Below are 115343 nucleotides of genomic sequence, written 5' to 3'. Positions count from 1 at the left end.
TATACGGAATGATATGAATATCAAAATCGACATGAGGAAATTGAGCCAATAAAGAATGCCCGAGTGTTTCAGCCGTAATGGCAGTACCATCGGAAATAAAAAAAACACTTCGTTTAATATCTTTACTTTCTGCCATTAAATTAATCCTCAAATATTTGTCTAAGTACTATATAATCTTTATAGTAAACCGATCTTACATGACTGTCGCTTAGTAATGAAAGTTTGCTAAGTTTTCACAGAAAAATATCATGCCAAGATAGTGATTAATACTGCAAAAGTGGAGTAACAACTTTGGAAGCACGCGTAATCGGTCTGGAAAAATTAGGTAAACACGACGTAGAAATCGTGGGCGGTAAAAACTCATCTCTAGGCGAAATGATCAGCCATTTAGCAAATGCTGGTGTATCAGTTCCAGGTGGTTTTGCAACAACTGCTGCAGCTTACCGTGAATTCCTTGAGCAAAGTGGTCTTAATGCCAAAATTTCAGCCGAGCTCAAACAACTCAATGTTGACGACGTAAATGCACTTGCTGAAACTGGTGCTAAAATTCGTCAATGGATCGTTGATACTCCGCTTACTCCAGCACTTGAAAAAGAAGTTCGTGATGCATTCGCAACTCTTTCTAACGGCAACCCTGAGATCGCGGTTGCCGTTCGTTCATCTGCGACTGCAGAAGATTTACCAGACGCATCTTTTGCAGGACAACAAGAGACTTTCCTAAACATCCGCGGTATTGACAACGTCTTAATCGCGATTAAGGAAGTTTTTGCTTCACTTTATAACGACCGCGCAATTGCTTACCGTGTACACCAAAACTTCGATCATGACATCGTTGCTCTTTCTGCTGGTGTGCAACGTATGGTTCGCTCAGAAACTGGTGCTGCTGGTGTAATGTTTACACTGGACACTGAATCTGGTTTCCGTGACGTTGTATTCATTACTGCATCTTACGGTTTAGGCGAAATGGTCGTACAGGGTGCTGTAAACCCTGATGAATTCTATTTATCTAAGCCACTTTTAAATGCAGGTAAACACGCAGTATTGCGTCGTAACCTCGGCTCTAAACACCAAAAAATGATCTATGGTGAAGAAGGCTCTGCAGGTAAATCAGTTGTTGTTGTGGATGTTGAAAAAACTGAACGCCAACAATTTGCTTTAAATGATCAAGAATTACAAGAACTTGCTAAGCAGGCGTTAATCATTGAGCAACACTACGGTGCGCCAATGGATATCGAATGGGCGAAAGACGGTGATGATGGTCAAATTTACATCGTTCAAGCACGTCCTGAAACTGTGAAAAGCCGTGAGAATGTCGGCACAATGGAACGCTACCTATTAAAACAAAAAGGTACAGTTCTTTGTGAAGGTCGCTCAATCGGTCAACGTATCGGTTCTGGTAAAGTCCGTATTGTTAATTCAATCAAAGAAATGGACAAAGTCCAAGATGGCGACGTTCTTGTTTCTGACATGACCGATCCTGATTGGGAACCAGTTATGAAACGTGCTGCTGCGATCGTTACAAACCGTGGTGGTCGTACTTGTCATGCCGCGATTATTGCACGTGAACTCGGTGTTCCAGCAATTGTTGGATGTGGTAACGCAACAGAAGTACTTGTTGATGGTCAAGAAGTAACTGTTTCATGTGCTGAAGGCGATACAGGTTTCATTTACGAAGGTGCTTTAGATTTCGAAGTTCAACGTAACTCGATTGAATCTATGCCAACACTTCCGTTCAAAATCATGATGAACGTTGGTAACCCTGATCGTGCATTTGACTTCGCTCAAATTCCAAACGAAGGTATTGGTCTTGCACGTCTAGAGTTCATCATCAACCGTATGATTGGTGTTCACCCTAAAGCATTACTCAATATTGACAGCTTACCTCGCGAAACACGTGCAGCTGTGATGACCCGTACTGCAGGTTACTCTTCACCGATCGAGTTCTACGTTGAAAAACTCGTTGAAGGTATTTCTACACTTGCTGCTGCATTTGCTGATAAACCTGTCATCGTACGTATGTCAGACTTCAAATCGAATGAATACGCGAACTTAATCGGTGGTAAATTATACGAACCTGAAGAAGAAAACCCGATGTTGGGCTTCCGTGGTGCGAGCCGTTATGTTTCTGACAACTTCCGTGACTGCTTCGAATTAGAATGCCGTGCATTGAAGAAAGTTCGTGATGAAATGGGTCTAACTAACATTCAAATCATGATCCCATTCGTCCGCACAGTTGCTGAAGCAAAACGTGTTATTGAACTTCTTGCTGCAAATGGCTTAAAACGTGGTGAAAATGGTCTTAAAGTGATCATGATGTGTGAATTACCAACCAATGCCCTACTTGCTGAACAATTCTTAGAACATTTTGATGGCTTCTCAATCGGTTCAAATGACTTAACTCAGTTAACGCTTGGGCTTGACCGTGACTCAGGCATCGTTTCTCATTTATTTGATGAACGCGATCCAGCAGTAAAAGCTCTTCTTTCAATGGCGATTCACGCATGTCGTAAAGCAGGCAAATATGTGGGTATTTGTGGCCAAGGACCATCAGACCACCCAGATCTTGCTCGCTGGTTAATGGAACAAGGTATCGAATCTGTTTCACTCAACCCAGACTCTGTTTTAGATACATGGTTCTTCTTATCTGAAGAAAAGACTAAACAAGCTTAATAAACTATGTTAAAAAAAGACCCATTCGTGGGTCTTTTTTTTACCCCATTATTTTTTAGTAATTTTTGAGAAATTAGGTTTATGCAAATTTACTTGGCGAGAAATAATCAACAAGCTGGACCGTATACGGTAGAGCAGTTAAATCAAATGCTCTCGAGCCAACAAGTTTTACTCACAGACTTGGTCTGGCATCAAGGTATGACTGAATGGAAAGCTTTAGGTGAACTCACTCAAGGAAAATTATATTACCAACCTGAAGGCTATCAACCGACTCCACCAGTACAACAAAGCTATTCAAATCCTTCAATTGCGAGTGTAAATATTCAAAAAAATACTGCTCAGCAAGAACTTGCCTCAATTGGATCTCGATTTTTAGCTAAACTCGTTGATCTGGCGCTTTGGTTGCCTGCCATGGTGATTCCTTCGTTCTTTATGCAGGAAGAACAAGTTGCTCAATTGACTGAACTTCAGCAAAAAATGCAGAATGCTAGCTCATCAGATCAAGCAATCAAATTACAGGAACAGTTATTTACACTGATTCCAATGGAAGCTTGGCAAGCAATGTTGGTTTACATTGTATTAATGCTAGCTGCTCAAGCATTTTTAATTGCGAAAAGTGGTCAGAGTTTAGGAAAAAAAGTAGCAAAAATTCAAATTGTTGATGCTGAAAATGGACAGCAAGTAAACTTAATGCGCGCATTCACATTGCGTAGTGTGATTTTTATTGTATTGAATTTACTCTTTATGCCATTCATTACCATCATTGATCATGCCTTCGGTCTAAGTCAAAAAAGACAAACTTTGCACGATAAATTAGCAAAGACTAAAGTCATAAAACGATAATTTTTATCTTAGGGGAGCAAATGCTCCCCTTTGTTTTGCCTCTGTTTTCATACCAAAAGTAATTAGTTCTTCAACCAATTCCGACCAAACAAATTGGGTTTAATCCTTATATTTAAAGGCACTTTACATATAGCTTAGTTGGTCGTTATAGGGCATAATGCCCTACAACGTAGCGGTGTCATATGACTGAAATTCAGTAAATGTAATTTTCTGTTTTTCAATCATGTGACACTATAATCGCTATCCCATAATTTTATTAGGGAATGGGACTCTTCACCGAGGTTGTAAAATGAGACAAACAATTTTAGCTGTATTGTCTTTATCAACGCTTGCCGTGCTCTTAACAGGGTGTGGCGGTGATATAGTACTTCTAAACTCAAAAGGTCCAGTAGCACAAGGTCAGTCTGATCTTATGATGACTGCGATCTACCTCATGCTATTGGTAGTAATTCCATCAGCATTGATGGCTTTATGGTTTAGTTGGAAATATCGTGCGTCAAATAAAGATGCAGACTATAAACCTACATGGGCGCACTCTACTATTATTGAAATCGTAGTGTGGGGTATCCCGTGTATTATTATTGGTATTTTAGCGTATTTAACATGGTGGGGCTCACACAAGTATGACCCTTATCGTCCGCTAGAATCAGAGAAATCGCATTTAACTATTCAAGTTATTGCTGAACAGTTCAAATGGGTTTTTGTTTACCCTGAACAAGAAATTGCAACAGTTAACGAAGTTCGTTTCCCAGAAAAAACTCCGATTAATTTCAATATCACCTCTAACTTCACAATGAACTCTTTCTTCATTCCTCAGTTAGCTGGTCAGATTTATGCAATGGCGGGTATGCAAACTCAACTTCATGTCCTTGCGGATAATGAAGGTGTATACCGTGGTTTCTCTTCGAACTATTCAGGCTATGGTTTCACACAAATGCGCTTCCAAGCTCATTCTGTTTCAGAAGCTAAGTTCGCTGAATGGGTGTCTGCAGTAAAAGCTGGTAACGGTACTTCAATTAACCCTGAAGCTGTTCAAAAAACAGTTTTAGACCAAGCTGAATTTGCAACCTTGCGTGATGGTAACCGTTCAGAGAAACAAATCGCTGCGATGGTTCGTAACGCTAAAACCGATCTAGAGAAGCAACAAGCTGAAATTGCTCAAAAAGAAGGTCCATATAAGGCACATCCTCATCCTGTGACTTACTACTCTTCTGTTGAAAAAGGCTTGTTTGAATCAATTATCAACAAATACATGGCAAACTACCACGGTGCAGATCACTCAGCTAAAGCTGAAGGTCATGCTGTAGCTGCTGATGTAAATGCTGAACCTGCTTCTTCAGTTGTAGGGGAATAAGACATGAGCTTCTTAGGTAAGTTAAGTGTAGATGCTATCCCGTACGATCCAATCGTACAGGTAACAGTGTTAATGATGATTTTAGGTGGTATTGCAGTATTTGCTGGTATCACTTATTTCAAAAAATGGGGCTACTTGTGGAACGAATGGTTCACATCTGTAGACCATAAAAAAATTGGTATTATGTACCTTATCGTTTCTGTGATCATGTTATTACGTGGTTTCGCTGATGCGATTATGATGCGTCTTCAATTGTTCCTTGCAAAAGGCGGCGGCGAAGGCTATCTACACCCTGAACACTACGATCAGATTTTCACCGCACACGGTGTAATCATGATTTTCTTCGTAGCGATGGGTCTTGTAGTGGGTATGATGAACATTTCTGTTCCACTACAAATTGGTGCGCGTGACGTAGCATTCCCATTATTAAACTCTTTAAGCTTCTGGTTATTCGCTGGTGCTGCAGGTTTGATGATGGTTTCTCTTGCGCTTGGTGAGTTTGCGGCAACTGGTTGGATGGCTTACCCTCCTCTTTCAGGTATCGAATACTCTCCTGGTGTTGGTGTTGACTACTATATCTGGGCACTTCAGATCTCTGGTCTTGGTACACTTCTTACTGGTGTTAACTTCTTCGTTACCATCATTAAAATGCGTGCTCCTGGCATGGGTCTTATGGATATGCCGATCTTTACGTGGACATCTTTATGTACTGCAGTATTGATCATCGCATCATTCCCAGTGTTGACTGCAACAATTGCAATGTTAACGCTTGACCGTTACTTCGGTTTCCACTTCTTTACAAATGACATGGGTGGTAGCCCAATGTTGTATGTAAACTTGATTTGGACATGGGGTCACCCAGAAGTTTATATCTTGATCTTACCTGCATTCGGTCTATTCTCTGAGATTACTTCTGTATTCTCTCGTAAGACATTGTTTGGTTACAAATCAATGGTGTATGCAACGATCGCGATTACAGTTCTTGCATTCGTTGTATGGTTACACCACTTCTTTACAATGGGTTCAGGTGCCAACGTTAACGCGTTCTTCGGTATCATGACCATGATTATCGCGATTCCTACAGGTGTGAAAATCTTCTCTTGGTTATTCACAATGTATAAGGGTCGTATTACCTTCACATCACCTATGTACTGGACAGTTGGCTTCTTAGTGACTTTCGGTATCGGTGGTTTGACTGGTGTACTTATGGCGGTTCCACCTGCGGACTTCCTTGTACACAACTCACTATTCTTAATCGCTCACTTCCATAATGTAATTATTGGTGGTGTTGTATTTGGTATGTTTGCTGGTATTACTTTCTACTGGCCGAAAATGTTCGGTTGGCAGTTAAGTGAATTCTGGGGCAAAGCATGCTTCTGGTTCTGGTTCTTTGGTTTCTACTTCGCGTTCATGCCATTGTATATCCTAGGTTTCATGGGTATGACTCGTCGTCTAAACTCGTATGACAACCCAGACTGGGATCCATATGTTGGTATCGCATTATTCGGTGCTGTATTAATCGCAATTGGTATTGCTTGTTTCATCATGCAAATCATTGTTGGTTTCTTACAACGCGAACAAACTCGTGACGTTACAGGCGATCCATGGGATGCACGTACGCTTGAATGGGCGACTTCATCTCCAGCTCCATTCTATAACTTTGCAGTATTGCCTCAAGCGAACGGTATCGACCGCTTCTGGACTGACAAAGAAAATGGTGTAGCTTACGCACGTCCTGCTAAATATGAAGATGTTCATATGCCAACTAACCGTGCTGCGGGTGTACTTATTGCACTGATCATCACTGTTATGGGCTTTGCACTTATCTGGCACATTTGGTGGTTAGCGATTGTTTCTTTCGTTTCTGCAATCATCGGCTTTATCTGGAGCTCATTCACGAAGAAAGTGGATTACTATGTTCCAGCTGCTGAAGTAGAACGTATTGAAAACGAACGTTATGCGTTACTCGAAAAACACTTGAAGAAGGACTAAGGATATGGCTGAAGTACTTCATCACGAAAACCACGAGCATGATGAACATCATCACGATGATACCGACATCACGGTCTTTGGTTTTTGGACTTACTTGATGAGTGACTTGATTTTATTCGGTACACTCTTCATCGCGTTCGCTGTATTAAGCAGTCATATTCCACCTGGCACTCCAAGTGCAAAGGATCTTTTTGCAGATTCTTTAGGTTTCGTTTTAACTGAAACTTTCGCACTTTTGATTTCATCAGTGACATTTGGTTTTGCGGTACTTGCTTCTTACAAGAAAAATGTTGGTCAAGTTCTAGCTTGGTTAGCAGTTACATTTGTATTCGGTGCAATCTTCATCGGCATGGAACTTTATGAATTTAATCATTTAGTTCATGCTGGCCATGGACCAAGCGTGAGTGCGTTCTTATCTGCGTTCTTTACTTTAGTTGGTACGCACGGTATTCACGTTACTTCTGGTTTGGTATGGATGATCGTGTTGATGATTCAAATCAAAAAATATGGTTTGACTACAATCAATACTCGTCGTCTTGCTTGCCTAAGCTTGTTCTGGCACTTCCTTGACATCGTATGGATCTGCGTATTCAGCGTAGTGTACTTAATGGGAGTATTATAATGAGTCATGATCATAATGCTGCTGGTGCATCACACGGTAACGTAAAGCAATACACAATCGGTTTTGTACTTTCTGTTTTATTGACTGTAGTTCCATTCTACATGGCAATGAATACTGATAGCTTCAGCCGTGGTGCAATTATTGCTGTTATTGGTATTACAGCTGTTGCTCAGGTACTTGTACAATTAGTTTACTTCTTGCACATGAACTCATCTTCAGAGCAACGTTGGAACGTGATTGCATTTATCTATACAATTCTAACTATTGCTGTTCTTTTAGTTGGTTCTGTATGGATCATGAACTACTTACATTCAAATATGATGATCTAAACTGATTGTCATGTTTAAAAAGTACTTATTCCTGACTAAGCCAGGAATTCTCTTTGGTAACTTTGTTACCACTTTGGGTGGCTACTTTGTAGCTACCCAAGGTTCAGTAGATTTCCTTCTCCTGCTTCTTACCCTCATTGGCACTACCCTCGTAGTTGCATCTGGATGTGTGGTTAATAACGTTATTGATCAAGACATCGACCAAAAAATGCAGCGCACTCAAAATCGTGCGTTAGTTAAGAAAACCATTTCTGTTCAAATTGCATTAGCTTTTGCTTTGCTGTTAGGCATACTCGGTTTTGGTATTTTATGGTTTTGGGTAAATGCGTACGCTTTTTTATTCGCAGTTATTGGTTTTGTCGTATATGTTGGTTTTTACAGCTTATGGACAAAACGAACAACGATCCACCAAACTGTGGTCGGTAGTATTTCTGGTGCAGCCCCCCCTGTCATTGGATATACAGCGGTCGCGAATCAATTCGATTTAGGTGCGCTACTCATTTTCTTGGGTTATGCATTTTGGCAAATGCCTCACTCTTGGGGAATTGCAATTTATCGTTTTGATGATTACAAAAATGCGGGTATTCCGATTCTTCCTGTTGCGCGCTCGATTGTTCGCACCAAGATCGAATCGCTGATTTACATTGTGCTATTTGCAATTTCAATGAACGCTTTATTTGTATTTGGCTATGCAAATTGGCTTTATTGTATAATTCTCAATGTATTGACTGTTTATTGGCTATATTTAAATATCATTGGATTTAAAGCTGAAAATGATCAATTATGGGCGAAGAAATATTTCTTATTCTCTGTTCTCCTAATTACGATTATCAGTATCTGCTTTAGTTTTACTGCTACTGCACCAATAAACAATCTTGTCATTTTTTAAAAGATAGAGAAACCTCTATCTTTTTTTATCTTCGCTTTAAGCAGTCTATAAATATCTATACTCAACACTACCTTCAAATACTTTCTAAAAGTAAGTAAATTTTCAAAATTTAATAGTCCACTTTATTTTCTTCGTCGTTATATTTTGCTTTATTTTTCTTGTAATCCCCTGCCGACATCCTTACAATACAGCTTCGCATTTTTTGCGACACATTAAGTTTTTTTGAAACCAATAAAATTTATTTGTGACTCCTTGCTTCTAACAAATGCGTTAGGGGCTGCATAAAACCGTAAGGAGCTGACAATGCGTCACTACGAAATCGTAATTCTGGTACATCCAGACCAAAGCGATCAAGTGGTAGGTATGGTAGAACGCTATATCTCTCACATTAAAGATGCTGAAGGTCAAATTCACCGTCTTGAAGATTGGGGCCGTCGCCAATTGGCTTACCCAATTAACAAAATTCACAAAGCGCACTACATTTTAATGAACGTTGAATGTAACCAAACTACGCTTAATGAATTAGAAGAATTATTCCGTTACAACGATGCTATTCTTCGTAACGTTATTATTCGTCGTGAAAACGCAATCACTGAAGAGTCTTTATTGGCTAAGAGTGCTGAAGAAAAACGTGCGCGTAAAGCTCAACGTGAAGAAGCACAACAAGCTCAAGACTCTGCTGAAGCATAAGGAGAACATCAATGGCACGTTTCTACCGTCGTCGTAAGTTCTGCCGCTTTACAGCTGAGAACGTTACATATATCGACTATAAAGATATCGATACTTTAAAACAGTACATCACTGAAAACGGCAAGATTGTTCCTAGCCGTATTACAGGTACTAAAGCTCGTTACCAACGTCAATTAGCTCTTGCTATCAAACAAGCTCGCTACTTAGCGTTGATTCCTTACACTGACAATCATAAGTGAGGTTGAGCTGTGGATATTATCTTATTACAACGCATTAAGAACCTTGGTAAATTAGGTGATAAAGTTTCAGTTAAAGCTGGTTACGGCCGCAACTACTTAATCCCTCAAGGTAAAGCAGTTGCTGCTACTGAAGCTAACACTGCTGCATTCGAAGCTCGTCGTGCTGAACTTGAGAAGCAAGAAGCTGAAGTATTAGCTGCTGCTCAAGCACGTGCTGACCAATTGAACGAAGTAAATATCGTAATCACTGCGAAAGCTGGTGACGAAGGTAAACTATTTGGTTCTATCGGTACTCGTGACATCGCTGACGCGTTGACAAATGCTGGTCTTGAAGTTGACCGTGCTGAAGTTCGTTTACCGAACGGTGCACTTCGTCACACTGGCGAATTCAACATCGCAATCCAATTGCACCATGATGTTGTTGCTGAAGTTCTCGTTACTATCGTATCTGAGTAATTTTATGCAAAGAAAAAGAGCATGCATCAGCATGCTCTTTTTTTATCCCTAATAATTATAAAATTTTATTTAGCAAGCTGAAATTTGGACTTAGTTTTTCATTTGTTATCGATATTATTTGTTGCACTGTCTTGATTGTGCATTTTGCATTAAGATAAGTCTCCCCTATTCATTTTCGTAATTATTGTAAATCAAGGTTTTATATGTCTCAGGCGACTGCCAAAAAAAATACGAATAACACTGAGTTAGATTTGCTAAAGAGTGAATCTTCAGCACTCAAAGAGTTTCGTACGCCTCCGCACAATCTTGCTATTGAACAGGCTGTTCTTGCCGCACTCATGACAGTAGCTGAGTCATTCGAACAGGTCAGCGATATATTAACCGAGAATGATTTTTACGCGACTCGACATAAATATATTTTTAGAGCAATTGAAAAACTTTCTAAAGAAAGTTCACCTTATGATGCCGTATTGGTCAATGATTGGTTAATCAAACAGAACCTGCTTGATGCGATTGGCGGTGAAGAATATTTAATGCAATTGATGGCGGATTCCCCATCAAGCTTTTATAACCTTGAAACTTATGCCAATAAAATACGTGAATTTGCAACTTTGAGAAATATGATCAAAGTTGGTAATGAAATTCTACAAAATGCGTATGACACGAAAGGTCGAGAAGTCAGTGAAATTTTAGACTTAGCTGAGACCAGTATCTTTTCTTTGGCTGAACAACACAATAACAATGCTAAAGCTCAAGGACCAAAAGCAATTAATACCGTTGTCGCAGATGTATTCGATAAACTCAACGAATTATCACAACTTGATGGGAATATTACAGGTCTGACCACAGGATTTGTGGAGCTTGATAATAAAACATCAGGTATGCAAGCTGGAGATATGATCGTCGTTGCTGCCCGTCCATCAATGGGTAAAACAACTTTCGCAATGAATTTAGTCGAAAGTGTGCTATTCAATTGCAACCTTCCTGCTCTCGTATTCTCCATGGAGATGCCTGCTGACTCTATTGCCATGCGTTTAATTTCCTCGTTTGGTAAAGTGCATCAAGGACATTTACGATCTGGCAAATTAGATGGCGAAGAATGGAACAAGGTCACAGGAACTATTCTTCAACTGCAAGAGAAGCATCTCTATATTGATGATTCTTCTGCCCTGCCACCGACTGAAATGCGTGCACGTGCAAGACGTATCGCCAAGCAACACGGTGGTAAACTGGGTTGCATCATGGTCGATTACCTGCAGTTAATGAAAGTACCAGGTATGGGTGATAACCGTGTGGGTGAAATTGGTGAAATTTCTCGAAGCTTGAAAGCATTGGCGAAAGAGATGCATTGCCCAGTGATTGCACTTTCGCAGCTTAACCGCTCACTCGAAAACCGTCCAAATAAACGTCCTGTAATGTCAGACTTACGTGAATCTGGAGCAATTGAGCAGGATGCCGATTTGATCATGTTCATTTACCGTGATGAGGTATATAACAAAGAATCTAAAGAAGCAGGAACTGCTGAAATCATTATCGGTAAACAACGTAATGGTCCAATTGGTACCGTTCGACTCGCTTTTGAAGGTCAATATACGCGTTTTAGTAACTTGTCACCTGAATATTACGCGCAGAACCAAGAAGAAGAGTAATTTTGCTTTGATCAATTCTTAGTTAAGAACGCACGAATTGATCGAACACAATTATCTTTTTTTAGTTTAAAGGATTTAACCTTTCCACATGCCTCTAGGAGTAAATTAGAGTGCGCCAAGCAACGGTTTGTATTGACACACACGCATTGCAATACAATTTAAATCGCGTGAAACAACTTGCACCAAACTCTAAAGTTGTAAGTATGGTAAAGGCAAATGCTTATGGTCATGGAGTCTCAGACTGCTTAGCCGCATTGAGCCAGTCTGATGCTTTTGGCGTTGCATGTTTAGAAGAAGCACTTGAAATACGTGAATTAGGTTTTAAACAACCTATCACCTTAATTGAAGGTGTTTTTTCTGAAGATGAAATGCAAATTGCGATTGAGCAACATATTGAAGTAATCGTTCATCGTCATCAACAACTGCAGTGGTTGTTGCAAGTTAAAGATGCTTATATCGCCCGAAATCTAAAAGTATGGGTTAAACTAAATAGCGGAATGAACCGCTTAGGCTTCAAAATTGATGTAATCAAATCGATTATTCATCAATTAAAAAATGAAGGTTTTACCTGTGTACTTGCAATGCATTTTGCTAATGCAGATGTTGATCACCCTTTAAATGAACAACAAATATCTCAATTTCTTGAAGTAAAACAAGATTGTGCACCAATTTTAGCTTCGTGTTGTAATTCAGCAGCAATTTATAAATACCCTGAATTGCATTTTGACTATGTTCGTCCTGGTATTATGCTGTACGGCGCAACGCCATTTGCAGATCGTGACGTCCACGCTCTAGATTTAAAACCTGTCATGACATTCAGTGCTGAGATTATTGCACTTAACGCCATTCAATCAGGTGAAGCTGTAGGTTATGGCTCAACCTTTGTTGCTCAGCGACCTATGCAATTAGCAATTGTCTCGATCGGATATGGTGATGGGTATCCAAGAGCTTTTATTCGTGAGAATTCAGTTTCATTTAAAGGTCAATTGACCCCAGTGATCGGTCGGGTTGCCATGGATATGATTGCCATAGATGTCACTGATCTCAACGCGAAAATTGGTGATCCAGTAGAATTATGGGGTAAACATCGTTTAGTGGATGATGTTGCTGAAGCGAATGGTACGATTGGTTATGAGTTGTTATGTCGATTAAGCCAACGTCCGAAGCGTCTCAAAATGTAATGAGCGAATTAAATCAACGTAATGCTAAACAGCATTACGTTGTAGTTCATTAAAATCCGTATCCTGAGCGCGTGTCAAAAATCGAATTAGATAATCAGCTTGATCTTGAGTAAACTGTGTTGGCGTAAATTGACTAAATCCCATATCTATTAAAGCCTGCTTCACTGGACTTTGTCGTCCTACAAACTTCATAGACCATTCTTGAAATTGTTTTTTTTCAATATTTTTTCGCTGAAATAGGCGAATTTGATGATGGCGTTTATCCTTGTGAAGCTTTTGCAGCAATATATCTAGTGTGGCTTCATCACCCTCTAGACATTGAAAATAGTGCCCATCTGCATAATAAAGTGCTCCAGAAATTTGATGCTCAAAATTGAAATGACGGGCTTCAGTCAAGATTTCACGAACATCAATCAATAACCGACTTGCATCTGCAGTTGACACACTCGCATAACTGAACTGTTGCATTGCTTCCCCTAATTTTTATAGTAATGATTTAATATTCAATGCAACTCAATTTAATCTAAACTTAACCATAAAGCAAAATTATTGCCAATAGTCTTCTGTTGGACGTGGCAAACCGTTTAATCCTTGACGCAAAGTATCTGACCAAAGTTTACTAATAGATGAGAAATATGGATCATCATCATGAATACGTTTAGACAATGGAATCGCAAAACTATCTTTTTTATAAATACATGCATCCAGTGGTAAGCCCACAGAAACATTAGATCTAAGGGTTGAATCAAATGAAATTAAACCGCATCTTAATGCTTCATCTAATTCAGTATTGTAATTTAATGCACGATCTAAAATTGGTTTACCGTATTTACTTTCCCCAATCTGAAAAAAGGGCGTATCTGACGTCGCATTGATAAAATTACCCTGAGGATAAATATTATATAACTGAATATCCTCCCCTTGAATTTGACCAGAAAGTAAAATCGTACAGTGATAATTACTTTGCTCTAGTTGATCAGTAGTCACATCCATAATGACACGCTTTAAAGTATGACCAACCAATTCAGCCATCTCGAACATGCTATTCACACTATACAAATTAGGTTCGTGTTTTAAATCTAGCTGATTCTGTAAATGTCCTATAACGGCTTGTGTCGTCGCCAAATTACCCGCAGTTTGTATACTGATAAAACGCTCACCCTCAACACCGAAAAGATAGAGTTTACGAAAGACAGAGATATGATCTACACCTGCATTTGTTCGCGTGTCACTGATACAAATTAAGCCATCACGTAAACGCATAGCACAACAATAGGTCATTGAAATCTCTCTTCTAAATTTTGTTCTAACACGGTAATACCTGAACGATGGTCGTCATACTCTCCACGCCACCAGCCTCTCGCACACCTCTGATAGGTGCAACGTCCCAATAATCACGCCCTAATGCAATATAAATGTGTGAACTTGGCGTATAGAGCTGATTGCTAACATCAAATGTATACCAAACTCCATCTATATAAGCTTCAGCCCAAGCATGGCTCGCCAAATGACTCATTTCTGGAACGTAAAGATATCCAGAAACATAACGCGCAGGAATATTTAACTCTCTACACATACCTACAAATACATGAGTATGATCCTGACATACCCCTTGTTGATGATGGAATGCATCTATTGCCGTAGTATTCACTTGAGTAGAATCTGAAATATATGGCATATGCTCAAGCAATGCATAACTTAAATGTTTTAATTCATCACGAGTCTTTTTACTCACATGCTGAGCTGCAAAAGCTTTCATTTCAGCATCACATTGAGTCGCTGGGGTAATTTGTAGAAAAATACCGACTGGCACTTCTGACTCAATAGCTTGTTCTGAAACTGTATCGATTTCAATAATACCCTGCGCCATAATACTTAAATTTTGATATGCATAGCGTTGAGTCGAAGTGATCCAAATATTATTAAAGGCATCTTTTGCTTCGACCGTATGACCAGGAATACTCACTGACCAAACATCTACTTTTTGGTGAGCATTACATTGAGGACACATTCGTATATATTGGATACTATTTTTTGCCGTTTCCGTATATTGATAATGGGTTTGATGATTAATCATCAATTTCATGCATCCACCTCAAATAAACATTGCACCTGATCATTCAATTGGTAAAAGCTATTAGCATTTGGATGCGCTAAAAGATGTTGCCAAGCCTCATCTAAGCTGTCCCATCCTTTAGACTTCAACAGTTCAATCACAACACTTAAAGAATTGATTGTAGAATTAACATCCTGATTCAATCTTATTTCACGATCAAGATTTTCGAAATATTGTCCTAGACTAAAAAACAGAAAAATGTCTTCATTTTCAGCTTCTAGAATATCGCTACACTCATCAACAACAGTACAAATTAATCCTGCATTTTGTGTCGCTGTATCCACCATCTGTTTTAATTCTGAATAAGCCTGAACTGACAATACACCACGTAAATCTTGAATATTATTTTTCACATATTCAAATTGTTGAAAAAAAGAAGCTGGCTGATCATTACTCATAATCAGCTCATTGAGCGAACACGCATTAAAAGCAGGTAAGCAAAAAGCATGGGCATACTGCAATGCTTGAACATCATCTTGAAATGGAAACTGACCACATAAATGTTGAATACGAGATAAATAACGGCCAACCCAGTAAATATTTTGTGCATTGCTGTTTAATATAATCATGACAAGCTCCTGGTTGTATATTTATGAATGTAGCGGATCTATAACCCACGTATCTTTAATGCCACCACCCTGCGATGAATTTACAACTAATGCCCCTTCTTGCATCGCAACTCGGGTTAAACCTCCCGGCACGATTTCTGTACGATACGGTGAACTTAAAATAAACGGTCTTAAATCAATATGGCGTTCAGCGATGCCGAATTCAGTTAAAGTGGGAGCGACTGAAAGCGCTAAAGTTGGTTGTGCAATGTAAGCATGCGGCTGTGCAATTAACTTTAATCTAAATTGTTCAATTTCTTGTTCGGTCGCTTTAGGACCAATTAACATGCCATAACCGCCTGAACCTTGCGCCTCTTTAACCACTAACTTTTCTAAATTACAAAGTACATAATCGAGTTCTTCACGTTCACGACATTGGTAAGTCGGTACGTTATTTAAAATTGGCTTCTGGTTTAGATAGTAATCAATCATTTTATCGACATAAGGATAGATTGATTTGTCATCTGCTACCCCCGTGCCAGGCGCATTTGCAATCACGACATTGTGTTGTAAGTATGCAGACATTAGGCCAGGTACACCTAATGTACTGTCTGGCATAAAACACAATGGATCAAGAAATCCATCATCTAGGCGTCGGTAAATTACATCGACTTGTTTTTTACCCCAAACGGTTTTGGCATAGACCTTAGCATTTTCAACAAATAAATCCTGACCTGTAACTAGAGGAACATCCATCTCACGTGCGAGGAAGCAATGCTCATAATATGCACTGTTATATCGACCCGGTGTAAGCACCACGATAAATGGATTATCTACTTCAGCATTTTCCTCGAGTATTTGTCTTAAAAGTTGTGGGTATTGCTCTACACCTTGTAAATTTGATGACTTACAAAGTTCGGGCATCATTTTTTCACTAATTTTTCGACTTTCCAACATATAAGACACGCCTGATGGTGTTCTTAAATTGTCTTCTAATACAAAGAAGTCACCTTGCTGATCACGAATAATATCGATTCCGCTAATTTGACTATAAACTTTACCTTTCAATGAATGTTTATACATCAATGGTTGGTATGCCTCATGAGTGAGCACTTGCAGCTCAGGCACTAAACCATCTTTTAAAATCGCCTGATTATGGTAAATATCATCTAAAAAAAAGTTCAATGCTTGCACTCTTTGTGCACAGCCTTGCTCTATTTTGTGCCATTGTTGTTTGGCAATTACACGTGGAATTAAGTCATAAGGAATAATACGATCTGTACCCTCAGCATCACCATAGACTGTAAATGTAATGCCCTGATAGAGGAAATGTTCCTTCGCTTGATGATTTAAAGATTTCAGCTCATCCAAGCTTCTTTCACATAACCAATTTTCGATTTTGCTAGATGCCTCTAAGCCAATCGTTTTGTCATCTAAAAGTTCATTATAAAATTCAGATTTAAGTTGATCGAACAAGTACGCAGTGCTGTTTTGTTTAACTTCGATCTGCTTAGATTTTTCAAAAGCTTCGACGGTATGATCAGCCTTAAAATTTGCGAGAATTGAAGTGTTATCTTTTTCCTCTTTTAGCATACATACCTCTTAATTGTTATCAATTGTAAACAAAATTAAGCAATTTCAATGCCAAAAATTTACCTATTCATCTATTAATGCCCCATTTTTGAAGCATTCACAACGAAAAATGGCCTAAAGATGTATCGAAATATACTCAACAGCTTCACTTTCCATGCTTGCTTATCTCTTAAAGATTTTTTATTGTGTGTTTGAAAAATATTTTCTCTTTATTCATTAGTTGATTATGTCCTCTCAAGAAAAAGAAACATCGAATAGCTTATATCGACAGTGGCAAATTCTTTCACGTTTAACCACTGGCAAATGGATGGGTACACGAGAGTTGCAAGAGACCCTGCAAAGAGAAGGTATTGAAATCAGTTTAAGAACCATTCAACGTGATTTAAATCAAATTTCTCAAAGATTTCCTATTGAGAGTAATAAAACTGTACCACAAGGTTGGCGTTGGCGATCAGATGCCCCAATTCAAAGCTTGCCGCATATGACCAGCTCACAAGCCGTCACCTTCATGATGGTTGAAGAGCATTTGAAGCATTTGCTTCCTCCAAGCTTAATTGAGGAAATGAACCCTTGGTTCGAGCTTGCAAAACGCAGCTTATCTACACAAAACAATGTACGTCAGTGGATTAACCGAGTTCGTATTGTCCCAGCAAGCCAGCCCTTGATCCCTCCTGTTGTAGAGAAACATGCGCAGCAAGCCATTTATGAAGGTCTATTGCAAGATAAACAGATCGAATGCATATATCGTGCGCGTGGACCTGAAAGTGAAGAACGTAGTTATACCTTAAACCCGCTTGCATTGGTTCAAAAGGGTTCAATCATTTATTTGATTTGTACTCGACATGACAAATCAGAAGTTCAAACCTTTGCTTTACATCGTTTTAAATCTGCAAAAGTTCTAGAGCAACGCGCCTTACACCCTGTTGACTTTGATATTGATGCTTACATTGAATCTGGTGCGCTCGGCTTCAGAGTTGATTTCAATAAACCCACTGAGCTCGTTCAACTCGAACTCTTTATGAATAAAGCTGATGCACTTTACTTTTCCGAAAGCCAACTCAGTAAAGATCAATCCATCACACAAGTATCCGATGATCTCTTTAAAGTGGTGGCTAATGTGCCATTTACTTCACAATTGGTTTGGTGGCTCAGAAGCTTCGGCAAAAAAATCATTCGTATTGAACCGCTCGATGTATTTAACGCCGTTCATGAAATTGAAAATTAAAAAAGAGCCAAATTGGCTCTGAAGATTTTTTATTATCATATTTTCAGTATTGCGCTGATTTCTTATTGTGTTGAGTTTAAATACGTGAACTAAACTCCCCTTTAGCCCACGTACACTTTTCAATGTCGTTGGATTATGATTTACATCGTGCAGCATGCAATTTCATAACCATTATAACGAATACGCTTCATCGTCATGGCCTTTCCTCTTTGTTGTGAACGTAGAATCAATATAACGACATCAACTTGGATTGAGAAATAATCATAATTTCTTTATTAATCTCTATTCTTGTTAAACGTAAATAATAAATTATTTATCTTATTTATGAATAAATCGTTATATGAGGATCAAAAAAACCCGCATCAAGCGGGTTTTTTGGACTGCAACAGGCTTAAGCAGATTTTTTAGTTTGTGCATTCTTACGAATCGTAATCATCACCAATTGAACAGCAGCAGGTGTAACGCCCGGAATACGACTTGCTTGAGCGAGAGTTTCAGGGCGAACTTCTTTGAGTTTCAAAGTAATTTCACGAGATAAACCAGATACTACGTCATAATCAAAATCAGCTGGAATCTTGGTTTCTTCAAGACGCTTCATTTGTGCAACATCCTGATGCTGACGGTTGATATAACCTTCGTATTTCACCGCAATCTCAATTTGGTCACCTACTTGAGCAGAAACATCAGAACCAGTAAGTTCCGCAATTTGAGCAAAAGTAATGTTTGGACGTTTCAACAAATCAATCGCAGAACATTCTTTAGAAAGATCCGCACCTGTCATTTCAACGAATTTTTTACCCATTAGATTGTTAGGTGCAGCCCAAAGATGTTGTAAACGACCTGTTTCACGCTCAACCGCTTCCATTTTTTCGCAGTACGCTGCCCAACGCTCGTCATCCACAAGACCCATTTCACGACCGATTGGTGTCAAACGTTGGTCTGCATTATCTTCACGAAGCATCAAACGGTATTCCGCACGTGAGGTAAACATACGGTAAGGTTCTTTCGTACCTAAAGTGATTAAGTCATCGACCAATACACCCATGTACGCTTCATCACGCTTCGGTGTCCATTGTTCTTGATCCCACGCACGGCGTGCAGCATTCAAACCTGCAAGTAAACCCTGTGCACCGGCTTCTTCATAACCTGTCGTACCGTTAATTTGACCCGCAAAGTACAAGTTATTAATCGCTTTAGTCTCTAAAGTGAATTTCAAAGCTTGTGGGTTGAAATAATCATACTCAATGGCATAACCCGGGCGCAGGATATGCGCATTTTCCATGCCACGGATTGAGCGTACTAATTCAAACTGGACATCAAACGGTAAAGATGTAGAAATACCATTTGGATAAAGTTCATGTGTATCTAGGCCTTCAGGCTCTAAGAATACTTGGTGAGAATCTTTATCGGCAAATTTATGAATTTTATCTTCGATTGACGGACAGTAACGTGGTCCTACACCTTCAATCACACCAGTATACATCGGTGAACGGTCTAGGCCGCCACGAATAATATCATGAGTTTTTTCGTTGGTATGGGTGATATAGCAGTTGACTTGCTCTGGGTGCATAGATGCATCCCCCATAAATGACATCGTTGGTGATGGGAAATCACCCGGCTGTGGTGTCATCACAGAGAAATCTACAGAACGTGCATCAATACGTGGTGGCGTACCTGTTTTTAAACGACCTACTGGCAATTGAAGCTCACGTAAACGGTGCGCTAAAGAAATTGAAGGTGGATCACCTGCACGACCGCCGCTTGATTTCTCAAGACCAACATGAATCACGCCACCCAAGAATGTACCAGCGGTTAACACGACAGTTTTCGCATCAAAGCGAATCCCCATTTGTGTTACCACACCTTTAACGGTATCGCCGTCAACAATGAGATCATCTGCTGCTTGTTGGAAAATATCAAGATTGGCTTGGTTTTCTAATGTTTCGCGAATAGCCGCTTTATAACGTACACGGTCAGCCTGCGCACGCGTTGCACGAACTGCAGCACCTTTACGTGAGTTCAGAATACGGAACTGAATACCACCCTTGTCTGCTGCGAGTGCCATCGCACCACCTAAGGCATCAATTTCGCGAACGAGGTGTGATTTACCAATACCACCAATCGCTGGGTTACAGCTCATCTGCCCTAAAGTCTCAATATTATGAGTTAAGAGTAAAGTCTGTCGACCCATACGTGCCGCAGCAAGCGCTGCTTCTGTACCAGCGTGTCCGCCACCGATAACAATGACATCGTAAACTTTAGGATAATGCATAGTGGTATATGAGGAGATAAAAATAATGACAGAAAATTATAGCAAATTTTGTTTGCCTTGAGACAATCGAGAACGATTTAATTCTAATTTTTTTGAAGTCCAATAATATAAACCATTTTGATATTAAAATTTATAAATTTTGCAGATTTAAGTGATTTTTTAACAATTTAGAAAATTTATTTACAGCATTGCCCTTCCATTGATTTGACTATTTTTTCAACATATTCATGTCATATTTTTTAACAAGAGTATACGAACATGAAAGTCCAGTTATTTACGATGTCAATGTTATGTTGTTTGGGTCTAAGCGTAAGTAGTATGAGTATTGCGAATGACAAAGTTGATAATGCCTATAATGCCAAACAATTCCAAAGCGTATGTAAGGGTAAAAGCGAAGGTGATGCTGTCAGTTTCCCGTATAAAGGAATCATTTGGAATGGTACTTGCCAAACTCAATTTTTCCCTACCCAAAGTAAAGATTTGAAAGGAAATGAAGAGCAGCTTAATTCAGCTTGTAAGTCTGATGCAGCGAGTGTTTCCGTGAATATTGAAGGTCAAGAATATAAAGGCAAATGTGCACTCGGATATGCGCCACCGATGCCAAAAGCGTCTTAACCCAATTTTTTTTAAATTCGACCATTTATGCAACCAATTGAAAAATTGGTTGCTTTTATTTATTGATAACGATAAAACCAAATTAAAAATAACGATCTATTTACATATAACACAACAAAATTCAGGATGAATTTATGGACACAGGGATCCTCACGATTTTTTTACCTTTAGCACTTGCAATTGTGATGGCGGGTTTAGGACTTGAACTCACTGTTCAAGATTTTCTACGCGTTCGCAAACACCCTAAAGCAGTGCTCATCGCATTATTTTCCCAACTCGTCATTTTGGTTGGCGTTGCATTTATTATATGTAAAATACTCAATCTTACGCCTTACTTGGCTGTCGGCTTAGTGTTGCTTGCTGCCTCACCAGGGGGTGCGACAGCCAATCTGTTTAGCTATTTATATAAAGGTGATGTTGCGCTCAACATCACCTTGACTGCGATTAATGCCATTATTGCTGCAGTGACCTTGCCGCTGATCGTGAATTTTGCAATCACACATTTCATTCAGGATTCAACTCAAATTGGTCTGCAATTTAGTAAAATTTTACAAGTGTTCGCCATTATTCTTATTCCAGTTGCCCTCGGTATGTTTGTGCGCTACAAATTTCCAAATGTTGCAACTAAACTAGAAAAACCAGTGCGTATTTTTGCCGTTGTATTCTTAGTGTTAATTATTGTCGGTGCAGTACTTTCTGAACGTGCCAACATTATGAATTATCTTGCTCAAATTGGTTTGGCAACAGCGTTATTTTGTATCGCAAGTCTTAGCGTTGGTTATTTTCTACCACGCTTCTTTGGTGTACCGAGTTTTCAAGCAAGAGCGTGTGCTTTTGAAATTGGTATCCATAACAGTACTTTGGCCATGGCGATTGCAATCACGATAATGAATAGCAGCGAAATTGCGATGCCAGCAGCTGTTTATTCAATCTTTATGTATATCTTCGCTGCTATTTTCGGCATGTTGCTGAATCGTTTTGCACCATTAGACCATCCGGCTGAGTTAACTCGAAACCACTCACAAATTAACTGATATTAATTGAGTTAACCCACTCATCTTAAAGGCACTGTAATCGTGCCTTTATTTATGCTTCAGGTTTTATCTGCATTCTTAAAGCGAATACAGTACAATGCTAACTCTCGTATTGCATATTTAGGTTTTTTTACTGTGAAGTGGTTACAAATCCATATTACTGTCGATCAAGCACAAGTTGATTTTACTGAAACATTATTATTATCTCTTGGTGCAGTCAGTGTGACGCTAGATGATGCAGAAGATCAAGCGTTATTAGAACCACTTCCAGGTGAGACTCCGCTTTGGAACAAAGTCATCGTAACGGGTATTTACGCTCAAGAAGATGATGAAGAAATCGATGTCGTCGCACTAGAAACTTTCATTAAAGACCAGATGCCTGAAGCGCCTTTACGTTATGAGTTTATCGAAGATCAAGAGTGGGAACGCACTTGGATGGATGCATATGAGCCAATTCAAATTGGTGAAAAATATTGGATCGTGCCTGAGTGGATGGAAGCACCTGAAGCGGATGCGGTCAATATTAAATTAGATCCAGGCCTAGCTTTTGGTACAGGTAATCATGCTTCAACATTCCTCTGCCTACAATGGTTAGGTAAAACCGATGTAAAAGACAAAATCGTCATCGATTACGGCTGTGGTTCTGGCATTCTAGGTGTTGCTGCCCTACTGCTTGGTGCAAAAAAAGTATATGCAACAGATATTGATCCTCAAGCTGTACTCGCTACACAACAAAATGCTGAATTAAATGGCGTGCTCGAAAATTTATATGTCGGCTTACCTGAAGAATTTAATCAAGCACTCGGTGAGCAAAAGGCAGATGTATTTGTCGCAAATATTCTTGCTGGCCCACTGATGGCACTTGCTGAGGAGTTTTCAACACTCATTCAACCTGAGGGTGAATTCGCACTAGCCGGTATTATTGAAGAGCAAGTTGATGATGTTTCTCGTGTTTATGCTGAATTTTTTGATATATTAGACAAAGAAAAGCGTGATGAAAATTGGTACCGTCTTTCTGGGAAACGCCATAAATAAGTAGAGCTTAATTTAAGATATGAGTGATAAACAAACCCGCTGCCCAAATTGCTCCACAATTTACAAGGTATCAGTCACCCAGTTAACTGTTGCCGAGGGTATGGTTTGTTGTCCTAAATGTTCTGCTGAGTTTAATGCGCTTCTACATCTATTCAATCCTCAACCGAAAGTGGTTGAGCCTTTAATCACAGAAGTCCAAGACAGTACAACACCATCTGAAGATGTGATTGAACCCAAACAAGAACAACACCTATTGGATATTTTCGATCGTAAAGTTGCAAATTCAAACATAAACTTGCGTACCTATTTAAATAACTTAAATACTTTCAATCATGATCCGATTACCAACTACCCTTCTTTAAATCTTTCATCATCAATCCATGCCAATAGCCAATCGAAACCAAGAACTAGGCTTTATATTGCGACATGGGCGATCGTAAATACAATTTTAGCGTTATTACTGGTTTTTCAATTTTTATGGTTTAACCCAAATGTATTGCAACGCTCACCTGCGCTAAATCAGGCATTTATATCAGCATGTAATTTATTTAATTGTGACACGCTCGATGAACGCTATACCCATATAAAAGTACAAGACCTCAATATTGAGTCAACATCAGCGATATCTACTGTTTTTTCAGGTCACTTGGTGAACCAATATAGCAAAGGGTTAAAACTGCCTCTGTTGAAAATAAGCATTTATCAACAAGGGAAGCTGATTTCATCCGCTATTAAAGCACCCAATGAATATTTAGTAGAAAGTTTGCATGGAATTACACGAATTCCTCAAGACAGTCCATTTGGTTTCAAATTTAGTATAAATTTTTCCCAATCTGAGTTTGACAATTATAAATTGGAAGTTATACGACCATAAGATCAAAAAAAACGATAAAAAAATTAAAAAAAATGTAGTTTTCTTGCTCACTTTTTCATAGACAATGGTATGATACGCGCCACGAAAGCTTTGTACCGCAAACTCCTCGCAATTTCTCAAAATAAATACAGTTCTGTTCATGTGCTTAATTTTTTTATTCAGCGCATCAGGGATGTTTTTTGTTTTATGTGGAACCGTAACAAATATTAAACTATTGTTACGCTTATTTTTCACTCAATTGCTCTAGTTGTGGCAAGCTAATTGTTCTTGTTTTAGAGTCGACCGTTTTAGGACCTAAAACGGAGCTCGTTTTTTTATTTTGACCACAAAATCACTTTTACCCTAAGTGATTATTGATTCTCGGATTAACTCGCATGAATAGCAAATCTCCTATTTTTACTGCACAATCTGATGTCGCTCTTCGTATTCACGTAGATCGCGCAGTTCGCCATTATTTTGCACAATTGCAAGGCGAGCAACCATCTCAAGTTTATGACATGGTTTTAGCAGAAATGGAGAAACCTCTTTTATCTGTAGTGTTAGAATATACACGTGGCAACCAGACTCGCGCTGCTGAGATTCTAGGCCTTAACCGTGGTACTTTACGTAAAAAGTTGAAAGCTCACGGTTTAATGAGTGAATAAATGATAAAATGCTTGCGGCTTCCGCGGGCATTTTTTTTACCTGCTATTTAGCTTTTTTGTTTTAATTCTTGATAACTGTGACTAAATCATGACTATTAAACGCGCATTAATCTCTGTTTCTGATAAAACAGGCATTGTTGAATTTGCCCAAGACCTTGTTGCTCTAGGGGTAGAAATTTTATCTACTGGCGGTACTTATAAGTTGTTACGTGACAACAATATTGCTGTAGTCGAAGTTTCAGAGCACACTGGTTTCCCAGAGATGATGGACGGACGTGTAAAAACACTTCATCCGAAAATCCACGGTGGTATCTTGGCTCGTCGTGGTCTAGATGAAGCTGTGATGGCTGAACACAACATCGATGCGATCGATTTAGTTGTGGTAAACCTTTATCCATTTGCTGCAACTGTTGCAAAACCTAACTGCTCACTTGCTGATGCGATTGAAAATATCGACATCGGTGGTCCAACGATGGTTCGTGCTGCTGCGAAAAACCATGCGTCTGTAGGTATCGTTGTAAATGCATCTGACTATGCGACTGTAGTTGCTGAGCTTAAAGCTGAAGGCTCACTTTCTTATGCAACTCGTTTCGACTTAGCAGTTAAAGCATTTGAACATACTGCTCAGTACGACGGTATGATCGCATCTTACTTAGGCGCTCGCGTTGGTAAAGAAGAAGGTCAAGCTGATCAATTTGCACGTACATTCAATACGCAATTAAATAAAGCTCAAGATTTACGTTACGGTGAAAACCCACATCAATCTGCTGCATTCTATGTTGACCCTGCTGCAACTGAAGCTTCTGTTTCTACTGCTAAACAGTTGCAAGGTAAAGAATTATCTTATAACAACATTGCCGATACTGATGCAGCACTTGAATGTGTTAAATCATTTGCAAAACCTGCATGTGTAATCGTAAAACACGCAAACCCATGTGGCGTTGCAGTCTCTTTAGACGGCATTAAAGCTGCATATGATTTAGCTTATGCAACTGACCCAGAATCTGCATTCGGTGGCATCATTGCGTTTAACCGTGAATTAGACGTTGCAACTGCACAAGCTATTGTTGATCGTCAATTTGTTGAAGTGATTATTGCACCAAGCGTTGCTGAAGGTGTATTAGAAGTGACTGGTGCGAAGAAAAACGTACGTGTACTTGTATGTGGCGAATTACCAGCAATTGACGAACGTGCTCCACAAATGGACTACAAACGTGTAAACGGCGGTTTACTCGTTCAAGATCAAGACTTAGGTATGATTACTAAAGATGATCTTAAAGTTGTGACGAAACGTGCCCCAACTGAACAAGAAATTGATGACATGATCTTTGCTTGGAAAGTTGCGAAATACGTTAAATCAAACGCGATTGTTTATGCTAAAAACCGTCAAACGATTGGTGTGGGCGCAGGTCAAATGAGCCGTGTAAACTCTGCTCGTATTGCTGCGATCAAAGCTGAACATGCAGGCTTAGTCGTTGAAGGTGCAGTAATGGCATCTGACGCATTCTTCCCATTCCGTGATGGTATTGATAACGCTGCTAAAGCAGGTATCAAATGTATCATCCAACCGGGTGGTTCAATGCGAGATGAAGAAACGATTGCTGCTGCTGACGAAGCAGGTATTGCAATGGTGTTCACTGGCATGCGTCATTTCCGTCATTAATTAATGGTTCGTGTCATGATGACTTCTCATAAGTCACCTATAACACTGATAAGAGATTTTTAATCTTGCCTAAAGTCCTCTTCTATTCATTTAGTTGAGGACTTTATGTCATTTTCGATTCATGGAGTATGAACCGATGAATATTTTAGTTTTGGGTAATGGCGGTCGTGAACATGCGTTAGCATGGAAAATCGCTCAAGATGAAAAAGTAGCTAAAGTTTTCGTTGCACCGGGTAATGCGGGCACAGCAACTGAACCAAAATGTGAAAATGTAGCACTTAACATTTTAGATAACCCTGCCATTATCGACTTTGCAAAAAATAATGCCGTGGACCTGATTGTTGTCGGTCCTGAAGCACCGCTTGTAAATGGTGTAGTCGATGCTTGTCGCGCTGCAGGTGTGAAAATTTGGGGTCCTACCCAATTTGCAGCGCAATTAGAAGGCTCTAAAGCATTTGCGAAGCACTTCCTGAAACGTCACAACATCCCAACGGCTTTCTATGACGTGTTCACAGAAGTCGATGCTGCTAAGGCATTTGTTGAGAAAAATGGTGCGCCGATCGTGATCAAAGCTGATGGTCTTGCTGCTGGTAAAGGCGTGATCGTTGCGATGACCAATCAAGAAGCATTCGATGCAATTGATGACATGCTTGCAGGCAACAAATTTGGTGATGCAGGTTCACGCGTTGTCATTGAAGAATTCTTGGCAGGTGAAGAAGCATCTTTCATTTGTATGATTGATGGCGATAACATCTTACCAATGGCAACTTCACAAGATCACAAACGTATCTTTGAAGGTGACCAAGGTCCTAATACTGGTGGTATGGGTGCTTACTCTCCTGCCCCTGTTGTAACGGCTGAAGTTTTTGAAAAAACCATGAATGAAGTGATGCGTCCTACCGTTGAAGGTATGAAAAAAGACGGGCACGTTTATACAGGTTTCTTATACGCAGGTTTGATGATTGATGAACAAGGTCAGCCTAAAGTAATCGAGTTCAACTGTCGTTTTGGTGACCCTGAAACTCAACCGATCATGATGCGTTTAAAATCATCTTTAGTTGATTTAGTTGAAGCAGGTATTGAAGGTAAACTTCCTGCAGAAGCCGAATGGGATGAGCGTAAAACGGTTGGTATCGTACTTGCGTCACGTGGCTACCCTGAAACGTCTAGCAATGGCGACGTGATTTCTGGTTTAGATACGGAAATGGCAGATGCGAAAGTGTTCCATGCAGGTACGAAAGCCAATGAGAATGGTGATATCGTAACTGCTGGTGGTCGTGTACTTTGCGTGACTGCTCTTGGTAATACCATTGGTGAAGCACAAGCAAAAGCGTTAGAGCTTTGCCAGAAAGTGACTTTCGACGGTGTTCAATATCGTAAAGATATTGGTTACCGTGCGATTGCTCGTGAAAATGCTTAATTATCTTTAAGTATAAAAAACCCCGCTGAGTGCGGGGTTTTTTACATTTCATATAGATTCATCTTTCTCTTTAATTTTAAAATCATTTAAATCTATTTTAAAAGCATCATACTGATAATCATATAAAACTCGTCTTGCATGTAAAATTTGATCTATAGTTTGTAGGAAAGTACGTCTCTGATTAGTATCTTCTTTTAATGGATTATCTAAAGCGTAGCTAGCTAAAGCTTCACCCCACTCCTTACCTTTTAATGAATTTTTACGATCTGAATATTCTCTATAATATTTTTCAAAGGCTTTCCCAGACTTAATACTTTCTCTATCTCCTGATCTCAATCTCTCAGAATTAAACCCTAGCTTTTCATCTAATGAAATTGCTATTTCAATAAGCTCATTTAATGTAAAGTTTTCAAACTCAAAATCAGGATAATTAACATTGATGTAACCAACAATATTATTTTTTTCTAATTGTTTTCCAAAAAAGCTAACATTTCTTGAGACATCACCATCAAAAGAAATAAAGCTGAATCTTTTTAATTCTCTGTCACTTTTCAAATGATCTTCGAGTCGCATTGGTGCATTTGCATTTTCCTGAAAAACACCTTTTAAATTAATGAATTCAATACCAGCAAGAGCAGCTTTTGGTAAAATATGTAATGCCGCTTGATACTCAGTTTCGCCCTCTAAATACCATCTTATTGTGCTACCAGTGTGTAATCCAAATTCGAAAGCAAGGCGAGGTCTAGTGGTGAGTCCATTTTCAATCGGCCTTTCTGATCCATATAATTTTGTTCTAGCACCTTCGTGCCAAAAACCAAATGCTTCATATTCTTCAGCCCATTGAACACCATGCGCTTCTTGAAATGCTAATCGTATAACTTCAGCAATATGTCTAAGCCACAAAGCACCACCAATATTCCCGGTGATTTTTTCCCTTTTAGTCCAAGGTGCTAAACGGAGCATCATATACAATTCATAGTTATCATCGAGTTTTGCAGCTCCTATTCTTAATTTTTCATGATTTGACCGCCAAGTTTCGATATCCAAAGTCTTAACATAAGCTAAAATTTTATTTTTATAAGGAAATAATGTCTCATCAAACTCTTCTGGAGTTGAGCAATATGGAAATCTAAGTTTTGTTTTATTCGTGATCTTAGGCCAATATATTGGTTCTAAGAGTATAGCTAAATTACTAATTTGATTAGCTAGCTTTACTTCAGCTTCAATTAACTCTAAAGAAGGTAAAGAGTCACTTACACGCCTTAAAAAATCCTGAAATGAATCACGATTAATTGATGAGGTTACAGTGTGTCTTAGCTTACATAGCTGTACTGCCCTCAAAAATGGATATATTCTAAATGGATGAAATAAGTTATTGCTATCTACAGTTAACCAACCTAATTCAATAAACCTACTCGGATCACCTTTTACCACCCCAGCTATAGAAATCCCTCTATCTTTAGCAAAACTAATCATTTTCGTTTCAATAATTAAATCATTTTGATTTAAATTAGAATAATCTTTCAAATTTTCTTCAAAAAACTGATGAATTTCTGTGAACATTTTCTTAGCTTATAAATATTTAACTTTCTACAATCTAATAAAATATCATTTATTAATTCCTATCTATATGAAAATTTTTCTGCAAACCCCTCGCCTCATCTTCGGCCAACGGCAAGACGCTGACACTGCTCCATTTATCCAAATGTGTGTAGATGCTTGAGTTATAATTTATGATCAAATCCAACCTCTTTTTCACGATACATAAAAACATCCCTCATCTAATATGAGGGATTTTGGACTATTTAGATTCTAACTTTGGATGCAGCTTTACCATCATCTTAGAATACCCACGAACAAAATTAGACTGAACAATCTCAGGCTCCTCAAGCACTTCAATTCTGTCATAACGCTGTAGAATTTCCTCCCACAGGATGGACAATTGCATCTCAGCCAAACGACTACCCATACAGCGATGAATTCCATAACCAAATGATAGATGTTTTTTCACATTTTCACGATCAATACGAAATTCATCCGCATTTTCAAACACAGTTTCATCACGGTTAGCAGACGCATACCACATAACAACTTTGTCACCTTTGCGGATATACTGACCTTTATAAATTAGATCTTGAGTCGCTACACGGCGCATATACGCCAATGGTGTCTGCCAACGAATAATCTCACTAACCATATTAGGCAACAGATCAGGATTATTCTTCAGCTTGTCTAATTCCTGAGGGAACAAATGCATTGCATAAACCCCGCCCGACATCGAGTTACGAGTCGTATCATTCCCGCCTACGATTAATAATGCCAAATTCCCCAGAAACTCTAATGGCCGCTGAATCAGATCCTTTGTTTCATCACTCCGAATAAGCATACTCATCAAGTCAAAACTTGAAGCCTCACCTGCTTTTATACGTGCAGCCTTATCATGCCAGAGTTGAGACAAATCTCTCACCATCTCTTTTAAACCATCAAAAGTATTTTCAATGGTCATCGTACCGCCTGTCGTACCTGGGGATGAAGATGCAATTTCAGACCAATACACCAATTTACGGCGTTCTTCGTAAGGAAAATCTAACAATGTCGCCAACATTCTTGAGGTCAGTTCAATTGAAACTCGATCTACAAAGTCGAAAGCTTCATTTAAAGGCAAGTGATCAAGTACGTCTTGGGTACGTGTCCGAATCAAGCTTTCCATGTCTTTTAAGTTCTTAGGTACAAAAACCCCCTGCACTGCTTTACGCTGAATATCATGCTTCGGTGGATCCATCGCAATAAACATTTCAAGCTCTAATCCTTGCGGTTGCTCACCCAACATAATGATCGGTTCTGAAGAAAAGAGCTGATGATTTTTATCAACGTACATGACATCTTCGTACTGTGTCATCGACCAAAAAGGACCAAATAAACTGTTTGATTGATAATGTATCGGCGCATCTTTCCGTAATCGCTTAAAAGTATCCTTCCATACACCTTGCTTGTATAAAAAAGGGCTACTGACATCAAGCTCTTGTAAGGGGCAAACATTTGGATCTGGAAGTTGAATTTCTTCAATTTGATCAAAATCAGGATTCTTGAATAGGCTACTTTTTAATTTATGGTATACATGGGCAGCTTTGATATGATTTTCTAAGGGAATATAGCGAGCGCTAAAATTCACCAAATCTACTCGAACAGCATTCATTTTTTTGACTAAATTATTCATGACAATGTGTCCTATGTGATCTCATCATTAAATTTATATTCAGCCTTTATTCCATTAAGCTGATGATCTGTGTTTGAGCATAGAATTTTAAAAATACACAATCAGGTCATTTTTTGACATTAATAAGTCATTTTTTGACATTCTTTTTATCCAAATTAGCAGCTCTAATGAGGCTAGATTTAAGAAAGATCAATATCACGCTATCTGGACTTGAGTATGATGTCTAAAGGAATAGAACATAGCAATCAGGACGATAATGCAATTCGGGCATTGATTCCCTGCGCCTATATCAGAATTATTGCGCAACAATTGGGAGGTGGGCTGCGTGTATTCCCAACTTTATTGAATGGCACATCACTGACTGCTGAATTTATTCAACAAGAAGATTCTCGGATTTCAGCATCTGATTTTATTCGTATATTTGAAAATGCATTGAACATGACAGATGTTCCCGATTTCGGTTTAGAACTTGGACATCGCCTTAAACCCACGACTCATGGCGCAATGGGCTTTTTGATGCACAGTTGCCCAAACCTCTATGCTGCACTTGAAGCGATTCAACATTATCTACCAACTCGGATTGGATTTGCAGAAGTCATTCTCGAAAAGAGTGATCAGCAGATGAATTGTAAAATTCACTTTAATATCGATTGCTCCACTCTTGTATATCAAAGCATGATCGAGTCTTGCATGGTGGTATTTAAAGAGTGTGCTGAATTTATTTTAGGTAAGCCATTAACTGAGGCGAAGTTGCTTTTTAGCTACCCTAAACCGGCTTACCATGCTGCTTATACAAAAATTTTTCAATGTGATTTCGCATTTTCAAAATCTTTTGATGGCATTCAGATACCCTTATCTGTGTGTGAAATCCCGAATGCTTCAGCAAGTCAGGAGAACTATCTGATTGCAAAAAAACAATGTGAAAATGTACTTAAGGAACTTCTTACACCCCAAAATACTTATCAGTTTCGTGTCAAAAAAATACTGATTGAGCATTTATCAGATCCCAAAAATGAATCTGAGATTGCCGCTTCATTATTCATGAGCAAGCGAACCTTAGCTCGTCATTTAGAAAAAGAAGGTTTAACCTTTAAAGAAGTCAAAGATCAGGTGCTTGCACAACAAAGTACTTATTTTCTTGAGCATACGCAACTCACGATTGAAACAATTGGTATGCTTCTTAATTATCACGATGCCTCAAATTTCAGACGAGCATTCAAGCGTTGGTTTGGTATGCCCCCTAGCCAATATCGGCAGAAATACAATAATGATCTTACCAAGCAAATTTCTAAATTAAATTAAATCCATATTTTTCATATTGATATATTAAATCATTATAAGGTGTTCGGCTGATAACGGGTCTTTCTAATTTTAAACACTCAAATTATAAGTATGATATTTAAAGTTTATTTATACATTCTCATAAATTGTATATGACGCTTTATGCTAAGCTAGTTCATTAACATCACTATATTGAATAAAAAAAAATTGTTATCATCAACCAACTTTTTTGTTATCAATGCTTAAATAATTGATAGCTAAATACCGAATTATCTCTAACAGATGAATAGCTTGAAGTGCTCTTGAAACAAGGACAGTTCATTTCACTATTCACCTCACTGCATATGTAAGTTGAAGATCGTTTCAACATACTCAGGAAATATCATGAAGAAAATTCTTGGTTTAGTTTTGGGCCTATCAGTGGGTATCGCTGGATGCTCAAAACAAGATGCTCCAGAAACCGCTGCAAACAACACGAATAAAGATTCAGTTCAAACCATTACAATCGCTTCTACAGGTTCAGATGCAGATATCTGGAAGTTCATTGCAAAATTGCCAGAAACTGAAGCTGCAGGTTTAAAGTTAGATGTTAAAAACTTTACTGATTATGTTTCAATGAACACTGCGGTAGCCAATAAAGAGATTGATATCAATGCCTTCCAATCATATGCATATATGGTTGCATACAATGATGCCAATACTCAAAAAATTGCGCCATTATCTACGACTTATCTTGAGCCAATGGGGATTTACTCAAGCAAAGTTAAAAATTTAAATGATTTCAAAACAGGTTCGACCATTGCAATTCCAAACGATGGTGCTAATGAATCACGTGCCCTTTTATTATTGCAATCTGCTGGTTTAGTAAAGTTAAAACCTCAATTTGACAATGTCAAAGGCACTACTTCTGATGTAACTGAGAATCCTAAACAAATCACCATCAAACCGATTCAAATGGCAACTGCGGTACGTGTGAAAGATGAAGTGGATGCCATTGTATTAGGCAACACCTTAGCAATGGAAGGTGGTTTGAACGTATTAAAAGATGCGATTTACTACGAGCCAATCGATCAAAGTACAAAAATGAATGTGAATGTACTGGCTGTAGCTGAAGGCCGTCAGAATGATCCTGTATTGCAAAAGGTAGGTCAGCTATATCATACAGATGCGGTTAAGCAATATGTGAAAGAGAACTTTGGTGGCACTAAAGTTAATGTTGATAAACCAACGACATATCTCACAGAAGCTCAATAATTCTAGACTTCTGTATTTTTAACAGGCAAATTTAATTTGCCTGTTTTTCATTTTTAATAGTTCTTGACGTTATGATTGAATTTAAAAATATTAGTAAACATTATCAGCTTAAAGGCCAAACTATTCACGCCTTAGACAATATTAATCTGACGATTCCAGATGGAAGTATCTTCGGAATTATAGGCTATAGTGGTGCAGGTAAAAGTACACTGATCCGTTTGATCAATTTACTAGAAAGACCCAATCAAGGTCAAATGATCATCCACGGTCAAGATTTCACTGCTTTGAGCGCTTCAAAATTACGTCAAGAACGCGCCAATATTGGTATGATTTTCCAGCATTTCAATTTACTACAAACCAAAACCGTTGCAGCCAATATTGAAATGCCAATGAAACTCCTTGGCTGGAGTAAAGCTGAGCGTCTAAAACGCTTAGATGAGCTACTTGAGTTTATCGATTTAAAACATAAACGCGATGCTTTTCCAGATGAGCTTTCTGGTGGTCAAAAACAGCGTGTAGGTATCGCTCGGGCACTTGCCAATCATCCAAAAATTCTACTCTGTGACGAAGCAACATCAGCGCTTGATCCTCAAACGACAAAGTCTGTACTTGCCCTTTTGAAAAAAATTAATCAAGAGCAAGGAATCACCATTGTTATGGTTACGCATGAAATGGATGTTATTGAGTCGATTTGCGACTTTGTTGCAGTTATGGAGCAAGGCAAAGTGATTGAACACGGCAGTACTCTCGATATCTTTAGTCAACCTCAACACCCGACGACCAAAACATTTATTCAAACTGTTTTACAGCAGCAATTACCTATCAATATTTTAAATAACTTAGAAAATCAAAATCACCACAGTATTTATAGCTTGCAGTTCTTAGGTACTTCGGCCCAAGAAACTGTTGTGCAAGCTGCCATTAAACGATTTGATATTAGTCTCAATATTTTATTTGCCAACATGACCGAAATTAATGGCGCTGTGATTGGGCAAATGTTTGTGCAATTACTGGGTGATCCAGACATTATTCAAGAAACCATCAGCTTTTTCCAACAACATGGCGTTAAAGTTGAGCAATCAGGAGTACGTGCATGAGAGATATGATTGTTCAATGGCTAACAGAAATTACTGAACCTTTTTGGAAAAGCTCACTTTCAATTGATCAATTTGTGACAGCCCTGCAAGAAACTTTTCATATGGTTTTCTTTGCAATGCTATTCGGTACGATTTGGGGTTTAATTCAAGGGATAACCCTACTTGTTACACGACCAAACGGGATTTTAGCCAATCGTGTGATTTACTATGGATTAAACCCTATTGTGAATGCATTACGTTCCCTCCCGTTTATTATCCTCCTGATCGCGGTTATTCCACTGACAAAAATGATTGTGGGTACTTCTATTGGGACATGGGCAGCTATTGTTCCTTTAACCATTTATGTAGGACCTTATATTGGTCGTCTGGTTGAAACTTCACTCCTTGAAGTCAACGAAGGTATCGTGGAGTCAGCGCAAGCTATGGGCGCAACACCCCTACAAATTATTTTCAAGTTTATTCTGCCTGAGGCACGCAGTTCCCTCATTCTCAATTTAACTACAGCTGCAATCAGCTTAATTGGTGCAACAGCCATGGCTGGCGCTGTCGGTGCAGGTGGCATTGGTGATCTTGCGATCTCCTATGGTTATCAACGCTTTGATACCAGTGTCGTTATACTCACCGTTATTGTGCTTTTAGTATTAGTTCAATTGGTGCAAATGACAGGTGAAAAACTCGCCAAAATGCGATAGTAAATTTTAAAAAAAAGATCTCAACTGAGATCTTTTTTAATATCAATCCATCCAAAGTGAAGCGATTTTTTCCATTAATTGCGCACGTAACGGCGCAGTCGGATTGCATGGATTACGCTTTGCTTCATGCGTATAAAACGCTTGCCATTCGCGTATCATTTCCAAACTAACACCTTGTGCTTTTAACTGATGGATGTCTTGCTTGGATATACTTTCTAAGCGTGCTTGAGCACCTTCTGGCCCTGTCGCCCAACCGATAACCCCTTGCCCAAAACTCGTAAGGCTCATTTGGTTGGGTGTTTGAGGAACCGCTTTACGTTCGATTGTCTCATTGACCTTACAGCTGCTTGGACGCTCGTATAATTGAGACTTTTGCAGTTGACCAACTTGAGAGTTCTGCATACAACCAACAAGAACAATCGAACTCATCACTGCGCTGATGCAAGCACTCAATCTCACTTTTATCATCATTTACTTTTTACTCGAAATTAGTTCATCAGATCAGATAATCTTAAGCTAACAACAATGCACCTCATCAAATTCGAAATCAATATTTACAATACATCGCTGTTTAAAATTTGGGTGAATTTTACAATTTGATAAGCTTGATCTAGGATGAGATCAAATAAGTCACATGCTTTAGGATCGTTTAGGATGCGTTATCAAGTTCGCGTAATTGATGTTAACAATGCGCTACAAAACTATATATGGATTATTGAAGATACTGAAACCCAAGAAATTGCCGTGGTAGACCCTACAGAAGCCAATTTGGTGGTCAACTATTGTGACTCGAATAGTTTAACACTTAAGCAAATATGGCTTACGCACTGGCATAAAGACCATATTGGTGGTGTGCCAGAGTTAATCGCGGAAAAAAATATTGAAGTTTATGGTCCACGCGAAGAATTATCTAAAATTCCATTTATCAGTTGTCCACTCAATCATGATGATGAATTTTATTTTAATGACTTAAAACTTGACGTCATCGCTGTTCCTGGCCATACCTTAGGTCATATCGCAATATTTGCAGATGAAATCGACAGTTTATTCTGTGGAGATACCTTATTTGCAATGGGATGCGGACGCCTTTTTGAAGGAACGGCTGAACAAATGTATCAATCACTTAACCGACTGTCAGCGCTCCCTCCAAGAACTCAAGTCTACTGTACCCATGAATACACGCTCTCAAATGCACAATTCGCTTTGCAAGTAGAACCTGAGAATAAGGCACTGCAAGAACGATTTGAGCAAGTTCAGAAACTTCGAGATCAAAATCAAATAACCTTACCTTCCACCATTGAAATTGAACTTGAGACCAATCCTTTCTTGCGCGTCAACAGTGCTGAAGAATTTAAACGTATTCGGGAAATGAAAGATAATTTCTAAATTTAGCATTATCTATTCAAAATACAGGGGTTTATTACTGAGCGATATTCGCTCAGTTTTTATACCCTTCAGACAAATCATTCTCTTCTTTATCTTAAAGCTTTAACAATATGATCAAATTCTGTCTTGTAATTGCATGAAATATATACTTATTTATAGAATTAAAATATATTTACATTAATTTAGGTTAAAGCCCTTTAAAAAGAACATCATTAACCTTATTAATATTTCATTAGTCAAAGGAGTTGTCTCATGAAGAAAGTGGTCAAAGCAAAAAATTTAATTGCATTCAGAATTTGGTTAGAAAAATTAGGTTATTCCGTTCGAAATTTAAAGGATAACCAAGGCTTCACTTTCAGCTTTAAAAAAGAATATGGTTTAGTGACATGTGACTTATCTGGAAATACTCTGGCAATGCAATTAGGTGAAGAATTCGAGGATCACTTAAAAGCTTAATCTCACCTTAATTCAACGGAATGAATACTAAATAGATCATCTAAATATTAACATCGCCTCTTTGTAGGCGATTTTTTTATATTTATATATTTCAGTCTGTATTGATATAAAAATATAGGCAATAAAAAAGCAAGGTATCAAACCTTGCCTTAATATGGTGGGGACGGAGAGACTCGAACTCTCACACCTTGCGGCGCTGGAACCTAAATCCAGTGCGTCTACCAATTTCGCCACGTCCCCTTTGAATACTCAGTCATATTACTGAGCTTCATAAAACTTGGCAGAGGATCAAGGATTCGAACCTTGACGAACGGTTTTGGAGACCGTCATGCTACCATTACACCAATCCTCTATTTCACCTACTTCGGTCGTTCCACCTAGTAAATTACTTGGTGGGGACGGAGAGACTCGAACTCTCACACCTTGCGGCGCTGGAACCTAAATCCAGTGCGTCTACCAATTTCGCCACGTCCCCGATGGCTGTGTATATTATAGAGATCATTATCTCATGACAAGCCCTTTTTTTGAAAAACCTTATTGTTTGACTAAATATAAAACAATTATCCATTTTACTGGTTTTTGTTTAAACAAATTCGCTTAATAACTGTTTTAATTGATAAATATTGTTCAATCTTTGTGATTTATTTTTCATCAACATCTGCTGGAGTACTGGTGTTAAGTCAGAAAAAGGCCTAATAATTTCAACTTTTAATTGCTGACAATGCCATTTTGCCCAATCTATATAGCTTTTTTTACGGATTGAGTACTGATTTAACCATTCTAACCAAATAATACCGAGTGCATATATATCTGATGCTTGTGATTTTGACTCACCATGAAACAACTCAGGCGCCATATACCTTGGTGTTCCATGCGTAGAAACTTGAGGATGGCACTCAAAGTGAAACATCTGTTCAAAATCAATTAATTTGGGTTGACCATTGAATATTCTAAAATGTTCTCTTTTGAGATCTGCATGGACCAATCCTTGCTCATGAATCGATAGTAATGCATCTAGACTATGTAATAATAAATTGACCACATTTGAAAACTCATTGTGTGGGAAGGTCTGCATTTGAATATAGACAGAATTTTCTACTTCAAATAACGGCGCCGCATTTTCTATCAGAATCAATGATGAAGAATCATGTTTTGATATACGTGTATTGAATCTACTGTTTTCGTCATACACGATCTCAAACGGCACTAAGATCTTTGAAGAGCGAGTACTGAGTGATTGGTAGTGTTTTATCTCATTGTCGAACCACTGCTCATGCTGTGAACTGATACCCTGCTGTTGTCGCTTAACCCAATACGTTTGGTCATCTATTTCGATACAATAAATTAGACGACCATACTGCTGACTTTGTTCAGAATTAACTGGTTGCCTGAGCAGAGGCTGAATGGTTTGCCACTGTAGATTGTTTTTCAAGAGATTCATTTTGCTGTTTCAGTTGCGTCAGCATATCCAAACAATGTTCAATGGTTTTTCCTATACGCGCATGTGTTTCAATACTGGACAGTTTTGACCAAGTTGCCCGTTCCCCTTCTCTTTGAAGGACTTTAAACAAATGAGGTCGCGGATTTTGTAACATATAATGATAATGTCGCAGACTATAATTACCTACAATATTTAAATCCCCATAATAACGCTGATCAACAATACCATAACCGTGATCCAATAGTCGTCTAATCGTCGGCACACTGCCCATTCGGTCACGAGTGAAATTCATGACATCCATCGCAATCGTTTTACCATGTTTACGCACTAAACGTTGCGGCCAGCTGAGCAGATCTGTTCTAAAACGCTCCGCATCACTTTGCATGAATGGCACAATATGTGGATTCACCTGACTGGCAATGGTGTAATTAATATTGTAGAGACGAGCCATTTTCTCTTGTGGGAAATCACTTCTTACACTGCCATCCACCCAACGAATACTTGCCAAGTATGGTGTATGCACCCCATCATAACGCTTACTGGTCAGTCGAACTGGAGGAAATAAGATAGGAACGGCGCATGATGCCAATACTGCACTCCATACCAGTAAATCTGGCGCAGTATATTTATTCATGATACGAGCATCTTCCTGAGCGACATCATAAGGTGCGACACTGATATTAATATCAAGTCCAGACTTTTCATACGCTTCTTGAAATGTTAAGTCCCCTAAATTTTCCACTAAAAATTTCTTAAGATATCGCACATCAGCAATACCACCATTTCCTCTAAGCAACTCTTTGAAACTTCTGAAATGGAATGCCTCGCTATAAAAGCTCTCTCCTGTCAGCAGCTGATCAATATCTTTTTGATCAGAAACGCCTAACATCGCCGTCATTAACGCACCAGCACTCGAACCTGATAAAACTTTCGGCATCAAATCTTGTTCCATCAGCGCCTTACACACGCCTGTATGAAACAAACCTAATGAGGCCCCACCCGAAAACATCATTGCTGGTTGACCATAGGTCAGTTGACAATTTTTAAAAAAATCAAATTTTTCTTGATGTGTCAAACCTGAACATTCATCCGAAGCGATATAAATTAAACTCTGTGAAACCTCTTCGATATAGTCCTCAATAAGTTTTTTAGTGCCAATATATGTTTGTGTGAACAGCATAGGATGACCAATATTGGCGACATCATGACTCAGGCCTTCTCGCAAAATATAGATAAGATCAATTACACGATGATTCAGCTTGTAACGGCGTAAGAGATTTAAACGATGCGATATAATTTCAGCATCAAAATACGGTGAAGTATTATTAAACTTCCATTCCTGAGCGCCCGTTTCCTCATCCAGCTTTAAGGCAATGTCTTTCCACTCTTCATAGCTCTCCGCACGTTCAAGCTCATGTTGCATTTTTTTAATTCGATACGCTTGATGCGGATTAATTTGACTACGATTGCCTAAAATCATTGAGCTAGTCCTTTGATTTTTATTAGTTCAATTAGTTTTTGTTCAGTTTTTAAACTATGCAAAAAAAGTACAAAATAATCAACTTAATAAAATTTATTTCTTGTATCGACCAGTCACCATAGATTTATCCCTTAGATCAGTTCACATCACTGTCGTCATCATGTAGATTAAACTTGATTTTATTGAATTGTATTTCACAAACAACTATGGCGACTCTAGAACTACCAGATCAACTGTTAACAAAAATTTCTCAACTTATTGATCAACTTAATCACACATTATCTGAACCGAGTCAGGAAATTGATTTCTCAGCACTAGGATACAAATGGCAAAATAAACGGCTGATCCCCATTCAAAAACCTAAAATAATTCATCTTGATGATTTAAAAGGTATCGAAAAACAAAAAGAAAAAATACTGCAAAACACTGAACAATTTTTACAAGGTTTACCTGCAAACGATATTTTATTGACTGGATCTCGTGGAACCGGAAAATCATCTATTGTAAGATCTTTACTGTCAAAATATGCTGACCGTGGTTTACGCATCATTGAAATTGAACGTGATAATCTGTCAGACCTACCAGAAATACAAAAAATTATTGAAGGTCGTCCTGAAAAATTTATCGTGTATTGTGATGACTTAGCCTTTAATGCTGAAGACGAAAATTATCGTAGTTTAAAAAGTGTGTTAGATGGTTCACTAGAGTCAGGTTCTGGCAACTTTATTATTTATGCGACCAGTAACCGCCGCCACCTACTCCCAGAATTTATGCATGAAAACACCCCGATCACTAAAGTAGACGTGCCTCAATATACTGAATTACATCCGCAAGAAGCGATCGAAGAAAAAATCTCATTGTCTGATCGTTTTGGTCTTTGGCTTTCATTCTACCCGATGGATCAAAATCTTTATTTAGAGATTGTAGAGCACTATTTAAAAAAATCTGGTATTGAAATGACACCTGAAGTACGTGCTGAAGCGCTACGTTGGTGCCAAGCCAGAGGTCAACGCTCAGGTCGTTCTGCATTCCAATTTTCAAAACATTGGATCGGTTCTACTCAATTAAAGCGTGATTAAGCATTTACATCAGCTTCTGCAATAAGAAACTAAGATGGAATAACGTCTTAGTTTCTCGACTTTCACTCTTTAAGCTAAGTTATTAGCTTTTATTACGATAAAAGTTAATAAATTATTCATTAATAATTATAAAGATAAAATTAATAATTTAACTCAGTGCTCTCTATCAACATCAAAAAATCTTAAATAAAAAAAATCCCACCATTTATTTTAAGTTGTTGATTTAAATAAAATTTATCAACAAAATAAGAATTAAAAAATAATTTAAATTTAAAACAATATAACATAACAACCATTTTTTTGTTTTTCGAACAAAATCAATGTAACCCAAACTTAACAATTCAAAAATAGTATGAAGGACGCAAATAATTATAGAAAAAGGCTGCATCCATGCTCCAAATTAAAAAATATAGTAACCAACATACACAATCCCCAGATGTTCAAAATATATTAAAAACGCTTCATCAAGCGATCTTCATGACACCAGAGGGTTGTGATTTGAATGACATTGCGCAAGCCTATGCCCCCGATGATGCTGCAAGCAAACGGGTTTTGATCTATTTTGATGAAGAAAAACCTGTTGGATTTTTATGTATGCAACGTTATGAAGTCAAAAAGTTTGACAAGACAATAAATGTTTTTCGTGGTCAAGCAGGTCTTCTTAGCGCCTATCGAAAATCAAATCTGTTAAAATTCCAATACATTTATTTCATTATTTCTCAAATGCTCCGCCACCCAGCACCATCGTATTTTTTTGCTGTGTGTTTACATCCCTCAAGTTATCGTGCAATTACACGATATGCTTTCAAAAAAAATACATGGCCTACTCGCTTAAACCTCAATAACAATACAGAAATGCAAGACCTTTGCACCCTATTCTCTCAGCAATTCAATTATCAACTTTCAAAATCTGGCCATGTTTTTATTTATAACGATGGCCTTGGAGGAACACGCGGTTGTAAGCATGAACACGATAACATGAATGAGGATGCTGAATTTTTTTTGAATCACAATGCCGGATATATCAATGGTGATGGTATGTTAGTGATTGCCAAAATCACTGTCTTTGAGGTGTTTTACCGTTTAATTTGTCATACTTTGGGTAAAATGAATCGCAATAAATATATTCAATGGACAAAACAGCGACAACAATAGTCCCGCTTTAAACGCATCTAGCACATATTGCTCACCACAATGTTGCTTAATCATCGGTAAGAATGCATCACAGGACAGTACACCTGTGGTGCTAATTGCTGCTTGTGGTTGATGTCTTCCAAAAAGCTGTAGAAAAATGATGGAAAACATCCCTCGAATCATATCCACAATTAAAGCTTGAACTGCCAATAAGGGATTTAGTTTTTGTGAAATCATCGCAGCAGACAGACTTGCCCAACCGAATCCAGAAAGCAATACAGCACTTTCATTCCAAATTATCAGCATAAAGCAGGCAAATATTGTATTTGCCAAAACCATTATGATTGGGAGTTTTAAATCATGCCATTGCAATGTTTTGATATTAAAGGCTGATATAAAAACTCCGATCAAAAATAGAATAATGTAGATAAGAACGTTTTGAATACTTAAAGCTATTTGCTCATCTATTAAATCCATTCGATAAGTGAAGATTCCTCCCACAAAAACCAAACTAAGCAAAAGATACACTGTCAATATTTTAATGATATCCTTAATTTGGATTGTTTTACGTTTGCTGTTTTCCTGCTGTTTCTTCTTATAAAATAGTGAACTAAACCAGTAAGTAAATGCGCATACCCCGAGTGCGAGAATAACTAGCTTGCTCAAAACAGCTCTAGGATTTTCTAATGCAAGTAGGTTTGGCGCTGCGTAAACAGTGCAAAAAAATATAAATAAAATCAGGGCTAAAAAAAATACTTGTTCAATGTACTTGTTGGGATGAAATTTACGACCATATAGATAGCCAAAAATGATGATGATAAGATCCAATCAGACTTCCAAAATTATTTTTATACGTATCGCTTAGATTAATTCATAGATATAAAACTTATATGACAAAATGTTTCTTATTGAGCATAGTCATGTCTAATCATTTGTGTCTGCTAGATTTTAAGTTTAAAACTTAATTTCGCCCCGCTATCGTCAATAGTCTAATTCGTTGTTTTGATTTCTCGTACAGTTCAATTTCAATCTTTCGGCGTGTTTAGCGCATCTCTTTAAAACAACTAATCACAATTTTAAAATATCACTCACAATTCTATAATCGTTTTTCATTTCAGATCACCTAATATATTTTTTAAAAGTACAAAAGAGAACGTGATGACTCGCAATCATAACGACCTTGATACCATCCCACATAGAAGCACTCGTGTTTATTCTCAAAGTTTTGATTACTCATTGGACTTTGCAAAAATTAACTTCAGAGAAAGGCCAGAACTCTATCGAATTGGTCGTGGTGAACAGGGTGTATTACTCGTCGAACCCTACAAATCTGAAATTCTGCCCTTTTGGAAATTTGCAGATGAAGATAAAGCTAGAGAGAGTTCTAATAAGATTTATCAACTCTTTCTTGAATATTTAGCAGTCGATGATTTTGTCGGTGCAGATATGGCTCGTAAATTTTTACAAATGGGTTATACCCGAGCGAGACGTTATGCAAACCATAAAGGTGGAAAAAAATATAAAGGTCCTGTACCTAATGACAAAAAAGGTTTAAGTGGTGCTCACGGGCGTGAAGAACTACCACGCCAACAAGAAGACCCTATTAAAGCTGCAGCAGCACGAATTTTTAAAGTGAAATGGGATGAAGCTAAACAGCATTCCCACTATATTGCATTAAAAGAACGATTTAAAAACTCAATTGCGAGTCAATAAATACATTCTCACACCATTTATAATACAAACAAAACTATTTCTTTAATTTTTATTTACAATAGAAAAATAGAAAGTACAATAGCATTTACCAAAAAATGATCACCATTTTTTGCATTTAAAGATAAACAAATCACAAATAATGAGCATGCGCCATGATAACTAAATTTTTAAAATTGGGTTTAATCCTCTCGATGACCACTTTAACAACGACAACTTTTGCCCAACAACACACCGTTTCATTGGGTTATGCTCAGTCTGAAATTGAAAATGCGTTTGATATTCGCGGTGTTCACGCTCAATATCGCTATGAACTCGAGACTCCTTTAAGCGTTATGGCAACAATGTCGTATCAAACTGGTGATGAAACTTGGATTGAACTAGGTGAACGCCAAGATACAGATGTAAAGCATTTTTCTTTGCTAGCAGGCCCTGCATATCGTCTTAATGAGAATTTCAGTGTTTATGGTGTTGTCGGGATCGCGCATTCAAAAGTTGAAAGTTCATATCGCGCCTTGAACATATACGAAAACATGGATCTAAGTGAAACAGCGTTTGCATATGGTGTTGGTATTAATATTAATCCTGCTCCGCAATATGCGATCAATATCGGTTATGAAGGTACTAAAGTTGATGGGGCTAAATTTGATGGGTTCAACATCAGCGCAGGTTATCGTTTCTGATTCTGCTTGAATACATAGAGAATTAAAAAAGAGGCTTTTTGCCTCTTTTTTTGTCAAAATCATTGGATAATGTTTATACATTATTTGGATAGCGAGAAATAGACGAATCCTATATAGCTAGAATAAGTCGTATTATTCTACCTAGGATGTTTCATGCAAAAAAGAAAACTTGGACAAACTGATTTATTCATCGCACCCATCGTATTCGGAGGAAATGTATTCGGTTGGACGGTTGATGAAAAACAAAGTTTCAAAATTTTAGATGCACTGTATGAGCGTGGATTTAACACCATTGATACAGCAGACTTCTATTCCATTTGGGCACCAGGCAATCATGGTGGCGAGTCAGAAACAATCATTGGTAATTGGTTAAAACAAAATCCAAGTAAACGTGAAGACATCGTGCTATTTACTAAAGTCGGTTTAGATATGGGGATTCCCGGCCATCAAGGTTTATCTGAACGATGGATTATGCAAGCAGTTGAAGACTCTCTAAGCCGTTTGAAAACAGATTATCTTGATCTTTATTTTGCACACTGGCCTGATGAAAACACACCTCATGAGGAAACATTATCAGCATTTTCAAAGCTCAAAGATCAAGGAAAAATTCGTGCCTATGGCACTTCTAATTTTTCAGCTGATCAATTAGACGCTTCTATTCAAGCTGCACAAAAGATTGGTGTGCAACATTATCAGGTTCTTCAACCTGAATATAATCTTTACGATCGCGATGTATTCGAACAAACACTGCAACCCATTTGTGAACGCCATCAAATTGGTGTAGTAAGTTTTTATAGTCTAGCTAGTGGATTTCTATCTGGGAAATATTCGTCATTAGACAATATTCAAGGGCGTCAACGTGCAGATACGCTTGTAAAATATTTTGATGAGCGAGGCTTAAACCTTTTAGATAAGCTCAGAGATGTGGCATCGCGCCACAATGCAGCACCTGCTGAGGTAGCTTTGGCTTGGTTACTTGCGCAAAAGCATATTTCAGCACCAATCGCCAGTGCAACAAACCTTGAACAAATTACCCAATTTTCAAATGCAGTGAATCTTCAACTCTCACCAGAAGACATGCAAATTCTTTCAATAGTGTAAATATAAAAAAAGAGGCTATAAGCCTCTTTTTTCTCGTGACCAAACATCTATGCTTCAGTAGGTTTTTTGAGTTCCGTCATCGGCCAACGTGGCGTCGTTGTCACGGCTAAGCCATCATGCTGTCCTGCTTTTAAGCGTTGATATCCAGCAAAAGCAATCATGGCGCCATTATCCGTACATAAAGCCGGTTCAGCATAATATACTTGAGCTTTTATTTTAGCTAAATCTGCTTCAAGACGTTCACGAAGACGCTTATTGGCACTCACACCACCAGCAATAACCAAACGCTTAAGACCACTTTGCTTTAATGCTTTAACTGATTTTTTGACCAATGTATCAACAATAGCCTCTTGAAAACTCGCAGCAATATCAGCGTCTCGGTTTTCATCACCTAATTTTTTCATTTGGACAGAAACCGCTGTTTTTAAGCCACTAAATGAAAATTCCAAACCTTGATGCAACATAGGGCGTGGAAATTCAAAAGCAGTGGCATCACCTTGCTCAGCAAGTTTAGAGATATTTGGACCACCTGGATAAGGCAGCCCCATCATCTTAGCAACTTTATCGAATGCTTCACCCGCTGCATCATCGATTGATTCACCTAAGATTTCATAATGTCCAATATCATATGCCGCCATTAATTGTGTATGCCCACCCGAGACTAACAAGGCGACAAACGGAAATTCCGGTGGAGTGGCTGATAAAAGAGGCGCCAACATATGCCCTTCCATATGATGCACACCAATCGCTGGTTTATTTAACGCAAATGCAAGCGTACGACCAAATAATGCTCCAGTCATGAGTGCACCCATTAGGCCTGGACCACGTGTATAAGCCACCGCATCAATCTCAGATTTTTTGATTTGACTTTCTTCAAGCAATTGATTGATTAAAGGAATTAATTTACGAACATGATCGCGTGATGCCAATTCGGGTACCACTCCACCATATTCAGCATGCAATTTAATCTGACTATATAACACCTGTCCTCTTAAGCCGAGTTCGCTGTCATAGAGTGCGAGACCAGTTTCATCACACGACGTTTCTAAGCCTAAAACGATCATTAAATTGCCTTTAACCCATTTCAAAATATTGCTAAAGCTATTATAGACTTGTGATATGAGATGTAAATGAGTAAAATACTGACCTTCACTTGTGACTCAGCGCAATTCGGCGCTTAGTCTTATCCATAAACTAGAGGATTCTTCATGCCACAAGTTAAATTGAAAGAAGGCGAACCAGTAGACGTAGCTATCCGTCGTTTCAAACGTTCATGCGAAAAAGCGGGTGTTTTAGCTGACGTTCGTAAACGTGAATTCTACGAGAAACCAACTCAAGAACGTAAGCGCAAAAAAGCTGCTGCTGTTAAACGCTACCAAAAGAAATTGGCGCGTGAATCAGTACGTACTACTCGCCTTTACTAAGATTAATTTGTGATTGACTGCTCGGATATATAAATGACTACTTTAAAAAACCAAATTACTGACGTTTTGAAAGCAACAATGCGTGCTAAAGAAATGGATAAGTTAACGGTGATTCGTAGTCTCCAAGCAGCAATTAAGCAAATCGAAGTCGATGAACGCGTAGAACTAGATGATAGTCGAGTTCTCGCGGTCATTGAAAAACAAATCAAGCAACGTAAAGAATCGATTAAAGCTTTTGAAAGCGCTAATCGACAAGACTTAGCTAGTAAGGAACAAGCCGAGGTTGAGGTTTTATCTCAATTTCTACCAGCAGCTATGACTGAGGAAGAACTTGATTCAATTATTGCGCAAACGATTGCTGCGCAACAAGCTACTAGCATGAAAGATATGGGTAAGGTGATGAATTCTCTACGTCCGATCATAGCCGGACGTGCCGATCCTGCACAAGTTTCGAGTAAAATTAAAGCTCAACTTTCTTAACTTTTCGTATTATGTTTGATTTGGTCTATTTAATAATGTCATTAAATAGTCCATTCTAAATCACGTATCCCCGATTTTATTACAACAATACTTTTAGTTTTTCACTTTCTGATTATTTAAACTCACATTGAATATTATATCTTTGTAAAATCTGCATTTCTTTAGATCGCTTCACTTTCTCAACAACATCCTGTTTACTCATTCTAGAGTAGGAAAATGGTAAATCCTTTCGATATTTATCCACCACCTGATAAAAACCATCGACATAAGTTCCAACAATGACACAATATCTTTGAGTCTGATCAAGGCTAAAATGTGTTGTATTTGGTGCTAGCATTTTTAGAAAATGCCTCATATCGGCATTATATTTTTGTGATACAACTTCAATTTCTTGTGTAAATTTAACAGGAAGTGTTTCCGCATGAGTGAACACACCTGCCCCAAACAACATCATAAAAAATAGTGGTAATTTCATTATTAGATTCAATCACATAATTTAAAATATTTATTCATTCATCATTCTAAAAGAATCAAATCACTAAGAATGAATAGTTTCAATAAAGTTAGGTTTGTATTCCTGGAAAAACTCTTCATAAGGTGGCGGTATTTTCCCTTCAACCACAGAACCGAGCCTTAAACGTATAACGCCTGGTAAATCAAGTCGATGTGAATATAAAGGACTTCCACATTCACCACAAAATACTCTTGCCTTTAACTCGGTATGAAAATAAGACTTAAGCACATCTTCACCAGAAATTAACTCGAAGTTTTCAAGCGGGATCGGGCTATTCCATGCAGTAAAACCGCCTTGAGCCAACTGACAGTGCTTGCAATAGCACAAGATACTTTTCTCAAGATCACCATGATAAATATATTGCACCTTTCCACATAAGCATTGACCTTTTATCATTTAAACCTCTTATAATTTTTGTTGACGCTCATCCTGCATCATCCGCAGTCTTTGATTGATGACTGCACTCATAGAGTTATTTTCCTTGGCTAAACGCTGAGCATGAATGAGTGAGCGAATCGCATTCTCTTCCGCTCCCTTCCAATATTCAACTTCAGCCCGATATCGCAATACATTTACAGTACGTAAAGGATTTTTAATATCTAAATTTGCCGCTTGTTGTCGAATGAACCATGCTTGCGTATCACGATTATTGATTTGGATAAATTTATTCGCCAACCTTTCAGCAGCAACAAAATTTCCCTGTCGAATATAAATTTCAGCTAATTTATAACTTAAAGCACGATTTTCAGGTGTTATTCGTTGGCGCACCAATATCGTTTCCTGCGCAGAATCAAATTGATTGGTCGCCAAGTAGATATCTGCTTGAATAAGCGCGATAAGCTGATGATTTGGCTGGACTTTCTTAGCAAGCTCAATTTCTTTTTGTGCTAGATCAAAATCACCACGCTTTAAATAAAAAGCAGACAGTGCAATTCTTCCAGCCAATGCATTTGCTCTCACCACTCCCTTTAACTGTTCCTCGTTGGTTTGATTGGTCACAACTGCGGTATACCACTTGATCTGATCAAACTCAGAGAGTGTGTTGCTATATGGAACTTTAGGAAGTTGATCTGCACGTAATCGAGCCTCGCTCATACGCTGAGTAGTCAAAGGATGTGTTAACCAAAAATCAGGAAGATAACTAATTTTTGGAGTCGCACGATTCATGGTTTCAAAAAACTCAGACATACTGTACGGGTTATATCCAGCACGATACATCAATTGCATTCCAATACGGTCTGCTTCACGCTCTTGATTACGACTATAACTTAACTGTCGATCCACCAATGCAGCTTGAGTTCCCATCATCAGGGCAGCACCTGCATTACCATCAGCTTGTGATGCAATTGCAGCACCCACAATGATACCAGCGAGTGCAAGCAATCCCTGCCCTTTAAAAGCCTCTTGAGAACGGCTATAGTGTCTTTGCGAGACGTGTGCCACCTCATGAGCAACCACACCCGCAACTTCATCCATGTTCTTTGCCGACGTAATTAATCCGCTATTCAATGCAAATAAACCGCCAGGTACAGCAAAGGCATTAATTTGCGGATCGTTTACAATCACCAAAGCAATTGGTTGACCCAACTGTGTTTGCGCAATAATTTTTCGGAATACAGCCATAAATTGATCTTCCAACCAAACATTGTTTAACACTGGAAGTTGTTGCTGTACTTGACGATAGACTTTTTCACCGATCATTTTTTCTTTTTGTTGATCGATAAATCCAACACCACTATTAATATCAGGCACTTCAAATTGAATTTTATTGGCACTGTAGAGTTCATCAGCCACCGCTGAAAAACTCGAACTCGCTATCAATAAAGCCAAAATGATCTTCTTCAAACCTGTATTCCTAAACGTGTACTCCATCGACTATAACACTGAATGATGTGAAGATTAATGATGAACTGTTACGTTTATTATTACGCTCAAAAGACTTTACTTATTCACAATATATAGAGGCTCATCCCCATCTAAGGCTTTTACCAGATTATCATAAGCAAGATTTGCCATTTTCATTCTGGTTTCTGCTGTCGCCGAACCTACGTGCGGCAATGTCACTACATTTTCCAATTGAAACAATGGTGATTCTTGGAGCGGCTCTTTCTGATAAACATCTAAACCAGCAGCAAAAATTTTGTGATTTTCAAGCGCCTCAATCAAGGCCGACTCATCCACAACTGATCCTCTGGCAATATTCACAAACACAGCATGTTTTTGCATTTTCTCAAATTGAGCTTGACCGATCAGCGCTTTCGATTGCTCATTTAAATCGACTGCAATGACGATAAAATCAGACGTTGAAAGTAAAGTATCAAGATCACAATATTTCGCCTTTAAAGGCTCAGCTCGCTCTATACATGGTTTTCGATTATGGTATTGAATATTCATATTAAATCCATAAAAACCACGTCGAGCTATCGCAGCACCGATATGACCCAAGCCAATGATACCTAGCGTTTTCCCATAAACATCTTGACCAAATTGTGCAACACCAGCGGTACGCGTCCAATGTCCATGCTTTGTCCAAGAATCTAAATGTGTCACTTTACGAGCCGCACTCATCAATAAGGTAAAAGCCAAATCAGCGGTAGTCTCTGTCAACACATGAGGCGTATTGGTCAACCAAATACCCTGTTGTTTTAGATATTCAACGTCGTAATTATCGTAACCCACACTGACCGACGAAATAATTTTAAGTTTTTTTGCAGTCTTCAAGTTGTCTTGATTTAAACGACGCCCAGCGCCTATCATCCCATCTGCATCCGCAACTTCTCTTAAAAGTTGCTCATTAATGTCACCCTGTTTCGGATTAAGTTGAACGACCTGATATTTCGATTCTAATTGATTTAATATTTTCGGATCTATCTGACTAAATACCACAACCTTTTTTTTCATAAAACTCCCTCTTTAGATCCAGTATCGATTTAATTTTTAATTAAGTTCCACAAGCGACGTTTTAACAATGGCTGCTCAATCATGTCTTGTAAACTTGCAATCTGCATATGCTGCGTCGTCGATATATGCGGCAAATACCCTAAGCTCAATATTTTTTTATCAACAGATAATGCATCGATAAAACCCTGTATAAATACTTCAGCACCTCTTCCATCTTGGAATTGTGCGAAATTAAATGGCCATTTTAAATCGTAAAACTGTGAACTCACACTACGCTGGATATTCACCCATAAGTTTTCTTGTTCTGTGGTGAGCGCTGTAGCATCTAGCAGAATAGTATGTGTTTTAGTGATCATCGCTTGAATTTCAAAAGCATCGATTACAAGCGGTTGACGCTCAACAACTTCATCTTGAGACTGTTTGTCATTTTCCACAAACTCTCGAGGAAGCTGCACACCGTCTGGATTACTTTTTAACTGAAGCGAAGAATCATCTTTATTTAGCTGTTCAGCTTGTGAAGCTGGTTTTGTGATGAACTGTTCTAATTGAGCTTGCGAAAATTCAGGAAAAGATACATCTGTTGGATGATTTTCTTCAACTTGATCGCGATATAAGGAAGGTTTGTAATGACGTGTTTGTGCCGTATTTTGTGGAATCCATATATCGATTCCCATCACAGCTAAGAGGCTTCTTTGATGCTCTAACATATTCACATTCATTACAGATGGACTGGCATGAGGGCTGGGTATTCTACCCACTTTTTTAATCTTTTACTGAACTTTTAATCCGCAAACAATCATAACTTAATTTCATTTCTGACGCATTAATATCCTTGCACCTTTTAAATTCAGAATGCATTGATAGCTAAACAATAATGACGCTATTTTTCTTATGCATTTGATCCACAATTTCATCACTTTCAAATCCAAGTCGCCAATATAATAATTCAAGTACATCTAACTCATCTTGTGTAATGATTCGATCATTCCATAAACATAATTCAGCAACACCCAAAATACTCAACCGATCTCTCAGCAACAATCCAGCAATATCATTAAGAATTTCACCTAAGTCGATAGGTTCATCTGAAATTTCTTCATAAATCTCAATTTCATCACGAGTTAAAATTCGTTCTAAGATTTGGGTTCTAACTTCAAGCTGATTAGCAGTATTTAACTGCTGAACATGTAATAACGCATCTATTAGCCTAACAATTTGCGGCTTAGCATCCTCGATTGATGTTGGACGATGTATTGGCAATAAATCCAGTTGAGACTTCACCTTTTCAATCAGCAAAGCATCCAAAAGTCCAATTTCACCATCTTCTTGAATAATTTTAGCCAATTTAGTAATAAACTGACGCGCACTTGTAGCAGGCATATTTCCCAACTGCTTACATGCCTCATGAAAAATTTGAATATGCACTCGACCATCTATATTTAACAGTGAGTCGACAATTGCACGACTCACAGGCGCATCAGAAGGAATAAATTCACGGTATTGCCGAATCATTAAAATCGCAACCATCACTTCACGCGCACCAGTCGAAGTTTGCAAAGCCCTTTGAATGAGTTCTGGACGTTTCATCTGCTGTCTAACTTCACTATTTAAGGGTTTGATGGCATCCTTAATTGCAAAGCTGATCGGTGATAATCTTAATAATGGAAGTGGCTGTGGTGACATCCATGGATTATATTCTTCAGCAATAGACTCCTCTAAAGAACGCATTAAACTAAATAGTGGTTGATTTCGTAATTTTTGTAAATTTTCTAATTGAATATCTTCAAGTAAATTCGGATTTAATTCATATATACGATCTTGAATACAAGGTTGGATATTCAACCAACTTTGAGGACTAAGTGAGTTAGCAAAGCACATATGAGAAATAGCTTCAGAATATTCACTATGAATCTGTGATCCTGCGTGATGAACATAGATTCTTAATAAGGTTTGAATATTTGCATTACTACTCAATAATCGTCTTGTCATTGCATCGTTATACAATGTTCGACTACCCAAAGTAATATATTTCATCAGACGCGTAATAAAGACGCCTAAACTACCAATTAACCATATGACTCCACCGATCGCCACAAAAGTTGTTTCCAAACTATCTCTCAATTGATCCCGATTACGTCGAAATCCCTGCTTCGCGATTTTACTGCCCCATTGGCTAAAGGTAATTAATCCACTGTATAAAATTTTAAGACGAGTATTTTCTCGAGTTTCACCCGATAAAATTTTATGGAATTCATGACCCAACAATCCATAAAGCTCTAACTCATCAAGATTTTGTAGCGCCCCCCAAGTCAGAATAATCACAGTATCTTTGGGATGAAAACCTGCAGTCAGTGCATTAACCCCTATTTCATCGGGTAAGACATAGAGTGTAGGTGTATCAATTGAGAAACGATGTGCTAATTTTTCAGCAAGCCTAAGCGCTGTACTTTCTTCTGGAGTACTTTCAATAAAAGTGAGTTGTCGTGCTTTCAATTGTTTTGCGAGCGTATGACCACCAGAGCGGAAGACATAAAACTCATAAACGACAGAACCACCAATAATGCTAATCAATAGCAGCATCATATATGGACTGAGAAAATGCCACCAAATGGACTCAGAAGGATCAATATAGTGAACCAACAATCCGAGCGTCGTGTTTAAAATGATAATTGCGAGCACAATAACAATTAAACATACGCTTAATGACCACAGCATATTTTTGTTTTTAATTAAGTAACCACTCACATCTTTCAATGTAAAATTTCCTCATTACATTGTGTTGTGATCATAAATTAAAAAAGCGGGAAATACCCGCTTTTTCAAATAGAAAACTATAAATTAATTTTCTTTAATACCACTCAGATCAACTGAGGCTGCATCAATATTTAGATCGATATAACCATCTTTGGTTTTCTTGGCAGAGTCATTACGCTTGCGCTCTAAACCATCGAGATATGACTCATCAATGTTACCCGCAACGTAAATACCGTCAAATACTGAGCAGTCAAAGTCAGTTAACTCAGGTACTTTTTTCGTACGAACAGCTTGCTTTAAATCTTCCAAATCTTGGAAAATCAAACGATCAGCACCAATCATTTCACGAATTTCTTCAACATCACGATTTGAAGCAATTAATTCGTTTTTAACTGGCATATCAATACCGTAGACATTCGGGTATTTCACCATTGGTGCAGCAGATGCAAAGAAAACTTTTTTAGCACCGGCGTCACGCGCCATTTGAATAATCTCATTACACGTTGTGCCACGCACAATTGAGTCATCTACAAGCAATACGTTCTTATCTTTAAACTCTAATTCAACTGGATTGAGCTTTTGACGTACAGACTTTTTACGCAACTGCTGACCCGGCATAATGAAGGTACGACCGATATAACGGTTTTTCATGAAACCTTCACGGAATTTCACACCGAGTGTATTGGCAAGTTCTAACGCGGATGTACGCGAAGTATCTGGAATAGGAATGACAACATCAATGTCATGGTCCTCACTCCATTCACGCAGGATTTTCTGCGCCAACTTCTCACCCATTTTCAAACGTGCTTTGTATACCGAAATTCCATCAATGATGGCATCTGGACGAGCAAAATAAACATACTCAAAAATACATGGGCTATGGTGTGGGTTAGCCGCACATTGCTTCGTGAATAGATTACCCGCATCATCAATAAAAATTGCTTCACCTGGCATCACATCACGTTCAACTTTAAAACCAAGCGCTGTTAAAGCAACTGATTCGGAAGCAAGAATATATTCAACACCATCATCGGTATCACGCGATCCCAAAATTAAAGGTCGAATACCATTTGGATCACGGAAGCCAACTAAACCATGACCTGTGATCATCGCAACAACAGCATAACCACCTTTACAACGCTCATGCACACGAGTGACTACATGGAAAATATCATCCGCAGTCGGTGTAAGTTTGCCGCGTTTTTGTAATTCATGTGCAAAAACGTTTAATAACACTTCTGAATCTGAATCAGTATTCATGTGACGTAAATCTGTTTTAAACAGATCATCATGAATCTCGTCAGCATTGGTTAAATTACCATTGTGCGCTAAAGTAATACCATAAGGAGAGTTTACGTAAAATGGTTGTGCTTCAGCGCTACTCGATGAGCCAGCTGTTGGATATCGGACATGACCAATTCCGTAATTACCTAACAATGCACGCATATGACGTGTATGAAATACATCACGCACCATGCCATTGTCTTTTCTCAAAAAGAGACGACCATTATGGCATGTCACAATCCCTGCAGCATCTTGTCCACGATGTTGTAACATCGTTAATGCATCAAACAACATTTGGTTAACAGGTGATTTACCAGCTATACCAACAACTCCACACATAGCAACCTCGCAGACAAGCTAGGATTAATAAAAAGGATTATTCGTTGAATGAGATGACGAATCATCTTGTTCAGAAGATGATTGACGAGAAGAATCTGATGATTGATTCGACTCTTCTGATTTCATATGACTTAAAGCTTTTGACGCTGTCTCTTTGGTGTACTCAGTCGCTAAAGGCGCGTAAGGCAATAAAGTTTGAATAAACTTAGATTGTTTCCAATGTGGAGAGCTCTCTACAAATGAACCAATCCCTTGCATAGTAATGAGGACGATTAAGAGACCTTTCAAGGTGCCAAATGCACCACCTGCCAATCGATTTAATGGACCAAGCTTTAAGCTTTTCAGCAACCGATTTAATATTGCAGTGACGACCCAAGTCAAAACAACAATAATCAGAACAATAAAAGCAAATGCCGCTATTTTTTGAACCACAGGATCTTGACTGAGTGCGGACATTGAAGGCGCAATTTGACCCGCAAATTTTGCACCCATAATGAGTGCAAAAATCCATCCTACCAAGTTCGCAAAGGCTTTAACGAATCCTTGACGCAAACCGTTAAGCCCTCCAATGAGCAGAATAATCAGTATAAAGATATCGATGGTATTCATAGATTAGGTCATAGCTTGTACGCAAGCTTTAATCAGTTTTGGCCCTGTATAAATTAGACCACTGTAAATTTGAACCAATTGCGCACCCGTTTGCTGTTTAGTCGCGGCTTGATCACCACTAAGAATACCACCAACACCAATCAATGGGATTTGACCTTGAAGTAATTTTGAAAATGCAGATAGACATTGTGTACTTTTTTCAAATACAGGCGCACCAGATAAACCACCTGCTTCATCACCATGCGCTAAATTTTCTACACCCTCACGTGACAAAGTCGTATTGGTCACAATCAGACCATCAATTTTAAATTGAATTAATTGAGATGCAATAAATTCAATATCTGACTCAGTTAAATCTGGGGCAACCTTTAATACCAGTGGAACATAGTGTTGATATTGTTCAGCAAGTTCAAGTTGACGATTTTTTAAAGTTTCAAGAAGTTCTGTTAATGCATGTCCACTTTGTAAACTACGTAAGTTCTTGGTATTCGGAGATGAAATATTAACAGTAATATAAGATGCATAATTATAAACTTTTTCTAAACAAATGAGATAATCATTTACAGCATCTTCAACTGCTGTATCGGCGTTCTTACCGATATTGATGCCTAATACACCTTTATAATTTGCTGCTTTAACATTCTCAATCAGCTGATCTACACCATCATTATTAAAACCCATACGATTAATAATCGCTTGAGCCTCTGGAAGGCGGAATAAACGCGGTTGAGGATTACCAGACTGAGGTCGAGGGGTAATGGTTCCAATTTCGATAAAACCAAAACCTAAACTCGCAAGTGCATCAATATATGCACCATTTTTATCTAAACCTGCAGCCAAACCAACTGGGTTTGGAAATTGAATACCCATACAAGTCACTGGCTTTGGGTCTATTTTTTGACGCATTATGCCAAACTTATATGTCGATTTAAGCATTGATAATGTCAAATCATGTGCACGCTCAGGCGCCAATGAAAATAGAAATGGACGAGCAAGCGAATATAACATATCTCAAAAACTGCGGTTTTTTAAGTTGCCACATTATAGGCTGAGTATGCCCAAAACGCTATGCCTGTCATAGGTTTATTTTCACCACTTACTGTACTGATGCTGTTAATTTAATCGCAGCTCCAGACTTAATAAGTTCCAATTTTTCAACACTTAAACCCATTTGAACCAATTGGGTAAGAAAATTTGCGAGGATCGCGTAGTTTTCATGCTCAGCACTGATCATTAATTTATTATCGCTTGGTTGTGTGACCACAGATAATCCTGCTTGTTGTGCCACACGCTGAATTTTATCCGAAGGTGTTAGGCTCAAATCTGTTGAAGATTTCATTGTCATCACATTGGATTGCATCCACACCAATGTGTCTTTCAGTTCATTCAATCTTTTTTGCTGATTATCTGCTGCTTCGTGCATTTTCCACAAAGCAGATCCAATCAATGCGACGACAACGATAATCGTTGCAGCGATGACAAGTACACGCTCACGCACACTCAATGACGATAAATAGTCATCAATCTTTTCAAATAATTGATCAAATTGATTTTGAAATTTTTCTAAAGTTTTCATTATTGTACTTTCACCAAACCAACGACCATTTTATCCTGAGTTTGCACATTCCCAAGTTCAGCTTTGAAGCCTTGCTGATTCATTTGCTGAATTAGATTTTGTAATTTTTCGGATGATTCCGCCACCAAATCCATACTTAAACCAGATGCTTCATAAGAAACACGATTTGCGATAATTTGATGTTGCATTAAAATCGGACCTACACGGCTGATTAACTGTAAGACCTCAGTATTTGCAGGTTTACTCATCCGCAAATTACTTTCAAATTGGCTTCGCAAATTTTGCTCATTGAGACGACTATTGGGTCCAAACCAAGATTGATATTGCTCTACCGCAACCAAAGCCGTTTGATCAGATACTTTTTTTAACTTTACCCAACGCACTAAATCATAACTGAATTGCACTACAAGCAAGCCCACAAGCAGTGCTGCACATGCTTTCCAATAGCCTGAGATTCCACCCTCTGTGTTTTTTGCTTTAGGCAAAACATTGAATGGATGATTCTTTAATTTTTTTTCAGCTTTAAATACATAATTAAAGCTTTCCCGCTCATTTTGTTCCGTTGCATGAATCAAACTCATCATCTGATCATCATTTAACCGATCATGCAAAATATGTATAGGCTTTGGCAATAGATCCAAAAACAATGCTAAATCATCAATCGCAAAACCTTGATTTGATCCTGTTCTCGCCAATAAATGCCCATGAATATTAGCTAAAATAGTTTGCCCCTGTTCTGGCACTGGTAAGACCAAAAAATCGGGTAATAGCGCAACCACTTTCACCGGAATCAAGTTCAGAGCATGTTGCATTGTTTGGACTTGGTATTGACTGATCCCCATTACTGACAATTGGTCTGGTGCCTCAAATTGAATAAGCACTTTCATCTGATCAATGGAGTGAATGGTATATTCTTCAAGTAAATATTTAGCGCCTTCGCTTCCAATTTGCTTGAATTGAGCTTTGGGCATATTTTGTTGAATAATTTGTACATCATGGCTTGAAAAGAATACAACAGCTTCTTGTCCATGATACGGTTGAGTATCTTGAATCAAGTCTTCTAGCGTTGTTGATGAATTCCAATTTTCACCATTTGACCAGAGCCAAACCCCATTCGACACTGGCATCCATAAATACAACATTAATTTTATTCTGCCGTTTTATTCATTAAACACTTATGGTTATTAAGCTGACGGTACAAAATGTTTTAATTTTGTGGAAAGTCCCGCAGCAATGACTGTCTGATCATAAATCCGCGCTTCAGCAAGCGAAAAAGGATTAAAAAATTCAGACGTAATAATTTCTTCAATATATGCCACAACATTCATATGACATACAACCACAATATTCTCAAAAGGTAGTTGAGATAACCACTCAACTGCAACTTTAGCATCATCGTCAGGTTTAATTTTATCACATACTAAAACTTCAACATTTGGAAAGAGTTGCTGTATATGTTTTAAAGTTTCCTGCGCCCTGAGCAAAGTACTCACTACAAATATATCAGGTGCTACTACGTCTTTTAAAAAGTGCGCAGTTTGTTCAGCTTGAATATGACCCCGCTCAGTCAGTGGTCGTTTCGAGTCATTACCATTAATTGGTGGAGCGGCTTCACCATGACGAACTAAAGTGAGTTGCATTTGTTTTCCCTAAACCATGTGTCATCCATCATATCTAAACATTATGACAATGATGATAAACCATTCATTAATCTTAAACTTTATGATGCGGCAATACGAATTCAACATCACTTCGATGACCATTCTTCATCAAAGATAATGCAATATGTAATGGTGGTGCACCTTCATAAATCACTTCATAAAGTGCTGTGGTGATTGGCATATAGACATCAAGCTCTTTGGCTCTTGCATTCACTTGCACAATGGTATTAATCCCTTCAGCCGTTTGCCCCAGTTCCGTCGTTGCCTGCTCTAAGGTTTTACCTGAACCTAAAGCAAATCCAACTTGATAATTTCGACTTAAAGGACTATTACACGTTGCGAATAAATCGCCAACACCAGACAAACCTAAGAATGTCAGTGGATTTGCGCCTAGCTGTACAGCAAAGCGACTCATTTCCGCCAACGCACGTGTCAAAATCATACTTTTGGTATTTTCGCCAACGTTGTAGGCTGCAGCCATCCCCATTGCGACAGCATAGATATTTTTAAGTGCGCCTCCAAGCTCCACGCCATGTACATCATCGCTTCCAAATACACGAAATAGTGCACTGTGTAATGCTTGCTGCACTGCATATCTCACCAATTCAGAATGGCTGGCAATCACTGTTCCAGCAGGCATTCCTGACATAATTTCTTTCGCTAAATTTGGGCCCGAAAGGACGCCATAAGGCACTTCTGGAAGCTCTTCACGAATAATATCACTCATGAAACTAAAGGTTTTAGCTTCGATCCCTTTTGTGAGTGATACAACCGCCTGAGCAGTGATAAAGGGCTTGATCTGTTTGAGTACATCTCGGAATGAATGGCTCGGAATAGCGACCAAAATAATGTCTCGATCTCGAACAGCCTTTTCAAGATTGGATTCTGCTTTTAATGCTGGCTCAAGGTTGTAATCCGGCAAATATCTTGAATTAACATGTGTTCGATTGATTTCATTCGCAATTTCCTCATCACGAATCCAAATCATGGTGTCACAACCATTTCGCACTGCCGTATTCGCCATGGCTGTACCAAAACTACCACCACCAAGAATCGTAACACGCAAGGCTGTTTTATGATCAATTGCAACTGGCTCGACCAAATCTGAAAACTTTAATTCCGACATTCTTTTAAATCCTAAACATTCTTTTTCTAATCGTTAAATTTGCAATGTTGCAATTACGGCTGCCAAAAACTGACGAATGCATCTGTTTCAATCTCAGCGCGTGGTGCAATCGCCTTAAAAGCAGTCCCTACATAAATGATACCTGAAATTAAATCATGCGTTTGTAGCCCTAACTTTCTTTTAAATAGATCCGACTCCACAACAGCACCACTGCGCCACATGGTATTGAAACCCTGAGCTTGTAAACTGAGCAAAAGATTTTGTATTGCAGCACCTGAACTTAAAGTTTGTTCAAAATATGGAACTTTCGCATGATCATGAAATCGTGTTACAGCGATAATCAGCATAGGTGCACGCATAGGATGCTGACGTGCGCGTTCAATTTGAATTGAATCAGTTTCACCAAGGTCTGCTACTGCTTCACTGAGTAAAACTCCAAATGCTTCTCGTTGCTCTCCTTTCACAATAATAAATTGTGTCGGTTTCAGACGATGATGATCAGGCGCGGTTAAAGCGGCTTTAAAAGCTAATTCTAATTGTTCTGCGTTAGGATGAGGTTCTACCAAATGACCAACGGATTGACGCTGATGAATATTGTCATGCACTACTTGAGAAAATTGATCTGACATTTGAAGACTAATCTTTAAACTAACACTATGTACTTAAGCTTAGCATAAACATTGAAAACTACTCTACAGTTATACTTATACACGAGACATCCAGCATGATTACAATCAAACAGAAATCAGGTATTTCACTTCAAAATCGATACAAAACATGCTTAATTCTTTGGAATTTAAGCCCTAGCATACATGACTGAGCTCCAAACTTAATATTGCAACGCTAGAGGAAAAATAAAATGAAAAAATTAATGACATTGGCTTCTGTAGCTACTGCAACAATTCTCCTGAGTGCTTGTGCATCAACACCTACTGAAACACTTGCTATTCAAAAACCAAACAATCAATATGAAGTGTCAGGATTAGGCAAAACCCAAGTTCTTGCAAAAAATAATGCAATTTCTGCCGCGAACAAAACTTGTGGTAAGAATTCTGCGCCTGTCTTAATTGACGAAAAAACTGAATATAACGGCGCACTAAAAGGTGTTGTGGATGAACAGACTGGTAAACTCATTACTGCAGCTTCATCAGTTCTTGGCTCTGTGATCGGCACTAAAAATACAATCGAAAAAGACACTGACTACCAAACAACAATCACCTTCAGCTGTAATTCATCCCGCTAAAATTTCCTATAAAAAAAGTCCCTTTGATGGGACTTTTTTTTATTGAGCAATTAGCAATAACCATCTAAACGTGTCAATGGAATCTTTTGACCAATCGCTTTTTCTATCTCAGGTAAATAAAAAGCATCATCTTCTGACAAGAAACTGATACTCACCCCTCTTGTTCCTGCTCGACCTGTACGACCTATACGGTGTACATAATCATCAGACTGCTCAGGCAGAGTAAAATTAATCACGTGTGACACACCATCCACATGAATACCTCGACCAGCCACATCAGTTGCGATCATAATGTTGTGTTTGCCATTTTTAAATTGATCCAACATCTTTAAACGTTTATCTTGCGCAATTTCGCCAGACAACATTACTACCTTATAACCATCATGTTTAAGATGATCATACAGCTTACGGACTTGATCACGGCGGTTTGCAAATATCATGACTTTTTCAATTGGCTCATCACGCAATATTTCTTGAAGCAATTTGTATTTATCTGATTTCCCAACCACATAAACACGTTGCTCTACGTCAGCATTGGTTTTTTTCTCAGGCTCAATTTCGACAGTAACAGGTTCAAATAACCATTGTTGAGCAAGATTGAGTACATCATAACTAAACGTAGCAGAGAACATTAACGTTTGACGTTGTTCTTTGCGTGGAGAGAATCGAACAATGCGTTTTACAGAAGGAATAAACCCCATATCCAGTAAACGATCTGCCTCATCAATAACTAAAAATTCAATTTGATCCAACCAAATTTCTTTTTGTTCAGTGAAATCAATCAAACGACCTGGTGTCGCGACAAGAATATCAACGAAATTTTCATCCAGTTGTTTTTTTTGCTTATCAAAATCTACACCACCCACCAAAGTCACAACATTTAAGTCGGTAAATTTAGTCAGATCACGTGCATCGTTTTCAATTTGAATCGCAAGCTCTCGCGTTGGCGCCATAATTAAGGCACGGGGTTCACCACGATAACGCTGTGCTTGTATCGGATTATTCAGTAAATCATTAATAACACTAATTAAGAATGCTGCGGTTTTTCCTGTGCCTGTTTGTGCACGTCCAATTGCATCATGCCCTGCCAACGTATATTTCAATACTTTCTGTTGAATGGGGGTCATTTCATTAAACCCTAAAGCATCAATCGCTTGCTTAAGTTGCGGATGTAAATTAAGGGTTTCGAAACCTGATGACATATAAGGGGCTCTACAATCAATATTTGATAATGGTCTATAGTATAAACAAAAAACGCCCCAATTTATCAAAATTGGAGCGCAACCTAATTTTCAGTGAAAAGTAGGATTAGTCTAAAGGCTGAACTTCTTCAGCTTGAAAACCTTTTTGACCTTGTACAACGCTGAATTCTACGCGTTGACCGTCACGAAGTGAACGGTGGCCTTCACCTTGAATAGCACGGAAATGAACGAATACGTCATCACCGCCTGCGCGTTGAATAAAGCCAAAACCTTTAGTATCGTTAAACCACTTAACAACGCCTTGTTCGCGAGCTGTCATAAGTTAATCCTCAGTTGGTAAGAAAAGGGACCACCCGGTGTTGCAAACAGCAGAGCAAACAAATTTTAAAACATTTTTTATTTCAAAGCTTGTAATCATTCTGTAAAACTATTAACAAAATCCCGGTTATATCCATTATAAATAAGGCTTAGAGAACAAATTTCTCTACGCAATCCTTAAGTACGCATTGAGCTTAACATGGGTACAACACAATTAATAGAAAAATTTTAGCTAATTATCTAACTAAAACTTGTATATTAATCACACAAATTTAGTGCAAAAATTGCACTTTATTTGAACAGTTCATCTAAATCATTTAATTTTATTCTTAAGTCACACTTTTGCTAGAATAATGACCAATTTCATTATTCAATCTCGTGTTTTACTATGTCTCAAGTATTAATCGATGCGATGGGTAAACCCTGCCCTTTACCTTTACTGCTACTAAAGAAATCGATGAAACAAAATAGTGCACCTCAGCAATTTTTATTAAAAGCTTCAGATCCGAACAGTCAAATCGATATTCAACGTTATTGTCAGCTACATAAATTGACATGCGCATTTAAACAAGTTTCGGATTCTGAATTTCATTACGTGATTGAATCTTAGGTGTTTTCATCTAAATTAATCATGGATAAATATTGTATTTAAATTTACATTTCACTACCCAAATTCGCTTAATTCTGTATGCTATAAGGATTAAGATGAATGTAATTGGTTTTTTAAACTATTTTCCTATAAGGAGTACTCATGACTGACAGCAGCAATCAATTGATGCCCCTGTCATTGTCTGCGCCCGGGGTCAATTTAGGTGCTTACATTAGTACTGTAAACCAGATCCCTATTTTGACAGCTGAACAAGAAAAAGAGTTAGCTGAACGTTATTTTTATGACCAAGATCTAGACGCAGCTAAAATGCTGGTGATGTCCCACCTTCGTTTTGTTGTGCATATTGCCCGCAGTTACGCAGGTTACGGCTTACCTCAAGGCGATTTAATCCAAGAAGGTAATTTAGGCTTGATGAAAGCCGTAAAACGCTTCGATCCCAATATGGGAGTACGCTTAGTTTCTTTTGCAGTACATTGGATTAAAGCTGAAATCCACGAATATGTGATTCGTAACTGGCGTATTGTTAAAATTGCGACAACTAAAGCTCAACGTAAACTGTTCTTCAACTTAAGAAGCTTAAAAAAATCGAGCAAGAAATTAACGCTCGAGGAAGCGCAATCTATTGCGGCTGATTTAAATGTAACAGCTGAACAAGTTCTTGAAATGGAAGGCCGTTTAACAGCTTATGACGCAGCCTTCGAAGCTCAATCCGATGAAGATGATGAAAGCTCAGTTCATGTCGCTCCTGCGCTTTACTTAGAGGATAATCGTTATGACCCTGCTCGTTTAGCAGAGGAAGAAGATTATGAATCTCAGAGCACCTCTGCTTTACATGAAGCAATGGATCAGCTGGATGATCGTTCACGCAATATTTTACAGCGCCGCTGGTTAGATGATGATAAGTCTACGTTGCATGAACTAGCAGCCGAATATAATGTTTCCGCTGAACGTATTCGCCAGCTTGAAAAAAATGCCATGGACAAGATCAAGATCGCCATGTCATCAAATTAATACGATTACAAAAAAAGAGCTATAAGCTCTTTTTTTGTATTTACGCTATGCAAGTTTAAAAAAATCGTACGTCATGTATGCTATCGTATGACGCAATTTTCGATTGGGAATAACCTGATGTGGATCTCAATATCAGCCATTAATTTAGCGCTTGCCGTAATGCTAGGTGCTTTCGGCGCTCATGGCCTTAAAGCTCGTGCAACCGAAGCCCAACTGACATGGTGGCAGACTGCAACTGATTATTTCTTTTATCATGCAATTGGATTAATAATACTCGCACTCATACCAAAAATAATTCCAAACTTTTCAACTCAATTCAGCTTTATCTTCATCCAGTTCGGTATCATTTTATTTTGTGGATCTCTATATCTCATGGCTTTAGGGCTCCCGCGCGGGTTAGGGGCAATTACACCTCTTGGTGGAGCATTGATGATTATTGGCTGGCTACTTTTAGCATGGCAAGCATTCAAAATTCAACATTAATTTGAAGGTCATCTGATGAATATTTTTTTAAATGGCGAGTCGATTCAAACGCAATGCCAAAACTTATTAGAACTGGTTCAAGAATTATCGCTAGAAGGTAAACGATTTGCTGTTGAAAAAAATGAAATGATCATTTCAAAAAGTAAACTAGCAGATACCCCTATTTCAGATGCTGACCGTATAGAAATAATTCATGCTGTTGGCGGTGGTTAACTCGGAGTAAATATGGAAGATAGTCCGTTGATCATAGGATCACGTTCATTTAGTTCACGACTATTAGTGGGCACTGGAAAATATAAGGATATGCAGGAAACTGACTTAGCAATCCAAGCCAGTGGTGCTGAGATCGTTACTGTTGCAATCCGTCGCGTAAACATTGGTCAAAATCCAGATCAACCTAACCTTCTCTCAGTGATTCCACCGGAAAAATACACCATTCTTCCCAATACAGCTGGTTGCTTTGATGCCAATAGTGCCATTCGCACTTGTATGCTCGCACGTGAACTTTTAGATGGTCACAATTTAGTCAAGCTTGAAGTATTAGGTGATGAAAAAACGCTTTATCCTAATATTACTGAAACCTTAAAAGCTGCAAGAACATTGATCGATGATGGTTTTGAAATCATGGTTTATACCTCTGATGATCCTATCGTCGCGCAAGAACTTGAGAGTATGGGCTGTGTCGCTATTATGCCTTTGGGGAGTTTAATTGGTTCTGGTTTAGGTATTCTTAATCCACATACCATTTCTATCATCAAAGAAAATGCCAAAGTCCCTGTATTGGTGGATGCTGGGGTTGGTACAGCTAGTGATGCTGCTATTGCGATGGAATTAGGTTGTGATGGCGTACTGATGAACACTGCAATTGCTGCTGCACAGAATCCGATTCTAATGGCTTCTGCTATGAAAAAAGCCGTTGAAGCTGGACGCAAGGCTTATCTTGCTGGTCGTATGCCACGCAAACGTATGGCAAATGCAAGCTCTCCAGAAACTGGATACTTTTTTAAATAAAAAAAACCCACTTTTTAAAGTGGGTTTTTTCTTAACTCACTCGACGATACAAAGGATCATCCAATCCATCAATTTTGATAAAGTTAGGTAAATTTTTTATTCTTTCAATCCAAGCGCGTACATTTGGATAAGGCTCTAGAGAAATATCACCCATAGGTGCTAACGCGACATAGACAAACACTGCGATATCCGCAATAGTTGGTCTATTATTCGCTAACCATTCACGGTCTTTGAGCACACCATCTAAAATAGCCAAAGATTTGTGACCACGTATTTTCGCCTCTTTAAGTGTTTGCTCAGTACTTTCTAATCCCAAACCATTGTATGGACCTTTGAAAGACAATATCGCGCGTGCCGTGAAAACCCCGTATTGAACCCAACTGGCAGCAAAAGCAAGCCAATCTACAATTTTAGCTTGTTCTACTAAATCCTCAGACCACCATGTGTTTTTATCTGAATATTTACCTGCTAAATACACCAAAATTGCGGCAGAATCAGTTAAAACAATATCGCCATCTACTAATGCTGGCACTTCGCCTTTTGGATTAATTTTTAAAAATTTCTCACTATGCTGTTCATCACTGAAATAATCTAGTTCTACAATTTCAAGATCAACTTTCAATAATGCTGCTAACAGACGTACTTTATAACTGTTACCTGATTCGTTGTAAGAATATAATTTCAAACTCATTTTTTAGTCCAACGATTTAAATACAAAATATAAATATCATATTTAAATCAGCGACTTAAATAATGTTTAGTTCAAAAAATATCATGAATAACGATATCTTATTTAATGGATTACCACTGAATCTGAAACGAATTATGATGAAAAATTTGTCTTTTTAATGCTCTCTATTTCTAAATAATCTTTGTGAAATTACTCTGAAAATTTTAGAGTAAAAAAAGAGCCTTTCGGCTCTTTCTCGAAACAAACGGAACGAAACCTTACCTGTTAAGGAATCAATCCTTCATCTCGCATCGCAATCTGTACAGACTGACGCTCTGCAACTTTATTGCGTATATGAATAATATTTTTATAAGGACTCAAGTCATGTTCAATATGATTAGACCAATTGGTGAGTACAAATAAGTACGCATCTGCAGGTCCAAAATTATCATCTACCAAATAATCATTATTAGATTCACCAATGGTTTTATCAATGAAAGTCAGTAAACGATCAACTTCGGCATACGCTTTTTGTTTAGCATCGTCCGTGAGCGGTGCACCGAAAAACACTGCATAAGCATCGTGTAATTCAGAATTTAGATAACCAAGCCACTCTAATACTTTTGCTCGACCTAATCCAGAAGGTGGGATTAAATCTTGAGCAGGATCATGCTGTGCCAAAAATGGTAAAATTGCGACATTTTCCGTTAAAATTAAGCCAGGATTAATTTCTAGCGCCGGCACATAGCCTTTAGGATTAATTGCGAAGTAATCTTCGCCTTTTTCAGTGGTATGAGTTTTAAGATCAACACGAACCAAATCAAAATCAACATTAATTTCATTTAAAATAATATGCGCTGCGAGTGAACATGCACCTGGCGAATAATACAACTTCATACTTTTTCCTTGTTATCTAACTACTATCATTTTTAAATTGCTTCACGCTTTTTTTCAATAAGAACTGTTTTTTAAATTGCAAGCAAGCGTAAACATCGATGATCTCCTTATGAATATTGTGCAGATTGAATTAATTTTCAAGCTTTTTTCAGCTTTTATTTGTGTGATGTTTTACCATAGCGCTGCTACATTTTTGTGAAAGGCAAATTGTGATTTATTTAAAGAAAGATCAGTGGTTTTCTAACATTCGAACTGACGTACTTGCAGGCTTAGTCGTAGGCTTAGCTTTGATTCCAGAGTCAATCGCATTTTCGGCGATAGCTGGCGTTGATCCTCAGGTAGGTCTGTATGCCTCATTCTGTATAGCTGTTACGATCGCCTTCTTTGGTGGTAGGACTGCTATGATTTCGGCTGCTACAGGTGCGATGGCGCTGCTGATGATCACTCTTGCTAAAGAACACGGATTACAATATTTATTGGCAGCTACGATTCTGACAGGTGTAATTCAAATTATCGCTGGATATCTCAAAGTCGCAAAACTCATGCGTTTTGTTTCCCAGTCAGTGGTCTATGGTTTCTTAAATGCTTTAGCGATTCTCATTTTTATCGCTCAATTTCCAGAAATTGCTCAAATGAATAGCTTAGGCTATATATTTTTAGCGATTGGTTTATTGATCATTTACGCATTTCCCTATTTACCCAAAATCGGAAAAATCATACCATCGCCATTAGTGTGTATTATTGTACTCAGTGTATTGGCACTTCTACTTGGCGCTGACATGAGAACAGTTAGTGATTTAGGTGCATTCCCAGATACCTTGCCTGTATTTTTAGTTCCTGAAATTCCATTCAATCTCGACACTTTACTTATTATTTTACCGTACTCTCTCACGCTCGCCACAGTTGGTTTGCTTGAGACCATGATGACTACGACTGTGATTGATGAAATGACTGAGTCTGAAGGAGATCGTCATCAAGAATGTCGCGGTCAAGGGATCGCGAACATGGTAAGTGGCTTTATGGGGGGGATGGCTGGATGTGCAATGATCGGGCAATCCATCATCAATGTCAGCTCAGGTGCAAGAACAAGATTATCGACATTAGTGGCTGGTGTTTTTTTGCTATGTCTCGTGGTCTTCTTTAAAGATTGGTTGGCTTATATTCCTATGGCTGCTTTAGTCGCCATTATGATCATGGTCGCGTTCACGACATTTAATTGGGATTCAGTAAAAAATTTCCGCAAACATCCCGTGCAAAGTAATGTTGTCATGCTTACTGTCGTGGTGATTGTTCTTGCAACACATAACCTTGCTCTAGGCGTATTGATTGGTGTAGTTCTGTCAGCCTTATTTCTCATTAATAAACTCGAGAGTGAAGTAAAAGTTCAATCTGAATTAGAAAATCACGTACGCTACTATACGGTGAAAGGTCAAATATTTTTCAGTAGCGCAGAAATTTTTTATGCATTTTTTGATTTCAAAGAAGATATCAAGCAAGTAGAAATAGATCTCAGCTATGCTCATATTTGGGACATCACTTCTGTCAATATGTTAGCGAATGTCGTGGCTAAATTTGAAGCCGAAGGGACTCAAGTACGTGTGATTGGTTTAAACCAAGCGAGCATAACATTGATAGAACGTATCTCAAATACTTAAAAAAAAAGAGCCAAATGGCTCTTTTTTTTACTTCTAAGTTTTAGGAATGATTTCTGCGTCTCCAACCAACCAAGGCTAACAGGCTTAATCCTAAAATGGATAGCAAGTTCAACGAACCACCACCTGACTTAGTGTCACGCTGTGGCTGCTCAGCATTTGTTGAGCTGTTAAGCTCTAAGTCGACAATCACTGGATCATGATCAGATGATCTAAATGCATGATCAGCATAAAAGAGCGACTTCTGCTCTGTAGTCTTAAATTCTTCGTTATAATCTAGGTTCGTTGGCTCATCAGCGTTAATGTGCCATACAAATGCACGCTTAACCGCAGGAAATAACGAAGCATCAGCTAAAGCATGATCCAAATTACCTGCTCCACCAAAACCAGCTTTGTTACTGTCGACACCAAATACATAGGTATATGCCTGTTCACCGAGCCCTACAACCTTGTCCGCCAGTACATTCGTATAATTAGCACGCTCTAAAGCCAAAATTGGATCTTCTTTTGCATAACTATTTAAATCACCAATTAAGAGCGTATTCGTATGACCTGTAATTTGCGTTGGATTCTTTGCAATCCACTGCATGAGTTGTTGTACCGCTTTAACCCGTGTCGCATTCCAACACCCCTGACCATCACCTTGATCCGCATCAGCAGATTGATCATTTGAAGGACAACTTCCTTTAGACTTCAAATGATTCGGAATAACCGTAAAGATTTTACCGCCACTCACTGGTTGAAAACTTTGAGCAAGGGTCACTCGATTTCTTTGTGACTGGTCATCAAACACTGCAGCAGCGTTAACAGGTTTTACACGCTTACTGTTGTAAATAATCGCAACAGCAATCGCATCATCACCTAATCGATTTGAATTTGGCGGAGTGATATATTTCCACTCCGATCCAAGTGCTCGTGTTAAATATGCAATGGCACTATTTTCACCATAACCATTATTCGCAATTTCCATTAAACCAAATACATCAGCATCGATTTCTTTCATTGCACTGACTATTTTGGTATGTTGCTTCTCAAACTCAGCTTTGCTGCTAGCACCTCGCTCAGTTGGAAAACCATTTAAACCATTATCATAGTTCAAAACATTGAAAGCCACGACACGGGTTTGGTTTGAATTTTTCTGAATCATTGGTGGCCGCGGGTTATTGGCTTTAATTTGGATTTGAGTACGACCTTGTACAGGTTGAATACGCCAAGAATTAAATCGATATTCTAGAATACCCTCAACAGCATTTAACTGATCACCTGCACGTAGGGTATTTAAAGCACTAAACTGACTTGGCAGTGTAGGCGTTAAATTTTGTGCATTATATCCATCATCAAGTTCAATTTTGGACAAAAGATTTTTTTGCGCCAATGCCGTGGCTTCTGCTGATTTAGCTGGATAAATATTGGTCGGCATAAACAAACGTCCTAGACTTAATGACAGTTGTCCGTAGCGACCATAATTGTAATTTTCACTTACCGTTAATGTTTGAGGGATTTTAACCAACATACCTTGATAACGCTTTGGCGCATGCCCTGACGCGTTAGTTAAACTCTCAAATGGTAACTCGATTGATAATGGCGTTATCCAAGCGCTTGCCGCTTGATTACAAGTTAAAATATTTTCGGATAAATTATCAATCTGTAACTGATTTTGATATTCAGTTAATCGACCTTTAAGAACGACTTCTTCTCCGACTTTTCCTCCTTTTATAGGACTTGAAGCAGGAGCATATACAAAAATCGCGTTAGTTAGATCGGGTTTTGCTTTGGCATCAGGGGTTTGGATATAGAAACCTGAGAATCCATTCGCATAACGATAATCCGCAGTAATCACCCCCTTCACAGTATAGTTTTGATTCTTAGCTGCTTGTGAGAGTTCAGCGATAGGTGTATTCGCAGAGTTACAACTTAGAGTCGTCGGAGATGGCTCTATTGGTTCATTTGTACTAATCGCTAAATACTGGTTAAAAGCATTGCGATCCGACCATTTAGCCCACTCTTTTTGAATTTCAAAGGGTGCAGATGGATCTATCGAAACGACATCATGTGTTTTCTTTGTACGTTCAAAGCTTAAACCGGTTGCCCAGTTTTGCTGTATTCCAATCGCACCAAAACGGTCGACAGCCATATTGTTTTTATAGAGAACAATTGCATCATCGCCATTAAATGATAGGTTAGCAGTTTGCTGAACTGCTTCACCCAATTCAGTTTTTAAATTTGAATGTCCAATTAAAAAGTGCTGCTGAGCTATTAAAGTTCCTTGCAGCTTAACCGTCAAATTCGCGGTGGTTAGACCATTCGGAAATATTTTTAATTGATACGCGGATAAATCAACAACACCTCCATCTGGATTGTATAGTTCAATACCTTTCTTGTTGTTATTACCATCCACATACTGGCTGATCATGAGTTCAGCATACGGCGTTGAACTAAATCCGATCAAACATAAAGATAATGTGAGTTTATTGAACACCCATTTATTTAGCGTTATTTTATTCATTTTAAGTCTTATTCATTGTTCATATTATTTTCCAAGCCTAGTGTACAGGCATGACAAGTAGATGAACAATTCATGACATTTTGAAAAAGTTCATGAATAGATCGACAAATCATTAATAGCTACGTAGCGCTTTCAGGTATAAAAAGGTTTGACTTAGGAGTCTCAGGTCTTAAAATACCGCATTCGAATTTTTTTCTCATTTGCCAAAGTTATGTCGAACGATCAATTAGACCCGCAAGTTGTAGAATTAGACAACTTGAACGAGCATCGCGAAATTGTCACATTTATGCGCCGTTCATCTCCGTTGAATACTTCTCAACGAACTGCGCTTGAACAATATGGTCACTTAATTTTGGAATATCCTGTTGGTGATTTACGTCAGCAATTTGAGCATCCTGAACGTCCATTGACGGTTGAAATCGGTTTCGGTATGGGGCGCTCTCTTGTACTTATGGCAAAAGCCAATCCTGAACGCAATTATGTCGGCATTGAAGTACATGTTCCTGGCATTGCACAATGTGTATATGAAGCGGGTCTGGCTGGTTTGACAAACTTACGTTTACTTGATGCGGATGCAATTCAAGTTTTGCGTGAAATGCCAGATAACAGTATCAATGCAATTCAACTTTATTTCCCCGATCCTTGGCAGAAAAAACGTCACCATAAACGTCGCTTTGTCTCACACGATCGTATGCCTTTAGTTGAAGAAAAACTTGAAATGGGTGGAACATTCCATGCTGCAACCGATTGGGAACCCTATGCAGAATGGATGTTAGATGTATTAGATAACCGCCCTCGTTTAGAAAATATGGCGGGTAAAGGTAACAGTTATCCTCGTCCTGACTGGCGTCCTCAAACTAAGTTTGAACGTCGTGGAATTGAAGAAGGCCATAAAATTAACGACTTCTTATTTAAAAAGATTCAATAATAAAAAAACAGGACTTAAGTCCTGTTTTTTATTCTGATTGTCTTTTATAAATTTGATCACTCACCACACTATATACTTGGCTTAAATCCGTACGTCCACCCTGCGCCAGCATCTCTTGATGCATATGGATAATGTTTTGATCACCACGCATCGCTGGACCAGTTTGCACCTGTTTTGGGGGATTTAAAGTCGCTTTTTTTGCAGTTTCCAAAATCAATGGGTACAATAAATTAAAATCGACTTTTTGTGCATCTACGAGCTGCTTAGCGACGTCATAGCAGTAGTTGGTAAAGTTACACGCGAAGACAGCTGCTAAATGCAAACTCAAGCGCTGTGTTGAGTCATATTGATAAACCTTTTGACTCAACTCTTTTGCCATTTGAGTCAAGGATGCTAAATCCTGGTCGCTCATCGCTTCAACAAATATTGGCGTACTCAACCAATCAATTTGACTTTCAAAGCTAAAGGTTTGTAGTGGATAGAACACACCTGCACGCTCATGATATTGCGTGATTTTAGAGATATGGGTACTGCCAGACGTATGTACAATTAAAGCCTGAGGAAGCTGTTTTGCAACTTTTTCAGCAACTTCTTCAATTGCCTTATCACTCACCACCAATAATGCAATATCAACAGTGTCTTCGAGATCTTCAATTGCATTGCATGGTCTAGCTCTTACTAAAGCCGCCAACAAATTGGCTTTAGATTGCTCTCGACTAAACACTTGGACAATCTCATGATGCTGACTCAATACCTGAGCCAAATGATGAGCTACGCGCCCTGCTCCAATCACACTAATACGCATATCGCTTCCACATATATTCTGTATACCTAAGCATGCCGATAAAAAAAGAGCGAATCAATTCGCCCTTTTGCTATATTGTAATGAATTAATTAAACACATTGTTTAGGTACACAATTCTCTCATTGGTCTTTTGAATGAAACATTTAGAATATTGCATCTCAACATTCATTTGATTCATTTCATTGTCCCAATATTGATAATGTTGCTGATAAGTTTCGCGTTCTTTTTCTGGGATACTTTCAATTGACTTTTGAGAGACCACTTTACAGTCCACGTCACGACGTTCGAACCATTCAGTTTGATCGCTCTTTAGCTGCTCTTTTTGTTCGCCGCTCAAATTATCCCAAGTTAAATTAAGTCGCTCGACAGCTCTTGCTTGCTCTTTATCTAAATCAGATTTTCTCAATTGCATAGCTTTGAGTGCCAAGGCCTTTTGTTTTTGTTGAACAGCCTCATACTCTTCGTAAGCTTTTGATTCATTCTGATTTGCTTTACGAAATGCTTCAAATTGAACAGCATATCTCGTCATACTTGCAGCAATATCTAACAATGCATTATCAGGTTGCACACTCAGCATTAAACCTTCTTTATCCGTCTTGGTAATCTCATAATTCAAAGTGCCTGTGAGCTTATCTTGCCCATAACTGATATTGCCATGAACATCATTAATCCAATGTTGGAGCGTATAACTACCTTCGTCATGTTCACATTCGTATTCGCAAGGTTTTTCAAGGTATGCATTTTCAGCACGACGTTGAAGCCCCTTCGGCAGGTGGATAACCAACTGGCTTGAACACGTCAATTTGTTTGTTGCATTTGAAGGATCACTCGTTGTTGTAATCGACTTGAGTTCAAATCTAAGCGATGAATTGATTTGGGAAAGTAATTTTAAATCTGACTCATACTGATCTGTTGCTTTTAAACGACGATCTAAAATGTTGTTATATTCCTGTTGCGCAAAGCGTTCAATTTCTTTGACATTCGTAGGAGAAGTACAACTCCAATCAGCAATTTCTACATTCTGTGAGGAGTCTTTGCTTTTCTTATTCAGATCACAACCTGCAACGAAGATGGTAGAGATAATCAAAGCCAATTTAATCTTATACGTCATTTTTTATACCGCATATTTATAATTTTGACATATTTAATCAAATAAAAAACAACAACTCCATCACATTTTTATTTTTTTAAAATTTGATGCGTAAAAGCTAACGCTCAACAACCCTGTTTAATCAATGCCTAACTTAGAGTGAAAATTTTTTGCTGTAATTCAGATGTTCGACTAATCGCCATATTTGTTTCGCAATTCAATCGAAAAACTTCAGGATTATCGGCGCCTTCACTATTTAATTTACATTCTAAATTACGCTTTTTTGCCCACAGTTCTTGCTCGTATTGTATTTTTTGGCGTGCTTGAAGTGAAGCTCTACTCCATACAGAATTTAGATCTTCATTGGCTTGATCTAATTTAAGTTGTGCTTCAGCAATAAGAATGGATTGATAATCATCTGATGTTTTATTTTGCTGATTTAAAAGTGCTTGTTTCTTTTGACGATCTAACACTAAAGCCGTCAAACGTGATGGTTTTAAATGGGCATCTATTAGAACTTTTTGCATAAAACTGGTGAAATGTAGTGCATTCACCAATTGTACAATTACTTCATGCTCTGAAATTTGTACACTATAATTTAACTCAGTAGAAATCTGATTGTTCTCAAAGTTTAATTGAGAAAGTGCAGCTGATTCTAAAACATTTGACTCTCGATTTAATGCGCGCGATACATCAGCATCCGTCAGATAATTTGATGGTAGTTCAGCAGTGACTCTTGCTGTACACATCGTCTGATCAGAGGATCTCATTTTCTTTATTTTATCAATGTTTTCAATTTTAAATTGAACTGGTTTCAAACTACGCTGTAAGAGTTGACCATCTATAATAACTTGATCATTTTCTATAATACTTTTGAGTTGAGTCGCTGAGATATTCGCGATGTCTTTATGGATGACTTGTTCGAGTTTTAATTGCACTTCAGGTTGATCACAACGATTAAAAGCATACATGATTGAATACACTTGTTGGCATCCTGACAATGCACCAACCATGCACAATGTGGTCAATGTTTTCATCCGAAGTTTCATGCTACTCCCCCAATCAAACTCAAGCTCTTGATACCAAACCTCATTGGTTTTGTTTTGATTCTTATTAAAGCTCTCAGTTAAATTTTATTAAAAAATACAGATCTTCATAAAATATACTGAATCATGAATTATTCAATCATCCAAAATAAAAAAGGCCGATATTAATCGACCTTTAAATGATTGAATTCACATTATTTTATGAAAGTACGAATTACCTTACCTTTGACTTTTTGATTAATCAACGGTGTATTTTTACCTTGAGAAATAATAGAAGATTTATCAAGTGTCCATTCCAAATCTGGATCAACCAGCACCCATCCAGCCTGTGCTTTCCATGTCTCAGTCATTTGTGCAACAGCAGCTGGCGCACTCGTTACTTTTTCAACCCACTCTAATGGACTAAATAAACCTTCTTCAATCAATTTGATTCCAAAAGGAACATATGAATCAAAAGCAGTAAAACCTGGCAAAGTCTCTGCAAAAGGTGCCATTTTTGCAGAACTACTGAGTGGTTCATGATGCGTACAAATCGCGTCAATTACTCCAGATTTCACTCCCTGACGAAGTAACTCTTTATCAGACTCTGAACGCAAAGGTGGACGTACATGTGCCAAGGAATTGAATCCATCAATTAAAGATTCCGTAAGATGTAACTGATGCATTGCAACATCACACGTGACTGGCAATCCTTTTTCCTTCGCGATACGTATTAACTCAACCGAAGCACCACAAGACAGTAATCCGAAGTGTGCGCGGACTTTTGTCGCCTCTATCATTAATAGATATTTTGCGATCGCGACCGTTTCTGCCAAAGCAGGAATCATTGGTAAACCTTGGCGTGAAGCAATAAAGCCTTCATGCACACAGCCATCTTTCGCAATTTGAGGCTCTTCAGCATAGAATACGACAGTTAAATTCAAACCTGCAGCATATTCAAGCGTACGAAGCACCACATCGTCATTCGCAAAAGGTGCATTTGCATTTGATACAGCAGTACAACCACCCTTTTTTAAACCTGCCATGTTGGCTGGTTGATTTCCTTGAAGCCCTTGTGTTTGTGCACCTATCACTTCAAGGTAAATCCCGCCATCTAACATTGCCTTTTCAACAAGACCATGAATTAAAGCACCATTGTCCTGAACGATAGGTTTTGAATCTGGTGGGGTAAATACATGTAAAATGCCATTTTCACGTGCTGCTTTACCTTCAGATTTCAACGTTCCATGTTGTTGTTGACCTGGCTCTCGTAAACGTGCACACAAATCAACCATCGTTGGCATCAACCATTTGCCTTGCCCATCGATGCTTTCATGCACATCTGAAGTCGCTTCGATGCGTTTTCCATCTTGAATAAAAATAGTTTGTATTTGATCAGTTTGAGCAATTGGATCTAGGACGCGTACATTTTCGACTTTAACAATAGACATGACTGATTCCTTATACCGCAACTGCTTCAATTAAACCTTGTTCTTGTAACTGACCCTGCATCGCCAGCGCGAGAACTGCCATACGCACCGCAATACCATTGGTCACCTGATTCAAAATCACTGATTGAGGACCATCTGCAATACTTGAATCAATCTCAACACCACGATTCATCGGCCCTGGATGCATCACGATACAATCAGGTTTGGCCAAAGCCAAACGCTCTTTGTTCAAACCATACATTTTGTAAAATTCAGCTTGTGAAGATAATGCAGGTGAATCGATACGTTCATTTTGAATACGTAAAGTAATGATGACATCACAATCCTTAATCCCAGCTTCCATATTGTTAAATAGGCGAACACCTTCACCATATTCATCGAAGCCATAAGGAAGTAACGTATTCGGCGCAATCACACGAATATCTTTACAACCTAATGTTTGCAATGCAGCCACATCAGAACGTGCAACTCGTGAATGTTTAATATCCCCAATGATTGCAATGGAAATATCTTCAAATTTTTTATTGGTTTCACGGCGAATCGTAAGCATATCCAACATTGCTTGTGTTGGATGCGCATGACGTCCATCACCCGCGTTGATAATCGCAACAGTTGGACAAACATCCTTCGCAATAAAATGTGCAGCACCCGATGAAGAATGTCGAACCACAAAGATATCAGCCGCCATTGCTTCTAAATTCCACAGTGTATCTCTCAGTGTTTCGCCTTTAGAAGTACTTGAGCGAGCAATATCAATATTGAGCACGTTGGCAGAAAGACGTTTTGCCGCTGCTTCAAATGTCGTTCGTGTACGTGTCGAATTTTCGAAAAACAGGTTCATTACCGTTTTGCCTTCAAGCATATTATTGGTAATGAGCTGATTTTGGTCATTAAAAAAGGACTGTGCAGTGTCCAATATTTTTGTAAGAGTTTCTTTTGAAAGGCCTTCGATGGTGAGGAAGTGTTTGAGATTCCCATCTTGGTTGAGTTGAATCTGGCTCGGTGTATGCAATGCAGCGAAGTGCATGAGAGATTCCTTATACGTTAAGTCAACGTATTATACAGATTCTAAAATGATTTGGCAGTGACCCACACTGCAGCTGATCAATATCTAACTTAATCACGACTTATGATGTTTCATAAAATTTTTCAAAAACTTAATTTAACCAAAAGCATCCCATTGAAATCTTCTAATTCCCTCAAAATTAGGCTCCAAACTCCTACATAAAATCTTGTTTATCTTTATTTTGATACATCTGTTCAATCAAATTTCCCTGAAATAGTGAGTTAGATTATAAAAATAGAAATTTTTAATAAATGATCCACTCATAGTTTTATGGATATGTTAAAAAATGAGTGAGACACATCTGTATAGCAATCACGATTAAAAGACTTCCCATCACCCTATTCAAAATTCTTGCTCGATTTCCCACATTAAGAAACTGAGCCAATTTTTCCCCTGCATATCCCCAAAGCCATAAAGAGACATAGCAGACCATAAAATAAATCAAAACAAAAAGCGCTAAATAAACACTATTCTCTGAAGCTGAAAATAGAGCTGTACCTGAAACAGCGGCAATCCAAGCTTTTGGATTCAGCCACTGCATTAAAGCACCTTGCGTAAAATTTGGAATTTTCTCTAGATCTTGTTGATCCGTTTTAATTTTCTCGTCTTTAGCACTTAAAATATTCCAGCCAATCCAAACCAATAGAGCCGTTCCTAACAGCGCAATAGCATCCAAAAGAACCGGATACAATAAAATAATCTGATATAGACCAAAGCAAACTGCTGCAAGTAAAGCAGTAAATCCAATGGTAGCACCTGAAATAAAAGCAAAAGTTTTTCGAACACCAAAGTTCATACTGCTACTGAGAATAGTTAAATTAACAGGTCCAGGAGAGATAGACATCGATAATGAAAAGGTAAACATAGAGAAAATTAAAGCCAGCATATTTTTTTATCTTTTAGTGTTTTTTAGTTTTATGGGGCTATATCAACCAGTTTCAATCAATCTTTTAAATTTAAATTATTTTTAAAATGGTTGGATCAACGCATTAAAGCAGTTTTAAAATCAAAAATAAGTTAAAATATGCGATTGCTTTATTTGTCTTTGGGAATGTTCATGAATTCTAAACCTCGTCTTTCTACATATTGGGTTACCTGTGCAGATGGGCTTGAAACCTTACTTCAAGAAGAAATTGAAGGTTTAGGAGTACAAAACGTTGAACGTTTCCCTGGGCGATTGGTTTTCAAAGGTCAATTGGCTGATGCCTACCGCATTTGTATGTGGTCTCGTCTTGCATCACGTGTTTTGACGCCTATTCATACGTTTGAAGTTGAATTTACTCACGATGCACGCGATGTAGCTGAAGAACTCTACGAAGGTGCAAATAGTTTTGACTGGTCGCTTATTTTTGCACCTCAAAGTACATTTGCTGTGCGTTTACATGTTGAACGTGAGATCAAGGTCAATAGCCAATTCGCCACATTACGTGTAAAAGACGGTATCGTAGATTCCTTCATGGAGGCTGTCGGTAAACGTCCAAGCATCGATATCAAACAACCAGAAATTACCATTTATGCTTTGGCTGGTAAGAAAGAACATACTTTTTGTTTAGATTTGTCTGGTGATTCATTGCATAAACGTGGCTATCGCCACTATATGACTGATGCACCCATCAAAGAAAACTTGGCTGCAGCCATCCTTCAACATGCAAAATTAATTGAAAAGAATCCAGATATTGTTCTTGATCCAATGTGTGGTTCAGGAACATTCATTATTGAAGCTTTGATGATGTTAACTGACCGTGCTCCTGGTTTGGTTCGTCGTTTCGGCTTTAATGGCTGGAATGGTCATGATCATGATCTTTGGATGCAAATTAAAGGTGAAGCTGCGGAACGTCACAAAGTTGCCTTAGAAAAACCGCTTCCAAAATTCTATGCCTTTGACGCAGATTGGGAAGCAGTAAAAGCAACCAAAAATAATATCCGCGCTGCAGGATTTGAGGCATTGCTAGATCAAATTCAAATAGAAGAGCGCACCCTTTCTGATTGGCCAGATTTTAAGGCAGAAGGTAAATCTGTGGTCGTTGTCACTAACCCACCTTATGGTGAGCGTCTTGGTGATAAAGGCTCTAGCCGTTCATTCTATCTTGGTCTATCTGGCTTACTTCAAAAGAACTTTGCCAACCAAACTGCCGCAGTTATTGCAGCTCAAATTGAACAAGCAGACGTGTTGGCATTTAGCGAAACTCAAACACTTCGCTTAATGAATGGTAAGCTACCTATTTATATTCGCTCAGGTAAGATTAAGCCGCCTGTTGTGACACAACCTTTCTTAGCCAATTGGCAACCACTTCAATTCGATAAAATTGAAGGTGCTGAAGATTTTACAAATCGCCTGCAAAAGAATATGCAGAATTTGAAAAAATGGGCAGTAAAAGAAAATATCTATTGTTTGCGAATTTATGATGCTGATCTACCAGACTTCAATGTCGCCGTAGATCTATATGGTGACCGATTGCATGTTCAAGAATATGCCCCACCAAAATCAATCGATCCTGAAAAAGCGAAAAAACGTTTTAATCTTGCTTTACAAGCTATCCGTGCTGTCACAGGTTTAGGTCGTGATGCCATTTTTATCAAGACTCGTGCTCGTCAGGAAGGTAAAAACCAATACACAAAACAAAGTACTGCCTCTAAACGCTTTATCGTTCAAGAAGGCAAAGCGAAAATTTTGGTTAACCTCACAGATTATTTGGATACTGGCCTTTTCCTCGACCATCGCCAAATTCGCTTACGCATCGCTGCTGAAGCAAAAGGTAAACATTTCCTTAATCTATACAGTTATACCTCAACTGCAAGTTTACATGCTGCGTTAGGTGGTGCTGCGAGCACGACCAGTGTCGACCTTTCAAATACTTATTTGAACTGGTCTAAAGAAAACTTTGTCTTAAATGGTTTAACGGTTGATCATGCTGACCAACAACACCAGTTCTTTGCCAGCGATTGTTTTGAATGGTTAAAAGAAGGTCATGAACAATATGACTTAATCTTTATCGATCCGCCAACATTCTCGAACTCTAAAAAATTCCATGGTACGTTTGACGTTCAACGTGATCACTTATCCCTGATTAAACGTGCAATGAATCGTTTAACCACTGGTGGTACGCTGTATTTCTCAAATAACTATCGTGGTTTCGAATTAGACGACGAAATCAAAGCGTTTTATGACATTGAAGAACTCACCCATGAAACAATTGGTCTAGACTTTAAACGTAATACTAAAATTCATCGTTCATGGAAAATTAGACACCTTCAAGCCTAATGACTAGAGAGCTTGACCAATAAAAAAAAGGGCAATTCGTTTGCCCTTTTTTTATTTTTTTAAATTTTTTGAAGGTGAATATTCCTTTGTCACAATAATGGTTGGATCTGTTGAAACATAGACAGTGCGTGGTAGCGTATCATAAGGATAATACGTCAGTGGTTTAATGGTTTTGCTAATCTGCTCTGGATCTGCTTTTTTGCTCAATTCAAAATCAGAAACTGCATTTGAAACCAATTGCTTCTGATTAAACTCTTCTGCTTGAGTCTGAGCCAAATGTTGTTGATTTTGTATTTGTACCTCAGCGCTCTGTGATACTTCTTTTTTTAATTCTTGCACTAAATTTTCATTCAAATTCTGATCAATCACTTGCTGTTCGATGAGTTCAGATTCATCTAATTGCTGTGCAGTTGCCCATTGGAAACCACACATCAGCATGCAAGAAATTAAAATTGACCGTCGAAAAGTAACACTTATGAATTCCATTTTTTATCTCGAGAATTATTATTGTAATTTTATTTATATATTTATTAATTACAGCTAATCAAGTGCGTTCACTCGCATTCCGATGAACGCACCATATTCTTAAATACGACTCACTTCAAAGTAAGAGTATTTAGAACGATCAATCACGTCATAGGGTTTACTTTCATAACTATGAAGCGTGTGAACTGCTTTCATTTTATGTGATGAACACTGCTCTAGAACTTGCTTACGTGGGTCATTCTCAACCACAGTCACACAAAATGATGTTTTACCCTGAGCTTTCACCAATGTATTTACTTTGGTCAGCATAAACTTTAGTACGTCTAACGCACTTGGATCACAGAGGAAACTATGCGTCATGAGATAATCAAAGGATTGCCCTTCTTCGGGAAGCGTTAACTGTCCAGTAATTCGAGCATAAGTGTTATAGACAGGTTTTAACAGTTTTAACGTTGTAGAATAACTCGCCACTTTAGTTTGTTTGAAATCTTTTTGATCCCACAAACCAAATAAACCTACGATTTTATGATCTGAATTGAGCACTAAATGAAAGTCTTCTAATCTCAGCCCATACCAAAAAGGATGATTAGCTTCCAATAACTGTCTAAAGTCATAATCAGGTAAAAAATTATAATGGGAAGCCATTTCTTGTATAAAACCATTGACCGCATCAATCTTATCTATGGTCATTGTTTCAAGGCGAAGTTCAGCAGACTGCTTAAACTTAGGCACCTTAGAAATGGTAAAAGTGGTCATCGAATCAAAGATATAAGGTAAAGCATATCCTTCTCTTTCACGATGCATCATATTACGAGCTACTTTATTATCTTCTAAAATCACACTCTGGAAGATAATTTCACGAGGGAAACATTCAAAAATGTATTCCATAAATACATTAAACGCTTTTTTACCCCGAGCTGTAAGTTTGATTCGTAAATCTGATACATAGCGTAATTGTTCAGTGACGCCATTGATCCAATACGATTTCCAACCGATGTTCATCATGGCAATAATTTGATCAGGCTGATCTTGATGTACGACAACCAAAATTTCAGGCTTATTATATTGTGCATGTGTAGCCCGAAAATAACTCGGTTTCCTCTCAAATGAAATCACCATACCGTTACTCGGCATACTTTCAGAAATCAGCTCAATCAATTGAGGATCATCTTGCTCCGCAGCATAACGTAGATAAAATTCAGGCGAGATTTTTGATCGATATAGTAAATTTTGCTCTGTCATTTTTAAATTCTTAAATAAATTTCATTTTCTTCAACGGTTCTGGCTTGATATTCCCCTCAATCATGCCATTGCGCATTGCGATTGTCTTATATTCATGCCATGCATCTTCCACATGCATCACGCGTGCTTCATCTAATTGCCCTAAATTACGTGCCAACTCATAGTGAAAATTTTGTTTTAGCAATTGATCTAACTGTTGATCGGACGGCTGCCCACTCACACTACCCTCAGAAAGCAAAACATAATAAGGTTTCGATTCGGTCTGTTCTATACCGAGTAAACTAATGGGTAAAAAACCGTTTTGTTTAAATGTATCGATCACACTCAAAGCAACAGATTGATCAATCTTTTCTCCGACCAAATCAACTGTCATCTTTCGACCGAGAAATTTAAAGCACGGAATGCCCTGATAAAAAGAATCAACCAATAATTCATCATCAATAATGTAGCGTTTTAGGCCAGACCCTGTCGTAATAATCGGACTCACGATTTGACCTGGTTTAAGCTGCCAAGCAGGATAAATTTGCTGAGTATCTAAATCTTGAAACTCATAAAAATGAGCTTGATACATCAAGGGATAATGATCATCTAAAGGTATAGTCACTACGCCTTCAGTGGCCCAAAGCCCTTTACCTTCAAAACTTACACCCTTAATTTTGGTTTTTAAAATTTGTGCCCAGTGCTGTGCGCTTGCGGTATCCCAAGATGAAATTAAAAATAGCTTTGGCCACAATTTTTTCCAACAAGTCGGATCTTCCAAATCTAATCGTTCTAGAATCTGGCTACGTTTTACTGATTTTTTGATTTTTAAAAAATCTAAACTTTGACGACTCCACTGACCAGTCGATAAAACCTCAACGATTTCACTCTTATTTTCTTGGATAATTTCGATCAGTTGCAGTGCAAAAGTTGGGCTCCACACTGAAATCATGCCGAGATTTTCATCTCTGACTAAATATACAGCCGTAGCGAACATCGCATCTTCAGCAGTTTCTGCCAAAGCAATGTCAGCAGGCACGGCCTGCGTAATTTGAGTTAAAATTCGTTTTGAAAAAGAAAGTAAGGCACTATCATCATTTAAATTATGAGTGGTCGTCAGTTGACGCTGGCTTTCAGGCAACCAAGATACAGACCAATAGTGAGTTGTACGTTTTAGTTCAGGATAACGACGATATAAACTCGTGAGCCATAAACCAATCGCCTGATCTATTTCATCTAAAAATTGTTGGGTATATGGAATAAATTTGAGTGCTTCACTTGAACCACTTGTAGGCTGGAATCGGATAATTTTACTTTTATTAAGTAAATTTACGCCTTGATTACGTGATGCTTCAACTTTCTGCTTCCAATCAGCATAACGTGTTACTGGAAAATGTTGAGCAAACGACTCATATTCCATCTTTGGATCATCACATATAACTTTTAATTTATCACGCTGAACTTTTTCCAATTGATCAGCGTATTGATAAAAGTCTTTAAATGATTTTTTACAGGCCAAATTTAAAACTTGATGAGCTGCAAATATCACAGACATTAGGCCACCTTAGAATCTTGATCTTGATCTTTGGTTTGAGCCGATTTAGATAATTTATCTTTATTCAGATTCGACTTATTTTTTTTGAGCGATGATTTTTTCACAAACCTTACCGCTGTTTGCAAAATATCAACCCAACGCAGCTCACCAATACACGGTAATTCAGTACCTTGAACCCAAGATGGATTGCATTCCTCAAAAAACTCAATTTTACGATTTTTCTGGCGCATTTCTTCTGTTATTGGGGCCACATCAGGTTTCAGACACTGATAGTTTTCTCCAAAATCAATCAGCTTTGATTCATCATCATAGTATTCTGCAAAATACTCACGACAATACGCTTCAACATAATCTTTTAAATATTCATCTTTATTTTCTGGATTTGGATAATAGTGATAATAATTATTTGCAAGAAGTAAGTAGGTCTTAAAGCCCTTTGAGATCAGCATCCAATAGATCGGTACCCCCGTATGACGTAATTTGAAAGTCATTACATAACGAAACATCGCACGTTGTAATGCTCGACTACCCCAATACGCCTCCTCAATAATGGTATCACCACTAAAAAAAGCATGGGCAGTTTTACCATTCACGGTAAAATTTCGCTCCATTACAGTTGAGAAACCCACTAAAAAATCTTTTTTGGGTTCTCGAATGATAAACACACCAGTCTTTTCCAGAAGGTCTCTTTCAAAAATTTCAAAGACTGTATTTGAATAATAGTTACTGTAAATATTGAACATCTTTTCAATATCACGGGGTTTTAAATCTTTTACCTTAACAAACTCACTATAAGGTTCTTTTTTTAATTTTCGGAGTCGTTTTAATTCTAGCATATTGATCCCATTAAGCTAAACAATGAATTCCTTTTGTGAATCAATAAACAAATTAAACATTTATTCACAAAAATATTGAGTGCAATCTTATACTTAATAGATTTGAGTAGCAATTTTATTAAAAAATAAATTTATTATTTTTAAATCACTTAAATGAAAAAAAACCTGAACGAATTCAGGTTTTGTAAGTTTGTTTATTAAATTCTAATTTAATTTAAGTTTACTAAAACTCAAATTTCCATCAGTGCTTTGTATAACAATTGTATCTCCTGGCAAAAATTCTCCCGCCAAGATTTTTTGAGCCAATGTATTTTCAACCTTTTGTTGAATAGCACGTTTAAGTGGTCGAGCCCCATAGATTGGGTCATATCCTGCCTCAATTAATTCATCGAAAGCAGTGTCATCTACAGTCAAACTTAAATCACGATCAGCCAAACGAGCACGTAAGCGATCTAACTGAATATCCGCGATACCTCGAATCTGCGATTTTTTCAGTGCATGGAAGATTACAAGCTCATCAATTCGGTTAATAAACTCTGGTCTAAAATGCTCAGAAACAGCAGCCATCACAACACTGCGTACATCTTGTTCCGTCGCCATGTCACCTAATTCGCGCACTTCATTTGAACCTAAGTTTGAAGTCATGACGATCACGGTATTTTTAAAATCCACCACACGCCCTTGCGAATCAGTCAAGCGACCATCGTCAAGTACCTGAAGCAGAATATTAAATACATCTGGATGAGCCTTCTCTACTTCATCAAATAACACCACGCTATAAGGCTTACGGCGAACTGCTTCAGTTAGCACACCACCCTCTTCATAACCAACATAACCAGGAGGTGCTCCCACCAAACGACTAACAGAATGTTTCTCCATAAATTCAGACATATCGATACGGATCATGGCATCGTCACTGTCAAATAAGAAGTTTGCTAAAGCTTTAGTTAACTCAGTTTTACCGACACCTGTTGGACCTAAAAATAAGAATGAACCACTTGGGCGATTTGGATCTGAAAGTCCAGCACGTGAGCGTCGTACAGCATTAGAAACTGCAACTACCGCTTCATCTTGGCCTACGACGCGGTTATGTAAAAATGTTTCCATACTGAGTAATTTTTCACGCTCACCCTGTAGCATTTTTGCTACAGGAATTCCTGTTGCTGCACTTACAACTTCGGCAATTTCATTGTCCGTCACTTTATTACGCAATAATTTAGGTTCAACTTTCTCTTCAGATGCTTCTTCACTGAGTCGTTTCTCCAAATCAGGAATTACTCCATATTGAAGTCGTGCCATTTCAGCTAGATCATTTTCACGTTGTGCCTTTTGCATCGCAATACGTGCTTGATCAAGCTCAGCCTGAGTTTGTTGATCGCCTTGGACCAAACGCTTTTCAGAAATCCACACTTCTTCAAGATCGCTGTATTCCTTCTCCACTTCAGCAATTTGTTTTTCTAAGTGTGAAACTTCAGCTTTACTTCCCGCATCTTCGTCTTTTTTTACAGCCTCAAGCTGTAATTTGAGTTGAATAAGACGACGCTCTAATTTATCTAGAGACTCAGGTTTTGAATCAAGCTCCATCTTAATTCGAGATGCCGCCTCATCAATTAGATCAATCGCTTTATCTGGTAGTTGACGATCTGTAATGTAGCGATGTGACATTTTAGCTGCAGCAATGATGGCAGAATCTAAGATTTTGACACCATGATGTACTTCATAGCGCTCTTTTAATCCACGTAAAATTGCAATCGTGTCTTCAACGCTAGGCTCGTCAACCAATACTTTCTGGAAACGACGTTCAAGTGCTGCATCTTTTTCAATGAATTGTCGATATTCATCTAAAGTTGTAGCACCTACACAACGTAATTCTCCGCGTGCTAAAGCAGGTTTCAACATGTTACCTGCATCCATTGCACCGTCGCCTTTACCTGCACCGACTAGAGTGTGCAACTCATCGATAAACAGAATAATTTCACCATCATGTTTAGCAAGATCTTTTAATACTGCTTTTAAGCGCTCTTCAAATTCACCACGATATTTTGCACCAGCTAAAAGCGATCCAAGATCAAGTGATAAGACACGTTTATTTTTTAAACTTTCAGGCACTTCTCCATTAACGATACGCTGTGCTAAACCCTCAACAATGGCAGTTTTACCAACGCCCGGTTCACCAATCAAAACAGGATTATTTTTTGTACGGCGTGATAAAACTTGGACTGTTCGACGAATTTCATCATCTCGCCCAATCACTGGATCAAGCTTGCCAGAAAGTGCTCGCTCAGTGAGATCAATGGTGTATTTGTTTAATGAATCACGTTGATCTTCATGATTGTTACTCATGACTTTTTCATCACCTCGAACTTTAGTTATCGCCGCTTTTAAACCTGCAGATTGAACACCAACCGCATTTAAAATAGTTTTGGTTGCACCTGTTTCTGCTAAACCAAGTAACACCCAATCTGTTGAAAGAAACTCATCACCCGATTTTTGTGCATAACTATCTGCTAAGTTAAGCGCTTTAACCGCATCTGGACTCAGATTAATATCACCAGTTGGATGAGCAAGTGTTGGTGCATCATCAAGCGCCTGTTGCAACTTTGTGCTTAATTCTCGTAAATTCGCCCCTGCCTGCTGCAACAAACTCATATTTGATGGCTCTTCAAGCAGGGTCGATAGTATATGGATGCCTTCAATCGCTGTATGATCCTTGCCCATTGCTAAAGATTGCGCATCAGATAAGGCTTGCTGTAAGCGATTTGTAAATTTTTCAAAACGCATTATTATTTTCCTCACAACAAATTTGGTACTTGCTTAGTTAATGGGTGAGAAGCGTCATATTTCAAGTCGGTTTTTTAATTATTTTCTTATATTTCAATTATTTAAAAAATAAAGATAGATTATAATTATAATATTTGTGCTGCTCATACATTTTTCAATACCACTTCACAATTTTTTCATGGTGATTATGATATTTATCTAATATTCACTAGATATGACAAAGAAAATATATTCTCAGTAAACGGTCATTATTGTTCTCAAATCATCACATAGGAGTACGACGAACTTATATCGACTTAATCGGTACATGTTGTGCAAAATCATTCAATATGAATTTATAAGATAAACAATCAATTTTATATTTATTTAAAGAATATAGATAAAACTTATAATAATCACCGTTTTCCATAAACGGATGATTTAATCATTCAGGCATACTTACATGAATCATTTTATAAATCTCTCAGAAAATAAAGTTCATCAAGATAAAATTAAATTTATTTTATCTGAAGCAAAAAAAAATGTAGAAGATCATACACTCCTTTTTGCAGGCTCTTTAAAACCCCAAGATGCGTGGCTTTTGTTCCAATCCCAACAAGCGATCATTATTGATGTCAGAACACATGAAGAGCGAAAATTCGTAGGTTATGTCGAACATTCAGAACATATTCCTTGGCTGACAGGCATCTCACTTGAACGTAACCCAGAGTTTTTAGAGAAGTTACAATCTTTTGTTAATGCATATGACATCATTTTGCTCATGTGCCGTAGTGGAAAGCGCTCTGCAGCAGCAGCGAGTGTTGCGTATAACGCTGGTTTCACGAACGTATACAATATCGATCAAGGTTTTGAAGGTGATTTAGACCCTAACTCCCATCGTGGTACTTACAATGGCTGGCGATTTCATAATCTGCCATGGGTACAAGAGTAAAATTGATTCGCTCAAATTACATAAAAAAAGCAACCTTAAGGTTGCTTTTTTTAACTCGATAAAATCAAGCTTCGGCTTCAATGATTTCAAAATCATGTGTAATTTCAACACCGCCATCTGAAAGCATTTTACTTGCTGAGCAATATTTTTCTGCAGATAGCTCAACAGCTTTAGCGACTTGCTTTTCTTTAATTGCTTTTCCTGTAACCACAAAATGCAAATGTATCTTCGTGAAAACCGCAGGAATTGTGTCTGCCCTCTCAGCTTTCAACTGACATTGAACACCAGTCACATCTTGTCTAGATTTTTTTAATATGGTCACAATATCAAACGAAGCACACCCACCAAGCCCCATTAAAATGAGTTCCATCGGACGTGGACCACGGTTTTCACCACCGTAAGCTTCAGCACCATCCATGATAATTTGGTGACCGCTTTCAGATTTTGCTTCAAAAGCAACATTCTCTAACCAATGTACGCTAGTATGCATTGCAACTACCTAAAAAAAACTATAAATTTACTTAGGACTGTACACTAGCATATATTGAGCTGATAAGGAATTTCACCTCTTATGCTTCACGTGGCAAGTTTATTTAGGTCTAAAGATCTAGTTACTATCCAAATCGGAATTTAAAAAGCATGACTTCTAATTTTTCACAACTTAGTACAGATGCTTTGTCGCCAGGTCAATTACCTGAATCTGTCAAAGCTTTGCTCAAGCGTGCGCACATCAATAGATTTCCAAAACGAACTTCAATTATTGATGCGGGCTCAGAGTCGAAATCTCTGTATCTAATTTTAAAAGGGTCGGTTTCAATTATTTTACGTGAAGATGATGAACGTGAAATTGTTGTAGCCTATTTAAACCCAGGGGACTTTTTTGGAGAGATGGGATTATTTGAAAGTAATCCTCAGCGTACTGCAGAAGTACGTACACGTGATGTATGTGAGATTGCTGAAATTTCATATGCTAACTTCCATGAAGTAAGTAAGCAGTATCCAGATCTTAGCTATGCGGTGTTCGCACAGCTCGTTCGTCGCTTAAAAAATACAACTCGAAAAGTAACTGACCTAGCATTTATTGATGTATCGGGTCGTATTGCACGTTGTTTAATCGACTTGTCAGCTCAACCTGAAGCAATGATTCTTCCAAATGGACGCCAAATTCGTATTACTCGTCAAGAAATTGGTCGTATTGTAGGTTGTTCACGTGAAATGGTTGGTCGTGTTCTTAAAACACTTGAAGAACAAGGCATGATTGAAACTGATGGTAAAGCTATCTTAATTTTTGATTCATCATTAGAAGCAGTAAATTCTGTTGAAGAAGACTTTGACAACAATGATGATGAATAAATTTTCATCTGATCTACATTCAAAAAAGCAAATCTGACGATTTGCTTTTTTATTGCCTTTTTTCTGAAAACTTTCGAATTTATTTTACATACGTTTTGAATCTTAGATTAGGTATGATTTAAATATATCAACTTAAAAAATACAGCAAGGATGTTGAGCATGAAATTTAATCGACTTGGGCAAACAGATATACACGTTCCCGAAATTTGTTTAGGAACAATGACCTTTGGTGAGCAAAATAGCCAGTCCGAGGCTTTCCAACAACTGGAATATGCACTCGAGCGGGGGTTAAATTTTTGGGATACTGCAGAGATGTACCCAGTACCACCTAAAGTCGAAACTCAAGGCGCGACGGAAGAAATTATCGGCAATTGGATTCAGCAGCGCGGCCAACGTGATCAACTTTTTCTTGCTTCAAAAATTGCAGGTCCAGGCCAAGGTGGTAGCAATATTAGAGGCGGCACAACTCGCTATACTGCCAGCGACATCAGCTCAGCCTTAGACTCAAATCTTAGACGCTTAAAAACTGACTATATTGATCTTTATCAGCTGCATTGGCCTCAACGCCCAACCAATATGTTTGGTCAATTGGGTTATACCAATCACCATGCTCACAGTACACTAGATATCACACCACACGAGGAAACCTTATCTGCCCTTCAAGCGGAAATTAATAGAGGTAGAATTCGTTATATCGGACTCTCCAATGAGACACCATGGGGAACCATGAAATTTCTACATTTAGCTGAAAAGTTAGGGCTGTCTAAATTTGTTTCTGTACAAAACCCCTATAACTTATTAAATCGTACCTATGAAATCGGCATGTCGGAGATTGCTAAATTTGAAGGCATCGGTTTACTGGCCTATTCACCGCTCGCTTTTGGCTATTTAACAGGAAAATTTAGACATGGTGCGAGACCTGCAAATGCCAGAGTCACCTTATACTCTAGATTTGTGCGTTATAGTAATCCTGAAAGTGAATGGGCAACTGAACAATACGCCCTCTTAGCAGAAAAACATGGACTGACATTAACGCAATTGGCGTTAGCTTTCATTAAGCAGCAGTTCTTCGTGACCAGCACAATCATTGGTGCAACCGATTTAAATCAACTCAAAGAAAATATTGATGCTTTTAATGTGTCATTGTCAGCAGAAATACTTCAGGAAATTGAGATCATCCATAAACAACAGCCAAATCCAGCACCTTAAGTGTCTAATAAATTCGATTTCAATACATTTGAATCAAAGCCATACTGTGATAACAATTTACTAAGTGGTGAATATAAAAAAAGGATGCTAACGCATCCTTTTTTAGCTTTATTCTTTTAACGGCGACTTTGGTTATAAATCGCTTGAGCTGCAGGTAAGTTTTTACGCATCGCCTCAATTCGTTGAGCATTTGAAGGGTGTGTTGATAAGAAAGATGCATTGCCGCCATTACTTGCTTTAGCCATCTTTTCCCATAATGTAATCGCTGCTTGTGGGTTATACCCAGCTCGAGCCATTAACATTAATCCGCCCTGATCAGCACGGCTCTCCAAGTTACGTGAATAAGGCAACCCTACACCCAGTTGAGAACCAATTTGTGCAACTGCTGCGCCACCTTGACCTACCCCAGCTGCACTTAAACCAACACCTAAAGCCAAGTCAGTTAAAGCTTGAGCACCCAATTTACTTTTTGCATGCTCTTCCAAAGCATGGATCATTTCATGTCCCATGATGGCCGCAATTTCAGCATCTGTTAAATTTAAACGTTCCACAATACCTGTATAAAAAACAACTTTACCACCCGGCATGACAGAAGCATTTAATTCACTTGATTTAATTACAGATACCTGCCATTGGAATGGCTGACCCGTTTGATTCATTTGATCAGCATATGGACGCAAACGATTGTATACATTCGTAATACGCTTATAGGTATTTGAGCTTGTATCCAATAAGCCCTTGCTGCGAGCTGTATCAATGGCTTGCGAGTAACTTTGTGCAGCAGCTGCATTTAATGTCGCTGAGTCCGCACCCGCCATATCCGCAAATGTTGTACACCCTGAAATCGAGATTACCGCAGATGCTGTAAGACCGAGCAATAATTTGTTCTTCATTATAATGTTCCAATCTACTTGAAAGTACTTGTTCATAATTATAGACAAACTCAACTAAGCTTAATATCTCATTTTTCTTCACTTTTTTATTTGTTATGTAATTTAGTAAACAAATTGATAGCTGATCCAAAAGACCAAACAAAAAATATTAAGCACGAGATAGGTTTGACTCCACGGTTTTAAACGAGTTTCAAGCTTCTCATCTTTACGTTTAAAAAATAAATAGGTGTTCTGAATTAAAATAATAGGGACCAATATGCAAGCGATCATAATCGACAGCCCAATAAAGACTTGGTAGACCACATCTTCGGCTACTGTTTGAGATCGAATTATCATCATCGCAATCGTGGGTGCCCCCCCCATTGCAAATAACAACGAATAAAACATTGTTCCAGAAATATTTTTATGCATCCTGCACACTCTATTATTTTATACATTCGATTTTAACAATCTCTAAGATTCAGCACAGCCAATTTTTATACAACTTTGGTCGTTGTTTAGATCAAAAAAAGCCCTGTGATATCACAGGGCTTTTTTAAAACTTTTAATTAAGCTTCAAACGGGTGACGAAGAATAATCGTTTCATCACGGTCTGGACCAGTTGATACGATGTCGATTGGACATTCGATTAACTGTTCAAGTCGCTTAATATAGTTGATTGCTGCTTCTGGCAATTGGTCTAAAGATTTAGCACCAAAAGTAGACTCAGTCCAACCAGGCATTGTTTCGTAAATTGGTTTTAAAGTTTCAAATGCAAGTGCATCAGAAGAACCTACGCAGCCCGAATCTGCAGCTTCATAACCTACACAGATTTTGATTTCTTCTAAACCATCAAGAACGTCAAGTTTAGTCAAGCAAATACCCGAAAGTGAGTTTACTTCTACTGAACGACGAAGGATTTCAGCATCGAACCAACCACAGCGACGTTGGCGACCAGTAGATGCGCCAAATTCTGAACCTACAGTACCAAGGTGCTTACCAATTGCATCACCAACATCGTTTGCAGCATCATAAACCAACTCAGTTGGGAATGGACCTGCACCTACGCGAGTTGTATAAGCTTTGGTAATACCCAATACATAGTCAAGGTGTAATGGACCAAGACCAGAACCAGAACTCACACCACCAGCAGTCGTATTTGAAGATGTTACGTATGGATAAGTACCATGGTCAACATCAAGAAGTGAGCCTTGAGCACCTTCAAACATGATGTTGTCACCGTTCTTACGATATTTATGCAATTCGCCAGTAACATCAACAACCAGTGGAGCAACAACTTCACGCCATTGATCACATAACGCAAGCACGTCTTCAAGCTTAACCGCTTCTACACCGTAGAATTGTGTTAATTGGAAGTTATGGTATTCAAGTAACTCTTCAAGCAATGCTTTAAGATGATCACCACCACGCACTAAATCAGCGACACGAACCGCACGACGTGCAACTTTATCCTCATACGCTGGACCAATACCACGACCTGTTGTACCAATCTTGGCATTCCCACGTTTTTTCTCACGTGCTTGGTCTAATGCAATATGGTTTGGCAAAATTAATGGACAGTTTGGAGAAATACGTAAACGTTCTTTAACTGGCACACCTTGCTCTTCAAGAATCGTCATCTCTTTGATTAACGCTTCAGGAGAAAGCACTACACCGTTACCAATTAAGCAAAGTACGTTTTCACGTAAAATACCAGATGGAATGAGGTGTAAAACAGTTTTCTTACCACCTACGACGAGAGTATGACCTGCATTGTGTCCACCTTGATAGCGAACAACTGCAGCCGCTTGATCTGTGAGCAGGTCAACGATTTTACCTTTACCTTCGTCGCCCCATTGGGTACCAAGTACCACAACATTCTTGCCCATAATAGCCTCATTGCATCATGCTGTTAAAATTGAAGAACATGATTTGAAATTTAGTATTCAAATCAGGTGATTAAATCTGTTCGAGTTTCCACTCACCCGCTTGATTCACCAACTGGTGAGTCGCGTTAGGTACTGAATTCAACTCATCTTGACCAAGCAACTGCACAACGCTTTTGCCTTGATCACGTAATCCTTGAATTGCTTTGACTAGGTCAGCATTATTGCCCTTAGGTGCAACGATCACTTCCAATGCTTTAAATTGACCAGCGCTTAAAGCGTATAAGTCACATGAAAAGCCAGTTGCTGGACGTGCACGACCAAAATGCTCACCAATACCATCATAACGTCCACCTTGAGCTAATGGCGCAGCACGATTTGGTGCATACACTGCATACATTAAGCCAGTGTGATAGTGATATGAACGAAGCTCTACTACATCGATACCAATATGCAGATTTGGCCAACGTTGCTGAATCGCATCTTGTGTACTTTGAACTGCATTAAATGCTTCTTGGAATGCCGAATCTTCTAAGATTTCTTGGCTTAAATGTGATTTTAAAGCGACTAAATCACTTGCATAACGACCAAGCGAATAAAAATCAGATCCGAATTTAAGTTGTTGCGTATATTCAGCAAGTTCTGGCAATGCTTTACGCTGATATAAATCAGATAGATGCGACTCTGTAGCTTTGTTCAATCCTGCATGTTTAACTAAGCTACGGAATAGACCAACGTGTCCAATATCTAAATGGATCGCCTCAGTTACACCTGTATTTTTTAATAATTCCAACATAACATCGATCATTTCGACGTCAGCATCGATACTGTCTGAACCAAACAACTCAGCACCGAGCTGTAAAGGCGCACGTGTGGTATTGAAACCTTGTGGTTTGGTATGAAGTACCGTTCCAGCGTAGCAATAGCGTGCAACACCTTCAACTGGATACACGTGTGCATCAATACGCGCCACCTGAGGCGTCATATCTGCACGCACACCAAGTAAACGACCTGAAAGTTGATCGATTACTTTAAATGTGGCTAAGTCTAAATCTTGATTCGATTCTGAAAGAGAAGATAGAGATTCGATGTATTCAATAAATGGCGTGTACACCAATTGATAACCTCGAGCTGCGAGGAAATCTAACGCGGTACGACGCAAAGTTTCAATAACTTGCGCTTGCTCTGGTAATACATCAGCTACACCATCAGGTAATAACCATGTCTCTGAAATGGGCATGTTGTAAACCTAAATTCTGTCAGCGCGGAACAAATCCGCATAAAAAAATCGGGAACACACCCGATTTCTCCTAGTCTATCACGATCAACCCCCATGTGCATCAGACTTTTAAATAATTAAATCGGAATTTTAGATTATTCATAAGCTTCTATTGGTAATTCTGAACGCACTAGCAGTTGATCTATGTTATAGACTTAAGCCTTTATAAAAGACACAGCATTTCAGTTTCATGACTGATCTGGAAATGAATGACATAAATCCAGTAAACGATTGGTATATCCCCATTCATTATCATACCAAGCATAGACTTTAGCTTGCTTCCCGACCACCATGGTTTGAGTTAAATCTACAATGAGTGAAAATGGAGAATGATTAAAGTCAGATGATACTAAAGGCTCATCTGTTACCGACATAATTTCCGAAAATTGCTCTCGTGCTGCTGAAATTAACGCTTCATTTAACTGATGGTCTGTAATTGGCTGTTGCGCTATAAATGTCAAATCAATAGCTGCCACATTAATGGTAGGAACACGAATTGAGTAACCGTCTATTCGCCCTTCCATTTTTGGCATGACACGTTTGATTGCACCTAGAGCAGATGAAGTCGTTGGAATAATGTTTTGCCCAGATGCCCTCGCACGACGTAAATCGCGGTGAACATGATCTAAAACGGATTGATCCGCTGTAACAGCATGAATTTCTGTCATTAACGCACTTTCTATGCCAAAGGCATCGTCAATAATTTTGACCAGAGGAACCAATGCTTGTGTCGTACATGAAACACTCGAAATAATCTGATCCGTAGTTTTAACCTCTGTATGATTTACCCCGTAGACAATTGCAGCATCAACCGTATCAAAAGGTGCAGCCCCAATTATCACACGTTGAGCGCCAGCATTGAGATGGCGTGTCGCTTCTGCTCGAGATCTAAATAAACCAGTACACTCTAAAACAACATCAACGTTTAAACGCTTCCATGGCAGTTGATCAGGTTCTGTTTGACAGTGGACTTCAATAGATAATTTTTTTTGATAGGCATAAATATTGAGAAATACTTGCTCTGCAACATAACTCAACTCCACTTCCCCATGAAATCTTCCATGTGTGGTGTCATATTTAAATAAATGAATTAAAGTTTCTACATCAGCCACATCATTAATCGCAACGATTTCAAAATTGAATTGTTTTGGATTTTCAAACCAAGCTCTTAAAACATTTCGCCCGATTCGTCCAAATCCATTAATTGCGATACGCTGCATATGTAACCTTCAACTCTTTAATACAAGTTCTTGAAAGCTCTATGTTAAAGTATTTCTAAAATATTCAGTAATAAATAATGGTCTTATGACTACTCAATATTTTTGATCGATCTTCGTGCGAGATACACTGCTTAAGCATTTGAAAATGATCTCAACACCAATAATGATTAAAATTTCACCTAAAATCAGAATTAAAGAGAATTGTCATTAAAACACTTTAAAATCATTGGTACAGGTGGCAAATTCCGTTATAATTTGGCGTTTTTAAACTTTTAGCCCGGTATGCTGGGGTGAATTTTTTTGTGAATTCGCACTTTATTTCCCAGACATATTATTTGCCAATACAGAATTAATGGAGTGACTTGGTTGTGAGTACTCGTTTTATGACATCAGCTGAAATTCGTGAAGCATTTTTGCGTTACTTTGAATCGCAAGGCCACACACGTGTCGCGTCGAGTTCTCTAGTTCCTGCCAACGACCCAACTTTGCTCTTTACAAATGCTGGTATGAACCAGTTCAAAGATTGCTTCTTAGGCCTAGAAAAACGAGATTATGTACGTGCAGTGTCATCACAAAAATGTGTTCGTGCTGGCGGTAAACATAACGACTTAGATAACGTGGGCTACACAGCTCGTCACCATACGTTTTTTGAAATGTTAGGTAACTTCTCTTTCGGAGATTACTTTAAACGTGACGCGATTAAATTCGCTTGGGATTTCTTAACCAATGAAAAATGGTTAGGTCTACCTAAAGACAAATTATATGCAACGGTTTATCACACTGATGATGAAGCATTCGACATCTGGAACAAAGAAATCGGTCTAGATGAGTCTCGCATTATCCGTATCGGCGACAACAAAGGCGGTCAATACGCTTCAGATAACTTCTGGGCAATGGGCGATACAGGTCCTTGTGGTCCATGTTCTGAAATTTTCTATGACCATGGTGATCACATTTGGGGCGGCTTACCAGGCACACCTGAAGAAGATGGCGACCGCTTCATCGAAATTTGGAACAACGTATTCATGCAGTTTAACCGTACTGCTGATGGCGTACTCCATCCGCTTCCTGCTCCGTCTGTCGATACAGGTATGGGCTTAGAGCGTATTTCTGCTGTTTTACAACACGTCAACTCAAACTACGAAATTGATCTATTCCAACACCTATTAAAAGCTGCAGCTGAAATTATTGGTTTAGATACTGCTGAACTTGAAGCGAAAGCGCAAGCGGAAGGCAAACCAGTTGAATACCCAGCATCACTTAAAGTCGTTGCCGACCATGCACGCTCTTGCTCATTCCTAATCGCTGATGGCGTAAACCCATCAAATGAAGGGCGTGGCTACGTTCTACGTCGTATCATCCGTCGTGCAGTTCGTCATGGTAACAAGTTGGGTGCGACAGGTTCATTCTTCCACAAAATGTTAAAGCCTTTAATTGAGGTGATGGGCGCTGCCTATCCTGAACTTGAAGCACAACAAGCGCGTATCGAAGCGCAACTTTTAAAAGAAGAAGAGCAATTTGCTAAAACCTTAGAACAAGGTTTGAAATTGCTTGAGGGCGAACTTGCGAACTTAAAAGGTTCTGTAATTCCAGGCGAAGTAGTATTCAAACTTTACGACACGTACGGCTTCCCAACTGACTTAACGGCTGACATCGCACGTGAACGTGATTTAACGATTGACGAAGCTGGTTTTGAAAAAGAAATGGCTGCTCAACGTCAACGTGCACGTGATGCGGGTAAATTCGCAATCGACTACAACAACGTTGTAAAAGTTGAAGGCGAAACTCAGTTTGACGGCTACGATGCAACTGCTGGTGAGGGTCAAATCATCGCAATCTATAAGGATGGCGAACAAGTTGATGAAGTCGTTGAAGGTGATGAAGCTTTAATCGTTCTAAACCAAACACCTTTCTATGCAGAAAGCGGTGGTCAAATTGGTGATACAGGTATCTTTAAAAACGATACAGGTATTTTCGAAGTTCAAGACACGAAAAAATCTGGTGGTGCGTTCGTTCACCAAGGTATCGTGACCATGGGTAACTTTAAAGTTACTCAAAATGTAGAAGCAACAGTTAAAGCAGACATTCGTGCAGCAACAGCACGTAACCACTCTGCGACTCACCTTCTACATGCTGCACTTCGTCAAATCTTGGGTTCACATGTTCAACAAAAAGGTTCATTGGTTGCTTCTGACGTGTTACGTTTCGACTTTGCCAATGATCAACCCGTGACATTTGAACAGATTCAAGAAATTGAACGTCTGGTAAATGCTGAAGTGATTGCCAATACGCCTGTAACAACCGAACTCCTTGACATCGAATCTGCAAAAGCTAAAGGCGCGATGATGTTGTTTGGTGAGAAATATGGCGAAGAAGTTCGCGTACTTTCTATGGGTTCAATCATTGAAGAGAAAAACTTCTCGATCGAACTTTGTGGCGGTATTCACGTAAAACGTACAGGTGACATTGGTCTGTTCAAAATCACTTCTGAAGGCGGTGTTGCTGCAGGTGTACGTCGTATTGAGGCAGTTACAGGTACGAAAGCAATTGAGGTGGCTCAAAAAGCTGATCGAGACATCAACACGATTAATGGCTTATTGAAAGCACAAAAAGATCAAACGATTGAGAAAGTTGAAGCCTTAGCGGACACAGCATCAAGCTTACAAAAGCAAATCGATCAATTGAATCAAAAACTTGCACATTTACAGGCGGGTGAACTACTTAGCCAAGTTAAGGAAATTGCAGGTCGCAAAACGTTAATCACGACTGTTCAAGGTATGGATGCGAAATCACTTCGCAATCTACACGACGGCGTGAAATCAAAATTAGAAAATGCTGTGATTGTCCTTGCAGGTGTTGAGGGTGACAAGGTGAGCTTGATCGCATCTGTAGCTAAAGACTTCACAGCTTCTATAAAAGCAGGTGACATCATTAAACACTTAGCAACTGAGCTAGGTGGTAAAGGTGGTGGTAAGCCTGATTTGGCACAAGGTGGCGCGCCACTTAACGAGAAGTTTGCTTCTGTCATGGCAGAATTAACTGCTTGGCTAGCTGCAAAATAAAACTTCACCTTTTGTGTAACTGACCTTGAACAACTCTTCAAGGTCATGGTTTATATGGAACAACTATGGCATTAATCGTTCAAAAATATGGCGGTACTTCAATGGGTACTCCTGAGCGCATTTTAAATGTTGCTCGTCGTGTAAAGCGTTGGCATGATCACGGCCACAAGGTTGTGGTTGTTGTATCAGCAATGAGTGGTGAAACTAATCGCCTACTCGCTTTAGCGAAAGCCATTACCGACACCCCTGACCCACGAGAATTAGACCAAATGGTTTCAACGGGTGAACAGGTAACGATTTCAATGTTAGCAATGGCACTGAATTCTATCGGTGTGGAAGCGAAATCTTTGACTGGACGCCAAGTTGGTATTAAAACTGACAGCTCATTCACAAAAGCACGTATTGAATCAATTGATACAGATGTCATGACTGAACAATTAGATGCTGGTCGTGTCATCGTTGTTGCAGGTTTCCAAGGTTTTGATGCTAATGGAAACACAACAACTTTGGGTCGTGGTGGTTCTGATACTTCTGGTGTTGCATTAGCAGCTGCACTCAAAGCGGATGAATGCCAAATTTATACAGATGTGGATGGTGTATATACAACAGATCCACGTGTTGCACCAAAAGCGAAGAAAGTTGATCGTATTTCTTTTGAAGAAATGCTTGAAATGGCTTCTCTTGGTTCTAAAGTTTTACAGATACGTTCTGTTGAGTTCGCGGGTAAATATCAAGTCCCTTTACGCGTACTATCTAGCTTCGACAATGAAAATGATGGCGCATTTGACGAAGAATTTAAAAACAACGTCGGAACACTTATCACTACTGAATTGGAAGACAACATGGAACAGCCAATTATCTCTGGTATCGCATTTAACCGTGACGAAGCTAAATTAACTATCTTAGGTGTGCCTGATCTTCCTGGTATTGCATCTAAAATTTTAAAACCGATTGGTGATGCTAATATCGAAGTGGATATGATCATCCAAAACGTTGAAGAAGATGGTACAACTGACTTCACATTCACAGTCAATCGTGGTGAACTTGCTAAAGCTAAAAAAATTCTTGAAGAAACTGCTCAAGCAATCGGTGCTCGTGAAGTTGCAACACGTGATGATATTGTAAAAGTATCTATCGTAGGTGTTGGTATGCGCTCTCATGCTGGTGTTGCAAGTAAAATGTTTACAGCACTTGCTGATGAAGGCATCAATATCCTGATGATTTCAACTTCTGAAATCAAAATCTCTGTTATTATTGAAGAAAATTATTTAGAGCTTGCTGTTCGCTCACTTCACACTGCGTTTGGTCTTGACCGCGAACATGGTGAGTCTAGCGCACGTGCTTAATTTTCTGCCATGAGTTAGCAGAAACAATGCATACTTGATGAAGAAATATTCAGAGCCACTATAGTTTTTCCTATAGTGGCTCTGTTATATTAGGTCTAGAGGTTTATGGGATAATTTCAATAGTCCTGTGCGAATGGTTAAATTCGTCACATTTATCTATTAAAATATTTCGTGGTGCCGAGGTTGTTATTTTCACTTTTTGAAAAAACTATCGCAGGTTTAGCGTTTAAGCAAGGAGATAAACATGCTGATTCTCACCCGTCGTGTTGGTGAAACATTAATGATTGGGGATCAAGTCAGTGTCACTGTACTTGGTGTAAAAGGTAACCAAGTGCGAATTGGTGTGAATGCGCCTAAAGAAGTATCTGTACATCGTGAAGAAATCTATCAACGAATTCAGCATGAACGTGCGATGCATGAGCACTTGCAACATCTTGACCAAGATTACCAACCTTCTTACGAAGAAGAGAATTACACTCAAAATGATTTCAATCGTTGATTAGAAATGATTTTGTGACTAAAGCGGCTAAATTTAGCCGCTTTAAATTTTTGGTGTTTAAGCTGTTTAAAGTCCCAATGATTTGCGTACTGGACCAAAACTACGCCTGTGCTCTTCAACCACGCCAAACTGTGCAATCGCTTCAAAATGAGCTTTGGTCGGGTAGCCTTTATGTTTTGCAAAACCAAACTGAGGATATTTAGAATCAAGTTCTAACATTTGATGATCACGTGTCACCTTAGCCAGGATACTGGCAGCAGAAATTTCTGGATGTAATGCATCTCCTCCAACTACAGCATCACAACTCATACTCAATCCTTGGGGAATTTTATTACCATCAACCAATACATGTTGTGGTTGCACAGTCAATTGTTCAACGGCACGACGCATTGCCAACAACGAAGCATTCAATATATTGAGTTCATCAATTTCGTGATGACTCGCTTCAGCGATAGCCCAAGCTAGTGCTTTTTCTTTGATCTCTATAAATAATTTTTCACGTTTCTTTTCACTGAGTTTTTTAGAATCATTTAACCCAAGAATCGGATTGTTAGGATCCAAAATTACAGCAGCCGCAACGACCGATCCCACCAGTGGACCGCGCCCTGCTTCATCAGCACCAGCAATCAACATCATTTTCCTAATTTATCCTTAAAAAAATAGGCCGATCAAAATCAGCCTATTCATATATCTTTAAAATTAACGTACAGCTTCAGCTACACATTCATTAATAGTTTTAGTCACGATATTGCTGACGATTGTTGCACGTGCTGTTGGATCAATCGCTGCTGTAGCCAAATCAACCGTAGTTACGCTTTGAGGAGCTTTTTCACTTACACATCCACAAATTTCACCTTGGATATTTTCTTTCTGCTCTGCAGTCATTAATTTCGTTGCAGTTTTCCACGCAGAAATATTGTTCAATTCAGTTGTGCATTTTGCATTGATCGCAATTTTAAGTGCAGCCGAACCTAACTGTTGAGTGGTATTTGCGGCAGGTGATGATGTCCCTGTTGTACCTGTAGCACAAGCTCCGAGCACTAATGTCATTGGTGCGAGTAAAGCGATTAATTTTTTCACAGTATTGTCCTTATGATCTTACGAATTGAGCTATTTTGCCTAATGTAACATCATGAAGAAATAGATTTTTTGTATTTCCCGACTATATGTTCAGTTATAAGTCGCATTCCGTTGCATATTTTCAACACTGTGTCCCATTTCAATACTTATAAATAATTTATGCTTAAATTATTATGTGCGAAATTCAATCATAAGTTTATATCATGAATAATAAATCCAAATATTACACACGTACAGCTCAAGTCTTGCATTGGGTCATGGCGATTATTTTTATCACGGCGTGGGCGATCGGCTTTTATAGCGGCAATTTTTTAAGTTATGAAGTAGATGGTAGCTTCAAAGGTGACGTCATCACGCTTCACAAAAATATTGCAACCACCATTATTTTTCTGGTCGTGGTTCGTATCTTTTGGCGCTACACTCATCCTGCACCCGAGTTACCAGAGACAATGTCTCCCCTTATGAAAAAACTCGCACATTTAGGGCATCTTGGACTTTATTTTATGCTTCTGGCTTTACCAATTACGGGTTGCTTATGGAGTTGGAGTCTCGGCTACCCTGCACCAGTATTATTCTTATTTGATCTACCTGCTTTAATAGGTGAGAATCCTCAAGTAACTGAAATTGTAAAACCACTTCATATTTGGATTTCTTGGGCTGCAGGTTTACTTTTACTCGGACATATTGCTGCGGCATTAAAGCATCACTTTATAGATAAAGATCATGTCTTAGACAGCATGACCAAACAACCTAAAGATTGATTGAGTACGGCTCTAAATTTCTGACTTAGATTTAGAGCTAATCACACATGCTTTTAGGCTATTCAACATGGCTTTTCGAATGACTTCTTGCTTGATATCTTCGTTAACTGTTGCTTTGGCAAGTTCCTGAGCCGGAATATCTTTTAAAGCATGATTTGATACACAATCACAGGTTTCTAATTTTAATTTCTTTTTGTTTTCTTCATTCATTAAATATGGCGTTATTTTCCATATTTTTGAATGGTCGACTTCACGCTCACATTGATACTGGATGACAGGCTTTAATATACGCTGTGTCAATGTCGTATTTGCATTCGCGATAACTACGGGCAACATTAGCAGACTCAGGCAAAACAAAGACTTCAATTTCAACATCACATTCGGCTCTATTGTTTAAAGCATATTAAACCAAAGGTGGGATTTTGCCCCCACCTTCCAGTATTTTACATAAACAAGTTTAACTGTTTTAAGTTGCGAGAATTTTATCTTTCCACTTTTGTGTTTGCACATCGGAAATAAACGATGCTTCAAATGAATTTATAGCGAGTTGCTTTAATTCATAATTTGTTAAATCTAAGGCCTCAGCAATCGCAATAAAGTTATCATTCATATACCCACCGAAATAAGATGGATCATCTGAATTGACGGTTACATGCACACCCTGCTGTAACAAACGGCGAATATTATGATCTGCCATATCATCTACAACACAAAGCTTTAAATTTGATAATGGACAAACCGTTAAAGGCATTTTTTCAGCAATCAAACGCGCCAACAACTTTGGATCTTCTTCAGAGCGTACGCCGTGATCAATACGATTCACTTTAAGTACATCCAAAGCTTCCCAAACATATTCTGCTGGACCTTCTTCACCTGCATGAGCAACAACCAAAAATCCTTCATCACGCGCTTTTGTGAATACCCTTTCAAATTTAGAAGGTGGATGCCCAACTTCACTTGAATCTAACCCTACCCCAATAATTTGGTCTTTGTAAGGTAAAGCTTGTTCAAGTGTTTCAAATGCTGCCTCTTCACTCAAATGACGTAAGAAACACATAATCAAATGAGTTGTGATGCCTAATTTTACCTCAGCATCGTGGCAAGCTCGTTTTAAGCCTTTAATTACCGTTTCAAATGACACACCACGATCCGTATGGGTTTGCGGATCAAAAAACATTTCAGTATGAACCACTCGATCTTCTGCACATTTTTCAAAATATGCCCATGCAAGATCATAAAAATCTTGCTCATTGATCAATACATTCGCACCTGCATAGTAAATATCTAGAAATGATTGCAGATTGTGAAAATTATAAGCCTGTTTGACTTCTTCAACTGATTGATATGGGATTGCAATTTCATTGCGCTGAGCAATGGCAAACATCAACTCAGGTTCAAATGTCCCTTCAATATGGACATGAAGCTCAGCTTTAGGTAAAGCTTTAATTAACTCAACACGGTTCATTGCTACTCCTCATGAAACCAAAAAATAAAAAGGGTGCAAACTGAGTTTACACCCTTTTAAAAACTGTTAAAAATTAGCCGCCAAACATTGCAAATTTCAGCGCCCATAATACTGCGATAATCCATACCATGTATGGCACCGTAGATGCTTTACCAGTAAGTAACTTCACCAACGCATAACTGATAAAGCCCATGGCAATACCATCAGCGATTGAGTAAGTGAACGGCATAAACACGATCGTTAAGAAAGCAGGAACCGCTTCAGTAATATCATCCCAATCAATATGTGTAATACCCTGAATCATCAATACCCCTACAAAGAGTAAGGCTGGTGCAGTTGCAAATCCAGGAACAGATTGAGCCAACGGTGCTAAGAACAAACAAGCAATAAAAAGTAAGCCAACTATTACCGCTGTAAGACCTGTACGCCCCCCTGCTGCTACACCCGCAGAAGACTCAATATATGGTGTCGTTGATGATGTACCTAATGCAGCACCAGCAACAATCGCTGAAGAGTCGGCAAACAGAGCTTTCTTCAAACGTGGTAATTTGCCATCTTTGAGTAAACCAGCACGATGTGAAACACCAACCAGCGTTCCTGTTGAATCAAATAGATCAACTAAGAAGAACACAAAAATTACACCGATTAAACTTGCGGTAAATAAGCCTTCAAAATCCATTTGCATGAATGTTGGTGCAATTGAAGGAATTTGACCAATCACACCTTTAAATTCACTCAATCCTAGGAATGTTGAGATTGCAGTCAGCACTAAAATACTAATGATAATCGCACCACGTATTTTAAAGTGATGCATAACAACAACCATCAAAAAACCGAATAAGGCTAAGAGAACGGTTGGTTGTTTTAAATCACCTAAACCCACTAGAGTCGCAGGATTATCCACAATGATGCCAGCATTTTTCAAAGCGATTAATGCTAGGAATAAACCAATACCACCACCAATAGCCAATTTTAAAGACATTGGAATGGCATTCACGATCGCTTCACGAATTTTAAACATACTGATCGCGATGAAGACCAGACCAGACACAAATACCGCAGCTAAAGCGGTTTGCCAAGGCACACCCATTCCTAAACATACCGAATAGGTGAAATATGCATTTAAGCCCATACCCGGAGCTAATGCGATTGGGTAATTGGCAATAATACCCATGACAAAACAACCAATTGCTGCTGCCAAACATGTCGCAACAAATACCGCACCATGATCCATTCCTGTTTCAGACAGAATCATTGGATTGACAATGATGATGTAGCACATTGTCAGGAATGTCGTCATCCCTGCAATCATTTCAGTTCGAAAAGTTGTTTTGTTTTCGCTTAGTTTAAATAAGCGTTCAAGCAAACCCGCTGAAGAATTTGGATTTGTCATTGTCGAGCCCCTGCTTAAGATCGAGCGAGTCGTAAAAATTATTTAGATCATTTATTCAATGATTCATTGGCAAATGTAGCTCAGATGACGCATTCAATAAACGTACCAAAATGAAATTTCCGATAAATTGAAGCACAATTAAAAAAGCTGCAATAAAGCAGCTTTGATATGATGATCTATCAATTGAACAGTCGCTAGACAATTCGATCTATCGGGATATATTTTTAATTATAACATAGACTGAATTTGAAGGGCTGAATACACAGTCATAGGTTATAAAACGCTAAAATTTAATCTTTATTTAAATCACGTTAAAAAATATAAATTTAAATATACCCCTTAAAAAATCACTGATGATTTTTAGATCATTTAATTTTAAATGGTAAAGTAAATTAAGCTTGCTAACAGTGAATACTTTCTAAATTTGCACTCTTACCGATCAATATGAACATTATTTCATTTGGAGGTATTCCCAAATTAGGTAACCTAATCCAAAGCCCAAACAGGAATACGCAGTAATAATAAAGAAAACGAAACTTGCTTTATTCTTTTTTTTCAAGAAATTCATAATGCTCGCCTTAAGTTAACTCGTCATGCACTATGATAATGCATTTAGCTAATAATACCAGTTAAATAGAATTATTTCCCTTAAATATCAATAAATTACTATTTTTAATAAATACTATCAGTACTTTTCATAACAACTTCATTTTATGATAAAAAATTGAGCACCCTAACTAGATGCATCGATTTGCTGATCTTTAAAATAAAAAGACCACTCTTCATAGTGGCCTTTCATTCGATCAATTTTGTTGAGAAACAAAACGTGCTCTGGCAGCATGAAGCTTCTTATAGCTCTCAATAAGTTTTAAATGACGATCGAGACCTTCAAGTTGCATATTGGTTGGCGTCAATCCATAAAAACGCACATCACCTTCGATTGAGCCTATTGCAGCATCAACTCTCTCATCACCGAACATACGTCTAAAATTCGGTTCATAGTCTTCAATTTCCATCTCTTCATCTAACAATACTTCTAAAACGACATCCATGCATTGATAGAATAAACCGCGCTCTACAGTATTGGTGTTGTATTGTAAGAACTGTTCTACTTGGTCTTTCGCTTCTTCGAAATTTTCCAAAGCTAAGTTAATTAATAGTTTTAATTCAAGAATAGTTAACTGACCCCACACCGTATTATCGTCAAATTCAACACCAATCAAGGTAATAATATCGGTATAGTCATCCACTTCAACTTCTTCAAGTTTCTCTAGCAAAGCTTCGAGCTGTTCATTATCTAAACGATGTAAGTTAAGAATATCTTCTCTAAAGGCTAAAGCTTTATTGGTATTGTCCCAAACCAGATCTTCAACCAAATACACCTCAGAGTATCCTGGCACCAGAATTCGGCATGCAGTTGCACCTAAATGTTGGTATACAGCCATGTAAACTTCTTTACCCATCTCTTTTAGGATATTGAACATCTTTTCAGCTTCTTCAGCATTTGTATTTTCACCCTGACTGGTGAAATCCCACTCTACGAAATCATAATCAGATTTCGAACTGAAGAATCTCCAAGATACAACGCCCGATGAATCAATAAAGTGTTCCACAAAGTTATTTGGTTCTGTCAGGGCATGGCTATTGAAAGTAGGACGTGGTAAGTCATTTAAACCTTCAAAACTACGACCTTGTAAAAGCTCTGTTAGGCTGCGTTCTAATGCAACTTCAAAGTTTGGATGAGCCCCGAATGATGCAAAAACGCCACCCGTTCTTGGATTCATTAATGTCACGCACATGACTGGGAATTTCCCACCTAATGAAGCATCTTTGACCAGCACTGGAAAACCTTGCTCCTCAAGTCCCTTAATACCCTCAACTATTTTTGGGTACTTTGCTAGAACATGTTCAGGTACATCTGGCAGGGTAATTTCACCCTCTAAAATTTCGCGCTTAACCGCACGCTCAAATATTTCAGATAAACATTGTACTTGTGCTTCAGCCAAGGTATTTCCTGCGCTCATACCATTTGACAGATACAAATTTTCGATCAAATTTGAAGGGAAATATACAATCTCACCGTCTGACTGGCGCACAAATGGTAATGAACAGATACCTCTCTCAATATTGCCAGAATTTGTGTCGTACAGATGTGTGCCTAATAACTCATCTTCAGGATCGTAAATTTCAAGTGTATATTCATCTAAAATTTCTGATGGCAATTCACCATTTGGACCTGGTTGGAACCACTTTTCATCTGGGTAATGCACAAATTCAGCATTTGCGATTTCTTCACCCCAAAATTGGTCGTTATAGAAGAAATTACAATTCAAACGTTCAATAAACTCGCCTAATGCAGATGCTAAGGCACTCTCTTTCGTTGAACCTTTACCATTGGTAAAACACATTGGCGCTTGTGCATCGCGAATATGTAAAGACCATACGTTTGGCACTATATTCCGCCAAGACGCAATTTCAATCTTCATCCCTAAGCCCGCCAAAATTGCAGACATGTTGGCAATCGTTTCTTCAAGCGGCAAATCTTTGCCCGGAATAACAGTCACATTTTCCTTGGCAATATTTGGCATAAGTAAAGCTTGAGCATCCGCATCAATGCTTTCAACTTCCTCAATAACAAATTCAGGACCTGTTTGAATCACTTTTTTTACAGTGCAACGGTCGATTGAACGTAAAATACCTTGTCGATCCTTCTCAGAGATATCTGAGGGTAATTCGACTTGAATTTTAAAAATTTGTTTATAACGGTTTTCTGGATCAACAATATTATTTTGGGATAATCGAATATTTTCTGTAGGAATATCTCGTGCAGCACAATACACCTTTACAAAATAAGCTGCACATAATGCTGAAGACGCAAGAAAATAGTCAAATGGGCCTGGCGCAGATCCATCACCTTTATAACGAATAGGTTGATCGGCAATAACCGTGAAATCGTCGAACTTTGCTTCCTGTCGAAGATTGTCGAGATAATTGACTTTGATTTCCATGCAGGCACCTACAGAACTTATCCAAACAGCTAGATAAGTTAAAAATAAATTAAAACGCATTGTAATCAGAAATGCTTGCAAATTGAATGAAAGTTTTTTAAATCCTCCCCTTAAGCTCTCTCTAATTGGGCGTTATCAGTGTTTTATTTACAAAAATTTTAATAAAAAAAGCTGGTACCGAAGTACCAGCTTTTTTTAATCCGCCAAACTGAAATTCAGTTCAAATTAAGTGTTATTAGATGCTTGCAATAGCAGCATTTAAAGTTGCACTTGGACGCATAACTGCATTTACTTTCTCTTGATCGATTGCGTAGTAACCACCGATATCAACAGATTTACCTTGAACTTCTGCAAGTTCAGCAACGATCTTCTCTTCATTTTCAGCTAAAGTCTTCGCTAAAGTAGAGAATGTCGCTTTTAATTCAGCATCTTCGTCTTGAGCTGCTAATTCTTCAGCCCAGAACTTAGCTAAATAGAAATGGCTACCACGGTTGTCTAACTCACCTGTACGACGTGATGGAGATTTGTCGTTGTCAAGTAATTTACCAGTTGCAGCATCCAATGTTTTCGCAAGAAGTTTAGCTTTAGGGTTGTTTTCTTTAATACCAAGCTCTTCAAGTGAAACAGCGAGTGCAAGGAACTCACCTAAAGAATCCCAACGTAAGTGGTTTTCTTCAACAAGTTGTTGTACGTGTTTAGGTGCTGAACCACCTGCACCGGTTTCGTACATACCACCACCCGCCATTAAAGGCACGATAGACAGCATTTTCGCAGAAGTACCAAGCTCCATAATTGGGAACAAGTCAGTGAGGTAGTCACGTAGAATGTTACCCGTTACAGAGATTGTATCTAGACCACGAGCAACACGTTCAAGTGTGTAACGCATTGCACGTACTTGAGACATGATTTGGATGTCTAGACCATCTGTATCGTGATCTTTTAAGTATTTTTGAACTTTCTTGATCAATTCGTTTTCGTGTGGACGGTATGGGTCTAACCAGAAGATTGCTGGCATACCAGAGTTACGTGCACGTGTTACAGCTAGTTTTACCCAGTCGCGGATCGGTGCATCTTTCACCTGACACATACGCCAGATATCACCTTCTTCCACGTTTTGAGACATTAAAACTTCGCCAGTTTCGATATCTGTGATGTTAGCTACACCAGCTTGCGCGATTTCGAATGTTTTGTCGTGTGAACCGTATTCTTCAGCTTTTTGAGCCATTAGACCAACGTTAGGTACAGTACCCATTGTGCGTGGGTCGAAGTTACCATTCCACTTACAGAAGTTGATCATTTCTTGGTAAATACGCGCAAATGTAGATTCAGGCATTACTGCTTTACAGTCGTAAGGCTTACCGTCAGCACCCCACATTTTACCACCACCACGGATCATTGCAGGCATAGAAGCATCTACGATCACGTCGTTTGGAGAATGGAAATTAGTGATACCTTTTGCTGAATCCACCATTGCTAAAGCGGGACGGTGTTCTTGACATGCGTGTAGATCTTCGATGATCTCTTCACGTAAAGAAGTCGGTAAAGTTTCGATCTTCTCGTAAAGACCAGCCATACCGTTGTTTACGTTAATACCTAGTTCGTCGAACAGTTTACCGTGTTTTTCGAACGCTTCTTTGTAATAAATCTTCACACAGTGACCGAATACGATCGGGTGTGAAACTTTCATCATGGTTGCTTTAACGTGTAAAGAGAACAAGATGCCCGCTTCTTTACAATCATCTAATTCTTTTTCATAGAAGTCGCAAAGTGCTTTCTTGCTCATGAACATAGAATCGATGATTTCGCCGTCTTGCAGTGCAACTTTGTCTTTAAGAACGATGGTTTCACCAGAATTGGTGATCAGTTCCATTTTCACATTGCGAGGACGATCTAAAGTCATAGACTTTTCGCCGTGATAGAAGTCACCTTCATCCATGTGAGAAACGTGAGTTTGTGACCACTGTTTCCACTCACCCATAGAATGTGGGTGTTTTTTCGCATAGTTTTTAACTGCAGCAGGCGCACGACGGTCAGAGTTCCCTTCACGCAATACTGGGTTTACTGCTGAACCTAAGCATTTACCAAAACGTGCTTTGAGTGCTTTTTCTTCTTCAGTCGTAGGATTCTCAGGATAATCTGGAATTGCATAGCCTTTTGATTGAAGCTCTTTGATACATGCAGTCAACTGAGCTACAGATGCACTGATGTTTGGAAGTTTGATGATGTTTGTGTCTGGATCTTGTGTAAGACGACCTAATTCTGCAAGATTGTCTGATACTTTCTGCTCTTCGCTAAGGTATTCAGAGAATTCAGCGAGCACGCGTGCTGCAACTGAGATGTCAGTTTTTACAATCTCAACACCAGCAGGCTTAGTAAAGGTCTCAATGATCGGCAGTAGTGAGTAAGTCGCCAGTAATGGCGCCTCGTCGGTCAGTGTGTAGATGATAGTTGACTTTCCACCAGCCATATATAGCCCCTTGCTTTGGATTGAGTTACAGAGCACCGAACTTTTGGTCCAGTCTCTTAGAACCGATTTGCTTAAATTAAAACGTTGAGAGTATCGTTCTTCGTCGCATTTCAGTCAATGAAATAAGCTTTTAGTACGCTATTTTGATGAAATAACATACAAAATAGTATCCATCTTTAGTTTGATAATACTGTATGAATTTCATTACTTCTGAATGAAAAGTGAAGAACTGGTAATGAACGTTGATCTCAACTTCCCTGTAATATGAACATTATACGTGTCTCATATTTAAACAGGATGGCAAAAGCGTACATTTCGGGCGTTATTGTAAGTGTTAATGTACAGGTATATTAATAAATTACGGAAATACCCAATATTTAGATTAAAGCATTTTGGGTATTTATACTTAAAATATATAATTTAATATCAAATTTAATCATTTTAATTTTCTTTAATTTAAAAAATACCGCCCTGATGGGCGGTATTTTTTTATCAATAGATAATTTGATGATTATTTATCAAATCATCCAAGGATACATTTGAATGTTGATTTAACAAAGTTACAAAATGCTGACTTTGATAAGTCTGTCCTTCGCCATCACGATCAATTGAAATCACAGCTTCTTTACTATCAGAATTATAGTCAACCGTTACAAACTCAGATAAGTTAGCATCAGTTGCCTCATCAGAGAGCAATGCCATGATATCGATACTATCTTGACTACCTAATGTAAAGTTATCAATTTCCGCATTAATATCCTGATCCAGATCAAAATCTTTATTTAATATTGAATGGATAAGATAATCTTCAGACTCAATATTCAAAAGATTTGCTTTAGCAACAGCTTTAGTTGTGAAATCTGCTTGAGTCAACGTAGTAAGCTTATTCGCAGTAGAATAATTCAGATTACCCGAAAGCTGAGTTTGTGCACCTTGGTCATCTACAAGCGTAATCGTCATAGACTTATTACCTGTAGTAGTATCACGATACATTAAGCTGTTTAGAGCATCTTCGTAATCTTCTTTACTTGCTTTACCAGATAGTGTGATGACCCAATCACTCCCTACCTTAGCTTGAGTCGCAGTGATCCCTTTCGGAAGTACTGGAATAAATTCATCACCTGAAACATAGTTTTTTACCGCGATTTCAACTTTTGATAGATTTGCACTATCAACATCATCAAGACTAAATTTCCCTCGGCTAGTGACTGTCATATAGCCTTTCATCGCATCCACACCTACACCATCAATATTAATAATATCAATAGTATTACTGCCTACCTTGAAATCAGGTAAGCGAAGACCACTCTCCTCACTAGCATCATAGAAGATTTCTTCAAGCTGCGTTGAACTAGTGCTACGCGTTGCAAAGAATCGGATTCCATCTTCATTCATAATGATCTGGAATCTTGGCAGACCATTCGAGTTAGCATTCCATGGTGCACCACTTGACAACCATGTTCCATCCGCAAACTTCAAAGCAACCTCTTGAGGAGTTGTTAAAGCATTATCCTGCACCTGGAAAACTTCTTTAATATGGATATAAGTACCATTTACTTTAATTGCAAACGAGTTATCCAGTTTTTCCAGGTTAACTACTACCTGCGTAGTTTTTGTATCCTGAGTATTGCCAATATTAAAGTTAAAGGTGTGTGTCTTATGATTTGTACCTCCACTGTTGCTATCACTTAAACTGCCATTTTCGAAGCTGCCATTGCTATTATTACCTACAATAACAGGAATAATTGCAGCTTCTTTCTGCTCAATTACCGGTGCATCATTTCGACCAGTAATATCAATCGTTAATGTGCTGGTACTTTCATAGCCACGCTCATCCACAATAGTATAAGTAATTGTTTCTGATACTTCTTGATCTTTCTGCAAAGCTTGAGTATCAGGATTGGTATTATCCAACTCATAGATGTACTGACCATCTTGATCGATCGTCAATTTACCGTATTTAGTTGTAATACTTTGATTTGCTTCAACAGTAGTTCCATTAAATACAAAGCCAGTCACTAAGGTACCTGCTTCATCATTAACAAGAACATTACCTTCTGCTACAGGAATACCAGGATCATTAACACCAGCCTCAATCACTGAAGCACGGTCAGTTTGTGTCTTAGGCGGAACCGTGTCAACTTTTCCAGTAACAGTAACATCTTCGCTTGGATTACCAGCATCATCGATATATTCACCTGGAACAAGCACAGTAATATTGCCATCAATACCTTGCGGAACTTTTGTGATATAACTGCCATCTGGTTGTTCTTCAAATTCAAGATTTGGAATCACTTGACCAGACGGATTTTTCACGATGATGTCTTCAGGATTTTTACTTGAATCCGTAACATCATCTGGATATTTCACAATGATCGAACCATCTGGAGTAATAGTCACTTCCGCTTTTGGTGGCAATGTATCTACATTGGTTGCAGGTGTTGTGACCTCTTCTTTACCTGGGTTACCTGCATCATCAGCATACGAGTCAGTTGGTACAGTCACAGTGATGTCAGCATCAACATTCGGTGGAACTTGACCTGTCACCACATAAGAACCATCTGGTTGTTTCACAGCTTCATCAAATGGAACTGTGATTGGACCATTTGGACCTTCGACCACGATCTTATCGGTATTAATCGAATCAGGATCAATATCATCAGGATAAGTCACAATGATTTGACCATCTGGCGTAATCGTCACTTGCGCTTTTGGCGGTAATGTATCCACATTGGTTGCAGGTGTTGGGACATCTTCACCAGGATTACCTA

Annotated in this window: 107 protein-coding genes, 3 tRNA genes and 1 pseudogene (1 of these 111 running past the window's edge); 49 read left to right on the top strand and 62 right to left on the bottom strand. The window is 38.4% G+C overall.

The genetic code is table 11. The features are described 5' to 3' along the window. Positions 1-136: the start of a posphoenolpyruvate synthetase regulatory kinase/phosphorylase PpsR gene (gene ppsR, locus AC1M9H_RS00555; protein WP_035267069.1), read on the bottom strand. It extends 701 nt beyond the left edge of the window; only the first 136 of its 837 coding nucleotides appear in the window; it begins with the start codon at positions 134-136; its stop codon lies off the left edge, out of view. Between the two features lie 155 nt (positions 137-291). Between ppsR and ppsA the strand changes: the two genes are divergently transcribed. The 12 genes from ppsA (at position 292) to alr (ending at position 12914) form a co-directional block, all read left to right on the top strand. Next, entirely contained in the window at positions 292-2670 is a 2379-nt protein-coding gene (ppsA, locus tag AC1M9H_RS00550; RefSeq protein WP_035267067.1) for a phosphoenolpyruvate synthase, read from the top strand. A gap of 81 nt (positions 2671-2751) precedes the next feature. Next, positions 2752-3513, top strand: coding sequence for an RDD family protein (locus tag AC1M9H_RS00545; protein WP_481608387.1), 762 nt, complete (start codon positions 2752-2754; stop codon positions 3511-3513). A gap of 289 nt (positions 3514-3802) precedes the next feature. Next, positions 3803-4867, top strand: coding sequence for a ubiquinol oxidase subunit II (gene cyoA, locus AC1M9H_RS00540; protein WP_481595475.1), 1065 nt, complete (start codon positions 3803-3805; stop codon positions 4865-4867). Positions 4868-4870: 3 nt separating this feature from the next. Then, positions 4871-6859, top strand: coding sequence for a cytochrome o ubiquinol oxidase subunit I (gene cyoB, locus AC1M9H_RS00535; RefSeq protein WP_035267062.1), 1989 nt, complete (start codon positions 4871-4873; stop codon positions 6857-6859). Between the two features lie 4 nt (positions 6860-6863). Continuing rightward, positions 6864-7481, top strand: coding sequence for a cytochrome o ubiquinol oxidase subunit III (gene cyoC / locus AC1M9H_RS00530; RefSeq protein WP_035267060.1), 618 nt, complete (start codon positions 6864-6866; stop codon positions 7479-7481). Further along, positions 7478-7810, top strand: coding sequence for a cytochrome o ubiquinol oxidase subunit IV (gene cyoD / locus AC1M9H_RS00525; protein WP_171076771.1), 333 nt, complete (start codon positions 7478-7480; stop codon positions 7808-7810). The genes cyoC and cyoD overlap by 4 nt, the downstream gene beginning before the upstream one ends. Before the next feature lie 10 nt (positions 7811-7820). Beyond that, the gene (gene cyoE, locus AC1M9H_RS00520; protein WP_035267056.1) at positions 7821-8699 is read left to right on the top strand and encodes a heme o synthase; all 879 of its coding nucleotides are present in this window, start codon (positions 7821-7823) and stop codon (positions 8697-8699) included. Positions 8700-9002: 303 nt separating this feature from the next. After that, entirely contained in the window at positions 9003-9389 is a 387-nt protein-coding gene (gene rpsF, locus AC1M9H_RS00515; RefSeq protein ID WP_035267614.1) for a 30S ribosomal protein S6, read from the top strand. An 11-nt stretch (positions 9390-9400) separates the two neighbouring features. Continuing rightward, on the top strand, positions 9401-9628 hold the full coding sequence (gene rpsR / locus AC1M9H_RS00510; protein ID WP_004719336.1) for a 30S ribosomal protein S18: 228 nt from the start codon (positions 9401-9403) through the stop codon (positions 9626-9628). 9 nt (positions 9629-9637) lie between these two features. Beyond that, positions 9638-10084, top strand: coding sequence for a 50S ribosomal protein L9 (gene rplI / locus AC1M9H_RS00505; RefSeq protein ID WP_035267617.1), 447 nt, complete (start codon positions 9638-9640; stop codon positions 10082-10084). Between the two features lie 203 nt (positions 10085-10287). Then, positions 10288-11733, top strand: a complete 1446-nt coding sequence (dnaB, locus tag AC1M9H_RS00500) for a replicative DNA helicase (protein WP_035267619.1) — start codon at positions 10288-10290, stop codon at positions 11731-11733. Between the two features lie 110 nt (positions 11734-11843). Continuing rightward, positions 11844-12914 (top strand): alanine racemase, encoded by a 1071-nt coding sequence (gene alr, locus AC1M9H_RS00495; RefSeq protein WP_481612504.1) that lies wholly within the window; start codon positions 11844-11846, stop codon positions 12912-12914. 24 nt (positions 12915-12938) lie between these two features. Here alr and AC1M9H_RS00490 read toward each other — a convergent pair whose 3' ends face one another. The 5 genes and pseudogenes from AC1M9H_RS00490 to AC1M9H_RS00470 all read right to left on the bottom strand — a co-directional run. Beyond that, complete coding sequence (locus AC1M9H_RS00490; protein ID WP_179998266.1) at positions 12939-13382, bottom strand: BLUF domain-containing protein; 444 nt, start codon at positions 13380-13382, stop codon at positions 12939-12941. 78 nt (positions 13383-13460) lie between these two features. Beyond that, positions 13461-14195: a proteasome-type protease gene (locus tag AC1M9H_RS00485; protein WP_035267625.1), complete on the bottom strand. Its 735-nt coding sequence runs from the start codon at positions 14193-14195 to the stop codon at positions 13461-13463. Between the two features lie 25 nt (positions 14196-14220). After that, on the bottom strand, positions 14221-15000 hold the full coding sequence (locus AC1M9H_RS00480; protein ID WP_481612503.1) for a transglutaminase family protein: 780 nt from the start codon (positions 14998-15000) through the stop codon (positions 14221-14223). Beyond that, a complete protein-coding gene (locus AC1M9H_RS00475; RefSeq protein ID WP_481612502.1) occupies positions 14997-15599 on the bottom strand; it encodes a hypothetical protein in 603 nt (200 codons plus the stop codon). The genes AC1M9H_RS00480 and AC1M9H_RS00475 overlap by 4 nt, the downstream gene beginning before the upstream one ends. Positions 15600-15620: 21 nt before the next feature. Further along, positions 15621-17054: pseudogene (locus AC1M9H_RS00470) on the bottom strand (circularly permuted type 2 ATP-grasp protein); the annotation flags it as partial. A 343-nt stretch (positions 17055-17397) separates the two neighbouring features. On the opposite strand from AC1M9H_RS00470, the gene AC1M9H_RS00465 reads away from it, so the two are divergent. Beyond that, entirely contained in the window at positions 17398-18396 is a 999-nt protein-coding gene (locus AC1M9H_RS00465; RefSeq protein ID WP_035267629.1) for a helix-turn-helix transcriptional regulator, read from the top strand. Positions 18397-18787: 391 nt separating this feature from the next. On the opposite strand, the gene mnmG is transcribed toward AC1M9H_RS00465, so the two are convergent. Then, complete coding sequence (mnmG, locus tag AC1M9H_RS00460; protein WP_481612501.1) at positions 18788-20668, bottom strand: tRNA uridine-5-carboxymethylaminomethyl(34) synthesis enzyme MnmG; 1881 nt, start codon at positions 20666-20668, stop codon at positions 18788-18790. Positions 20669-20926: 258 nt separating this feature from the next. Between mnmG and AC1M9H_RS00455 the strand changes: the two genes are divergently transcribed. The 7 genes from AC1M9H_RS00455 (at position 20927) to purD (ending at position 27953) form a co-directional block, all read left to right on the top strand. Continuing rightward, complete coding sequence (locus AC1M9H_RS00455) at positions 20927-21283, top strand: hypothetical protein (protein WP_035267631.1); 357 nt, start codon at positions 20927-20929, stop codon at positions 21281-21283. A 134-nt stretch (positions 21284-21417) separates the two neighbouring features. Beyond that, the gene (locus tag AC1M9H_RS00450) at positions 21418-22317 is read left to right on the top strand and encodes a bile acid:sodium symporter family protein (protein WP_092766166.1); all 900 of its coding nucleotides are present in this window, start codon (positions 21418-21420) and stop codon (positions 22315-22317) included. 135 nt (positions 22318-22452) lie between these two features. Beyond that, entirely contained in the window at positions 22453-23352 is a 900-nt protein-coding gene (gene prmA / locus AC1M9H_RS00445) for a 50S ribosomal protein L11 methyltransferase (RefSeq protein ID WP_035267660.1), read from the top strand. Positions 23353-23371: 19 nt separating this feature from the next. Beyond that, entirely contained in the window at positions 23372-24226 is an 855-nt protein-coding gene (locus AC1M9H_RS00440; protein ID WP_481612500.1) for a DUF3426 domain-containing protein, read from the top strand. A gap of 374 nt (positions 24227-24600) precedes the next feature. Beyond that, positions 24601-24870 (top strand): DNA-binding transcriptional regulator Fis, encoded by a 270-nt coding sequence (gene fis / locus AC1M9H_RS00435; protein ID WP_001086304.1) that lies wholly within the window; start codon positions 24601-24603, stop codon positions 24868-24870. Between the two features lie 88 nt (positions 24871-24958). Next, complete coding sequence (gene purH / locus AC1M9H_RS00430) at positions 24959-26533, top strand: bifunctional phosphoribosylaminoimidazolecarboxamide formyltransferase/IMP cyclohydrolase (protein WP_092766164.1); 1575 nt, start codon at positions 24959-24961, stop codon at positions 26531-26533. A gap of 136 nt (positions 26534-26669) precedes the next feature. Continuing rightward, positions 26670-27953, top strand: coding sequence for a phosphoribosylamine--glycine ligase (gene purD, locus AC1M9H_RS00425; protein WP_481612499.1), 1284 nt, complete (start codon positions 26670-26672; stop codon positions 27951-27953). 48 nt (positions 27954-28001) lie between these two features. Here the strand turns inward: purD and AC1M9H_RS00420 are convergent, their stop codons facing one another. After that, on the bottom strand, positions 28002-29516 hold the full coding sequence (locus AC1M9H_RS00420; protein WP_481612498.1) for a hypothetical protein: 1515 nt from the start codon (positions 29514-29516) through the stop codon (positions 28002-28004). 238 nt (positions 29517-29754) lie between these two features. Further along, positions 29755-31170 carry a cytochrome P450 gene (locus AC1M9H_RS00415; RefSeq protein ID WP_481612497.1) on the bottom strand — a complete coding sequence of 472 codons (1416 nt, stop codon included), beginning with the start codon at positions 31168-31170 and terminating at the stop codon, positions 29755-29757. 216 nt (positions 31171-31386) lie between these two features. On the opposite strand from AC1M9H_RS00415, the gene AC1M9H_RS00410 reads away from it, so the two are divergent. The 4 genes from AC1M9H_RS00410 to AC1M9H_RS00395 all read left to right on the top strand — a co-directional run bounded on the left by AC1M9H_RS00410 (position 31387) and on the right by AC1M9H_RS00395 (position 35494). Continuing rightward, positions 31387-32472: an AraC family transcriptional regulator gene (locus tag AC1M9H_RS00410; RefSeq protein ID WP_481612496.1), complete on the top strand. Its 1086-nt coding sequence runs from the start codon at positions 31387-31389 to the stop codon at positions 32470-32472. 363 nt (positions 32473-32835) lie between these two features. Further along, positions 32836-33705 carry a MetQ/NlpA family ABC transporter substrate-binding protein gene (locus AC1M9H_RS00405; RefSeq protein WP_035267639.1) on the top strand — a complete coding sequence of 290 codons (870 nt, stop codon included), beginning with the start codon at positions 32836-32838 and terminating at the stop codon, positions 33703-33705. Positions 33706-33776: 71 nt separating this feature from the next. Further along, positions 33777-34802 carry a methionine ABC transporter ATP-binding protein gene (locus tag AC1M9H_RS00400; protein ID WP_179998301.1) on the top strand — a complete coding sequence of 342 codons (1026 nt, stop codon included), beginning with the start codon at positions 33777-33779 and terminating at the stop codon, positions 34800-34802. After that, entirely contained in the window at positions 34799-35494 is a 696-nt protein-coding gene (locus AC1M9H_RS00395; RefSeq protein ID WP_035267644.1) for a methionine ABC transporter permease, read from the top strand. Before AC1M9H_RS00400 ends, AC1M9H_RS00395 begins: the two co-directional genes overlap by 4 nt. Positions 35495-35536: 42 nt before the next feature. Here AC1M9H_RS00395 and AC1M9H_RS00390 read toward each other — a convergent pair whose 3' ends face one another. Next, positions 35537-35923: a DUF4951 domain-containing protein gene (locus tag AC1M9H_RS00390; RefSeq protein WP_481612495.1), complete on the bottom strand. Its 387-nt coding sequence runs from the start codon at positions 35921-35923 to the stop codon at positions 35537-35539. Positions 35924-36148: 225 nt separating this feature from the next. On the opposite strand from AC1M9H_RS00390, the gene gloB reads away from it, so the two are divergent. Beyond that, on the top strand, positions 36149-36880 hold the full coding sequence (gloB, locus tag AC1M9H_RS00385) for a hydroxyacylglutathione hydrolase (RefSeq protein WP_481612494.1): 732 nt from the start codon (positions 36149-36151) through the stop codon (positions 36878-36880). Positions 36881-37132: 252 nt separating this feature from the next. Further along, positions 37133-37336, top strand: coding sequence for a hypothetical protein (locus AC1M9H_RS00380; RefSeq protein WP_035267651.1), 204 nt, complete (start codon positions 37133-37135; stop codon positions 37334-37336). A gap of 155 nt (positions 37337-37491) precedes the next feature. Here AC1M9H_RS00380 and AC1M9H_RS00375 read toward each other — a convergent pair. The 5 genes from AC1M9H_RS00375 to AC1M9H_RS00355 all read right to left on the bottom strand — a co-directional run bounded on the left by AC1M9H_RS00375 (position 37492) and on the right by AC1M9H_RS00355 (position 40257). Continuing rightward, a tRNA-Leu gene (locus AC1M9H_RS00375) sits at positions 37492-37576 on the bottom strand. A 38-nt stretch (positions 37577-37614) separates the two neighbouring features. Further along, positions 37615-37688: transfer RNA gene (locus tag AC1M9H_RS00370), tRNA-Trp, on the bottom strand. A gap of 38 nt (positions 37689-37726) precedes the next feature. Then, positions 37727-37811, bottom strand: a tRNA-Leu gene (locus AC1M9H_RS00365). Between the two features lie 108 nt (positions 37812-37919). Beyond that, entirely contained in the window at positions 37920-38768 is an 849-nt protein-coding gene (locus AC1M9H_RS00360; protein WP_481612493.1) for a protein kinase domain-containing protein, read from the bottom strand. Continuing rightward, a complete protein-coding gene (locus AC1M9H_RS00355; RefSeq protein WP_481596886.1) occupies positions 38713-40257 on the bottom strand; it encodes a DUF3336 domain-containing protein in 1545 nt (514 codons plus the stop codon). The genes AC1M9H_RS00360 and AC1M9H_RS00355 overlap by 56 nt, the downstream gene beginning before the upstream one ends. Before the next feature lie 206 nt (positions 40258-40463). Between AC1M9H_RS00355 and AC1M9H_RS00350 the strand changes: the two genes are divergently transcribed. Further along, positions 40464-41336, top strand: a complete 873-nt coding sequence (locus AC1M9H_RS00350; protein WP_481591202.1) for an ATP-binding protein — start codon at positions 40464-40466, stop codon at positions 41334-41336. 390 nt (positions 41337-41726) lie between these two features. After that, positions 41727-42491 (top strand): hypothetical protein, encoded by a 765-nt coding sequence (locus AC1M9H_RS00345; protein WP_481595489.1) that lies wholly within the window; start codon positions 41727-41729, stop codon positions 42489-42491. Here AC1M9H_RS00345 and AC1M9H_RS00340 read toward each other — a convergent pair. Further along, positions 42420-43298: a LysO family transporter gene (locus tag AC1M9H_RS00340; protein ID WP_481595490.1), complete on the bottom strand. Its 879-nt coding sequence runs from the start codon at positions 43296-43298 to the stop codon at positions 42420-42422. The two genes, AC1M9H_RS00345 and AC1M9H_RS00340, sit on opposite strands and share 72 nt — an antisense overlap. A 330-nt stretch (positions 43299-43628) precedes the next feature. Here AC1M9H_RS00340 and AC1M9H_RS00335 point away from each other — a divergent pair, with 330 nt between their 5' ends. The 3 genes from AC1M9H_RS00335 (at position 43629) to AC1M9H_RS00325 (ending at position 45964) form a co-directional block, all read left to right on the top strand. Further along, complete coding sequence (locus AC1M9H_RS00335) at positions 43629-44183, top strand: DUF4385 domain-containing protein (RefSeq protein WP_481595491.1); 555 nt, start codon at positions 43629-43631, stop codon at positions 44181-44183. A 152-nt stretch (positions 44184-44335) separates the two neighbouring features. Next, on the top strand, positions 44336-44863 hold the full coding sequence (locus AC1M9H_RS00330) for an Ail/Lom family outer membrane beta-barrel protein (protein WP_481612492.1): 528 nt from the start codon (positions 44336-44338) through the stop codon (positions 44861-44863). A 153-nt stretch (positions 44864-45016) separates the two neighbouring features. Beyond that, complete coding sequence (locus AC1M9H_RS00325) at positions 45017-45964, top strand: aldo/keto reductase (RefSeq protein WP_481612491.1); 948 nt, start codon at positions 45017-45019, stop codon at positions 45962-45964. A gap of 47 nt (positions 45965-46011) precedes the next feature. On the opposite strand, the gene tsaD is transcribed toward AC1M9H_RS00325, so the two are convergent. Beyond that, complete coding sequence (tsaD, locus tag AC1M9H_RS00320; protein ID WP_481612490.1) at positions 46012-47028, bottom strand: tRNA (adenosine(37)-N6)-threonylcarbamoyltransferase complex transferase subunit TsaD; 1017 nt, start codon at positions 47026-47028, stop codon at positions 46012-46014. Positions 47029-47172: 144 nt separating this feature from the next. On the opposite strand from tsaD, the gene rpsU reads away from it, so the two are divergent. Further along, positions 47173-47388, top strand: a complete 216-nt coding sequence (rpsU, locus tag AC1M9H_RS00315; RefSeq protein WP_001136722.1) for a 30S ribosomal protein S21 — start codon at positions 47173-47175, stop codon at positions 47386-47388. Positions 47389-47421: 33 nt separating this feature from the next. Beyond that, positions 47422-47868, top strand: a complete 447-nt coding sequence (locus tag AC1M9H_RS00310; RefSeq protein ID WP_035268744.1) for a GatB/YqeY domain-containing protein — start codon at positions 47422-47424, stop codon at positions 47866-47868. Positions 47869-47980: 112 nt separating this feature from the next. On the opposite strand, the gene AC1M9H_RS00305 is transcribed toward AC1M9H_RS00310, so the two are convergent. The 14 genes from AC1M9H_RS00305 to AC1M9H_RS00240 all read right to left on the bottom strand — a co-directional run bounded on the left by AC1M9H_RS00305 (position 47981) and on the right by AC1M9H_RS00240 (position 61261). Next, positions 47981-48343, bottom strand: a complete 363-nt coding sequence (locus tag AC1M9H_RS00305) for a hypothetical protein (RefSeq protein WP_481591206.1) — start codon at positions 48341-48343, stop codon at positions 47981-47983. Between the two features lie 63 nt (positions 48344-48406). Then, on the bottom strand, positions 48407-48778 hold the full coding sequence (locus tag AC1M9H_RS00300) for a GFA family protein (RefSeq protein ID WP_180027612.1): 372 nt from the start codon (positions 48776-48778) through the stop codon (positions 48407-48409). Positions 48779-48787: 9 nt separating this feature from the next. Then, complete coding sequence (locus AC1M9H_RS00295) at positions 48788-50227, bottom strand: M48 family metalloprotease (protein WP_481612489.1); 1440 nt, start codon at positions 50225-50227, stop codon at positions 48788-48790. A 96-nt stretch (positions 50228-50323) separates the two neighbouring features. Continuing rightward, positions 50324-51283 carry a 2-hydroxyacid dehydrogenase gene (locus tag AC1M9H_RS00290; protein WP_481612488.1) on the bottom strand — a complete coding sequence of 320 codons (960 nt, stop codon included), beginning with the start codon at positions 51281-51283 and terminating at the stop codon, positions 50324-50326. A gap of 29 nt (positions 51284-51312) precedes the next feature. Then, the gene (locus tag AC1M9H_RS00285; RefSeq protein WP_481612487.1) at positions 51313-52041 is read right to left on the bottom strand and encodes a hypothetical protein; all 729 of its coding nucleotides are present in this window, start codon (positions 52039-52041) and stop codon (positions 51313-51315) included. A gap of 106 nt (positions 52042-52147) precedes the next feature. Beyond that, the gene (locus tag AC1M9H_RS00280; protein WP_481612486.1) at positions 52148-54037 is read right to left on the bottom strand and encodes a M48 family metalloprotease; all 1890 of its coding nucleotides are present in this window, start codon (positions 54035-54037) and stop codon (positions 52148-52150) included. 84 nt (positions 54038-54121) lie between these two features. After that, positions 54122-55660: an amidophosphoribosyltransferase gene (gene purF, locus AC1M9H_RS00275; RefSeq protein ID WP_035268762.1), complete on the bottom strand. Its 1539-nt coding sequence runs from the start codon at positions 55658-55660 to the stop codon at positions 54122-54124. Positions 55661-55684: 24 nt separating this feature from the next. Next, a complete protein-coding gene (locus tag AC1M9H_RS00270; RefSeq protein WP_481612485.1) occupies positions 55685-56269 on the bottom strand; it encodes a CvpA family protein in 585 nt (194 codons plus the stop codon). A 3-nt stretch (positions 56270-56272) separates the two neighbouring features. Beyond that, positions 56273-57277: a quinone-dependent dihydroorotate dehydrogenase gene (locus tag AC1M9H_RS00265; RefSeq protein WP_481612484.1), complete on the bottom strand. Its 1005-nt coding sequence runs from the start codon at positions 57275-57277 to the stop codon at positions 56273-56275. Positions 57278-57365: 88 nt separating this feature from the next. After that, positions 57366-57845: a type II secretion system protein GspM gene (gene gspM, locus AC1M9H_RS00260; RefSeq protein ID WP_481591214.1), complete on the bottom strand. Its 480-nt coding sequence runs from the start codon at positions 57843-57845 to the stop codon at positions 57366-57368. Further along, complete coding sequence (gspL, locus tag AC1M9H_RS00255) at positions 57845-58987, bottom strand: type II secretion system protein GspL (RefSeq protein ID WP_481612483.1); 1143 nt, start codon at positions 58985-58987, stop codon at positions 57845-57847. Before gspL ends, gspM begins: the two co-directional genes overlap by 1 nt. Before the next feature lie 42 nt (positions 58988-59029). After that, a complete protein-coding gene (locus tag AC1M9H_RS00250) occupies positions 59030-59485 on the bottom strand; it encodes a phosphoglycerate mutase family protein (protein WP_035268776.1) in 456 nt (151 codons plus the stop codon). Positions 59486-59558: 73 nt separating this feature from the next. Next, a complete protein-coding gene (locus AC1M9H_RS00245; RefSeq protein ID WP_092766141.1) occupies positions 59559-60632 on the bottom strand; it encodes an NAD(P)H-dependent glycerol-3-phosphate dehydrogenase in 1074 nt (357 codons plus the stop codon). 53 nt (positions 60633-60685) lie between these two features. Further along, positions 60686-61261 carry a nitroreductase family protein gene (locus tag AC1M9H_RS00240; protein WP_481591216.1) on the bottom strand — a complete coding sequence of 192 codons (576 nt, stop codon included), beginning with the start codon at positions 61259-61261 and terminating at the stop codon, positions 60686-60688. Positions 61262-61491: 230 nt separating this feature from the next. Between AC1M9H_RS00240 and AC1M9H_RS00235 the strand changes: the two genes are divergently transcribed. Continuing rightward, complete coding sequence (locus AC1M9H_RS00235; protein WP_481591217.1) at positions 61492-61875, top strand: hypothetical protein; 384 nt, start codon at positions 61492-61494, stop codon at positions 61873-61875. A 50-nt stretch (positions 61876-61925) separates the two neighbouring features. On the opposite strand, the gene rhlB is transcribed toward AC1M9H_RS00235, so the two are convergent. Together rhlB and AC1M9H_RS00225 are read right to left on the bottom strand one after the other, a co-directional pair. Next, entirely contained in the window at positions 61926-63077 is a 1152-nt protein-coding gene (gene rhlB / locus AC1M9H_RS00230; protein ID WP_481588419.1) for an ATP-dependent RNA helicase RhlB, read from the bottom strand. A 106-nt stretch (positions 63078-63183) separates the two neighbouring features. Continuing rightward, complete coding sequence (locus AC1M9H_RS00225; RefSeq protein WP_004824348.1) at positions 63184-63396, bottom strand: cold-shock protein; 213 nt, start codon at positions 63394-63396, stop codon at positions 63184-63186. A 387-nt stretch (positions 63397-63783) separates the two neighbouring features. On the opposite strand from AC1M9H_RS00225, the gene AC1M9H_RS00220 reads away from it, so the two are divergent. The 5 genes from AC1M9H_RS00220 to AC1M9H_RS00200 all read left to right on the top strand — a co-directional run bounded on the left by AC1M9H_RS00220 (position 63784) and on the right by AC1M9H_RS00200 (position 66510). Further along, on the top strand, positions 63784-64005 hold the full coding sequence (locus AC1M9H_RS00220; RefSeq protein WP_035265917.1) for a sulfurtransferase TusA family protein: 222 nt from the start codon (positions 63784-63786) through the stop codon (positions 64003-64005). Positions 64006-64146: 141 nt separating this feature from the next. Continuing rightward, a complete protein-coding gene (rpoH, locus tag AC1M9H_RS00215) occupies positions 64147-65016 on the top strand; it encodes an RNA polymerase sigma factor RpoH (protein WP_035265916.1) in 870 nt (289 codons plus the stop codon). A gap of 117 nt (positions 65017-65133) precedes the next feature. Next, complete coding sequence (locus AC1M9H_RS00210; RefSeq protein WP_481612696.1) at positions 65134-65499, top strand: DUF423 domain-containing protein; 366 nt, start codon at positions 65134-65136, stop codon at positions 65497-65499. A gap of 15 nt (positions 65500-65514) precedes the next feature. Continuing rightward, entirely contained in the window at positions 65515-65712 is a 198-nt protein-coding gene (gene thiS, locus AC1M9H_RS00205) for a sulfur carrier protein ThiS (RefSeq protein ID WP_035265912.1), read from the top strand. Between the two features lie 12 nt (positions 65713-65724). Further along, positions 65725-66510: a thiazole synthase gene (locus AC1M9H_RS00200; RefSeq protein WP_481612482.1), complete on the top strand. Its 786-nt coding sequence runs from the start codon at positions 65725-65727 to the stop codon at positions 66508-66510. 31 nt (positions 66511-66541) lie between these two features. On the opposite strand, the gene AC1M9H_RS00195 is transcribed toward AC1M9H_RS00200, so the two are convergent. Both AC1M9H_RS00195 and AC1M9H_RS00190 read right to left on the bottom strand, forming a co-directional pair. Continuing rightward, on the bottom strand, positions 66542-67201 hold the full coding sequence (locus AC1M9H_RS00195; RefSeq protein ID WP_481591219.1) for a glutathione S-transferase family protein: 660 nt from the start codon (positions 67199-67201) through the stop codon (positions 66542-66544). Positions 67202-67465: 264 nt separating this feature from the next. Then, positions 67466-68077: a glutathione binding-like protein gene (locus AC1M9H_RS00190; RefSeq protein WP_092766135.1), complete on the bottom strand. Its 612-nt coding sequence runs from the start codon at positions 68075-68077 to the stop codon at positions 67466-67468. Between the two features lie 209 nt (positions 68078-68286). Here AC1M9H_RS00190 and AC1M9H_RS00185 point away from each other — a divergent pair, with 209 nt between their 5' ends. Continuing rightward, positions 68287-69732 carry a SulP family inorganic anion transporter gene (locus AC1M9H_RS00185; protein ID WP_481612481.1) on the top strand — a complete coding sequence of 482 codons (1446 nt, stop codon included), beginning with the start codon at positions 68287-68289 and terminating at the stop codon, positions 69730-69732. 40 nt (positions 69733-69772) lie between these two features. Here AC1M9H_RS00185 and AC1M9H_RS00180 read toward each other — a convergent pair whose 3' ends face one another. Next, entirely contained in the window at positions 69773-72235 is a 2463-nt protein-coding gene (locus AC1M9H_RS00180; RefSeq protein WP_481612480.1) for an ExeM/NucH family extracellular endonuclease, read from the bottom strand. A 211-nt stretch (positions 72236-72446) separates the two neighbouring features. Here AC1M9H_RS00180 and trmB point away from each other — a divergent pair, with 211 nt between their 5' ends. Further along, positions 72447-73163 (top strand): tRNA (guanosine(46)-N7)-methyltransferase TrmB, encoded by a 717-nt coding sequence (trmB, locus tag AC1M9H_RS00175; RefSeq protein ID WP_481612479.1) that lies wholly within the window; start codon positions 72447-72449, stop codon positions 73161-73163. A 28-nt stretch (positions 73164-73191) separates the two neighbouring features. Here the strand turns inward: trmB and AC1M9H_RS00170 are convergent, their stop codons facing one another. The 6 genes from AC1M9H_RS00170 to AC1M9H_RS00145 all read right to left on the bottom strand — a co-directional run bounded on the left by AC1M9H_RS00170 (position 73192) and on the right by AC1M9H_RS00145 (position 79486). Then, a complete protein-coding gene (locus AC1M9H_RS00170) occupies positions 73192-73968 on the bottom strand; it encodes a Rossmann-like and DUF2520 domain-containing protein (RefSeq protein ID WP_481612478.1) in 777 nt (258 codons plus the stop codon). Between the two features lie 85 nt (positions 73969-74053). Continuing rightward, complete coding sequence (locus AC1M9H_RS00165) at positions 74054-75079, bottom strand: lysozyme inhibitor LprI family protein (protein ID WP_481612477.1); 1026 nt, start codon at positions 75077-75079, stop codon at positions 74054-74056. A gap of 128 nt (positions 75080-75207) precedes the next feature. After that, positions 75208-76107 (bottom strand): lysozyme inhibitor LprI family protein, encoded by a 900-nt coding sequence (locus AC1M9H_RS00160; protein ID WP_481612476.1) that lies wholly within the window; start codon positions 76105-76107, stop codon positions 75208-75210. 191 nt (positions 76108-76298) lie between these two features. Then, entirely contained in the window at positions 76299-77534 is a 1236-nt protein-coding gene (locus AC1M9H_RS00155) for a dihydroorotase (RefSeq protein WP_481586674.1), read from the bottom strand. Positions 77535-77544: 10 nt separating this feature from the next. Next, positions 77545-78561, bottom strand: a complete 1017-nt coding sequence (locus AC1M9H_RS00150) for an aspartate carbamoyltransferase catalytic subunit (protein ID WP_092766128.1) — start codon at positions 78559-78561, stop codon at positions 77545-77547. Between the two features lie 307 nt (positions 78562-78868). Then, positions 78869-79486 carry a LysE family translocator gene (locus AC1M9H_RS00145; RefSeq protein ID WP_481612475.1) on the bottom strand — a complete coding sequence of 206 codons (618 nt, stop codon included), beginning with the start codon at positions 79484-79486 and terminating at the stop codon, positions 78869-78871. Between the two features lie 171 nt (positions 79487-79657). Between AC1M9H_RS00145 and rlmKL the strand changes: the two genes are divergently transcribed. Next, the gene (gene rlmKL, locus AC1M9H_RS00140; protein ID WP_481589786.1) at positions 79658-81862 is read left to right on the top strand and encodes a bifunctional 23S rRNA (guanine(2069)-N(7))-methyltransferase RlmK/23S rRNA (guanine(2445)-N(2))-methyltransferase RlmL; all 2205 of its coding nucleotides are present in this window, start codon (positions 79658-79660) and stop codon (positions 81860-81862) included. 51 nt (positions 81863-81913) lie between these two features. On the opposite strand, the gene AC1M9H_RS00135 is transcribed toward rlmKL, so the two are convergent. From AC1M9H_RS00135 to clpB, 5 genes are all read right to left on the bottom strand, one after another. Next, complete coding sequence (locus AC1M9H_RS00135) at positions 81914-82348, bottom strand: hypothetical protein (protein ID WP_481612474.1); 435 nt, start codon at positions 82346-82348, stop codon at positions 81914-81916. Positions 82349-82447: 99 nt separating this feature from the next. Continuing rightward, entirely contained in the window at positions 82448-83590 is a 1143-nt protein-coding gene (locus AC1M9H_RS00130) for a GNAT family N-acetyltransferase (protein ID WP_481595507.1), read from the bottom strand. A 10-nt stretch (positions 83591-83600) separates the two neighbouring features. Next, the gene (locus AC1M9H_RS00125) at positions 83601-85124 is read right to left on the bottom strand and encodes a GH3 family acyl-acid amido synthetase (RefSeq protein WP_481595508.1); all 1524 of its coding nucleotides are present in this window, start codon (positions 85122-85124) and stop codon (positions 83601-83603) included. Then, positions 85124-85960 carry a hypothetical protein gene (locus AC1M9H_RS00120; protein WP_481588431.1) on the bottom strand — a complete coding sequence of 279 codons (837 nt, stop codon included), beginning with the start codon at positions 85958-85960 and terminating at the stop codon, positions 85124-85126. Before AC1M9H_RS00120 ends, AC1M9H_RS00125 begins: the two co-directional genes overlap by 1 nt. Positions 85961-86164: 204 nt before the next feature. Then, entirely contained in the window at positions 86165-88741 is a 2577-nt protein-coding gene (gene clpB / locus AC1M9H_RS00115) for an ATP-dependent chaperone ClpB (protein WP_481589782.1), read from the bottom strand. A 442-nt stretch (positions 88742-89183) separates the two neighbouring features. Here clpB and AC1M9H_RS00110 point away from each other — a divergent pair, with 442 nt between their 5' ends. Next, complete coding sequence (locus tag AC1M9H_RS00110) at positions 89184-89672, top strand: rhodanese-like domain-containing protein (protein ID WP_035265884.1); 489 nt, start codon at positions 89184-89186, stop codon at positions 89670-89672. 64 nt (positions 89673-89736) lie between these two features. Here the strand turns inward: AC1M9H_RS00110 and AC1M9H_RS00105 are convergent, their stop codons facing one another. Then, the gene (locus AC1M9H_RS00105; RefSeq protein ID WP_035265883.1) at positions 89737-90162 is read right to left on the bottom strand and encodes an OsmC family protein; all 426 of its coding nucleotides are present in this window, start codon (positions 90160-90162) and stop codon (positions 89737-89739) included. A gap of 149 nt (positions 90163-90311) precedes the next feature. Here AC1M9H_RS00105 and crp point away from each other — a divergent pair, with 149 nt between their 5' ends. Continuing rightward, a complete protein-coding gene (crp, locus tag AC1M9H_RS00100; protein WP_035265881.1) occupies positions 90312-91025 on the top strand; it encodes a cAMP-activated global transcriptional regulator CRP in 714 nt (237 codons plus the stop codon). Positions 91026-91184: 159 nt separating this feature from the next. After that, entirely contained in the window at positions 91185-92234 is a 1050-nt protein-coding gene (locus tag AC1M9H_RS00095; protein ID WP_481612473.1) for an NADP(H)-dependent aldo-keto reductase, read from the top strand. A 116-nt stretch (positions 92235-92350) separates the two neighbouring features. Here AC1M9H_RS00095 and AC1M9H_RS00090 read toward each other — a convergent pair whose 3' ends face one another. From AC1M9H_RS00090 to gap, 5 genes are all read right to left on the bottom strand, one after another. Then, on the bottom strand, positions 92351-93127 hold the full coding sequence (locus AC1M9H_RS00090; RefSeq protein ID WP_035265878.1) for a M48 family metallopeptidase: 777 nt from the start codon (positions 93125-93127) through the stop codon (positions 92351-92353). A 102-nt stretch (positions 93128-93229) separates the two neighbouring features. Then, positions 93230-93538: a hypothetical protein gene (locus AC1M9H_RS00085; protein WP_180027584.1), complete on the bottom strand. Its 309-nt coding sequence runs from the start codon at positions 93536-93538 to the stop codon at positions 93230-93232. Between the two features lie 137 nt (positions 93539-93675). After that, positions 93676-94995, bottom strand: a complete 1320-nt coding sequence (locus AC1M9H_RS00080; RefSeq protein WP_035265875.1) for an adenylosuccinate synthase — start codon at positions 94993-94995, stop codon at positions 93676-93678. A 70-nt stretch (positions 94996-95065) separates the two neighbouring features. Further along, positions 95066-96232 (bottom strand): ATP phosphoribosyltransferase regulatory subunit, encoded by a 1167-nt coding sequence (locus tag AC1M9H_RS00075; RefSeq protein WP_035265874.1) that lies wholly within the window; start codon positions 96230-96232, stop codon positions 95066-95068. Positions 96233-96459: 227 nt separating this feature from the next. Next, a complete protein-coding gene (gene gap / locus AC1M9H_RS00070; protein WP_481588434.1) occupies positions 96460-97491 on the bottom strand; it encodes a type I glyceraldehyde-3-phosphate dehydrogenase in 1032 nt (343 codons plus the stop codon). Between the two features lie 368 nt (positions 97492-97859). Here gap and alaS point away from each other — a divergent pair, with 368 nt between their 5' ends. The 3 genes from alaS (at position 97860) to csrA (ending at position 102398) form a co-directional block, all read left to right on the top strand. Then, entirely contained in the window at positions 97860-100553 is a 2694-nt protein-coding gene (alaS, locus tag AC1M9H_RS00065; RefSeq protein WP_481612472.1) for an alanine--tRNA ligase, read from the top strand. Positions 100554-100618: 65 nt separating this feature from the next. Further along, positions 100619-101899, top strand: a complete 1281-nt coding sequence (locus tag AC1M9H_RS00060) for an aspartate kinase (RefSeq protein ID WP_092766113.1) — start codon at positions 100619-100621, stop codon at positions 101897-101899. Positions 101900-102143: 244 nt separating this feature from the next. Beyond that, positions 102144-102398 carry a carbon storage regulator CsrA gene (gene csrA / locus AC1M9H_RS00055; RefSeq protein ID WP_035265869.1) on the top strand — a complete coding sequence of 85 codons (255 nt, stop codon included), beginning with the start codon at positions 102144-102146 and terminating at the stop codon, positions 102396-102398. A 66-nt stretch (positions 102399-102464) separates the two neighbouring features. On the opposite strand, the gene rnhB is transcribed toward csrA, so the two are convergent. Both rnhB and AC1M9H_RS00045 read right to left on the bottom strand, forming a co-directional pair. Continuing rightward, on the bottom strand, positions 102465-103031 hold the full coding sequence (rnhB, locus tag AC1M9H_RS00050; RefSeq protein WP_481612695.1) for a ribonuclease HII: 567 nt from the start codon (positions 103029-103031) through the stop codon (positions 102465-102467). Between the two features lie 66 nt (positions 103032-103097). Further along, complete coding sequence (locus AC1M9H_RS00045; protein ID WP_180027580.1) at positions 103098-103478, bottom strand: hypothetical protein; 381 nt, start codon at positions 103476-103478, stop codon at positions 103098-103100. A gap of 203 nt (positions 103479-103681) precedes the next feature. On the opposite strand from AC1M9H_RS00045, the gene AC1M9H_RS00040 reads away from it, so the two are divergent. Beyond that, the gene (locus AC1M9H_RS00040) at positions 103682-104239 is read left to right on the top strand and encodes a cytochrome b (protein ID WP_481612471.1); all 558 of its coding nucleotides are present in this window, start codon (positions 103682-103684) and stop codon (positions 104237-104239) included. 12 nt (positions 104240-104251) lie between these two features. On the opposite strand, the gene AC1M9H_RS00035 is transcribed toward AC1M9H_RS00040, so the two are convergent. The 7 genes from AC1M9H_RS00035 to AC1M9H_RS00005 all read right to left on the bottom strand — a co-directional run. Next, complete coding sequence (locus AC1M9H_RS00035; protein WP_481612470.1) at positions 104252-104575, bottom strand: hypothetical protein; 324 nt, start codon at positions 104573-104575, stop codon at positions 104252-104254. Positions 104576-104705: 130 nt separating this feature from the next. After that, positions 104706-105704, bottom strand: a complete 999-nt coding sequence (locus tag AC1M9H_RS00030; protein WP_481612469.1) for an adenosine deaminase — start codon at positions 105702-105704, stop codon at positions 104706-104708. Between the two features lie 73 nt (positions 105705-105777). Continuing rightward, positions 105778-107097, bottom strand: coding sequence for an NCS2 family permease (locus tag AC1M9H_RS00025; protein WP_481589776.1), 1320 nt, complete (start codon positions 107095-107097; stop codon positions 105778-105780). Between the two features lie 451 nt (positions 107098-107548). Beyond that, on the bottom strand, positions 107549-107665 hold the full coding sequence (locus AC1M9H_RS00020; protein ID WP_092766106.1) for a hypothetical protein: 117 nt from the start codon (positions 107663-107665) through the stop codon (positions 107549-107551). Positions 107666-107900: 235 nt separating this feature from the next. Continuing rightward, positions 107901-110105: an OsmC domain/YcaO domain-containing protein gene (locus AC1M9H_RS00015; RefSeq protein WP_092766263.1), complete on the bottom strand. Its 2205-nt coding sequence runs from the start codon at positions 110103-110105 to the stop codon at positions 107901-107903. Between the two features lie 235 nt (positions 110106-110340). Further along, entirely contained in the window at positions 110341-112572 is a 2232-nt protein-coding gene (locus tag AC1M9H_RS00010) for an NADP-dependent isocitrate dehydrogenase (protein WP_092766105.1), read from the bottom strand. 492 nt (positions 112573-113064) lie between these two features. Next, positions 113065-115343: VCBS domain-containing protein (locus tag AC1M9H_RS00005; protein ID WP_481612468.1), on the bottom strand; the 2279-nt coding region annotated here is incomplete at its 5' end.

This window comes from Acinetobacter sp. ANC_7512 (genome assembly GCF_056779935.1).
This window is presented reverse-complemented; position numbering and strand designations above follow the sequence as displayed.

Excerpts from the sequence above, each read along its gene's own strand:
- AC1M9H_RS00030 (WP_481612469.1), bottom strand. The coding sequence starts at position 105,704 with ATGAACCGTGTTGAGTTAATTAAAGCTTTACCTAAAGCTGAGCTTCAT.
- AC1M9H_RS00290 (WP_481612488.1), bottom strand. The coding sequence starts at position 51,283 with ATGAAAAAAAAGGTTGTGGTATTTAGTCAGATAGATCCGAAAATATTA.
- rlmKL (WP_481589786.1), top strand. The coding sequence starts at position 79,658 with ATGAATTCTAAACCTCGTCTTTCTACATATTGGGTTACCTGTGCAGAT.
- AC1M9H_RS00415 (WP_481612497.1), bottom strand. The coding sequence starts at position 31,170 with ATGAATAATTTAGTCAAAAAAATGAATGCTGTTCGAGTAGATTTGGTG.
- AC1M9H_RS00410 (WP_481612496.1), top strand. The coding sequence starts at position 31,387 with ATGATGTCTAAAGGAATAGAACATAGCAATCAGGACGATAATGCAATT.
- AC1M9H_RS00270 (WP_481612485.1), bottom strand. The coding sequence starts at position 56,269 with ATGAATACCATCGATATCTTTATACTGATTATTCTGCTCATTGGAGGG.
- dnaB (WP_035267619.1), top strand. The coding sequence starts at position 10,288 with ATGTCTCAGGCGACTGCCAAAAAAAATACGAATAACACTGAGTTAGAT.
- csrA (WP_035265869.1), top strand. The coding sequence starts at position 102,144 with ATGCTGATTCTCACCCGTCGTGTTGGTGAAACATTAATGATTGGGGAT.
- rpsF (WP_035267614.1), top strand. The coding sequence starts at position 9,003 with ATGCGTCACTACGAAATCGTAATTCTGGTACATCCAGACCAAAGCGAT.
- AC1M9H_RS00455 (WP_035267631.1), top strand. The coding sequence starts at position 20,927 with ATGAAAGTCCAGTTATTTACGATGTCAATGTTATGTTGTTTGGGTCTA.
- AC1M9H_RS00025 (WP_481589776.1), bottom strand. The coding sequence starts at position 107,097 with ATGACAAATCCAAATTCTTCAGCGGGTTTGCTTGAACGCTTATTTAAA.
- AC1M9H_RS00085 (WP_180027584.1), bottom strand. The coding sequence starts at position 93,538 with ATGCATAAAAATATTTCTGGAACAATGTTTTATTCGTTGTTATTTGCA.
- AC1M9H_RS00220 (WP_035265917.1), top strand. The coding sequence starts at position 63,784 with ATGTCTCAAGTATTAATCGATGCGATGGGTAAACCCTGCCCTTTACCT.
- rnhB (WP_481612695.1), bottom strand. The coding sequence starts at position 103,031 with ATGTTGATTGCTGGTGCTGATGAAGCAGGGCGCGGTCCACTGGTGGGA.
- AC1M9H_RS00245 (WP_092766141.1), bottom strand. The coding sequence starts at position 60,632 with ATGTCGGAATTAAAGTTTTCAGATTTGGTCGAGCCAGTTGCAATTGAT.
- AC1M9H_RS00160 (WP_481612476.1), bottom strand. The coding sequence starts at position 76,107 with ATGAAACTTCGGATGAAAACATTGACCACATTGTGCATGGTTGGTGCA.
- purD (WP_481612499.1), top strand. The coding sequence starts at position 26,670 with ATGAATATTTTAGTTTTGGGTAATGGCGGTCGTGAACATGCGTTAGCA.
- AC1M9H_RS00225 (WP_004824348.1), bottom strand. The coding sequence starts at position 63,396 with ATGACAGCTCGCGAACAAGGCGTTGTTAAGTGGTTTAACGATACTAAA.
- crp (WP_035265881.1), top strand. The coding sequence starts at position 90,312 with ATGACTTCTAATTTTTCACAACTTAGTACAGATGCTTTGTCGCCAGGT.
- AC1M9H_RS00355 (WP_481596886.1), bottom strand. The coding sequence starts at position 40,257 with ATGATTTTAGGCAATCGTAGTCAAATTAATCCGCATCAAGCGTATCGA.
- AC1M9H_RS00155 (WP_481586674.1), bottom strand. The coding sequence starts at position 77,534 with ATGTCTATTGTTAAAGTCGAAAATGTACGCGTCCTAGATCCAATTGCT.
- AC1M9H_RS00440 (WP_481612500.1), top strand. The coding sequence starts at position 23,372 with ATGAGTGATAAACAAACCCGCTGCCCAAATTGCTCCACAATTTACAAG.
- AC1M9H_RS00135 (WP_481612474.1), bottom strand. The coding sequence starts at position 82,348 with ATGGAATTCATAAGTGTTACTTTTCGACGGTCAATTTTAATTTCTTGC.
- AC1M9H_RS00390 (WP_481612495.1), bottom strand. The coding sequence starts at position 35,923 with ATGAGTTCGATTGTTCTTGTTGGTTGTATGCAGAACTCTCAAGTTGGT.
- AC1M9H_RS00095 (WP_481612473.1), top strand. The coding sequence starts at position 91,185 with ATGAAATTTAATCGACTTGGGCAAACAGATATACACGTTCCCGAAATT.
- AC1M9H_RS00480 (WP_481612503.1), bottom strand. The coding sequence starts at position 15,000 with ATGAAATTGATGATTAATCATCAAACCCATTATCAATATACGGAAACG.
- AC1M9H_RS00105 (WP_035265883.1), bottom strand. The coding sequence starts at position 90,162 with ATGCATACTAGCGTACATTGGTTAGAGAATGTTGCTTTTGAAGCAAAA.
- gap (WP_481588434.1), bottom strand. The coding sequence starts at position 97,491 with ATGCAGCGTATCGCAATTAATGGATTTGGACGAATCGGGCGAAATGTT.
- tsaD (WP_481612490.1), bottom strand. The coding sequence starts at position 47,028 with ATGATCGTTTTAGGCTTAGAAACGTCGTGTGATGAAACTGGTCTCGCA.
- AC1M9H_RS00265 (WP_481612484.1), bottom strand. The coding sequence starts at position 57,277 with ATGTTATATTCGCTTGCTCGTCCATTTCTATTTTCATTGGCGCCTGAG.
- fis (WP_001086304.1), top strand. The coding sequence starts at position 24,601 with ATGAATAGCAAATCTCCTATTTTTACTGCACAATCTGATGTCGCTCTT.
- AC1M9H_RS00250 (WP_035268776.1), bottom strand. The coding sequence starts at position 59,485 with ATGCAACTCACTTTAGTTCGTCATGGTGAAGCCGCTCCACCAATTAAT.
- AC1M9H_RS00010 (WP_092766105.1), bottom strand. The coding sequence starts at position 112,572 with ATGGCTGGTGGAAAGTCAACTATCATCTACACACTGACCGACGAGGCG.
- AC1M9H_RS00240 (WP_481591216.1), bottom strand. The coding sequence starts at position 61,261 with ATGTCAGATCAATTTTCTCAAGTAGTGCATGACAATATTCATCAGCGT.
- AC1M9H_RS00110 (WP_035265884.1), top strand. The coding sequence starts at position 89,184 with ATGAATCATTTTATAAATCTCTCAGAAAATAAAGTTCATCAAGATAAA.
- AC1M9H_RS00545 (WP_481608387.1), top strand. The coding sequence starts at position 2,752 with ATGCAAATTTACTTGGCGAGAAATAATCAACAAGCTGGACCGTATACG.
- AC1M9H_RS00090 (WP_035265878.1), bottom strand. The coding sequence starts at position 93,127 with ATGAAGAACAAATTATTGCTCGGTCTTACAGCATCTGCGGTAATCTCG.
- gspL (WP_481612483.1), bottom strand. The coding sequence starts at position 58,987 with ATGTTGTATTTATGGATGCCAGTGTCGAATGGGGTTTGGCTCTGGTCA.
- AC1M9H_RS00195 (WP_481591219.1), bottom strand. The coding sequence starts at position 67,201 with ATGAGTTTGAAATTATATTCTTACAACGAATCAGGTAACAGTTATAAA.
- rpoH (WP_035265916.1), top strand. The coding sequence starts at position 64,147 with ATGACTGACAGCAGCAATCAATTGATGCCCCTGTCATTGTCTGCGCCC.
- rpsU (WP_001136722.1), top strand. The coding sequence starts at position 47,173 with ATGCCACAAGTTAAATTGAAAGAAGGCGAACCAGTAGACGTAGCTATC.
- AC1M9H_RS00335 (WP_481595491.1), top strand. The coding sequence starts at position 43,629 with ATGACTCGCAATCATAACGACCTTGATACCATCCCACATAGAAGCACT.
- AC1M9H_RS00465 (WP_035267629.1), top strand. The coding sequence starts at position 17,398 with ATGTCCTCTCAAGAAAAAGAAACATCGAATAGCTTATATCGACAGTGG.
- AC1M9H_RS00180 (WP_481612480.1), bottom strand. The coding sequence starts at position 72,235 with ATGAATAAAATAACGCTAAATAAATGGGTGTTCAATAAACTCACATTA.
- AC1M9H_RS00330 (WP_481612492.1), top strand. The coding sequence starts at position 44,336 with ATGATAACTAAATTTTTAAAATTGGGTTTAATCCTCTCGATGACCACT.
- AC1M9H_RS00165 (WP_481612477.1), bottom strand. The coding sequence starts at position 75,079 with ATGACGTATAAGATTAAATTGGCTTTGATTATCTCTACCATCTTCGTT.
- AC1M9H_RS00210 (WP_481612696.1), top strand. The coding sequence starts at position 65,134 with ATGTGGATCTCAATATCAGCCATTAATTTAGCGCTTGCCGTAATGCTA.
- rhlB (WP_481588419.1), bottom strand. The coding sequence starts at position 63,077 with ATGTCATCAGGTTTCGAAACCCTTAATTTACATCCGCAACTTAAGCAA.
- AC1M9H_RS00170 (WP_481612478.1), bottom strand. The coding sequence starts at position 73,968 with ATGCGTATTAGTGTGATTGGAGCAGGGCGCGTAGCTCATCATTTGGCT.
- AC1M9H_RS00420 (WP_481612498.1), bottom strand. The coding sequence starts at position 29,516 with ATGTTCACAGAAATTCATCAGTTTTTTGAAGAAAATTTGAAAGATTAT.
- AC1M9H_RS00120 (WP_481588431.1), bottom strand. The coding sequence starts at position 85,960 with ATGCTAGAATTAAAACGACTCCGAAAATTAAAAAAAGAACCTTATAGT.
- AC1M9H_RS00145 (WP_481612475.1), bottom strand. The coding sequence starts at position 79,486 with ATGCTGGCTTTAATTTTCTCTATGTTTACCTTTTCATTATCGATGTCT.
- AC1M9H_RS00450 (WP_092766166.1), top strand. The coding sequence starts at position 21,418 with ATGGACACAGGGATCCTCACGATTTTTTTACCTTTAGCACTTGCAATT.
- mnmG (WP_481612501.1), bottom strand. The coding sequence starts at position 20,668 with ATGCATTATCCTAAAGTTTACGATGTCATTGTTATCGGTGGCGGACAC.
- AC1M9H_RS00150 (WP_092766128.1), bottom strand. The coding sequence starts at position 78,561 with ATGCACTTCGCTGCATTGCATACACCGAGCCAGATTCAACTCAACCAA.
- AC1M9H_RS00040 (WP_481612471.1), top strand. The coding sequence starts at position 103,682 with ATGAATAATAAATCCAAATATTACACACGTACAGCTCAAGTCTTGCAT.
- AC1M9H_RS00015 (WP_092766263.1), bottom strand. The coding sequence starts at position 110,105 with ATGGAAATCAAAGTCAATTATCTCGACAATCTTCGACAGGAAGCAAAG.
- cyoA (WP_481595475.1), top strand. The coding sequence starts at position 3,803 with ATGAGACAAACAATTTTAGCTGTATTGTCTTTATCAACGCTTGCCGTG.
- AC1M9H_RS00400 (WP_179998301.1), top strand. The coding sequence starts at position 33,777 with ATGATTGAATTTAAAAATATTAGTAAACATTATCAGCTTAAAGGCCAA.
- AC1M9H_RS00075 (WP_035265874.1), bottom strand. The coding sequence starts at position 96,232 with ATGCCCATTTCAGAGACATGGTTATTACCTGATGGTGTAGCTGATGTA.
- thiS (WP_035265912.1), top strand. The coding sequence starts at position 65,515 with ATGAATATTTTTTTAAATGGCGAGTCGATTCAAACGCAATGCCAAAAC.
- AC1M9H_RS00490 (WP_179998266.1), bottom strand. The coding sequence starts at position 13,382 with ATGCAACAGTTCAGTTATGCGAGTGTGTCAACTGCAGATGCAAGTCGG.
- AC1M9H_RS00345 (WP_481595489.1), top strand. The coding sequence starts at position 41,727 with ATGCTCCAAATTAAAAAATATAGTAACCAACATACACAATCCCCAGAT.
- AC1M9H_RS00380 (WP_035267651.1), top strand. The coding sequence starts at position 37,133 with ATGAAGAAAGTGGTCAAAGCAAAAAATTTAATTGCATTCAGAATTTGG.
- cyoE (WP_035267056.1), top strand. The coding sequence starts at position 7,821 with ATGTTTAAAAAGTACTTATTCCTGACTAAGCCAGGAATTCTCTTTGGT.
- purF (WP_035268762.1), bottom strand. The coding sequence starts at position 55,660 with ATGTGTGGAGTTGTTGGTATAGCTGGTAAATCACCTGTTAACCAAATG.
- AC1M9H_RS00310 (WP_035268744.1), top strand. The coding sequence starts at position 47,422 with ATGACTACTTTAAAAAACCAAATTACTGACGTTTTGAAAGCAACAATG.
- AC1M9H_RS00190 (WP_092766135.1), bottom strand. The coding sequence starts at position 68,077 with ATGAAGTTGTATTATTCGCCAGGTGCATGTTCACTCGCAGCGCATATT.
- AC1M9H_RS00200 (WP_481612482.1), top strand. The coding sequence starts at position 65,725 with ATGGAAGATAGTCCGTTGATCATAGGATCACGTTCATTTAGTTCACGA.
- AC1M9H_RS00485 (WP_035267625.1), bottom strand. The coding sequence starts at position 14,195 with ATGACCTATTGTTGTGCTATGCGTTTACGTGATGGCTTAATTTGTATC.
- AC1M9H_RS00405 (WP_035267639.1), top strand. The coding sequence starts at position 32,836 with ATGAAGAAAATTCTTGGTTTAGTTTTGGGCCTATCAGTGGGTATCGCT.
- AC1M9H_RS00060 (WP_092766113.1), top strand. The coding sequence starts at position 100,619 with ATGGCATTAATCGTTCAAAAATATGGCGGTACTTCAATGGGTACTCCT.
- rpsR (WP_004719336.1), top strand. The coding sequence starts at position 9,401 with ATGGCACGTTTCTACCGTCGTCGTAAGTTCTGCCGCTTTACAGCTGAG.
- gspM (WP_481591214.1), bottom strand. The coding sequence starts at position 57,845 with ATGAAAACTTTAGAAAAATTTCAAAATCAATTTGATCAATTATTTGAA.
- AC1M9H_RS00475 (WP_481612502.1), bottom strand. The coding sequence starts at position 15,599 with ATGATTATATTAAACAGCAATGCACAAAATATTTACTGGGTTGGCCGT.
- cyoB (WP_035267062.1), top strand. The coding sequence starts at position 4,871 with ATGAGCTTCTTAGGTAAGTTAAGTGTAGATGCTATCCCGTACGATCCA.
- AC1M9H_RS00350 (WP_481591202.1), top strand. The coding sequence starts at position 40,464 with ATGGCGACTCTAGAACTACCAGATCAACTGTTAACAAAAATTTCTCAA.
- cyoC (WP_035267060.1), top strand. The coding sequence starts at position 6,864 with ATGGCTGAAGTACTTCATCACGAAAACCACGAGCATGATGAACATCAT.
- AC1M9H_RS00300 (WP_180027612.1), bottom strand. The coding sequence starts at position 48,778 with ATGATAAAAGGTCAATGCTTATGTGGAAAGGTGCAATATATTTATCAT.
- AC1M9H_RS00130 (WP_481595507.1), bottom strand. The coding sequence starts at position 83,590 with ATGACAGAGCAAAATTTACTATATCGATCAAAAATCTCGCCTGAATTT.
- AC1M9H_RS00395 (WP_035267644.1), top strand. The coding sequence starts at position 34,799 with ATGAGAGATATGATTGTTCAATGGCTAACAGAAATTACTGAACCTTTT.
- trmB (WP_481612479.1), top strand. The coding sequence starts at position 72,447 with ATGTCGAACGATCAATTAGACCCGCAAGTTGTAGAATTAGACAACTTG.
- gloB (WP_481612494.1), top strand. The coding sequence starts at position 36,149 with ATGCGTTATCAAGTTCGCGTAATTGATGTTAACAATGCGCTACAAAAC.
- AC1M9H_RS00235 (WP_481591217.1), top strand. The coding sequence starts at position 61,492 with ATGAAAAAATTAATGACATTGGCTTCTGTAGCTACTGCAACAATTCTC.
- AC1M9H_RS00035 (WP_481612470.1), bottom strand. The coding sequence starts at position 104,575 with ATGTTGCCCGTAGTTATCGCGAATGCAAATACGACATTGACACAGCGT.
- AC1M9H_RS00125 (WP_481595508.1), bottom strand. The coding sequence starts at position 85,124 with ATGTCTGTGATATTTGCAGCTCATCAAGTTTTAAATTTGGCCTGTAAA.
- purH (WP_092766164.1), top strand. The coding sequence starts at position 24,959 with ATGACTATTAAACGCGCATTAATCTCTGTTTCTGATAAAACAGGCATT.
- AC1M9H_RS00325 (WP_481612491.1), top strand. The coding sequence starts at position 45,017 with ATGCAAAAAAGAAAACTTGGACAAACTGATTTATTCATCGCACCCATC.
- AC1M9H_RS00080 (WP_035265875.1), bottom strand. The coding sequence starts at position 94,995 with ATGGGCAAGAATGTTGTGGTACTTGGTACCCAATGGGGCGACGAAGGT.
- AC1M9H_RS00305 (WP_481591206.1), bottom strand. The coding sequence starts at position 48,343 with ATGAAATTACCACTATTTTTTATGATGTTGTTTGGGGCAGGTGTGTTC.
- clpB (WP_481589782.1), bottom strand. The coding sequence starts at position 88,741 with ATGCGTTTTGAAAAATTTACAAATCGCTTACAGCAAGCCTTATCTGAT.
- AC1M9H_RS00020 (WP_092766106.1), bottom strand. The coding sequence starts at position 107,665 with ATGAATTTCTTGAAAAAAAAGAATAAAGCAAGTTTCGTTTTCTTTATT.